Here is a 112,010-nt window from a genome sequence, read left to right on the forward strand (position 1 = left end):
GGACGTACGAGTCCCCGTCGCGGACGGCCCGCGTCGTCATCCCGGTGATGTCGGAGCCGGCCTGCGGCTCGGACAGCGCGTACGCGCCGAGCTGCTCGCCGCCGACCATGTCCGGCAGCAGCCGGGCGCGCTGCTCGTCGGAGCCGAAGTGCGCCAGCCCGTAGCTGGTCATCGTGTGCACCGAGACGCCGACGCCGACCGACATCCAGGCGGCGGCGATCTCCTCGAGCATCTGCAGGTACACCTCGTACGGCTGCTCGGCGCCGCCGTACTGTTCCGGATAGGGCAGGCCGAGCAGACCCGCCTTCCCCAGCGTCCGGAACGCGTCCCGCGGGAAGGTCTCGCTCTCCTCGGCCTGTGCGGCGTGCGGAGCGAGCTCGTGCTCGCACAGGTCACGCACCAGGGCGAGCAGGTCAATGGATTCGTCAGTGGGCAGGAGTCGGTCGACAGCCATCAGAGCCCCCTCTCAACAACTCCTGGAATGATACTCGGAACGATACTGGAGCACATAGTTCAGTATCGTTCTATGCTGTCTCGATATGACAACAGTCGTTCCGGGGCGGCGGACCCGCCGGCAGTCCGAGCTGCTCGACCGGCTCCTGTCCCTGTTTCTCGAGCAGGGGTTCAGCCGGTTCACCCTGGACGACCTGGCCGCCGAGCTGCGCTGCAGCAAGACGACCCTCTACGCGCTCGCGCCGAGCAAGGAGCAGCTCGCCGTCGAGGTGGTCAAGCACTACTTCAAGAACGCCACCGCGCAGGTGGAGTCCGCGGTCGCGCGGCAGACCCGGCACGACCGGCGGATCGCGGCGTACCTGAACGCGGTCGCCGACGCCCTGCGACCGGCCAGCCGGACCTTCCTGGACGACGTGGCGACGTTCGCGCCGGCCCGGTCGGTGTACGAGCGGAACACCCGGATCGCCGCCGAGCGGGTCCGGCAGCTGATCGAGGACGGCATCAACCACAAGACCTTCCGGCAGGTGGACATCGCGTTCGCGGCCGAGATGATCGCGCACACCATGCAGGCGATCCAGCGCGGCGACATCGCCCGGCGGACAGGGCTGAACGACGCCGAGGCGTACCGCGAACTGGCCTCGTTCGTGCTGCACTCTCTGCGGCTCGACTGAACCACCGGTCCCATTAGGGTTGGTGCCCGTCCTCTTGCTGCCATACCGCGCATCAGAGCCGTACGCCCCGGAAGGCTGATGATATGAAAACTCTCCGACGAACAGCGGCCCTGGTGGCGGCCACCGCCCTGGCCCTGACCGCCGCCGCGCCGGCGGGGGCCAACCCGGTGAAACCGCCCCGCCTGTCCGCCAAGGCGATCACCGCGACGCTGAACGACCAGATCCACACGCCCGGTACGGCATGGATGACGCGGCCGGACGGCACCGTGCTGGTGTCCTACGACCCCACGGTCACGGGCACGAAGCTGACCAAGCTGACCGGCCTGACCAAGCAGCTCGGCGCGAACGTCAAGCTCGAGAAGCTGCCCGGCAAGCTGCAGAAGTACATCAGCGGCGGCATGGCGACGTACGGCGGTGACTACAAGTGCACCGTGGGCTTCAACGTGCAGCGGCGCGGTAAGTATTACTTCCTCACCGCCGGTCACTGCGGTGTCGACGCGGCCCGCTGGTACCAGGACCCGGCGCACAAGGTCTTCACCGGCGCGGTCCACCACGCCGCGTACCCGTACCACGACTACTCGCTGGTCGTGTACCGCACCGACATCCCGCTGAAGGTGCCGGGCGGCAGCGTGTATCTCTACAACGGGCGCTCGCAGGACATCACCCGGGCGATGAACCCTGGCCTCAACCAGCTGGTGTACCGCTCGGGCGCGACCAGCGGCCTGCACAGCGGGCGGGTGACCGGCCTGAACTCGACGGTGAACTACGGCGACGGGCGCGTGGTCGGCCTGATCCGGACCAACGTCTGCGCCGAGCCCGGCGACTCGGGCGGGCCGCTGTTCTACCGGCAGTACGCCTTCGGCCTCACCTCGGGCGGCTCCGGCGACTGCACCTCGGGTGGTGTGACGTACTTCCAGCCGGTCGTGCAGGCGCTGAACGCGTACGGGGTCTACATCTACTGAGCGCAGGTTTCCCCTACTCTCCGAGATTGTCTGAATACTCAGCGAGATAGTGGGTAGGACTCGTCACGGTTGAGTCAAGGACGCCCCGCCCCGAAGGCGTCCTCATCGTGAGGAGGCTGCAACCATGAACCTGTCCCCACTTCGCCGTACCACCGCACTCCTGGCCGCGGCCGGGCTTGCCGCCGCCGGACTTCTGGCGTCGCAGGCCTCGGCCGCACCGGTCAACCCGTCCAGCCTGTCGGCTGCCGCGATCACCTCGTCCCTGAGCGAGAACGCGACGATCCCCGGCACGGCGTGGCAGACCGACCCGGACGGCCGGATCATCGTGTCCTACGACGAGACCGTCACCGGCGCGAAGCTGTCGAAGCTGACCGGCGTGACCAAGCAGTTCGGCGACCGGATCAAGCTCGAGAAGATGTCCGGCAAGCTGACGAAGTACATCGCCGGCGGCGACGCCATCTACGGCGGGCAGTACCGCTGCTCGCTGGGCTTCAACGTGCGCAGCGGCAGCACGTACTACTTCCTGACCGCGGGTCACTGCGGCAACATCGCGTCCAGCTGGTACGCGAACTCGAGCAAGACCACCTTGCTCGGCACGGTCGCCGGTTCGAGCTTCCCCGGCAACGACTACGCGATCGTGCGGTACAGCACCTCGTACACGAACCACCCCGGAACGGTGGACCTGTACAACGGCTCGTCACAGGACATCACGTCCGCCGGCAACGCCTCGGTGGGGCAGGCGGTCAAGCGCAGTGGTAGCACCACCGGTGTGCACAGCGGCTCGGTCACCGCGACCAACGCCACGGTGAACTACGCCGAAGGCACCGTCACCGGCCTGATCCGCACCACGGTGTGCGCCGAAGGCGGCGACTCCGGCGGCGCGCTGTTCGCCGGCTCGGTTGCCCTCGGCCTCACCTCCGGCGGCTCCGGCAACTGCTCCTCCGGCGGCACCACCTACTTCCAGCCCGTCACCGAAGTACTCTCCCGCTACGGCGTGAGCGTCTACTGATCCACACAGCTGCGCCCCGGACCATCCTGGTCCGGGGCGCGGTCGTGGTCAGCTCGCGCGGCGGCGGGAGATTTCGTAGAGGGTGACGCCGGCGGCGATGCCGGCGTTGAGGGATTCGGTGGCCGACGTCATCGGGATCGAGACGATCAGGTCGCAGTTCTCGCGGACCAGGCGGGCCAGGCCCTTGCCTTCGGAGCCGATGACCAGGACGAGCGGCTCGGTGGCGGCCTCGAACGACGGGAGGTCGACGGCGCCGTTCATGTCCAGGCCGATGACCAGCAGGCCGGCTTCCTTGTAGGACTTGAGGGCCCGGTTGAGGTTGCCCGCGCGGGCGACCGGGATGCGGGCCGCGGCGCCGGCCGAGGTCTTCCAGGCCGAGGCCGACATCGACGCCGTCCGGCGTTCCGGTACGACGACGCCGTGCGCGCCGAACGCGGCCGCGGAGCGGGTGATCGCGCCGAGGTTGCGCGGGTCCGTGACGCCGTCGAGCGCGACGACCAGCGGCACCTCGCCTGCGTCGTACGCCCGGTCGAGCAGGTCGTCGGGATGCGCGTACTCGTACGGCGGGATCTGCAGCGCGACACCCTGGTGGGCGCCGCCCGCGGTGACCCGGTCGAGCTCGGAGCGCGGCACCTCGAGCACCGACACACCGGTCTCGACGGCGACCAGCAGCGCCTCGCGCAGCCGGGCGTCCCGTTCGGTGCCCTCGGCAACGTGCAGCGCCGCGGCCGGTACGCCGGCCCGGAGCGCCTCGACCACCGGGTTCCGCCCGTACACCCACTCGACCGTGGAGTCGCCGTCCTTGCGCGCCGGGCGCCGGGTGCGCTGCTCGCGCTCCTTGGCCCGCTCGGCCGCCTTCGCCCGCTTGTGGGCCGGGTGCTTGACCCGGTCCACGGCCTTCGGCGTCGGCCCCTTGCCCTCGAGTCCGCGGCGGACCCGGCCGCCGGAACCGGCCGTCGGGTTCCCGCGCGGCTTCTTCCGGATGGCGCCCTTGCGCTGGCTGCTGCCTGGCACGTCAGTTTCCTTCGTCTGTAGATGCGAGGGACCAGCGTGGTCCCTGCGGGGTGTCCTCGACGACGACGCCGAGCGCCTTCAACCGGTCGCGGACGTCGTCCGCGGCGGCGTAGTCCTTGCGGGCCCGGGCAGCCTGGCGCTGCTCGAGCAGGGCCTTCACCAGCCCGTCGACGACCTCGGTGAGCGCGTCGTTGCCGCCGGTGCGCGACACCCACGGCTCGGTCAGCGGGTCCAGGCCGAGCACACCGAGCATCCCGCGCACCGCGGCCAGCACCTCGCGCAGCGCCGCCGAGTCACCGTCGGCGACCAGCTTGTTGCCGTCCCGCACGGTGATGTGCAGGACGGCGATCGCGGCCGGCGTACCGAGGTCGTCGTCCATCGCGGCCACGAAGTCGGCGGGCAGCTCGGCCGCGGGCTCGACGCCGCCGGTCACCTCGACGGCCCGGTGCACGAAGCCCTCCAGCCGCTGGAAGCTCTTCGCCGACTCGTCGAGCGCCTCGAAGGAGAACTCGACGACCGAGCGGTAGTGCGACTGGACCAGGTAGTACCGCAGCTCGATCGGGCGGACCCGCTCGACCACGTTCCGCACGACGGCGCTGTTGCCCATCGACTTCGACATCTTCTCGCCAGCCGTGGTGACGAGCGCGTTGTGCATCCAGAACCGGGCGAACTTCTGCCCGACCGCGGTCGACTGGGCCAGCTCGTTCTCGTGGTGCGGGAACCGCAGGTCCAGCCCGCCGCCGTGGATGTCGAACTCCGCGCCGAGGTACTTACCGGCCATCGCCGAGCACTCGATGTGCCAGCCCGGGCGCCCGCGACCCCACGGCGCCGGCCAGGAGGCGGTCCGCGGCGTGGCCTCGGTCCAGCCCTTCCAGAGCGCGAAGTCGCGCGGGTCGCGCTTGCCGCGCGGGTCCGCGTCGCCGGCGGCCTCCATGTCGTCGATCCGCTGGTGCGACAGGGCGCCGTACTCCGGCCAGGAGCGGACGTCGAAGTAGACGTCCCCCGATCCGTCGGGCGCCACGTACGCGTGCCCGCCGTCGATCAGCTGCTCGATCATCTCGAGCATCTCCGGGATGTGCCCGGTGGCGCGCGGCTCGTAGGTCGGCGGGCGGCAGCCGAGCACGTCGTACGCCCAGTGCAGCTCGCGCTCGAACTCATAGGCGTGCGCCCACCACGGGATGCCGCGGTCGGCGGACTTGGCGAGGATCTTGTCCTCGATGTCGGTCACGTTCGCGATCACGGTGACCTGGTAGCCGGAGCGTTCCAGCCAGCGCCGCAGGACGTCGAAGACCACTTCCTTGTAGATGTGCCCGACATGCGGGGCACCCTGCACCGTCAGCCCACAGTGGTAGATCCCGACCTGGCCCGGGTGGACCGGTTCGAAATCTCGCACTGCTGCTGTTGCGGTGTCGTACAAGCGAAGTGTCACCGGTCAAGGGTAACGGGAGGTGACGCCGGTAAATAATCACCGAACAACCAGCCTCCAGGGTTGGTTGTTACCGAATGCGGGTAAGACCATCGCCGAGCGCTCTGTCCGCCCCTCATCGCTCTGGAGGAAACCGTGAAGTCCGCCCTTTTCACGGGAGCCGCCGCCCTCGGCCTGATCCTGGCCTCGGTCGGCTCCGCCCACGCAAGCCCCGCTCCTGAGAGCAGCACCGCGTCCCACCAGCCCACGGCGCTCGCACGTCAGCACGGCATCGACCGTGCCGGCGACGCGTACATGGGCTGGACGCAGAACACGACGACCACCGCGGCCCCGGCCGTGATGGCGCCCACCGCCTCCGTCGAAGGCATCGACGTGTCGAGTCACCAGGGGAACGTCAACTGGGCCTCGCAGTGGAGTGCCGGCAAGCGGTTCGCCTACGTGAAGGCGACCGAGGGCAACTACTACACGAACCCGTACTTCGCCCAGCAGTACAACGGGTCCTACAACGTCGGGATGATCCGCGGCGCCTACCACTTCGCCACCCCGAACGACTCCAGCGGCGCCAACCAGGCCAACTACTTCCTGGCCCACGGCGGCGGCTGGTCCCGGGACGGCAAGACGCTGCCGGGTGCGCTCGACATCGAGTACAACCCGTACGGCGCCACCTGCTACGGGCTGAGCGCGTCCGCGATGGTGAGCTGGATCCGCGACTTCGCCAGCACCTACAAGGCCAAGACCGGCCGGGACGTGCCGATCTACACGAACCTGGACTGGTGGAGCCGCTGCACCGGGAACAGCACCGCGTTCAACTCCACGAACCCGCTGTGGGTCGCGAAGTACGCCTCGTCGCCGGGGACACTGCCCGGCGGCTGGCCGTTCCACACCATCTGGCAGTACAGCTCGTCGCCGATCGACCAGGACCGCTTCAACGGCGACATGTCCCGGCTGCAGGCGCTGGCGAACGGCTAAACGGGTTGCGGCGGTCACATAGTCTCGATCGGTGAGCTACTCGCTGCCGATCGAGACCGACCGCCTGACCCTTCGACGCTACGTCGAGAACGACTACGACGACCTGCTGAAGCTGCAGTCCAACCCGGACGTCACCCGTTTTCTGCTGTACGACGTACGGACGCCGGAGCAGGTCAAGGAGGCCCTCACCGGCCGGCTGGCCGATGTCCCGATGGACACAGACGGTCAAGCGCTCACCGTCGCGGTGGTCCTGCGGGACACCGGTCAGCACCTGGGTGAGGTCACGCTGTTCATGAACAACGTCGAGCAGCGCACCGGCGAGCTCGGGTACGTGTTCCACCCGGAGTCGCACGGCCACGGGTACGCCGCGGAGGCGTCGGTGGAGCTGCTGCGACTCGGCTTCGAGGAGCTCGGGCTGCACCGGATCATCGCTCGCCTGGACTACCGCAATACGGGCTCGGTGCGGCTGCTGGAGCGGCTCGGTCTGCGACAGGAAGCACATTTCGTGCAGAACGAGTTCCTCAAGGGCGAGTGGACCGACGAACTGGTGTTCGCGATGCTGTCCAGCGAATGGGACAAGCGTTCGTAAGTTTCTGCCCGCGGCACGCCGTCTTGATGACAGCGACTGCCGACCGGTCTACCGTCGGAACATGACTTCCGCCCGTTCCGTCACCGCCCTGATGCTCGGGGTGGTCGTGCTCAGCGCCGGCGCCCTGCCGAGCGAAGCCGTGAAGGTCGCACCGGCCCGTCAGGTCGCGTACCGGACCTGGACCTCGAACGCCGACTTCCTGGCCGGCCAGCAGTTCGGCACCACGGTCGCCGACGGGGCCCTCGCGTTCGGCACGTCGACCGGCACCACGTCGTACGTCGATCCGTTCGGCGACGGCACCGCCAAGTCCTACGACCGGACCAGTTGGGTCTCGCCGCAGGTCAGTACCGGCTTCGGGCTGACCGAGCTGGTCGCGTCCTGGAACGCGACCACGCCGCCGGGGACCTGGGTCGAGGTCTCGCTGGCGGGTACGACGAACCTCGGCACGCCCACCAAGTGGTACGTGCTCGGCCGTTGGTCCGGCGGCGACGACACCGCGGCCGGCGACATCCACCGGACGTCGGTGCCGAGCCAGGGCGACGCCGACGGCTCCGTTGCCGTCGACACCTTCCAGGCCGCGACCGGCAAGTGGCTGGACCGCTGGCAGCTGAAGGTCACCCTGTACCGGCTGAGCGGTACGACGCAGTCCCCGGTGATCCGCTCGGTCGGGGCGATGGCGTCCCGGCTGCCGTCCGACAAGAAGGTTGCCGTCAGCCCCCTCGGCGGCGCGGAGGGCGTCGTCCTCGACGTACCGACGTACTCGCAGGAGACGCACATCGGCCACTACCCGCAGTGGGACGGCGGTGGCGAGGCCTGGTGCTCGGCGACCTCGACGGCGATGGTCCTCGACTACTGGGGCGCCGGTCCGACCGCGGCCGAGACGGCGTGGGTCGATCCGTCCGATCCTGATCCACAGGTGGACCACTCGGCGCGGGCCGTCTTCGACTACGCCTACGACGGAGCGGGCAACTGGCCGTTCAACACGGCGTACGCCGGCTCGCGCGGCGTGGACGCCTTCGTCACCCGGCTGCGTTCGCTGACCGAGGCGGAGCAGTTCATCAAGGCCGGGATCCCGCTGATCGCGTCGCTGTCGTTCAAGAAGGGCGACCTGCCCGGCGCGGGCTACGGGACCAACGGGCACCTGATGGTCATCGTCGGCTTCGACCAGGCCGGCAACGTGGTCGTCAACGACCCGGCGTCACACCTGATCGCCAGCAACGACCAGGTGCGGACGACGTACGACCGGGAAGCGTTCGAGAACGCCTGGGTGCCGCACTCGGGCGGGCTGGTCTACGTGCTCCACCCCGAAGGCACACCGTTGCCGGCGCCAACGGATCCGCAGCACAACTGGTAGGGACGCCCCACAGACGACAATGCCCGCCACGCCGGGGCGGCGTGGCGGGCATTGTTCTTGTGACCTCAGCGGGCGAAGAGTGCACCCGTCAGGTTCGTGGTGAGGTTGCGGAGCGAGTCCGGCAGGTAGTGCAGGTGCCAGCCGTTCGGGCCGCGGTACCAGGGGAAGCCCTCGTCGGCTTCGTCCGGCGTGGTGTCGGTCGCGACCAGGGCGTCGATCCAGCGCTCCGAGCCGCCCAGCACAACGGCGTACGGCAGGGCGCGCGAGCAGAGCTCGGCGTGCTGGTCGGTCGGCAGTTCGCTGACGTCCATCTCCAGCAGCTCGCCGCGGATCGCCGCGACCTGGCCGAGGACGCGGCCGGCCGCCGGGGCCTTGGCCGGCATGTAGCGGCCGACCACGAGCAGGCCGACACCGACCAGCGTGATGGCCAGGCCGAGCAGACCCCAGGTCGTCAGCAGCGCCAGCAGGACGGTGGCGACGACACCTACGACGGTGGTCGCGATACCGATCGTTGCCCACAGCGACCGAGTCCGGTCCGGGCGCTCGGTGAACCAGCCGCGCTTGACCACACCGTCGTACAGGGCGTCCTGGACCTGGGCGAGGTTCGCCCGGACCTGCTTGCCCAGCTCGGAGACCAGCACCGAGTCGGCGTCGCCGAAGATCGCGCGGATCAAGACGTTCTCGTAGCGCTGCAGCTCCTCCGCGGGAGCGTTCGAGACCCGGCGCAGCTCCCAGTCCGGCCGTGCGAACTCGGTGCTGTGCTCGAGCTCGGTGATCGTCAGGTGACCGCGGACGGCCAGGTCGATGATCGTCGCGGTCACGTCGACCGGGTCGATCCGCTCGTCGATCAGCGTGCCGACCTCACCGGGCCGCAGGTCCGACGGCGGCGTGAAGTCGATCCGCGCGTCGGTGCCGAGGCTGAACAGCGACGCCGGTACGACGCGGCGCGGGTCGACCTGGTCGCGGCCGCGCAGCCGGTACAGCACGAACAGCGCGATCGCGCCGAGCAGCAGCACCGCCAGCGCGGTGATCAGCTGCGCCGCGTCGGTGGAGAAGGCGCGCTTGAAGGTGTGCCGGTACTCGATGATCGAGTTGTCGGCGATCTGGCCCTTCGGGAAGCCGACGGCCATCCGGACCGTGTTGCCCGGCGGCAGCGCGGTCTGCTGGAAGGTCGGGCCGGAGGTCTCACCGATCTGCGCCAGCGAACACGGGATGTTGCTGTCGATCGGGCCGGCGAAGCAGGAGACGTGCGAGACCTCGGGGACGCTGAAGACCACGTTCGCGGTCTGGATCGGGAGGTTGATCCCGGTCAGCGGCGCGAACCGCACCTCGGTGCCGTCCAGGGTCTTCGCGACCGCGCCCTTCACGGTGTAGGTGAAGTCGAGCTGCGTCGTGCCGCTGCTGACGTCCGGGACGGCGACCGACGTGACGTCGCCCTCGGTCTTCAGCTCGGCCTTCTTGTCCTGGCCGCCGGCCTTGACCTGCAGGTCGCCGATCTCCTGGACGTGGTCGATGTCGTCGGGCAGGTGGTCCCGGGTGACGATGAACCGGGTGAAGGTCCCGTTCACGTTGCTGAGCTTCCAGGTCTCGGAGACCCGGAGCAGGCCGTCGCGTTCGACCCGGACCTGGCTGTCGTAGTTGGTCACCACCGGGTCGGCGGCGACACCGGTTGCGTCCACGGCTGAGGTGCTGCTCGCACCGGCTGGGACAGTGGACAGGCCGAGCAGGCCGAGGGCACACAGGGATAGCCCGAGGAGACGTAGACGCATCGCCCAATCACACCGTAGAAGAAGGGTCAGGTTGACACCGGGCACGATAGCGTCTGGGGAGTGTCAGGCAACCAATGGGGACCAGCACCCGGTCAATTCGGCCCGCCGCCGCAGCAGGGCTACCAGGGTGGTCCCCAGCCTCCGCAGTACTCCGTTCCGCCGCAGTACTACGCGCCTCCGCCGCCGCCCGGTCCGCAGTACGGATGGGGTCCGCTGCCGCCGCAGCCGCCACGGAAGAAGTCCGGCGGCGCTGCCCTGCTCGTTGTCGCACTGCTCGCTGTAGCTGCGGCCGGTGGGGTGTTCCTGGTCGTCAAGCTCACACAGGGCGGCGACGGACCTGCCGCGACCGCCCCCGTCGCCACGGAGTCCGCTACGCCTGAGCCGACAACAACTGCTTCCCAGACCACCGCCGTACCGTCGAAGTCCGTTGCGCCGCCGCCTCGGACGACGACGACCACGAAGGTGACTCCGCCGAGGCCGGTCCAGACCGTCAACCCGGCGACGTTCAACGCGACCCACCGGCTCTACAAGACCGGTGTGATGCGGACGGTGAACTGCAAGCAGGCGCGGACCGGGCTCGGCAACGGCTCACAGTCGCTGGCCTACTTCAAGGCGATCAAGACCTGTCTGGACCGCGCCTGGCCCAAGCAGGTCGCCGCGTCCGGCGGCCGGTACCGCTCACCGGGTCTGATCGTCTGGGGCGGTTCGGTCACCACACCGTGCGGCAGCGGCGTCGGCCGCTCGTTCTACTGCCCGACAACGCACACCATTTATATGGAGTCGCCGTCGATCGTCTCCTTCTACCAGCAGAACCCGACGTTCGGCCGGATGGTCGGCACCTTCACCATGGCGCACGAGTACGCGCACGCCGTGCAGTGGATGACCGGGCTCGGCGTGGCCTACGAGAAGCTCCGGTACGACGCCTCCGCCGCCGGAGCGTTGCAACTGAGCCGGCGGCTCGAACTGCAGGCCTCCTGTCTCGGCAACGTCTTCCTGGGCGCCAACCGCGGCAGCTACGGCATCACCGGGTACGCGTACCAGATGTGGCTGTACGACGTGAACAACAGCGGCGACCGCCCGCCGTACCCGCGGGACCACGGCAGCACGACCAACCACGGAGCCTGGAGCCGAGCGGCCTTCCAGAGCCGTAACCCGGCCGGCTGCAACACCTGGTCGGCGTCTCCTGCCCGGGTAAGTTGAGCCCTGGCTCCGGTAGCGTCCCGGGTGTGTCAGGCAACCAATGGGGACCACCGCCCGGGCAGCAGTACCCGCCGCAGCAGCCACCTCCGCCCTGGCAGCAGGGTCAGGGGTACGGCGGCACGCCGCCTCCCGGTCGACCGCCTGGTCCGCCCGGTCCTCCTGGTCCTCCTGGTCCGCCGCAGGGTCCGCCGTACCAGGGGCCTGCGTTTCCCGGGCAACCGTTCCACGGACAGTCGTTCCAGGGGCAGCCGCTCCCCGGGCCGGGCCAGCCGCAGTTCGGCTGGGGCGCTCCGCCTGGTGGACCGAAGCCGCCGAAGAAGAGCCGCGGTGGGCTGATCGCCGTGTTCGTCCTGCTCGGTGTGCTGGTGGTCGGCGTGGTCGCGCTCAAGACCGTCGCGTACGCGCTGAAGCACGACGGCGGCGACCCGACGTACGCCGAACCGACGACCACGACGTCGTACAGCCCGACCAACGAGCCGAGCGAGACGCCGTCCGCCGGGCCGACCAGCACCGCGCCGACGGTCAGGCCGACCACCACCCGGCCGACCACGCAGGCGCCGCGGCCGACCGCCTCCCGGACGACGACCGCGACCAGCAAGCCGACGACCAACCCGGGACCGACCGATAGCGACCTGGTGCTGCGGAACAGGTTGTACAAAGCCGGTGCGATGGCCTCGGTCGGCTGCAAGGAGTCCAAGGCACGGCAGAGCACAGTGGCCGGCGCACGGGCCAACTACAAAAACCTGCTGGGCTGTCTGAACAAGGCGTGGGCACCGTTGGTGACCAAGGCCGGCGGGCGGTTCCGGTCGCCGAACGTGCGGGTGTTCAGCGGCTCGGTCACGACGCCGTGCGGGACCAACAGCGACTCCGGCCCGCCGTTCTTCTGTGGCACCACCGACACCATCTACATGAACCTGACCGAGGACATCGGCAACTACAACCGCTACCCGCAGAGCTACCAGAAGGTGTGGGCGCGGATGTGGATGCTGCACCAGTTCGCCCACGAGTACGGGCACCACATCCAGAACAACATGGGGATCCTGCAGGCGTACTCGCGGATCCGGTACGAGCGGCCGACGTACGCGATGGAGCTGCAGGACAGCCGGCGGCTCGAGCTGCAGGCGTCGTGCTTCTCGGACATCTTCATCGGCGCGAACCGGCGCAGCTACCCGATCACCGGGCAGTCGCTGTTCCAGTGGCGCTGGCTGATCGGGCATGTGACCGACAACGCGAACGACCACGGCGACGCGGGCAACCACCAGTACTGGGCGACCCGCGGGTGGAACGCCCGCAACCCGAGCGTCTGCAACACCTTCGTCGCACCGGCCGCCAAGGTGCAGTGAGGGGCCGGGAGCCGTCCGGTTCGGGGCGACCGGCCGGGCTGGCTGGCCTGATGGGTCCGGATCGCGCAAAGTATGTCCGGGGGGAGGCGGCTTCGGCGCCCCACCAACGAGCTGTACGAAGCAAGGTCGTGAGGAGCATCGATGTCGGACAACAGGAACCAGCCCCCGGGGAGCGACCCGGCTGACGATCAGCCGGACCGCCCGCAGGAGCCCGTTCCCGGTCAGGACCAGGGTCGCGGGTGGTTCGGATCCCGGGACAACGAGGGTGGACCTCGTGGGGGCGTTCCCGGTGAGCAGGGCGGTGGGGAGGGCCAGCCGGCCACCTGGTGGACCGGCGACACCGAGGCCAAGCGGGAGTTCGGCAACCCGTCCCAGCCCGAACACCCCGCCAACAACTGGTTCGACGGCGGCTGGGACCCCACCCGCCGAGAACACCCCGACCAACCAGCCCCATCAGGCCCCACCCAGCCCAGCTCCCCATGGAGCGGCCCACCGCAGAGAGGTCCGCAGCAGAGCGGTCCGGGGCAGTCGGGCCGTTCCCGGCCCGGTTCGTCGCAACCCAGCCCTTCGCAGCCCAGCCCTTCGCAGCCCGGACCTTCGCAGCCCGGACCTTCGCAATCCGGACCTTCGCAATCCGGACCTTCGCAATCCGGCTCGCCTTGGGCCGGTCCGTCGCAGGGCGGTCAGTCGCAGTCCGGGCCGGGGCAGTCCGGGCCGGGGCTGTCCGGGCCGCGGGGTAGCAACTCCCCGAGCGGCCCAGCGCAGGCCGGTCCTGGGCAGTCTGGCTCGTGGCAGGCCGGGGCGACGCCGCCGGGGCCTCCGGCTACCAGTCCTTGGCAGTCGAACCCTCAGCAGTCGGGTCCGCGGCAGAGCCGTCCCCAGTCCGGTCCCTCCCAGCCGAGCCAGCAGCAGCCGAACCAGCCTGGGCCGGGCCAGTCTCAGCCGAACCAGCCGTCCCAGGGCACGTCCCAGCCGGACTCGCAGGCCGCGGGCGGGTCCTGGGGTACTCAGTCCTGGACCCTGCAGACCGGCGCCACCCAAGGCAACTCCCAGACCGACTCACCACAGTCCGGCGGGCAGGGTGGGGCGGGGTGGTCGGCTACGGGGCAGTCTGGGTCCAGCGCCTGGCAGTCCTCGCCTTCGCAGCAGCAGCCGACTCGGCCTCAGCAGGGCGGGCCGCACTCCGAAGGCTCCTACCTGTGGGGCCCGCAAGGCGGACAGAGCCAGCAGCCGTCCTCCCCGTGGAGCAACGCCCTCCCGCCGCAGCAGCAGACCGGCGCCCGCCACGCCGCCCCACAGGGCAACCAAGGCAACCAGATCGGCCCGATGGGTCAGCCAGTCCAGCAGTCGCCGAACTGGCAGTACCCGCCGATCCCGATCCCGCAGCCACCGGGCGGCCGGCGGCGGCGTAAGAAGAAGGTCTCCCGCACGCTGCTGATCGGCCTGGTCGTGCTCGCGGTTCTCGTCGTCGGCGGCGGCGTCACGCTGCTCGTCCGCGGCCTCGGCGGCGGCGAGCCCGAGGCCAAGCAGACCCCGACGACGGCCCCGTCCTCGGAGACCCCGTCCCAAACGCCGTCGGAGAGCCCGTCCCCGTCGACACCCCGCGGCCCGACGGTCGACGAGGTCGTGAAGGGCAGCCGGCTGTACTCGATCGGCCCGGTCGCCGCGTCGAAGTGCGCGGAGCCGCCGTTCGCACCGGTCACCGTCGCGGCAGCGCAGCAGTACTACAACCGCCTGCTGCCCTGCCTGAACCGCACCTGGTGGCTGGCGATGAAGAAGGCGAACCTGCCGTTCCGCAACCCGAAGGCCGTCGTGTACGTCGGCAAGGTCCCCTCGCCGTGCGGCATCCAGCGCAGCGGGCGGGCGGCGTACTGCGCCGCGAACGAGACCATCTACCTGCCGTTCAGCCTCGACAACGGGTACTACAAGAGCAACCCGGTCTACACCCGGGCGATCATGCTGAACACGTTCGTCCACGAGTACGGCCACCACGTCCAGAAGCTGACCGGGATCCTCGCCGCGTCGATGTCACGGCAGCAGAGCATGACGCCGAACCAGAAGCTGACCGAGAGCCGCCGGCGCGAGCTGCAGGCGACCTGTCTCGGCGCGGTCTACCTCGGCGCGAACGCGCTGTACATCCCGATGAACGGCGTGCTGCTGAACAACTGGAAGTACCTGATCTCGCACTCGGGTGACGACTACGCCCGGCCGCGGGTGCACGACCACGGCAACCGGGTCAGCAACTACCAGTGGTCCATCAGCGGCTACAACACCAAGAAGCCGGACTCCTGCAACACCTTCACCGCGGCCGACGTCCGGGTGAACTAGACCGCGGGACCTGACCGCGGTACGGCGACCACACGGGGCCGCCGCCCGTCAGCCGAAGAGCCGACGGGCGGTGGTCAGCGAGCCGCCGAACGAGGTCACGAAGTTGCTGAGCGACTCCCCGATGTCGGACAGGTGCCAGTTCTCCGGACCGGAGTACCAGCCGATGCCCGCGTCGGGGTCGTCGTCGTCATCGGTGGCGGCGATCTCCAGCGCCCACTTCTCGGTCAGCCCGAGCACCGCGGCGTACGGCAGGCAGCGGGACGCGAACTCGAGCCGGTGGCTGTGCGGCAGGCTGGCCGATGACTCGTTGGCCAGGTAGTGCTGCAGACCCGCGACCCGGCCCAGCACGGCGGCGCCGCGCGCGGTGCGGGCCGGTGCGGCCTGACCGACGAGGGCGAGCACCAGGCCGGCCGCCATCACAGCGAGACCGACCAGGGCGAACTTGCTGACGATCGCGAGCACGATGGTCAGTACGACGCCGGCGCCGAGCAGCACCACGCCCGCGGTGGTCCACCGGTTCCGGACCGCGTCCGGACGGTTGTTGAACCAGCCCTGCGTGACGACGTCGGCGTACAGCTGCTCGCGGACCAGGTTGAGCCGCGGCCGCAGCGACGGCCCGAGCGCGGAGACGAGCACCGTGTCGCCGTCGGCGAACACCGCGTCCAGCAGGGCCTTCTCGTACGCCAGCAGCTCGGGGCCGCCCGGGTGCAGCCGCTGCAGCTCCCAGTCCAGCTTGCCGAAGTGCGACTCGCGCGGCTGCTCGACGATGGTCAGGTAGTTGCGTACGGCAAGGTCCAGCAGGGTCGCGGTGATGTCGACGACGTCGGCCGTCTCGTCCACGACCGTGCCGACCTGGCCCGGCCGGATGCCGTCCGGAGCCGCGAACTGCGGGCCGTCCGCCCCGTCCAGCACCGGCCGCTCCGGCGCGCCGTCACCCACCTTCGCGGCGTCCCGGCCGCGGAAGAACCACAGGCCGACCGCACCGAGCAGTCCGAGCCCGAACACGAGCACCGCCAGGCCGCCGGTGGTCGTGTCGACGGTGAACGCCCGCCCGAGCGACCAGCGAGTGGAGTACTGCGCGTTGGGCTGCACGTTCGCCTGATCGCTCAGCCCGGTCAGGAACGTCACCCGGCCGCCGGCGGGTACGCCGTTCTGCTGGATCTCCAGCGCGGCCGACTCGCCCAGCTGGGACGACGTGCACGGCATGCTCGACCCGGAACGGCCGGCGAAGCAGGTCACCCAGGTCGCGAACGGGACGCCGACGCTCAGCTCGGCCTTCGGGATCGACGTGGTGAAGCCCTGCACGATCGGCCAGCTCACCTGGCGGCCGTCGATCGAGTCGGCGACCACGTTGTCCACGGTGTAGCTGTAGACGATCTTCGACTGCCCGGACACGTTCAGCGTCAGCTTGCGGCCGTCGTCGGTGCCCTCGTTCCGGAAGCCCTGGGCGGGCTGCCCGTTCACGGTCGCGGACACGTCCTTCAGCTCGTACGTCCGGTCGCGCTCGGCGTCGGACCGCACCCGGTCGGCCAGCGTGCGGCTGAACGTCGTACCGCCTGCGGTCAGGTCGACCGTCTCCTTGACCTGCAGCTCACCGTCCTTGGTCAGCGTCGCGTCCGCGGAGTACGCCGTGATCTGGTCGTCGGCCAGGGACCCGGCCTGGGCAGGCAGCATGCCGAGAGCAACGACCAGCGGGGCGGTCAGGGGCATCAGCAGGGCAGCCGTGAGGAGGCGGCGCTTCGGTGACATGGGTCGAGAGTAGTCTCGTGCCGGTTCGTGCAGCGAACTTGACCGACCGACCCATGGAGGCCAGAGCGTGAGCAGCCCGTACGGCTACGGCGGACCGCCGCAAGGCAGGCCGGTCGGCCCACCGCCCGGTGTGCTGCCCCCACCGCAGGCCGCGCCGTGGCCGCCGCAGCAGGGCCAGTACGGACCAGGACCGGTGCAAGGCCCCGGGCAAGGCGCGCCGTACGCCGGCCAGCCATACCCCGGTCAGCAGTACCCCGGTCAGCAGTACCCGCCCCAGTGGCAGCCGTACTACGGTCCGGGGCAGTTCAACGGGTTCCAGCCGCCGCGTAAGCGGGGCGGGCCGCTGCGGCTGGTCCTGCTCGGCTTCGTGCTTCTCACCTTCATCGGCGTATCCGTGGCGGTGCTGGCCGCGCTGCTGGGTTCCAGCGGCACGGACACGACTGCTGAGCCCAAGGTGAGCGGGCCGTCGATCGTGCCGACGCCTACCACGACCCCGCAGAAGGGCACCGCCGAGGACTTCCTGCTGAACGCGGACGTCTACCGCACCGGTCCGCTGACGGAGCAGAACTGCCCGGCGGCCAACCTGGGCAGCGGCAGCCTGGCGTCGCAGAAGGTCTACTACCAGCGTCTCTTCAAGTGCCTGAACGACGCGTGGCGCCCGGTCTTCCACGAGCTCGGCCAGGACAAGCCGGACCCGGGGCTGGTCGTGTTCGACCAGCCGGTGACGACCGCGTGCGGCAACTTCCAGCCGCTGTCCGGACGGGTGCTGGCGTTCTACTGCTACGGCAACCAGGTGATGTACGTCGACGTGAAGCAGATGAACAAGGCGTTCGGCCCGCAGCAGGACCTGGCGTATCTGATGACGATCGCGCACGAGTACGGTCACCACGTCCAAGGCATCACAGGACTGTTCTACGCCCGTATGGCGTATCTCCAGGACCACCCGGACGAGAAGCTGGAGAGCTCACGGCGCAACGAGCTGCAGGCCTCCTGCTTCGGCGGCGTGTTCAGCAAGGCGGTCGCGAAGTCGTACCCGCTGACGGACCGGCTGGACGAGTTCAAGGAACAGTCCAGCAACAGCTTCGGCGAGTCACCGAGCACCCCCGAGGACGAACGCACCCACGGCCTGGCAACCAGCCAGGGCTTCTGGATCCAGAACGGCTTCAACATCGGCGAAAACAAGGCCTGCGACACCTTCGCGGTACCAACAGACCTCGTGAAGTAACCGACCGGCACCTCCGCTCCTCCACGATCTCGAACAAGCGGTTGATGGACGTGCCCACTGTTTGCTTCGGGTTATCGGGGTGGTAACCGGGCGGCGTAATATTCGGCCGTGACGTTGCGACGCGGGAGGCTGGCGGCGGCGGCGCGGACGTTGGTCGAGGTGTTCGAGGAGACGGCCGGGCGGTACGCCGACGAGCCCGCGCTGGACGACGGGAGCGTCAGCCTCAGTTACCGCGAGTTGCTGGAACAGACCACCAAGTTCGCCGGCCGGCTGACCGCGGCGGGAATCGGTCCGGGTGACCGGGTCGGCATCCGGATCTCGTCGGGGCACAACGACCTGTACGTCGCGATTCTCGGCACCCTGCAGGCCGGCGCCGCCTACGTCCCGGTCGACGCCGACGACCCGGAGGAGCGCGCCGAGCTGGTCTTCGGCGAGGCGGCCGTCGCGGCCACCGTCGGTGACGAGCTCGAGCTGACCCTCACCCGCCCGTACCAGCCGCCGCTCACCGACAACGACGCGGCCAACGGCGCCTTCGACTACCCGTACTCCGCCCGTATGGACACCACGAGCGCAACGGAGTCCCCACGCGGCGCGGCCGGCCCCGAGCCCGCCGACGACGCCTGGATCATCTTCACCTCGGGCTCGACCGGCGTACCGAAAGGTGTCGCGGTCACGCACCGCTCGGCCGCGGCGTTCGTGGACGCCGAGGCCCGGCTGTTCCTGCAGGACGAGCCGATCGGGCCCGACGACCGGGTCCTGGCCGGCCTGTCCGTCGCGTTCGACGCGTCCTGCGAGGAGATGTGGCTGGCCTGGCGGTACGGCGCCTGCCTGGTGCCCGCGCCGCGCTCACTGGTCCGCACCGGTATGGACCTCGGCCCGTGGCTGGTTGCCCAAGGCATCACGATCGTCTCGACCGTGCCGACGCTCGCCGCGCTCTGGCCGCCGGACGCCCTCGACCAGGTCCGGCTGCTGATCTTCGGCGGCGAGGCCTGTCCGCCGGAGCTGGCCGAGCGGCTGGCGATCGACGGCCGCGAGGTCTGGAACACGTACGGCCCGACCGAGGCCACCGTCGTCGCCTGCGCGGCGCGGCTCACCGGCGAGGGTCCGGTCCGGATCGGCCTCCCGCTGGACGGCTGGGACCTCGCCGTCGTAGATGCCGCAGGCAACGAAGTCGCCGACGGTGAGATCGGCGAGCTGATCATCGGCGGCGTCGGCCTGGCCCGGTACCTGGACCCGGTCAAGGACGCCGAGAAGTTCGCCCCGATGCCGGCCCTCGGCTGGGAGCGCGCGTACCGCAGCGGCGACCTGGTGCGGTCCGACCCGCTGGGCCTGCTGTTCCAGGGCCGGGCCGACGAGCAGGTGAAGCTCGGCGGCCGGCGGATCGAGCTCGGCGAGGTCGACGCGGCCCTGCAGGCGCTCCCGGGTGTGTCCGGCGCGGCCGCTGCCGTCCGCAACAGCGCCGCCGGCAATCAGCTCCTCGTCGGGTACGTCGTACCGGACGATCCGGACGCGTTCGAGACGGCCAAGGCCACCGAGCGGCTCCGCGAGGGGCTGCCGGCCGCGCTCGTACCGTTGCTGGCGATCGTCGACACCCTGCCGACCAGGACCTCCGGCAAGGTCGACCGCAACGCGCTGCCGTGGCCGCTGGCCGGCATGGACAGTGACGGCCCGGCCGCGGACCTCGACGGCACCGCGGGCTGGCTGGCCGAGCGCTGGACGAAGGTGCTCGGCGCCAAGGTCACCGGCGCCGACAACGACTTCTTCCTGCACGGCGGCGGCAGTCTCGCCGCGGCGCAGCTGGTCTCCGCGCTGCGCGAGCGGTACCCGGAGGTCACCGTCGGCGACATCTACGAGTACCCGCGTCTCGGTGCTCTGGCCGACCGGCTCGACGACGTCCAGCCGGTGACGCACGAGCCGGTCGACGTGCGCGAGATCCGGCCGACCCCGAAGAGCACACAGGTCCTGCAGACCGCGCTGACGCTGATCCTGCAGAGCGTCGTCGGCGTCCGCTGGCTGGTCTACCTGTTCACGCTGAACAACCTCCTCGCCGCACTGGTCGAGCCGCTGCCGTGGGCGCGGACCGTGTCCTGGTGGTGGATCCTGGCGGGCTGGCTGGTGCTGATCACCCCGGCGGGCCGGATGGGCATCGCAGTCGTCGGCGCCCGCATCCTGCTGCGCGGAGTGAAACCCGGGACGTACCCGCGCGGCGGCAACGTCCACGTCCGGCTCTGGGCCGCCGAGAACCTCTCCGACGCGGCCGGCGCCGCCAACCTCGCGGGCGCCCCCTGGATCGCGTACTACGCCCGGGCGCTCGGCGCGAAGATCGGCCGCGGCGTGGACCTGCACACGCTGCCGCCGGTGACCGGCATGCTCACGATGGGCCGCGGCGCCTCGATCGAGCCCGAGGTCGACCTGGCCGGCTACTGGATCGACGGCGACCGGCTGCACATCGGCCCGGTCTCGGTCGGCGCGGACGCGGTCGTCGGTTCCCGCAGCACGCTGCTCCCGGGCACCGAGATCGGCCGCAGCGCCGAGATCATGGCCGGCTCGGCCGTGTCCGGGAAGGTCCCCGAGAACGAACGCTGGTCCGGCTCCCCCGCGGCCCGGATCGGCCGCGCCCGGCACCCGTGGCCCGACCATCGCCCGGCCCGCGCGCCGTGGTGGGTGGCGGCGTACGGCGCCCAGTCGGCGGTGATGTCGCTGATCCCGGTGGCGGGAGCCGCCGCGGCGTTCGCGGTCCTCGGCAACGCGCTGCGCGGCACCCAGGACCTGCAGGACGCGGCGCTGCACGCGCTCGGCGCGGTGCCGCTGATGACGCTGGTCGGCTTCGCCACCATCGCGGTCCTCACGCTGATCGGCGTGCGGCTGCTCGGGATCGGGATCAAGCCCGGCCACTACCCGGTCCGCAGCCGGATCGGGTGGCAGGTCTGGGCCACCGAGCGCCTCCTCGACTCGGCGCGCACCCTGCTCTTCCCGTTGTACGCGAGCCTGCTGACGCCGTGGTGGCTGCGGGCGCTGGGCGCGAAGATCGGCCGCGACGTCGAGGCGTCGACGGTCCTGCTGCTCCCGAAGATGACCACCGTCGGCGAGGGCGCGTTCCTCGCCGACGACACGATGATCGCGTCGTACGAGCTCGGCGGCGGCTGGCTGCACGTGGCCGGCGCGAAGGTCGGCAAACGCGCCTTCCTGGGGAACTCCGGGATGACGGCGCCCGGCCGCAGCGTCCCGAAGAACGGCCTGGTCGCGGTGCTGTCCGCGGCGCCGAAGAAGTCCAAGGCCGGTACGTCGTGGCTCGGCTCGCCGCCGGTGAAGCTGCGCCGCCGGGCCGTCGCGGGCGACCAGAGCCGGACGTTCAACCCGCCGTCCAAGCTCAAGGTGGCGCGCGCCCTGGTCGAGCTGTGCCGGTTCGTGCCGATGATGTGCACGGTCCTGATCGCGCTCGGCGTCCTGTTCGCGCTGCAGCGGCTCGACCTGTGGCTCGGCCCGTGGTGGACGATGCTGCTGTCCGGCCCCGTGATCCTCACCGCCGGCGCCGTCGCGGCAGGGATGGCGACCGTCGCCAAATGGGTCGTCGTGGGCCGCACGAGAGCCGTCGAGTATCCGCTGTGGAGCTCGTTCGTCTGGCGCAACGAGGTGGTCGACAGCTTCGTCGAGCTGGTCTCCGCGCCGTGGTTCGCGAACGCCGCCGCCGGTACGCCGGTGCTCAACCTCTGGCTGCGGTCACTCGGAGCGAAGATCGGCAAGGGCGTCTGGTGCGAGACGTACTGGTTACCGGAAGCGGATCTGGTCACCCTCGGCGACGGCGCCACGGTGAATCGCGGTTGCGTGCTGCAGACGCACCTTTTTCATGATCGAGTTCTCTCCATGAACACAGTCACCTTCGGGCCCGGAGCGACCCTCGGCCCACACGGCATCGTCCTCCCGGCCGCCGGGATCGGAGCAGGGGCTACCATCGGCCCGGTGTCTCTCGTGATGCGTGGTGAAGGTGTGCCCGCCGGTACGCGCTGGGCCGGGAACCCCATTGCTCCCTGGCAGCACAGCGCTCCCTGGCAGGGCTGATGGTTGACCCGTATGTGCCCACCCACGGGAACCCCGGCTACCACGTCGAGTCGTACGACCTGGACCTCGACTACCGCGTCAACAGCAACCGGCTGACCGGCAAGGCGACGATCACCGCGTTCGCCACCGAGCGGCTGTCCCGGTTCAGCTTCGACCTGTCCGGTCTGCGGGTGTCGAAGGTGTCGGTCAACGGCCGCCGCCCGCAGCGCTTCACCCAGCGCGCGGGCAAGCTCTACATCACCGCGAACATCCCGGACGGCGCCGAGTTCTCGGTCGACATCCAGTACGGCGGCAACCCGAAGCCCGAGGACAGCCCGTGGGGCGAGCTCGGCTGGGAGGAGCTCACCGAGGGCGTGATCGTCGCCAGTCAGCCGAGCGGCGCGGCCACCTGGTTCCCGTGCAACGACCACCCCGGCGACAAGGCGCACTACCGCATCGCGATCACCACCGACTCGCCGTACCACGTGGTCGCGAACGGGCGGCTGGTGTCCCGCCGGGTCAAGGCGAGCCGGACGACGTGGGTGTTCGACCAGGCGGCGCCGATGGCGACGTACCTGGCGACCGTGCAGATCGGGCGGTACGACGAGGTGGACCTGGCCACGGCGCCCGTGACGATCCGCGGCGCGCTGCCGTCCGGGCGGATCCGCGAGTTCCGGCACGACTTCGGGCGGCAGCAGGACATGATGAAGCTGTTCAGCCGGCAGTTCGGGCCGTACCCGTTCGGCGGGTACACGGTGGTGGTGACCGACGACCCGCTGGAGATCCCGCTCGAGGCGCAGGGCATCTCGGTGTTCGGCAGCAACCACGTCGACGGGCGGAACGGCTCGGAGCGGCTGGTCGCGCACGAGCTGGCGCACCAGTGGTTCGGCAACAGCCTGACACCGGCGAGCTGGCAGCACATCTGGCTGAACGAGGGCTTCGCCTGCTACGCCGAGTGGCTGTGGTCGGAGGAATCGCGCGGGCTGACCGCGGACCAGCAGGTGGCCAAGGCGCATTCGCGGTTGCGGGGCCTGCCGCAGGACCTGATGCTGTCGGATCCGGGGCCGGACCTGATGTTCGACGACCGCCTCTACAAACGCGGCGCGATCACGCTGCACGTCCTGCGCAAGCACCTCGGCGACGACGCGTTCTTCGAGCTGCTGCGCACCTGGACCAGGACGCACCGGCACGGATCGGTCACGACTGCCGAGTTCATCGCGCTGGCCACGACGTTCAGCCCGGACGAGGAGGCGCTGCGGCACCTGTTCGCCGCCTGGCTCGACTCGTACGAGCTGCCGCCGTTGCCGCGCAGGCGCTAGGTCCTCGCGACCTCTGCGGCGGCCTTCACGAAGCGTTCCGTCAGTGGCGTCCTCCGTGCCCAGGCGGCGCCTGTCCACCAGGTGGCGGCGCGGCCGGGCAGCGGGACCAGGCGGACCTCGGGCGGGGCGATCCGCTCCGCGGTCTGCGGTACGACGGCCGGTCCGACGCCGGCCGCGGTGAGGGCGAGGACGGTCTGCAGGTCACCCGCCTCCTGGAGTACTTGCGGGCGGCAACCAAGCTCGGCGTACAGCGTGTTGATCTGGGCCGTCAGGCCCGGTCCACGGCCGGGCGTCAGGCGGACCAGCGGCCGTGCGTCGATCCAGCCGGCCAGATCGCGCGGCAACTCCTGGCCGGCCGGTACGGCGAGTGAGAGCCGGTCCCGTCGTAACCGAAGGTGTTCGAGCCCCGCGGGCACCGGCAGCCGGACGAAGCCGATGTGCAGACTGCCGGCGAGCAACCGCTCGCACTGCAGCGCCGACGACATGTCCTCGAGCGAGATCGTCACTCCCGGCCACCGGCTCCGGAACAGTGCCACCGCCCGCGGCGCCAGCTCGATCCCGGACAGACCGAACCCGATCGCCAGCGATCCCTCGGCCCCGGAGGCGACCTGGGCGGCCCGCCGTTCGAAGGCCTCCGAGCGGTCCAGCAACTCCAGAGCGTCAGCAAGCAGCAGCTCGCCCGCCGCCGTCAACCGGGCGCCGTGGCGGCCCCGGTCGAACAGCACCGCGCCGACCCGGCGCTCCAGCACCTGGATCTGCTTGGTCAGCGCCGGCTGGCTGGTCGACAGCTCCGCGGCCGCCGCGCCGAAGTTCCGCAGCCTGGCGACCGTGACGAACGCCCGGAGCAAACGGAGATCCATAACCCCAGGATATGGAACTGCGCCGAACGGCTATTGGACGTCATAGATGTCAGCGCGTTTCGATGGGTGTATGACGTTCATTCGCGCAGCCGTTGTCCAGTTCGAGCCGAGCCCCGACGACCCGGCCACCAATCTCGCCACGGTCGAGCGGCTGGCCCGGGACGCGGTCGGCGACGGCGCCCGGCTGGTCGTGTTCCCGGAGATGTGCCTGCTCGGCTACTGGCATCTGCGGCGTCAGACCCCGGCGCGGTTGCGCGAGCTCGCGCAGCCGGCGGACGGGCCGCAGGTCGGCCGGGTGCTTGCCCTCGCCAAGGAACTCGACGCCGGGATCGGGGTCGGGTTCCTGGAAGATGCCGACGGCACGTTGTTCAACTCCTACGCCGTCTGCCTGCCGGACGGGCGGGTGGAGGTGCATCGCAAGCTGCACGCCTTCGAGCACGAGGCGATCGCGAGCGGGTCGTCGTACACGGTCTTCGACACGCCGTGGGGGTTCCGGGCGGGGGTGCTGATCTGCTGGGACAACAACCTGGTCGAGAACGTCCGGATCACCGCGTTGCTCGGCGCAACCGTTCTGCTCGCGCCGCATCAGACCGGCGGGACCGACTCCCGCAGTCCGCACGGGATGAAGCCGATCCCGTTGTCCGTGTGGGAGAACCGGGCCACGGATCCTGCGGCTGTGGCGGAGGCGTTCGACGGGCCGAGCGGGCGCGGCTGGCTGATGCGGTGGTTGCCGGCGCGGGCCCATGACAACGGCTTGTTCGTGTTGTTCAGCAACGGCGTCGGGCGCGACGACGACGAGGTGCGCACCGGCAACAGCATGATCCTCGACCCGTACGGCCGGATCGTCGCCGAGACCCCCGTCCCGGACGAGGCGGTGGTCACCGCCGACCTGGACCTGTCCCTGGTGCCGCTGGCAACGGGGCGCCGCTGGCTCCGCGGCCGCCGCCCCGAGCTCTACAGCCTCCTGACCCGACCCCTCGGCAACGAACTGGATCCCCGCGCCGCCAGGTTCTCGAGGGATCCGGTGGATCAGTAGATGAGGGCGGTGGCGAGGGCGGCGATGCCTTCGCCTCGGCCGGTCAGGCCCAGTCCGTCGGTCGTGGTGGCGCTGACCGAGACCTCGGCGTCGCAGGCGGCGCTCAGCGCCTTCTCGGCTTCTTCGCGGCGGGGGGCGAATCTCGGGCGGTTCGCAACGATCTGGACCGTGACGTTGCCGATCTCGAAGCCGGCCGCGCGGACCCGGCGGGCCGCTTCGGCCAGGAGCGCGACGCCGGACGCACCGGCCCACTCGGGCTCGGCGGTGCCGAAGTTCGAGCCGAGGTCGCCGAGCCGCGCCGCACTCAGCAGTGCGTCGCAGATCGCGTGCGCCGCCACGTCGCCGTCGGAATGACCCGACGGCCCGGACGTCTCCTCCGGCCAGTGCAGGCCGGCCAGCCACATCGGGCGGCCTTCCTCCAACGGATGCACGTCGATACCGTTGCCGACCCGCGGGAGTTTCACCCGAGCCGCCTCTCTGCCAGCAGTGCCTCGGCCAGCAGCAGATCCTGCGGCCGGGTCACCTTGAACGCATCCACCGAACCCTCGACCGTCCGCACCGTCACCCCGAGCCGCTCACACATCATCGCGTCGTCGGTCACGCCGGCATCCGCGCCGGCCGCATGCGCGCGCCGCAACACCTCGGGTGCGAACCCCTGCGGCGTCTGCACCGCGACCAGACTCGACCGGTCGGGCGTGTCGACCACCTCACCCGCCGGACCGACCCGCTTGATCGTGTCCGTCACCGGCACCACGGGTACGACGGCCTCGGCGCCGGCCCGCACCGCCGCGACCACCCGCTCGATCGCCTCGACCGGGACGAACGCCCGCGCCGCGTCGTGGACCAGGATGCAGTCGATCCCGTCGACCGGCACCACGTCCAACGCCGCCCGCACCGAGTCGGCCCGCTCACCGCCGCCCGCCACGACGAGCAGCCGCGCGTCCCCGACGTACGGCGTCAGCTCCTTGGCGACCGTCTCCTCGGAGCCGGCCGGCACGGCGACCACGAAACAGACGAGGTCGGCGGCGTCCGCTGCCTTCAGGCCACGCACCGCGTGGACCAGCAGCGAGTCGCCACCGACCTCTCGAAACGCTTTCGGGGTCTCACCACCGAGTCGCAGCCCCAGCCCGGCCGCGGGAATCACGACCGCGCTACTCATACAAGCTGCTTCGGACTGCGTTCGGCTGTTAGGAGGCGAGGACCTCGTCGAGGATGGCCTCGGCCTTGTCCTCGTTGGTGTGCTCGGCCAGCGCCAGCTCGGAGACCAGGATCTGACGAGCCTTCGCCAGCATCCGCTTCTCACCGGCGGACAGGCCGCGGTCACGCTCACGGCGCCACAGGTCACGGACGACCTCTGCCACCTTCAGCACGTCACCGGAGTGCAGCTTCTCCAGGTTCGCCTTGTAACGTCGCGACCAGTTGGTCGGCTCCTCCGTGTGCGGTGCACGCAGCACGTCGAAGACGCGCTCCAGGCCGGCCTGATCCACGACGTCACGCACGCCGACGAGATCGAGGTTGCACGCGGGGACCCGGACGACCAGGTCGTTCTGAGCGACGATCCTCAAGACCAGATAGGTCTTGTCCTCACCTTTGATCTGACGGGTCTCGATGTCCTCGATGACGGCCGCTCCGTGATTGGGGTAAACAACCGTCTCGCCGACTGTGAAAGTCATGTGTGAAGTGCCCCTTTCCGAGATCTATCCTACCACGCGGTCGGTGGTCCGGTTGGGGCGTTTGCGCTGGTCAGGGCCCACATCCCGCCTTGACAAACGCTCGACCGCATGCCTCGTGCGCGCGCGCACAGCTGCTCCGGACACCGCCGCGGACCCCCGCCGGAGGCATCCCGGCGTCCGGCTCGCCGACGCCGAGGGCTACGCTGTGGTGCGCCGGAGGCCGCTGCCTGACGGTGTCCACAGACGGTTCGCGATCGCCGCACACCGTGCCGCGACAGACCCGAAACAGCTTGCACGAGAGGGATTCCAGTGCCGATCACGTTGTCCTCGCGGTTCGCCCGGCGCGCCGCGCTGGCGGGTGCCGCCGCCACTCTCAGTATCGCGCTGGCGGCGTGCAGCGCGAGCTTCTCCGCGCCGACCCTGCAGCCGTACCAGGCCGCCGAGGGCACCAACGTCGAGTCCGGCCAGCTGAAGATCCGCAACATGCTGGTGCTGGCCGACGCCGACGGCAAGGGCGAGTTGCACAGCGTGGTCGTCAACGACGGCGACACCGCGGACACCCTGGTCAGCATCAAGCAGGCCCCGCCCGGGACGTCGGACGGCCAGGCCGGCGGCGACCAGCCGACCGAGGTCACCTTCACGGGGATCACCGAGCCGGTCGAGCTCGCGCCGCACTCCGCCCTGCTCCTGCCGGGCACCGGCGCCGAGAAGCCGGCCGCCGAGAGCAGCACCTCCCCGAGCACGACCCCGTCCGCCACTCCGACCGAGACCCCGTCGGCCCCGACCCCGGGCGCCGAGGACGGCGGTCCGACGGTCGTGGTGACCGGCGCGAAGCCCGGCCAGATGGTCAACGTGACGATCACCTTCGGCACCGCGGCGCCGATCTCCACCTACATCCCGGTTCTCACCGAGGACCACTACTCGCCGTCCGCCGCCCCGGCCGAGTAACGACCCCGCACGGCAGGAACGGGCCGCCCGGCGCGGGACGGCCCGTTCCCGGGTACGACGAGCCGGTGGCCACGGCTCGTCGTACCGGCTTTCAACCCTGCGCGCTCAGCCCTTGCTCGCCGAGGCTGCCTTCGACAGGCCCGGGAGGACCTTGTCGAGGACCCACGGGACGCTCAGCACGCTGACCGCGCTCATCCCCGAGATCACCTGCTGGTCCTGCAGCGCGTAGGCGCCGCCGTTCTTGACCGCCTTGAGCGACGAGTAGACCGGGTCGGCCAGGAACTTCTGCGTCCCGATCCCGTCGACGTACGCGATCAGCACGTCCGCGTCGACGTCGGCGACCTTCTCCTTGCTGATCGCGAGCGAGAACTCCTTCTTGGTGTTGGTCTTCTCCAGCGCCTCCACCCCCGGCGCGTTCTTGAAGCCCATCTCGTTCAGGATCTGCACCCGCGGATCGCCCGGCATGTAGACGTAGTTGTCCGCGCCGAACGAGCCGACCGTGATGGTCTTGTCCTTGAACTCCGGGTGCTCGGCCGCGACCTGCTTGATCTTGTCCTGGATGCCGGTGATCAGCTTCTCCGCGTCGGCCTTCCGGCCGAGCGCCTCACCGACCAGCAGCGTCTGGTCCTGCCAGGTGGTCTGCCACGGCGCCCCCGGGTACGCGACGGTCGGCGCGATCCCGCTCAGGGTCTTGTACGTCGCCTCGTCGAAACCCTCGTACGGGGCCAGGATGACGTCCGGCTTGAGCGCCGCGATCTGCTCGAACGGGTACTTGTCACCGGTGTCCAGCAGCGTCGTCTTCGCCTTGTCGAACTTGCCGGTGTCCCACGCGGTGATGCCCTCGGGGGTCGGGCCGTAGGTGACCTTCGGCATCCCGACCGGGGTCTCGCCGAGTGCGTAGACCACGTCCTGGGCGTTCCAGCCGAGCGTGACGATCCGCTCCGGCTTCTCGGTGATGGTCGTCTCGCCGAACGTGTTCTTCAGCGTGACCGGGAACCCGGACTGTGCCGCTTCGGCCGACGACCCGGCCTGCTTGTCGCCGTCGTTGCCGCAGGCGGCCAGCGTGGTCGTGGCGAGCAGTACGGCGCTGACCGCACTGACGACCTTGCTACGGGACCAGGACATGAATGACTCTCCTTAGCTTGCCTCAACTAAGGAGAGCCTAAGCTAACCCAGCAGGCCGTCGCGACCCGCGGGGGTGTGACTCAGGACTCGAACTTGTAGCCCAGGCCACGCACCGTGACCAGGTGCTGCGGGTTCGACGGGTCCTTCTCGAGCTTCGAACGCAGCCGCTTGACGTGCACGTCGAGGGTCTTGGTGTCGCCCACGTAGTCGGCGCCCCAGATCCGGTCGATCAGCTGCCCCCGGGTGAGCACCCGGCCGGTGTTCCGCAGCAGCATCTCGAGCAGCTCGAACTCCTTCAGCGGGAGCCGGATCTCGGTCCCGGACACCGTCACCACGTGCCGCTCGACGTCCATCCGGACCGGGCCCGCCTCGAGCGTGTCCGGCAGCAGCTCGACGTCCTGGCCACGACGCAGTACCGCGCGGACGCGGGCGAGCAGCTCGCGCGGGCTGTACGGCTTGGTCACGTAGTCGTCCGCACCGAGCTCGAGCCCGACGACCTTGTCCACCTCGGTGTCCTTGGCGCTGACGATGATCACCGGGACGTTGCCCCGGCTGCGGAGCGCCCGGCACACCTCCGTGCCGGACAGACCCGGCAGCATCAGGTCGAGCAGGACGATGTCCGCACCGGCGCGGTCGTACTCGTCCAGCGCGTCCGGTCCGGTCTCCGCGACGGCGACCTCGAACCCCTCCTTGCGCAGCACGTACGACAGCGCGTCGCTGTAGCTCTCTTCGTCTTCGACGACCAGCACTCGGGTCACGAAGCTGTCTCCTTTGCGATCTGACCTGACGGGGTAGGCGTCAGGTGTGTTGCCGCCTCCTCCTGGCTGGCGGAGTCGGCCTGTCCCGATGCGGGGTCGAGCCGCAACGGAAGTCTCACGGTGAAGGTGGAGCCCTGACCCTCGACACTCCAGACCCGCACGTCACCGCCGTGGATCGAGGCGATGTGCTTGACGATCGAGAGGCCGAGACCGGTGCCGCCGGTCTCCCGGCTGCGGGCCCTGTCGACGCGGTAGAACCGCTCGAAGATGCGCTCCAGGTCGCCGCTCGGGATGCCCACGCCCTGGTCGGACACGGTCAGCTCGACCAGGTCGCCGATCGGGTGCGCGGCGACCGCGACCCGGGTGCCGTCCGGGCTGTAGTTGATCGCGTTCTCGACCAGGTTGCCGATGGCCATCGACAGCTGGTCCTCACTGCCCAGCACCTCGAGCTCCGGCTCGGTCTTCACCACGATCTTGATGTCGCGGTCCTCGGCGTCGATCCGGCAGCGGTCCACCGCCGCCTCGATGACCGCGTTGACGTCGACCGGGCCGGGATTCTCCAGCGGGTCGTCGCCCTGCAGCCGGGACAGCTCGATGATCTCCTTGACCAGCCGGCTCAGCCGGGACGCCTCGATCCGCATCCGGTCCGAGAACCGCTGCACCGCCTCCGGGTCGTCGGAGGCCTCCGAGACCGCGTCGGCCAGCAGGATCAGCGCGCCGACCGGGGTCTTCAGCTCGTGGCTGACGTTGACGGTGAAGTCCCGCCGGATCGCGTCCAGGCGGCGCTCCCGGGTGCGGTCCTCGACCAGCACCAGCACCAGCTGGCTGCCCAGCGGCGCCACCCGGGCGCTGACGTACTGCGTGGCGCCGAGCCGGCCGCGGACGATCTCCAGGTCCTGCTGGCGGATCTCGCCGTCGCGGCGGACCTGGCGGACCATGGTCAGGATGTCGTCGACCACCAGGCGCTCGCCGCGGACGATGCCGAGCACGTGCGCCGGGGCGCTGGCCTGGAGCACCTGGTCCTCGGGGCCCATCACCACCGCCGAGGAACGCAGAACCGACAGCACCGTGGCGACGCCGGAGGGCACGGCCGGCTCCGGGGACTCCGGGATCTTGCGCTGAGCGCGCTCCGACAGCATCATCGCGCCGAGCGAAAGCAGAGCCAGGGCCGCGCCGATGACGCCGCCCAGCACCGCCGCCAGCGTGGGGTCCACGGCAACGATGCTACGCGGGCGACCAGCAGGGAAAGACCGAATGAGCACCGGATGACCGGGACACGACTCAACTGTTCATCAGGCGTTCACCACTCGTCGCCGTCCGGCAACCTCGACGCCGTACGGTCACCGTTGGGCAGGGCACCACGCCGGTCCCCGCCGCGGCACCGGACACCACAGATCGGATTCGAACACCATGCGTGACACGTACCACGAGCAGCTCGACGACATCCTCGCCGAGCTGGAGCGGATGACGCGGACGGTGTCCACCGCCGTACGCCGGTCGACGTCGGCCCTGCTCGAGGCGGACATCCGCAAGGCCGAGGAGGTCATCGCGGCCGACATCCAGCTCGACGCCGCCGGTGAGGGCGTCGAGGAGAAAGTCTTCGAACTGATGGCCCGGCAGTCCCCGGTCGCCAACGAGCTGCGGATGCTGGTCGCCGCGCTGCGGATGGTCGCCGACCTGGAGCGGATGGGCGACCTGGCCGCGCACGTGTCCAAGATCGCCCGGATGCGGTACCCGGCGCCCGCGATCCCGACCGAGTTGCACGACGTGATCGAGTCGATGGGCTCGGTGGCCGGCAAGATGGTCGACGCGGCCGGTGACGTGATCGCCACCCGCGACGTCGAGGCGGCCGGGCGGCTCGAGGCCAGCGACGACGAGATGGACAAGCTACGCTCCAACCAGTTCCGGCTGATGATGGACGAGCACTGGCCGCACGGCGTCGAGGTCGCCGTCGACATGGCACTGCTCAGCCGGTACTACGAGCGCATCTCCGACCACGCCGTCGCGATGGCCCGCCGCGTCGTCTATCTGGTCACCGGCGAACTCCCGGTCGCCGTCGGCGGCACCGCGGCCGGCTCCGGCGCCGGTGCATCGACCCCCAACCCGAACGGCAACTGAGGTCGCCGCCGGGCTGGTTATCCATAGAGAGCAGAACCCCTACCACCTGCCGGGTGGTGGGGGTTCTGTTGTCTGCCTCGGGTGTTTGCCGCCCGTGTTTACCTCGCGTGGACGGCGTAGGTCAGGTGCGTCGGTCCGTGCGGCGACGGCTCCGAACGGATCGGCTCCAGCGCGATCCTGGACGCGTCGACGCCCTCGAACAGGCGGATGCCGGCGCCGAACAGCACCGGCGAGAGCGTGATCGAGAACTCGTCGACCAGGCCGGCGTTCAGGTACTGCAGCACCGTCGTGCCGCCGCCGGCGATGCGGACGTCGCGGTCACCCGCGGCCTTGCGGGCCTGGTCGAGGGCGGATTCGATGCCGGTGGTGACGAAGTGGAACGTCGTACCGCCGGGCCGCTCCCACGGCTCCCGCTCGGTGTGCGTCACGACGAACACCGGCGTGTGGAACGGCGCCTCCTCCGGCCAGGACAGCTCGCCGAGGTCGAACATCCGCCTGCCCATGACACTGGCGCCCGTACGCTCGAACGTCTCCCGCGCGCGGTCGTTGTCGCGGCCCTCGTCGCCGCCCTCGCCGAGCTTCAGGTTCTCCCGGAAGAAGCGCAGCGGGAACGTCCCCTGGTGCAGCTCGCCCCACTGCGACCGCCAGTGCTGCACCTCCGCGTCGTCCTGGTACTTCTCGGGCACCTTGAAGCTGTCCATGGCACGAACTCCCGCGGCGTGGGAGTCGGGCGCGACGAATCCGTCCAGCGACATCGTCAGCGCGAAGTACACCGTGCCGGCCATCAGGCCTCCAGCTCGGCGACGTAGGCAGCCAGGTTGTCCAGGGTCTGCCGGCCGCCCTCGATCGCGTGGTACTTCTCGACCGCCTCGTCGCGCAGCTCCTTGGTCGGGAACACCGTGCGCATCACGATCCGGGTCCCCGCGCCGTCCGGGGTGAAGGTCAGGACCGACTCGAACGCGTTCGGATCATCGCGCGACTCACCGTGACTGAGCGCGATCCGCTCGGGCGGGACGATCTCGGTCCAGGTGATCCATTCCTGGTAGTCGGTCCCGTCCGGCCCGTGCAGCACGAAGTCCCAATGCCCGCCGACGCGGAACTCGAAGGCCCGAGTCGTGGTCGTGAACCCCTTCGGCCCCCACCACTGCGCCAGATGCCGAACCTCGGTGAACACCTCGAACACCAACTCCCGAGGCGCCCCGATCACCCGACCGATCACAATCTCCCGCTCTGCCACCGCACCAGTCACCACGTGTTCTGTCCCTGCCATCCCGGTCAGTCCTCCTGCCGTGTGTCCTTGAGGTCCCGCACGTACGTCTCCAGCCGGTCGAAGCTCTCGTTCCAGTACTGCTCGAACCCACCGACCCACTCGTGAATAGGCCGAAGCCCGCGCGCATCCAGCCCGTACAGCCGCTGCTTCCCGTCCTTCCGGTCCCGCACCAGCCCCACCTCCCGCAGCACCCGCAGATGCTTCGACGCCCGAGGCTGACTCATCCCCAGCTCCAGAGCCAGATCCCCGACCGGCCACTCCCGCCCCCGCAACAACCCCAAAATCTCCCGCCGCTGCGGCTCAGCCACAGCGTTGAACACATCCGAAGTAGTCGCAGCCCGCGCCATGCGACTCATCATATGCCCATATAGGCATACGTCAAGCAGATGGAATCCACTTGGACGGGCGGGAGCTGCTCACGCGAAAGGACACGCCTTCGGCGTGGCTGTCTTCTTGCCGGCTTCGCCGGGTTGCGTAGCGTGCGGCCGGGCTGGTGTCGCGGCGTACGGCTGTCCAGCGGACGAAAGCGGCGCCATCGGTGGTCGTAGCGGACATGCCTGCGGCGCGACTGTTCTGCTGCTGGCTTCGCCGAAGTGCATCGCACCCTGCGGACCGGCTCCCGGCAAGCGACTGGCATCGCACAGGAACAGCCACGCCTCCGTCCGCCGGCGGCTGTGAAATCCGGGGACGCCTCTTTGGTGGAGCCGCCAGGTAACCAAGCAGAATTGGCGGCTGACTACCCGGCTGTCTTCTTGGGCCTGATCTCGCGAGCCCCTGTCCTAGCCGCGATGCCAGTGTGAGGCTTCGTCAGGAATCCAGCCCACAACGGGCGCGTCAGTCGCGAGGGTCGTACGGGCGCTGATCGAGCCACTGAGGACGATCCTCGGTGCCGTCGTCGAGCCATTCGGCACCGACCTCATCGCGATGGAATCCGCGGTGATCCCCGAGGACACAGGGCCTCTCGGTCACCCGGTTGATGCCGTCACAGTCGAAATCCTGGGCAGCTCGAAGGACAGGCCAGGTGCCTCCGTCCTTCGGTTCGCCCTGCGTCATTTGGTTCATGTCCGAAGCATCGCCACTACGAATCGTGATTTCGATCATTCCCGTGTATCCCGCTGAGACAGGATGCAGGGATACAGATGATGGTTGACACTTGTCGCATGGCCTTCGGAGAGCGCCTCAGGGAGTACCGCGATCATCGCGGCTGGTCGCTGGCGGATCTGGCCCGTGCAACGAACTACAGCCGTAGCTACCTGAGCAATGTCGAGAACGGCAGGAAGACCGCTACCGAGGACCTTGCGAGAGCCGTGGACAAGGCGCTGAGGGCGAAAGGTCAGCTGATCACAGCCGCACGCCAGGCCGTGGCCGCGAAGCTCAACGACACGCCTTGGCAGACCGCTGAGTTGGTAGCTCGGATTCAGGCGTCGGACACGACCTCCAACACCATCGAGTCCCTTCAGTCGACGGTCGAAGAACTGTGCTGCCAGTACAACCGCAGAGATGCCCTGGAACTGCGCTCAGAGGCTCACGAATGGCTTCAGCATGTAGGAGGCCTCCTGAAGCGTCCTGTGGGCCTGAGGGCTCATCAGGATCTGCTGGTTGCCGGTGGATGGCTCGCCCTGCTGGCGGGCTGTGTCGAATACGACCTGGGCATGGGCACGGCTGCAGAATCAACGAGAGTCGCCGCAATGCAGCTCGGTCTGGAAGCAGGGCACCCCGAGATTGTCGGCTGGGGCCACGAGATGACCGCCTGGTTCGCGCTCACACAGGGCAGATTCAAGCAGGCCGTCGACGTCTCTCAGAGAGGGCAAGCCGCAGCTCCCAACACCTCGGTGCACGTGCAGTTGATTGCTCAGGAAGCGAAGGCGAAAGCACGCCTCGGTGAATCTGGCCTACACCATCTGCTGGAGACCGGCAGAGAGCTACTCACTCGCCGGCCCTACCCCGACCGGCCCGACAATCATTTCAAGGTCGACCCGGCCAAATGGGATTACTACGCCGCTGACGTGCACAGGGTGGCAGGCGACAATGAACAGGCGAGTGAGTACGCGAGAACCGTCATTCACGACAACATCGCACCCGACGGCACCGAGCTGAGCCCGATGCGGATCGCGGAGAGCCGACTCATTCTCGGATTCGTCGCAGGACGCGACGGCGACCTTGAGCAGGCTGTCGGACTTGGCAGTCAGGGCCTCCGAGACGGGCGACAATCGAAGGTACACCTCCGGATGGTCGCGGGTGAGCTTGACCACGAGCTGAGACGACGCTTCCCCGGTGAAGGCCTTGTCACCGACTTCGAGGACGCCCTCAGAGCCATCTGAAGGCGCGATCAATCAGGTGGACGCCACAGGTCTGGCTATCGGGAACGTAGCGGACATGGACGCGGGCCTGGATGCTCAGCGTCCGCTGACCTGCGGCCACCGCCACAAGGCGAGCTCGTTCCAGTTGGCAGGCGCTCCCAGCGAATCGGTGCCGATGAGATCGGACGGCGGGAAGCTCAGGATCAGCTCGGCTACTCGTCCGGACCAACCGCAACCCGGATCGATGACACCGATCAGATAATTCATCACCGCTAGGGCGTTGATGCCCGCCGTGCCCGTCAGTCAACGCAGGAGTCTCATGGTCAAAGCTAAGGCGTGAGGTCGATCCACCGAACTGTTCAAGTCCTTGCCTGCTACCCCTGAGGCGAGTCGTCGAATGGCGTTGAGCGTCGACTGGACTTGCGGCCGGTGACCGCTGCATCTGCGCCGGCGCCGCAGACCAGAGGCGCCTCGTCGTCCCGGCGGAGCCGGCAAGAACCAGCCGCGCCGAAGGCATGACCTTTTCCCCCCCCCCCACGGATCCCGTCGCTCGCCGGGCCCTCAGTCCAACACGAGTGGCGCCCCCGGCGCGGCCGGTGGAAGGCAGCCGCGTCGGGGGCGTGTTGTTTGGGTGCGTCGGGGGCGCAGTCGCTGCGCCGGACGCGGGGTGTTTGGTTAGCGGCCCTGGTTCTTGACTGCCTCGATGGCTGCTTGGGCGGCGGCCGGGTCGAGGTATTCGCCGCCGGTGGTGACGGGCTTGAAGTTGTCGTCGAGCTCGTAGTACAGCGGGATCCCGGTCGGGATGTTGAGGCCTACGACGGTCTTCTCGTCGAGGTTGTCGAGGTGCTTGACGAGGGCGCGGAGCGAGTTGCCGTGGGCGGTGACCAGGACGGTCCTGCCGGCCCGCAGGTCGGGCACGATCGCGTCGTACCAGTACGGCAGCATCCGCTCGACGACGTCCTTGAGGCACTCGGTCGCGGGCAGGATCTCCGGCGGGAGCCCGGCGTACCGCGGGTCACCGGCCTGGTCGTACTCGGAGCCGCGCTCGATCGCCGGCGGCGGGGTGTCGTACGACCGGCGGAACAGCATGAACTGCTCCTCGCCGAGCTCCTCCAGCGTCTGCTTCTTGTCCTTGCCCTGCAACCCGCCGTAGTGCCGCTCGTTGAGCCGCCAGGACCGCCGTACGTCGATCCACTGGCGCCCGGCCTCCTCCAGCGCGATGTTGGCGGTCCGGATGGCGCGCCGGAGCACCGACGTGTGCAGTACGTCGGGCAGCAGCCCGCGCTCGAGCAGCAGCTGACCGCCGCGGTGCGCCTCCTCGACGCCCTGCGCGTTCAGGTCGACGTCGACCCAGCCGGTGAACAGGTTCTTGGCGTTCCAGTCGCTGTGGCCGTGGCGGAGCAGGATCAGGCGATAGGTCATACCCGCATGTTATCGAGGCTCCAGCCAGCCCTTGAACGCGTCCAGGTTTCGGGTCGACTCGCCGCGCGCCACCCGCCATTCGTACTCGCGCCGGATCGAGGACGCGAAGCCGAGCTCGAGGATCGTGTTGAACGACGTGTCGGCGTATTCCAGCACCGCACCGAGCAGCCGGTCCACCTCGCTCGGGGTGATCGCGTGCAGCGGCACCCGCCCGTCGAGGTGGATGTCGCCGAGGTGGTCGACGGCGAACGCGACGCCGTACATCTTCAGGTTCCGCTCCAGCAGCCAGCGGTACACGGCCGCGTGGTTCTCGTCCGGGTGCCGCGCCACGAACGCGTGCACCTGGACGGCCTGCGGGCCGACGGTGAGCGTGACCGTGGTCTTCAGCTTCCGCTCCCCCGGCAGGTCCACGACGAACGCGCCGGGCTCACTCTCGGTGAACTCGAGCTCGTTCTCGGTCAGTACCTGGCGGATCACGTCCGCCGCAGAAACTCTCACCCGGCCACCTCCGCGGCGATCTCCGCCGCCATCGTCTGCGTGGCGGTCCGGTACGCCGCCAGCGTCTTGCGGGCGGTCAGCTCCCAGCCGAATCCCCGGGCGTGCTCGACCGCCGCGTGGCTCATGGTCTCGCGGGTGGCCGGATCCGTCGCGATCCGCGACAGCGCGTCGGCGAAGTCGTCCACGCCGTGCCCGCGGACCAGGAAGCCGGTCCGCCCGTGCAGCACCGCCGTACTCAGGCCGCCGACGGCCGCGGCGACCACCGGCGTACCGCAGGCCTGCGCCTCGAGCGCGACCAGCCCGAAGGACTCCGAGTACGACGGGACGCACACGACCGACGCGGCCCGGTACCACGAAGCCAGCCGCGCCCGCTCCATCGGCTTCACGAACCGGGTGACGTCGTCGATCCCGAGCGCCCGCGCCAGCTCGGCGTGCGACTCGGGGTGCTCCATGCCGTTGCCGGACGGCCCGCCGATGATCGCGACGACCAGCCTCGACCGCAGTGACGGGTCCCGCTCGAGCATCCGCGCGGCCGCCCGGATCAGCAGGTCGGGCGCCTTCAGCGGCTGGATCCGGCCGACGAACGCCAGGACGACGGCATCGGCCGGCAACCCGACCGCGCGCCGGGCGGCGGCCTGGTCCCCGGGGCTGAACAGCTCCAGATCCACGCCGGGATTGACCACACCGACCTTGGCCGGCGCGGCGCCGTACAGGTCGATCAGCTCGTGGGCCTCGTCGTCGGTGTTGGCCAGCAGCCGGTCCGCTGCCTCGACGACCTGCTCCTCACCGAGCAGCCGCGCCGGCGGCTCGGGTACGTCGTCGTCCGCGAGGCTGGCGTTCTTCACCTTGGCCATCGTGTGCATGGTGTGGACCAGTGGGACGGCCCAACGATCCCGGGCGAGCAGCCCGACCTGGCCGGACAGCCAGTAGTGCGAGTGGATCACGTCGTACCAGCCGGGCTCGTGGATCGCCTCGGCGCGCAGGACGGCGCGGGCGAAGGTGCAGAGCTGGGCCGGGAGCTCGTTCTTCGTCAGGCCCTCGTACGGGCCCGCGGCAACGTTGCGGACCATCACGCCGGGCAGCAGCTCGACGCGGGCCGGCAGCACCGATGCGGTCGCCCGGGTGAACACGTCGACCTCGATGCCCAGTCCGGCCAGCTGCTTGGACAGCTCGACGACGTACACGTTCATGCCGCCGGCGTCGCCGGTTCCCGGCTGGTCGAGCGGTGAGGTGTGGAGGCTGATCATCGCGACCCGCCGGAGTGGACGGTCGGCGGAGAAGTCGGTCACCTGGTCAGGGTAACTCCGGGGTCTGCGCGGGGAATCGGGACTTCTCCCTATCGGCGGCGGTCCAGCTCGCGAGCAGGCGGAGGTTCTGCTCGGAGGTGGAGCCCGGCTCGACGGTGTACGTGACCAGTAACTGGTCCGGTTCGCCCGGCGGCTGGAGCGTCTCGTACTGCACGGTGATGTCGCCGACCAGCGCGTGGTGCTGCGTCTTGGTCCCGAACGTCTTGTCCTTCACGTCGTGCCGGGCCCAGTGTTCGCGGAACTCCGGGCTGCGGATCGACAGCTCGCCGATCAGCTCGGTCAGCTCCGGATCGTCCGGGTAGCGGCCCGCATACATCCGCAGGTAGCCGACGGTCTCCTCCGCGACCGCGTCCCACTCCGGGTAGAAGTCGCGCGACGCCGGGTCGAGGAAAACCAGCCGGGGGATGTTGCGGTCCTTGCAGTCGAGGCTGTCGAAATCGGCGATCAGGGAGGCGGCCAGCCGGTTCCAGCCCAGGACGTCCATCCGGCGGCCGAGTACGAACGCAGGCACGTCGGGCATCGAGTCGAGCAGCCGCTGCATCCCCGGGCGCAGGCGTTGCGCCGCGCGGCGCCGCGGAGCACGGCGGACCGGTTTCGCCAGCAGCGCCAGGTGTTTGCGCTCGTCCTCGGTCAGCTTCAGGACGTCCGCGACCGCGTCCAGGATCTCCTGCGAGACGTTGTCGGTGCGGCCCTGTTCGAGGCGGACGTAGTAGTCGGCGCTGACGCCGGCGGCCTGGGCAAGCTCCTCGCGGCGCAGGCCCGGCACGCGGCGCCGCCCGCCGTACACCTTGACGCCGAGCTCCTCGGGCTGCACGCGCGCCCGGCGCGACTTGAGGAATTCGGTCAGCTCGGCACGACGATCCATACCTTCCAGTATCCAGACCAGGCGGATCCGCAACCTGGTCCTGCCAGAACCAGGCTCAGCAGACACCTGGGTAAGCCTCGGCGGCCGCCCCAGGATCGGTGCCATGACCAACTTGAGCATTCGCAACGCTGTAGTCACCGGCGCCGCCAGCGGTATCGGCGCCGCCGTCGCCACCCAACTGGCCGAGGCCGGCGCCTCGGTCGCGCTCGTCGCGCGGCGGCAGGACCGCCTAAACGACCTGGCCGGCAAGCTCGGGCCGCGTACCTTCGGTGTCGGCCTGGACGTCACGTCGCAGGAGTCCGTCGACGCCGGTGTCGCACGGATCCACGAGCGGCTGCAGACCGTCGACCTCGTGGTGAACGCGGCCGGCGTGATGCTGGCCGCGCCGATCGCCGACGGCCGGCTCGACGACTGGACCCGGATGATCGACACCAACGTCACCGGCGTACTGCGGCTGATCCAGGCCTTCACGCCCGACCTGATCAAGGCGGCGAGCGAGGGCCGCACCGCCGACCTGGTGAACATCTCGTCGATCGGCGCGCACGCGATCTTCCCCGGGTACGCCGTCTACGGCGCCACCAAGGCCGCGCTCACGCAGTTGTCCGCGGCGCTCCGGGCCGACCTCTCGCCGTACGACGTCCGCGTGACCAACCTCGAACCGGGCCTGACCGACACCGAACTCGCCACCCACCTCGACGACTCCGGACAGGATCTGATCGCGTCGATGAACGAGCAGATCGGCCCGCTGCACGCCGACGACATCGCCGACGTGGTGACGTTCGCGGTCAGCCGCCGGCGGGAGCTGAACCTGCGCCAGATCATCGCGCTGCCGACCCGCCAGGCCTGACCTGTGGTGGGGCTACGTCCACCCCCACTGGCGGACTCGCACCACTGCTTCCCGGGCGCCGCGCCGAAAGCATTGAGGACATGCGTACAGTCCTCCAAGAAGTCAGGTCCTGGCATCGCCCGTTGATGCTGATGGTGCTCGTCATGTCCGGTCTGGTCGCGGTGTCCGGGATCGGTCTGCTGGTCGACGGCCGGGAGATCCTCAACGAGTCCGTGTGGCTGAAGCCGTTCAAGTTCGGGATGTCGTTCGTGCTGTACGGCGCGACGCTCGCGTGGCTGCTCTCCAAGCTGCGCAAGGCGAAACGCTTCGGCTGGTGGACCGGGACGCTGTTCGCGGTCACCGGGATCGTCGACGTCGGGTTCATCGCCGTGCAGGCCGCGCGCGGCACGTTCAGCCACTTCAACGACAACTCCGACACGTTCAACCAGGTCGGCCAGAAGGTCTTCATGTCCGGTGTCCTGGGGCTGTTCGGCGCGAGCCTGGTCGTCGCGATCATGCTGCTGTTCCAGCGGATCGGCGACCGGCCGCTGAACCGGGCGATCCGGGTCGGCCTCGGGCTGGCCGTGGCCGGGATGGCGCTCGCGTTCTACCTGGTCGGTTCGCAGGGTCAGCGGCAGGAGGTCACGGACGCGTACGGGCACCCGGTCACGTTGGCCGGCAGCCACGGCATCGGCGTCGAGGCGGGCGGTCCGGGGATGCCGTTGACGAACTGGAGCACGGTCGGCGGCGACCTGCGGATCCCGCACTTCGTCGGACTGCACGCGATCCACTTCCTGCTGCTCGCGGTCCTGGCGCTGAGCCTGCTCGCCGCCCGCGTCGAGTGGCTGCGGCCCGAGCGGGTCCGCAACCGGCTGATCGGTGTCGCGGCTTTCGGGTACACCGGCGTGATGATCACCGTCACTGTCCAAGCGTTCCGCGGACAGGCGCTGATCCATCCGGACGGGCAGACGCTGGCCATGCTGGGCGGGTTCCTGGCGGTCAGTCTCGCGGCGCTCGCCGGTGTCGTCGCGTCCGCCCGGCGGCGTCCCGCCGTACCCGCGCAGGCGGCGCCGCGGCAGCCCGTCGGAGCCGGCCGGTCCTGAGACAGCCGGCTTCGCCGCCGGGCGGGTTTGAGAGACTCGGGCTATGACTTCCGAGCGTCCTCTGGCAGTGGTGACCGGTGCTAGCAGTGGGATCGGGGCCGCGTCGGCGCGCTACCTCGCCCGCGAGGGATTCGAGGTGATCTGCGTCGCGCGGCGCCTGGACCGGATCGAGGCGCTGGCCAAGGAGATCGACGGCCGCGCGGTGCAGTGCGACGTGACGTCCGCCGAGAACGTCGCCGCACTGACCGCGGCGGTCGGCGACGAGTTGCAGGTGCTGGTGAACAACGCCGGCGGCGCGTTCGGGTTCGAACCGGTGGCCGACGCCGATCTGGACGCCTGGCGGCGGATGTACGAGGTGAACGTGATCGCGGTCGCGGCCGTCACCAAGTCGTTGCTCCCGGCACTGATCGCCGGACGCGGCACGATCATCGTGATGGGCTCGACCGCCGGCCAGGTCGCCTACGAGGGCGGTGGCGGGTACGTCGCCGCCAAGCACGGCGCGAAGGCCGTCGTCGACACGCTCCGCCTCGAGCTGTACGACCAGCCGGTGCGGGTCAGCGAGATCGCCCCCGGCATGGTCCGCAGCGAAGGCTTCGCGCTGACCCGCTTCGACGGCGACCAGTCCAAGGCCGACGCCGTGTACGCCGGTGTCCGCGAGCCGCTGACATCCGAGGACGTCGCCGACATCGTGGCCTGGATCGCCACCCGCCCCGCGCACGTGAACATCGACCGCATTACGGTCCGCCCGCGCGCCCAGGCCGCCCAGCACAAGGTCTTCCGGGAGCAGTAAGAAGCAGTAAACGGTTCACGTGAGCCGCCTCACGGGCCGGGTGCTTGCAATTGCAAGCACCCTGCTAGCACACTGGGGACATGGCCAAGTTGAGTGATCGGGCGGCTGGGGCGGTGGGCTCCCTCGGGGAGTACCTCGCCGAGCAGCGGCGGCACGCGCAGTTGTCGCTGCGGCAGTTGTCCGACCTGGCCGGAGTGTCGAACCCGTACCTCAGCCAGATCGAGCGCGGCCTGCGGAAACCGTCGGCCGACGTGCTGCAGCAACTCGCGAAGGCGCTGCGGATCTCCGCGGAGACCCTGTACGTACGGGCCGGCATCCTCGATCCGGACGAGAGCCAGGAGGGCAAGCAGTCCTCCGGTGTGGTCGACGCCGTCCTGCTCGACCCGGCGTTGAACGAGCGGCAGAAGCGTGTGCTGCTGGACGTCTACGCGTCGTTCGTCCGCGAGAACACTCCTACCGAGTGACCCCAAACCTGCTGAAAACACCCCGAGGAGAAGCCTGATGGCTACCCGTACGCCTGTTACCCCGTTCTACGCGATCGCCGGTGCCGGCGACCTCGCGGTCGAGAAGGTCCGCGCCGTCGGCGAGGACGTCACCGCCCGGTTCGCCAAGCTGGACCAGAAGGCCCTGCAGACCGAGCTCACCAAGGAGCTGACCAAGGCGCAGACCGAGCTGGCCAAGCGGTTCGAGGCGATCGTCGCCGACGCCCGCACCGCCCCGGCCAAGCTGCGCGACCTGCCGAAGACCGCGCAGGCCGGCTTCACCGTCGTCCTCGGCCAGGCCGAGGAGACCTACGAGGACCTGGCCGGCCGCGGCAAGGACCTGGTCGAGCGGATCCGCCACCAGAAGGCGACCGAGGACCTGGTCACCTCCGCCAAGACCACGGCGAGCAAGGCCAAGGCCACCCGGACCACCACCCGGAAGACCGCGCAGTCCGCGACCCGCACCGTGAAGGCGACCGCGACCAGCGCCCGCAAGACCGCGAAGGCCGCCACCAAGGCCGCCGGGGCCGCGGCCGACAAGATCGGCGACTGACCACCGGTCCGCATCACCACAGACAGTGATGATTCACCCACTCGGCGGTGAATCACGGGCCCGGGCGGTCCACAGCTGCCACTCGGCAGCGGTGGGCCGCCCGGTCTGTCGGTTAGGCTCGTAGCATGATCACCTTCCAGAGCCTGATCCCCGGGTTCGACGATCCGCTGTCGGTCATCTGGTGGGTGCTGCTTGCGATCAAGCTGGTCGCGCTCGCCGACGCCGTCTTCCGGCCCCGGGCGGTCTTCATCGCCGCCGACAAGCTCACCAAGCCCGGCTGGGTGCTGATCCTGTCGGTCTTCACCCTCAGCCAGGTGTTCCAGGGCTGGCTGAGCTTCTTCGGCCTGATCGGCATCGTCGCCTCCGCCGTCTACCTGGTGGACGCGCGTCCCGCCCTCCGGGCCGCCACCGGCCGTGGCCGCGGTGGCTGGGGCGTCCGGCGCCGCCGAGGGCCCCGCCCACTGTAAGTGGTTACGAGCGGTAGACGATGACCTTGTCGCCGACCTTGACCTCGTCGAAGAGGATCTTGATCTTGGCCAGGTCGCGGACGTTCACGCAGCCGTGCGAGGCGCCGTTGTAGCCGCGGGCCGCGAAGTCCGACGAGTAGTGCACCGCCTGGCCGCCGCTGAAGAACATCGCGAACGGCATCTTCGAGTCGTACAGCTTCGAGACGTGGTTGCGGCTCTTCCAGCCGACCGTGAAACTGCCTTCGCGGGTCGCGGTCTTCACGGCGCCGAACCGGACGTCCAGCTGCATCTTCACCACGCCGTCGACGACGTAGCGCAGCTTGCGGCTGGTCTTGTCGATGCAGAGCGCCACACCCGTCGCGCAGCGGGCGTCGAGCTTCTTGCCGTTCACCACCGGCACCGGCGGGTAGAGCTCGGTCTGGGTCGGCTCGTGGGTGACCTTGACGAGCTGGTCCCAGGTGTTCTGGTCGAGGTACCCGAGCTGGGGAATGCCCTTCGACTTCTGGAACTTCTTCACCGCGGACCGGGTCATGGTCCCGAACTCGTTGTCCAGGTAGCGCTTCTCGAGCAGCTTCAGCTGCACCAGCCGCGCTTCGACCTTGCGGACGTTCGTGCCGCTGGAGCCGTTCTTCCACAGCGCCTTCGGGTAGATCGGCAGCTCGCCGCTGACCTCGAACGGCACCGTCTTCAGGTCCTGCGGGGTCGCGGTCGCGGTCGTTCCGGAACTCAGGAGTGCAGCAAGCACGCCCCCGGCGACCAGCCCGCTCAGCACCTTGCGAATGATCAGCCCACGCATCGGAGAACCCCTCTGGTAGCCCCGTCCCTACACTTGTAGGACGTCCTCACCGGCCATCTGGTTGGCTCAGCGTACCTGAGGAGCCGCATATGGAGATCGTGCTGAGCACCGCCGACATCACCACGGTGCCCGCGGACGCGATCGTGAACGCCGCTCACCACGCCCTGCGCGGCGGCGGTGGCGTGGACGGCGCGATCCACCGGGCGGGCGGCCGCGAGATCCTCGACGAGCTCATCGAGCGGTATCCGGACGGCACTCCCACCGGTACGGCGGTCTGGACCACAGCCGGCGCGCTCCCGGCGTCGTACGTGATCCATGTCGTCGGGCCGAACTACACCGCCGGGCAGCGGGATCCCGCGCTGCTCGAGTCCTGCTACCGCAACGCGCTGCGGATCGCGGACGAGCTCGGGGTGCAGACGATGTCGCTGCCTGCGGTCTCGGCCGGGATCTACGGCTGGCCGGCCCGGTCGGCCGCGGACATCGCCGTACAGACGCTGCGCCGGACGCCCACGGGCGTGGTCAAGGCCACTTTCTGCCTGGTGGAGCCACGGCTCTACAAGGCGTTCGGAAACGCGACAGCGGCCGGGGAGTAGCTCCCCGGCCGCTGTGCTCGGTGTGCTCGGTGTGCTCAGCTCACTTGCTGTAGACGACGACGCGGTCGCCGACCTTCACCCGGGCGAAGATCCAGGCGATCTTCTTCTTGTCGCGGACGTTCGCGCAGCCGTGCGACGCGCCGTTGTAGCCGCGGGCCTTGAAGTCCGACGAGTAGTGCACCGCCTGGCCGCCGCTGAAGAACATCGCGTACGGCATCTTGGTGTGGTACAGCGACGAGACGTGGTTCTTCGACTTGCGGTAGACGCGGAAGACGCCGTTCCGCGTCGGGGTCCGGCTGGAGCCGAACCGGACGTCCAGCACCTGCACCGGCTTGCCGTTCACCATGTAGACCAGCTTGCGGGTCTTCTTGTTGATGCACAGCACCCGCCCCTTGGTGATGCAGCGGCTGTCGATGCGGTACTTCGCGATGAGCTTGCTGTTCGAGGTCGCCTTCGGCTTCGCCGCGGCGGCCTTCGGCGGCAGACCGACCGGAGCCGGAGCCGTCGTCGTTTTCTGCGCCGACGTCGCGACCTGAGGCGCGGCCTCAGCCGTGGTGGATGCCGACAGTGCGCCGACGCCCACGAACGCGGCAGCCGTCAGGGTTGCGCCGAGCTTACGCAGAATGCCCATGTTTCCCTTGTCCTTCCCCCAAAGAGTGCTTCCACAAGACAGACGTCGCTACTTCACGTCTGGTTGGTAACGAATCAAAACTTTCTTCCCCCGCCACTGACCGAGAAATGGTGTATCACACCGACGGAGCCGTGTGCGCGCTCCGTCGGCGACCGTTTCCAGTTCGTGTTCTAGGCGGCCAGCGCGCGCAGCCGGCGCAGGACCTCCGGGGCGCCCAGCGCCTGCGCGGTCGCGTGCAGGTCGGGGCTGCGGGTGGCGCCGGTGATCGCGACCCGGACGAGCTGCGAGGCCTCGCGGATCGAGCCCACGTACGCGTCCGGATCCTTCTTGTATTCCTTGGCGTTCGGCGCGAACCGGTGCTTGCCGGCGAGGGTGCGGATCTGGTCGAACCACTCCTGCGGGTCGTCCAGATGCTCGTAGCTCGCGACGAGGTCCGCGGCGAACGCGGTCACCACGTCCGGCGCGACACCGAGCGGGACCAGCCGCTCGTCGGACGGCCCGTCGACCGGGACGAACAGCTCGGGGAAGAAGAAGCCGTACGCCGGGCGGAAGTCCGACCACTTGCGCAGGTCCTTACGCGGGTTCTCGACACCGTCCCGCTCGACCGCCAGCGCCCGCAGCGCCAGCTCCTTCTCGTTGTCCAGCACGGGAACCAGCTCGGCGTCGTACTGCACCGCCCAGGCGCGAACCGCGTCGAGGATCTGCTGCCCGCTGAGCGTCGCGATGTGGTCGGCGCTGATGTCCTCCAGCTTCACCAGGTCGACCAGCGGCCCGGCGACACCGCACTGGCTCAGGTCGATCGGCGTCGACAACGCCTCGGCCAGCGGCAGCTCCGCGAGCCGGCCGTTGGCCAGGCCGCGCAGGTAGTACAGCACCGCGTCGGCCGGGAAGCCCGCGCCGATGTAGAAGTCCACACCGGCCTCGGGGTCCTTGCGCTTGGACAGCTTCCGCTTGCCGCCCGGGATCTGCTTCATCAGCGGCGCGATGTGCGCGTAGGTGATCGGCTCGAACTCCAGCGCCGCGAACAGCTGCTGGTGCAACGGCACCGAGGAGATCCACTCGTCGCCGCGGATCACCAGGTTCACCCGCATCAGGTGGTCGTCGACCGCGTGCGCGAAGTGGTACGTCGGCAGCCGCGGCGACTGGTCCGAGGCCTTCAGGATCACCGCGTCGTTGCGGTTCGCCTCGTGCCCGAGCCGGCCGCGGATCGCGTCCACGAAGCTGGTCCGCTGCCCGTCGGCGTCGTCGGGGGTCCGGAAGCGCACGACATACGGCGCCCCCTCGGCAAGCTTCGCGGCGACGTCGGACGGATCGGCGTCGCGCCAGATCGCCCACTGGCCGTAGTACCCGGTCGGGACCTTCGAGGCCTGCTGGCGGGCGGTGATGCCGGCGAGCTCGTCCTTGGTGGCGAAGCACAGGTACGCCTTGCCCTGGCGGAGCAGGTGCCGCACGTAGGTCAGGTAGATCTGCTCGCGCTGCGACTGCAGATACGGCCCGTACGCCCCGTGGTCGCGGTCCTCGTCGGAGCTGATGCCGAAGTACTCGAAGGCGCGCGCGAACTGCTCCAGCGCGCCCTCGACCTCACGGGACTGGTCGGTGTCCTCGACCCGGACCAGGTACACCCCGCCGGTGTTCGACGAGATGTCCCGGTCGATCATGCCGACGTAGACGCCGCCGATGTGGATGAACCCGGTCGGCGACGGGCCGAGGCGGGTGACCTTCGCGCCCTCCGGCAACTGCCGGAGGGGATAGCGGTCCTCCCAGTGCTGCGGCTCCGGAAGGTCGGTCGGGAACAGCCCGTCGATCACAGCACGATCCAGCATCTCTCAGCTCTTCGTCTTGCGACCGAGCTTCGCGCGCTCGATCTGGGTGAGGGCGACCTTGCGCATCCGGATCGCGTCCGGCGTGACCTCGACGCACTCGTCCTCGCGGCAGAACTCCAGCGACTGCTCGAGCGACAGCTTGCGCGCCGGGACGAGCTTCTCGAACTCGTCGGCGGTCGAGGACCGGACGTTGGTCATCTTCTTTTCCTTGGTGATGTTCACGTCCATGTCGTCGGCGCGCGAGTTCTCGCCGACGATCATCCCCTCGTACACCTCGGTGGTCGGCTCGACGAACAGCGTGCCGCGCTCCTGCAGGTTGATCATCGCGTACGACGTCGCGGCGCCGGCCCGGTCCGCGACCAGCGAACCGCTCGGCCGCGTCCGCAGCTCGCCGAACCACGGCTCGTACCCCTCGAACACGTGGTGCGCGATACCGGTACCGCGGGTGTCGGTGAGGAACTCGGTCCGGAAGCCGATCAGGCCGCGGGCCGGCACCAGGAACTCCATCCGGACCCAGCCGGTGCCGTGGTTGGTCATCTGCTCCATCCGGCCCTTGCGGACCGCGAGCAGCTGCGTCACGGTGCCGAGGTACTCCTCGGGGCAGTCGATCGTCAGCCGCTCGACCGGCTCGTGCCGCTTGCCGTCGATCTCGCGGGTGACCACCTGCGGCTTGCCGACGGTCAGCTCGTAGCCCTCGCGGCGCATCTGCTCGACCAGGATGGCCAGCGCCAGCTCACCACGGCCCTGCACCTCCCAGGCGTCCGGCCGCTCGGTCGGGAGCACCCGGATCGACACGTTGCCGACCAGCTCCTTGTCGAGCCGGTCCTTGACCAGGCGCGCGGTGACCTTGGTGCCCTTCTGGCGGCCGGCCAGCGGGGACGTGTTGGTGCCGATCGTCATCGAGATGGCCGGCTCGTCGACGGTGATCAGCGGCAGCGGCGTCGGGTTCTCCGGGTCGGCGAGGGTGTCGCCGATCATGATCTCCGGGATCCCCGCGATCGCGACGATGTCACCCGGGCCGGCCGAGTCGCCGGGCACCCGCTCGAGCGCCTCGGTGACCAGCAGCTCGGTGATCTTCACCCGCTCGATCGTCCCGTCGTGCTTGCACCAGGCGACCTGCGAGCCCTTCTTCAGCGTGCCCTCGTGCACCCGCACCAGCGCGAGCCGGCCGAGGAACGGCGAGGCGTCCAGGTTCGTCACGTGGGCCTGCAGCGGCGCGTCCTCGACGTACTCCGGGGCGGGCACGTTGGCGAGGATCGTCTCGAACAGCGGCTCGAGGTCCTCGGAGTCCGGCAGCCCGCCGTCCTCCGGCTGAGTCATCGAGGCCCGGCCGGCGCGCGCCGACGCGTACACCACCGGGAAGTCGAGGGCGCTCTGGTCGGCGTCGTGGTCGAGCAGGTCGAGGAACAGCTCGTAGGTCTCGTCGACGACCTCGGAGATCCGGGCGTCGGCGCGGTCGACCTTGTTCACCACCAGGATCACCGGCATCTTGCGCGCCAGCGCCTTGCGGAGCACGAACCGGGTCTGCGGCAGCGGGCCCTCGGAGGCGTCCACGAGCAGCACGATCGCGTCCACCATCGACAGCCCGCGCTCGACCTCGCCGCCGAAGTCGGCGTGGCCGGGGGTGTCGATGATGTTGATCGTCACCTGCTCGCCGTTGGCCATCTTGTGCCGGACGGCGGTGTTCTTGGCGAGGATCGTGATGCCCTTCTCACGCTCCAGGTCACCGGAGTCCATCGCCCGCTCGTCGACGTGCTGGTGGGCTCCGAAGGCACCGGACTGCCACAGCATCGCGTCGACGAGGGTGGTCTTCCCGTGGTCGACGTGGGCCACGATCGCGACGTTGCGCAGGTCGTTACGGACAGGCATGAAGGAGCGCTCCAAGTCATCGAAGGGTGTTAGGCGGTGGCTACGGCTGGTTTCACGTGCCACTCGACACAGGGCGCAGCCCGTCCATCCTACCCGTCACGGATCGTGTCCCACGAATCGGGCAAGGCCTTTACATTCGTTGACTGGACGTCCAGTCTATAGAAGGCGCCTGGGGAGGGGCCGAAACAACGGGGGGTCAGCCCGAGGCGCCGGGCACGAGGGTTTTGGGGGTTGCCCGGCGCTTCAGGCCTCGACCGGAAGAAGGAGTCGTGCCGCGATCGGCGACCGTCAACCAGGAGCTCCGGGAACGCTCCCGCGAACGGATCCTGGCCGCGGCCCTGGAGACCTTCGCCGCGAAGGGCTACGAGGCCGCGTCGATCTCCGATGTCACGGCCGCCGCGGGCGTCTCCCGCGGCCTGGTGTCGTACTACTTCGCCACCAAGGAGCAATTGGCCGCCGAGCTACTCGACCGCTGGCTGGACGGCATCGCCGGCTTGTTGAGCATCCAGGGAACACCTGACGAACGTTTGGGCGGCATCATCGACGGCGCGCTGATGGCGGCCGCGACCACGCTGCCGATCCAGCGACTCGCCATCACGCTGATGATGCAGCCCAGCACGCACGACGTCTTCGCCCGCGTCGAGCAGGCCAAGTCCGATCGCCTGTCCCTGGTCGAGGACGCCATCCGCGATGTGTTCGCGGCCCGCGGCGCCGCCGACCCGGCGATCGAGGAGATGTTGCTCAGAGCAACTTTGGAGGGCGTGACCGTGAAGCTCGCGATCTACCGCGAGACCTTCCCGCTCGAAGACATCCGCCGCCGCCTGTACGCCGGCTACGACCTACCCGCCCCCGCCGCACCGCTCCCGATCCCCTCACCCCCGGTCGACCGCCTCCGCGCCAAGTGAGCCGGGCGGCGTCAAGGGCTCAGGCGAAGGTCGGGGCGTGCGGGCGGACCGCGCCGACGACGGCGTCGCCGCCGGTCAGGTCGAAGTGCAGGTGGTTCTTGATCGTGTCGTTGGAGATCCCGAGCCGCTCGAGCGTTGCGGCCATGACGACCTTGCGAGCGCGCGGCGTACCGTCCTCGAGCTTCAGCGCGATGCCGGTGCCGTCCGCGAGGCCGACGGCGTACACGCCCTCGGCGCCGGCCTTGCAGAACAGGCCGTTGACGGCCCGCATCAGCTCGGCCTCGTCACGCGTACTCCCGCTGGCGTACTCCGGGTACGCCCGGAACGCGTCCGCGATCCGGCCCTCGGGCGTGTCCGCGGCCGCGCCGGCGAACGCCCCGAAGGACCGCGCCAGGCCGGCCAGCGTCAGCGCGAAGATCGGCGCACCGCAGCCGTCGACCGCGACGTGCGCGACCTTCTCGCCCGCGGTGTCCTCGATCGCGGTCCGGACCGCCTGCTGCAGCGGGTGGTCCGGCGAGCGGTAGTCCTCCAGCGACCAGCCGTTGAGTTTGCTGGTCAGCAGCATCGCGGCGTGCTTGCCGGAGCAGTTCATCACGATCCGCTCCTTGCCGTGACCGGCGCGGACCCAGGCGTCCCGGGTGTCGTCGTCCAGCGGGTACGCCACCGGCGTCCGCAGCGCCGACTCCTCGAGCCCGGCCTCCGCGAGGATCTTCCGGACGCCGTCCAGGTGGAACTGCTCACCGGAGTGCGACGCGCCCGCGAGCGCGAGCAGCTCGTCGGTCAGCGGCAGGCCGTGGCGAAGCATGGCGAGCGCCTGCATCGGCTTGTTCGACGAGCGCGGGAACATCGGCCGGTCCACGACACCGACGGACCAGTCGACCGTGCCGTCGGGGTTCGTCACCACGACGGAGCCGCGGTGATGGCCTTCGACGAAGTCGCTCCGGACGACGTCGGCCAGGATCACAGGTTCGGTCACGGCTGAACTGTACAGGTGCAAAACCCCGTGTTGTGAATGATTCCCCTCACAACCGGGAGCGGACGTGCAGGCCGACCTCGGGGTCGACCAGGAGTTCCTGGGTGGCGGTCACCGTGGGCTGGTCCTCGGCGACGATCTCGAGGACGGCGGCGGGGTCGACGTTGCGCTTGACCAGGGCCAGGGCGATCGGGCCGAGCTCGTGGTGGCGGGCCGCGGAGCCGACCGAACCGACCTGCTTGTCGCCGGCCTTGACGGCGTACCCGTGGGCCGGGAGGTGGTCGACCGAACCGTCCAGGTGCAGCAGCACGAGGCGGCGCGGCGGGCGACCGAGGTTGTGCACCCGCGCGACGGTCTCCTGGCCGCGGTAGCAGCCCTTGTCGAGATGCACGCCGACGCCGAGCCAGCCGAGCTCGTTCGGGATGGCGCGCTCGTCGGTGTCCAGCCCGAAGCGCGGGTGACCCGCCGCGATCCGCAGCGCCTCGTACGCCCAGACCCCGGCTGCCGGGCCCTCCAGGCCGGCCAGCTCCGCACGCGGCAGGAAGACCTCATGCCCGCCGAGCGAGTCCTCACCGCTCCGGCTCAGGTGCTCATCGCCCGCGGGCCCGGGCCGCCAGACGATCGCGTAGTCGTCCGTCACGTCGGCGATCTCGACGCGGGACATGAACACCATCTTCTGCAGCCACTCGACCAGTGCGGCCGCCGCACCCGGCTCGGTGTGCAGCCAGAACGTCTCGCCGTCGTCGACGCCGTACATCGCGTGCTCGACGTGCCCGGTCGGCGACAGCAGCAGCGCGGTCGTCGACGAACCGGGTTTCAGTCCCTCGAAGTACTGCGTGGTCAGCGCGTGCAGCCAGGTGAGCCGGTCCGGGCCGGTGATCGTGACCACGTCGCGGTGCGACAGGTCGACGAACGCCTCACCGGCGACCAAGGCTCGCTGCTCGCGCAGGTCGGAGCCGTAGTGCGCCGCGACACCGGCGTCGAGTCCGTCGGCCTCGACCGCGCCGGGCCGGTCCAGCAGGGGGCTGCGCTTGCGTGACATGTCACCAGAGTACGTCGCGCGGCGTACGGCGAACGCCTCCCACCGTGGGATGTGGACAGACCCCCTGCCCGGGGACGCTGTCAGTACTACAGGCGAAGGGAGCAAGGTGATGAGCGACAAGCGGTTCAGGTTCGGTGTCGTCGGCAGCCCGACGACCGGTGACGAGTGGACGGCCACGGTGCGCCGGGCGGCCGAGCTGGGGTACTCGACAGTGCTGATGCCTGACGGGCTGCAGTTGCCGTCGCCGTTCCCGTCGCTGGCGATGGCCGCCGCGGTCGCGGACATCCGGGTCGGCACGTTCGTCGCGGCCGCTCCGCTGCGGACGCCGCGCGCCGCCGCGTGGGAGGCGCACACGCTGACCGTGCTCACCGACGGCCGGTTCGAGTTCGGCATCGGCACCGGGCGACCGGTCGCCGAGCAGCAGACGGCCGAGCTCGGCCTGCCCTGGGGATCGGCCAAGGAGCGCCGCGATCAGGTGCGCCGGACGCTGGATCACCTGCAGCAGCTCGACGGAGACCGCCGTACGCCGATCATGCTGGCCGCCGGTGGACCGCGAGCACTCGCCCTGGCGGCTTCGCGCGCCGACATCGTCTCGCTCGCCAAGGACGCGATGACGCCGCGCGCCGAGGTCGCCCAGCTGGTCCGGGACCTGCGCGAGCTGGCCGGTGCGCGGGCGGACGACATCGAGCTGGCGATGAACCTGTTCGCCGCCGGGACCCGCGAGCTGCCGCCGTGGACGAAGCGCGCGGCCGGTGTCGAGCCCGAGGTGCTGGAGGCGAGCGACTCGCTGATGATGCTGCGCGGCACGCCGCAGGAGATGGCCGACGAGCTGCAGCGCCGCCGGGACGAGTTCGGCACGTCGTACATCAGCGTCAACGCCACGTACCTCGACGACCTGGGACCGGTCGTGGAGATGCTCAACGGCAAGTAGGTCTGCAGCTCGACAGTACGTATAGGTCCACTGCGCGTCGCGCCAAGCGGGGGCGCAGGCAGGGAGCGGCGGTAGTGGACGCATACGTACTGTCGAGCTGCTGACACAGCGCTGCCCGCCGGTCTGTGGCCCGGCGGGCAGCGCTTGGAGGGGTGGGAAGGTGGATCAGGTGTCGGTCGGGCGGGCCGCCGGTGCGGTTGCCGGTACCGCGGCGGGGAGGTCACCGGCGTGGGTGTCACCGGCGGCGAACGCGACCTCGTCGAACGGGTCCTCGCCGCCGAACACTTGGCGGGCCTGCTCCTTGTCGAACTCGCCGACCCAGTGACCGACCAGCACGGTCGCGACCGCGTTGCCGGCGAAGTTCGTCAGCGCCCGGGCCTCGGACATGAACCGGTCGATTCCGACGATCAGACCGACGCCGTCGACAAGCTCCGGCCGGTGCGACTGCAGACCGCCGGCCAGCGTCGCCAGGCCCGCGCCGGTGACCCCGGCAGCGCCCTTCGAGGCGACGATCATGAACAGCAGCAGCGAGATCTGCTGCCCCAGTGAGAACGGGGTGTCCATCGCCTCCGCGATGAACAGCGACGCCATCGTCAGGTAGATCGCCGTACCGTCGAGGTTGAACGAGTACCCGGTCGGGACGGTGATGCCGACCACGGACTTGTCGACGCCGAGATGCTCCATCTTGCCGATCAGCCGGGGCAGGGCGGTCTCCGACGACGAGCTGGACACGATCAGCAGGAACTCGCGGCCGAGATAACGCAGCAGCTGGAAGATCGACACGCCGGTGACCATCCGGAGAATGGTGCCCAGGACAACGATCACGAACAGCAGGCAGGTGATGTAGAAGGCCAGCATGATCTTGCCGAGACTCACCAGCGCGTCCCAGCCGGTCGCGCCGACCACCGCCGCGATCGCGCCGAACGCACCGATCGGGGCGGTCCACATGATCATCGACAGGATCTTGAACACCAGCCGCTGGATGTGACCGATGCCGGTCAGGATCGGCTGGCCCTTGGCGCCCATCGCCTGCAGCGCGAAGCCGACCAGCAGCGCGACCAGGACGGTCTGCAGGACCTCACCCTCGGTCAGCGACGAGAGCAGCGACTTCGGGATGATGCCGAGGATGAAGTCGGTCGTGGTCTCGTGCGCCCCGGCGGCCTGCTTCTGGCCGGCCTCCCGGAGCTTGTCGGTCAGGTTCAGGCCGGAGCCCGGCTGCACGATGTTGCCGACCACCAGGCCGATCGCGAGCGCGACTGTCGACATCACCAGGAAGTAGACGAGCGCGAGGCCGCCGACCTTGCCGACGCTGGCGGCCTGCCGGACCGAGCCGATGCCGAGCACCAGCGTGCAGAAGATGATCGGGCTGATCAGCATCTTGATCAGGTTCACGAACCCGGTGCCGAGCGGTTTCAGCTCGACCGCGAAGTCCGGGAACAGGAAACCGACACCGATGCCGAGCAGGACGGCGACGATGACGGCGATGTAGAGGAAATGGGTCCGGTCGTTGCGCACCGGAGTCGGGCGGGGTTCGGTCGGGCTCGACATGGTCGGGACTCCCTGTATCGGCCTGGCGGAGGGGTGTTCGAGTAACTGTGACGTGACGCACAGGAGAACCGCGCATTTCGTTCATATCGTTCGCCGCATCGTCCGCCCTGCGAAGTGGGGGCACACTGTTCGCCATGAAACGTCGGCCGTGGGAGTTGCGCCGCCAGGTTCTCTGGTTGCAGACCGTCACGGTCACTGTACTCATCGCGATGGTCTGGATCGTGATGGTCAGCCGCTCCCGCGCCCAGGCGCTGCGCGACCACGCCGCGAGCGGGATCCCGGTGCCGGGCTGGGGGGAGCTGGTCCGGCTCGACCTGCGCTCGATGCTCGGCATCGGCAGCCTGATGCTCGGCGTCGCGATCGCCGGCAACGCGCTCGTCGCCTGGAGGGTCCGGCGGGCAACCCGCGGTGTCGGCACGCAGTCGCTGGCGCGGATGCTCGACTTCTACGAAGGCGTGCTGCACGCGGCCCGCGAAGGGCTGATCCTGCTGGACCTGCACGGCCGGGTCCAGCTGGCGAACGACGAGGCGCTGACGCTGCTCGGGCTGCGCTCGGTTACTCCCGGTACGCCGTTGGAGGAGCTCCACCTCGGCGCCCCACTGGCCGAGCTGCTCGCGACCGGGCGGACGGCGTACGACGAGCTGCACCTCGGCGCGCAGGGCGTCGTGGTCGTGAACCAGCAGCCGTCCGGGCGCGGGCGGATCGTCACGCTGCGGGACCACACGCAGCTGCAGCGACTGCTCGGCGAGCTGGACGCCGTCCGAAGCCTGGCCGAATCGCTGCAGGCGCAGAACCACGAGGCCTCGAACCGGCTGCACACCGTCGTCAGCCTGATCGAGATCGGGAAGCCGGAGCGGGCGCGCGAGTTCGCGGTGTCGGAGCTGCAGTTCGCGCAGGCGATGACGGACCGCGTCGTCGGCACGGTCGGCGACCCGGTGCTCGCATCGCTGCTGCTGGCGAAACTGGCGCAGGCCCAGGAGCGCGGCGTCGTACTCAGCCTCGATCTCGGGCAGGAAGCGCTGAACACCCGGCTGCCCGCGCAGGACGTGGTGACGGTCGTCGGGAACCTGCTGGACAACGCGATCGAGGCCGCGCGGGGCGGTCCGGCGCCGCGGAAGGTCGAGTTCCGGGCCGCGACCACCGCCGACGCCGTCGACCTGATCGTGACGAACACCGGCGCCGAGCTGGGATCGGTGGAGCTGGCGCACATGTTCGAGCGCGGATGGACCACGAAGGCCGAGCCGGGACACGGGTTGGGGCTCGTGCTGGTGCGCAGCACGGTCGAGCGGTGGCAAGGTTCGCTCATGGTGGATCCGGATTCCGAGCTGGACGACGTACCGGCGTTGACCGTGCGGGTGCGGTTGCCGCGGGCAGTGGGCGCCAGTGCCTGACCTGCGCGTCCTCGTCGTCGAGGACGATCCCGTCGCCGCGGAGGCCCATCGCACGTACGTCGAACGCCTGACCGGGTTCACCTGCGTCGGCATCGCCGGTACGGCCGGGCGCGCGCTGCAGGTGCTGGCCCGCGGCGACGTCGACGTCGTCCTGCTCGACATGCACCTGCCGGACGGGCACGGGCTGGACATCGTTCGCCGGATGCGGGCCCTCGGCAATCAAACCGACGTGGTCGCGGTGACGTCGGCGCGCGAGGTCGCGGCGGTGCAGGCGGCGGCCCGGATCGGCGTCGTGCAGTACGTGCTGAAGCCGTTCGCGTTCGAGACGCTGCGGGACCGGCTGACGGCGTACGCCCGGCAACGGCGGGCCGCCGCGCTCGGCGAGGTCGTCGCGGATCAGGACGAGGTCGACCGGCTGTTGCATCCGGCAACCGTCTCGTCGGTGCCGAAGGGACTGGCCGGCGGGGTGCTCGACCGCGTCGTCCAGCTGCTCGCGAACCGTGAAGGCTGGACCGCCGAGGAAGTGGCGACGTCGCTCGGCACGTCCCGGATCACCGCGCGGCGGTACCTCGAACATCTGGCCGACCAGGGGCAGGCGCTGCGGACCCAGCGCTACGACGGGCGCAGCGGACGGCCGAAGGTCGAGTACTCCTGGGTGGCGGAGAGCTAGGAGCCTGGCTGGCTAAGCGTTAGGACCCTGGCTGGCTGAGCGTCAGGAGCGGACGAGTGTCGCCCACAGGTGGGGCTGCAGCGACTGGCCCTCGGCGGCCATGTCGTACGCCCACAGGAGCTCGCCGTTGACGAGACCGTACAGCCGGTGGCCGGCGGTGACTTCCTTCGCGGTCACGGTGCGGGCCACGACGTCGGTCTGCAGCTCGATCTTCGCGCCGTCGATATCGCCGTACCAGATCTCGGCGATACCGGTCGGGTGCGCCAGGATCACCTCGACCTTGTTGTCCGGCTGCGGCCGCCAGAACCCGGTCTCGACGGCGAGCGGACGCTCCTTGGTGCCGTCCTCGCCGACCACGAACGTCTGGCTGACGTAGTGCAGGTACGGCTTGCCGTTGTGGGTGAAGTCGATCTGCTGCCCGAACTCGAACTTCTCGATCGTCGGGTAGTCCCCGTGCCCACGGCCCTCCCAGCGACCGAGCAGCCACGCGAGCGGCATCAGGTCCGGGTGCAGGTCCTGCGGGATCTCGAACGGCATGCGATCACTCAGTTCGCACTGCGGCCGCGATACAGCCGGTAGACGACGAACGCCGAGAACCAGCCCATGAACACACAGACCAGGACCAGCAGCGTGGTGAAGACGACATGCAGCACGCTGGTCAGTCTAGAGGATGCGTACTGCGGTCCTCGCCCGGCTCCACGTGACATCCCGCACGCCACCTCGGCGCGCCCGGCGGCTACCGTGGCGGAATGCCCCGCACGCTGGTGATCAAACTGACCGCAGGCGCCGACGAACCCGAACGCGCCAACCAGGCCTTCACCGTCGCCGCCACCGCCGTAGCGTCCGGCGCCACGGTCTCCCTGTGGCTGACCGGCGAGGCAGTCTGGTTCGCCGTCCCCGGCCGAGCCGAATCCTTCGACCTCCCCCACGCCGCCCCTCTCGCCGACCTCCTCACCGCCGTCCTGGAAGGCGGCCAACTAACGGTCTGCACCCAGTGCGCCAAACGCCGGGCCCTCACCGAATCAGACCTCCGGGAAGGCACCCGAATCGCCGGCTCCCCCGCCTTCACCGAAGAAATCCTCACGGACAACACCCAAGCAATCGTCTACTAGCCACCCGACCAGGCCAGCAGACACCGCGGCCCAGGTACGCCGACACCTCGGGTGCTGCGGCGCCCGGTGCGGCGGCGCTCCAGGTACGTCGGCCCCAGTCCGGCGGCCCCAAGTACGGCGTTCCCCAGGTGCGCCGGTCGCGGGGTGCAGCGATCCCCCAGGTACGCCGGCCCAGGTACGGCGTTCCCCAGGTACGCCGGCCCAAGTACGGCGTTCCCCAGGTACGCCGGCCCAAGTACGGCGATCCCCAGGTACGCCGGCCGCAGGGTGTTCCGGTCGCCTGGGTGTGGGCGTCGCGAGGCGACCGGCGTACGCAGGCGGAGGGTGTAGGTAGGTGGTTAGCCGATGGCGACGCATGCGACACCCGGCAGCACCACAGGACGCAGCCAGCCAGCGGGTCGGCCGCCCGGCGTACCCAGCAGGTTGGCCGACGTACGACGGTAGACAGCCCGCGACCGGTGCACGCAGTCGCAGACGGCACCAGAACAGCCGACAACCAAGCCCTGCGGACGGTCGACGAGCAGGCGGGTACGAAGGGCAGCAGCACCCCGACCGATGTGCGGAGGTAGCCGGCTAGCGATGTACACGCCGACGCGGGCAACCGGCGAACACAGGCATCCGCCTGCTCGCCACTCGTACGAAGCCCCCACAGCACCTGCCACAAGTACTTGGCAACCGCCTCGTGTGAACAGCGAGCCACCGGCAACACACCAGGCAGGCAACAAGCGCCCGGCATAGCCAGTCGCGCCCAGCACGCGCAACCGACAGGCGGGCGGTTCGCACGCCCAGCGCACGCAGGCGATTCGTACAGCCAGCCCAGGCAGGCAATTCGTACAGCCAGCCCAGGCAGGCGATTCGTACGGCCGGCGGGTGCGGGTGGTTCGTGCGGCCGGCGGACGGTGGGCTCGTACAGCCGGCGGATGCGGGTGCTTCGTACGACCGGCGCACGGCGGCTCGTACGACCGGCGGGCGCGAGTGCTTCGTACGACCGGCGTGCGCGAGTGCTTCGTACGGCCCGCGTGCGCAGGCGGCTCGTACGGCCCGCGTGCGCAGGCGGCTCGTACGGCCCGCGTGCGCAGGCGGCTCGTACGGCCCGCGTGCGCAGGCGGCTCGTACGGCCGGCGGGCGCGGGTGGTTGGTACGGCCGCCGTGCGCAGACGGTTCGTACGAGCGGCACAGCGCAGGCGATTCGTACGGCCGGCGGGCGCGGGTGGTTTGTACAACCGAGGCACCCCGGCAGTGCGTGCGACCTGCGCACGCGGACGGTTCGTACGACCAGCGCCCGGCGCTCCCTGGGTTGGGGCGCCGGGCGGGGGATTGTGGTTAGCGGCTGCGGCCGCCGTCGTCGCCTCGGCCTCGGTCGCCGCGGGTGCGGTCTTGGTCGCGTTGGGCGGCGGGGGTGCCTGGACGTTCGGTGGTGGCTACGTTGCCGCCTTCGACCTTGACTGCGCTGAGAGGTGTCTGGTCTCCGCGGATGTGGTCGATCTGGGCTCGTTCGTCGGGCGGGAGTTGCTGGCCGGGGCCGCTCTTCGGCTTGCTCGCCTGGCCGGCTCGGGCTTCGGCGATCGCCGGGTCCTCCGGTGGGCGCCACTGTGTGCCCTGTGCCTCGCTGGCCTGACCGCCGGGGTTCTGGCCGTCCTGCCCGTCCTGGCCGAGGCCGGCGGTTTCGTCTACCGCGTTCTGGCTGGCGTTGGCGAGCTGCTGCGTGTTGGGGCCCTTCGCCTGCGGAGCCTGTTCGGCGCCCTGCTCACGGCCCTGCACCTGCTGGGTCTGGGTGTCGGCCTGCGGAGCTTCAGCCTCCGCCGTCTCCACCTGTCGCCCATCGGCCTGCGGTGAGTCGACCTGCGGGGCCTCAACCTGCTGCCCGTCGACCTGCTGTCCATCGACTTGCTGGCCGTCGACCTGCGGGGCCTCGACCTGTTGTCCGTTGAGCTGTTGCCCGTTGACCTGCTGTGAGTCCACGGTCTGCGGGTCGACCTGCTGACCGTCCTGCCCGAGGTCGGTGCCTTCTCGGTCCAGGTCGGTGCCGTCCTGCTGCAAGTCGTTGCCGTCGCGGCCGGTTTCCTCGGCGACGTACGGGTTCACACCGTCTTGTTCCGCGCTGAGGTCGGTGTCGGCGGCCTGCTCGGGGTCGGCCTGCTGGCCGTCTCGGTCGAGGGCGCCTTCCTCGGCGACGTACGGGTTGACGCCCTCCTGCTCCGCGGCAGTGTCAGTCTGGCGGACGTTATCCGCCTCGGTCGACGGGTCGTCCAGCTCCGGGTCGGCCTGTTGGCCGTCCCGGTCCAGGGCGCCTTCCTCGGCGACGTACGGGTTGACACCGTCCTGCTCCGCGGCGGTGTCGGTCTGGCGGACGTTGTCCGCCTCGGTCGACGGGTCGTCCAGCTCCGGGTCGGCCTGCTGACCGTCCCGGTCCAGGGCGCCTTCCTCGGCGACGTACGGGTTGACGCCGTCCTGCTCCGCAGCAGTGTCGGTCTGCCGGACGTTGTCCGCCTCGGTCGACGGGTCGTCCAGCTCCGGGCCGGTCTGCTGGCCGTCCTGGCCCGGCTCGGTCTCGGGGGCGCGGTCCTGCTCCAGGTCTTCGGCGCGCTGCTCGTCGAGCCGGTCGTCGATCTCGCCGGCTGCGATGGTTGCGCCGGCTGCCGCGCCGGCCGCGGCGGCGGGGTCGATGCCGTCTTCGCGGTCCTGCTGCTGGCGGTTCTCTTCGTCGCGCCTGCGGCGGTCCTCGTCCGTCCGTTCGCGCTCGTCCTCGCGCCGCTCGACGGCGTCGTCGACGCCGTCACCGTCGCGGTCGTTGGCGTTCTCGTTCTCCCGGTCGGTCTCGTCGCGGCGCTCGGTCGCGTCGTCGCGGTGGTCCCGATCGAGGTCGGTCCGGTTCTCGACACGGTCGTCGAGCCCGTTCCGGTCGCGGTCGTTGTTGAGCTCGGCGTCCCGCTGGCGCTCCCGCTCGAGATTGCCCTCCAGCTCGCGGTTGTCCTGCTCGAGATCCTGGACCTGCCGCTCGGCCCGCTCGGCCTCGCGCTCGAGCTCGGCGGTCCGCTCCCGGGCGTCGTCCCGCTCGCGGTCGGGACCCCAGCGGTCTTCGTTGAGCCCGCGCTCGATCGCGGTGCGGCGTCGCTGCTGCCGGTTCAGCAGCCGCCAGATCTGCTGTCCGCCGCGCCGAGCCACCCGGATGAGCTTCCGGAACTCGGCGACCATGGCCTTGAGCAGGTCTTCCGCATCGACGGCTTCCTCTGCCATCAGGCCACCTCGTTCGCATAGACGGAATACCCGAACCCGGCCGCGCTGTCGTCCGGCCCCGGTTGGGACGCATACAGGTGGAACTCGGCTCCCGGCCGCAGCCAGACCGCCAGGTGCCGGCGGCGGCCGCGCCATTCCGGCGGGATGCGCAGGTCGTCGCCCGGTCCGACATACACCGGCGGACCCCAGTTACGCCGGGCCAGCTCGAGCTGCCCCGGCCAGTGCGCGTCGAGACCTTCCTCGGCGAGCTCCACCTCCGAGGCACCGATCTCGTACGCCGACCAGCCGCTGCGCGGGCTCTCCGGCAGGACCGCGTCGGGCAGCACGAGCATCACCGTCTCGCGCTGGGTGACCAGACCCCAGGTGTACCGATCGGGGTCGATGTTGCCCGGCGCCCAGGGGCGCCAGCCGGTGGCGGTGGTGACGCGATTGACCAGGGCACGGATCGCGTCCATGCCCGTGGCCGGCGGTCCCCAGATCGGTCGCCAGTCGACGACCTCGGCCAGATCCGCCATCGCCCGCTCGTCATCGTCGGACGACCGCTCCTGCGTCTTCACGCCGCCACTCTCCTTCCGTCAAGTTCGCCCAGAGTATGCCCCGATCGGTGCCACCGGCCGACCTCCGGACGCAGACCTGTGGATAACTGGTTCCGGCGTCACCGTTCGCGAGCAGTAACCGAAGGACGGCGTCCACACGGCTCCGGCTGCGTTGTAGTGGAATCATGAAGCTCCCGGCACCACCGACGGAGAAGTCGTTCCCGTCGCCGCTGCACCATCCACGGGTGGCGACCGTCATCGGCCGCTGGCTCGGCACGGCCGTGGCGATCTGCTTCCTGACCGGGCTCTACAGCCACTTACTGCAGGACACCCCGAGCTGGCTGCCGATCCCCAGCCGCCCCGCGAACCTGTACCGCGTGACGCAGGGCCTGCACGTACTCAGCGGCATCGTTGCCGTCCCCCTGCTGCTGGCCAAGCTGTGGACGGTCTATCCGAAGCTGTTCGCGAAGTTCGACCCGAAGGCGATCCGCCCGGCGATCGAGCGACTGTCGATCCTGGTGCTGGTCTCCTCGATGGCACTTGAACTCTTCATCGGGTTCGTCAACACCCTGCAGTGGTACCCGTGGCCGTTCCCGTTCCGGCAGACGCACTACGCGCTCGCGTGGATCATCGTCGGCGCCCTCCTCGTCCACCTCGCCGTGAAGCTCCCGCTGATCCGCGCGAACTGGCGCCGCACGCCGGACCCCGCGCCCGAGTCGCTGCCCGCCGATACCACGGGCCTCACCCGCCGCGGACTGTTCCGCACGGTCGCCGGCGCCGCGACGCTCGTCGGCATCACCTCGGTCGGCCAGTCCGCACCGGCCCTCGGGCCTGTTGCCGTCCTCGCGCCACGCAAGCCCAACATCGGTCCGCAGGGCCTGCCGGTGAACCGTACGGCGGAAGCGGCCGGCGTGACCGGGATCGACGCGGACTGGCGGTTCACGATCATGGGCCCGCGGCAACTGTCCTACACGCTCGAGGAACTCCGCGCCCTTCCGCAGAACCGCTCCGACCTGCCGATCGCCTGCGTCGAGGGGTGGAGTCAGGGCGCGCGCTGGGAGGGTGTACGGATCCGGGACCTGCTGGAGCTGTGCGGCGCGCCGGCGGCGTCGCGGGTCCGGGTGGTGTCGATGGAGAAGGGCGGGTTCTACGGGACGAGCGAACTGCCTGCGGAGTTCGCGGCTGACTCGCTCACGCTCCTTGCGCTACGGCTCAACGGGAGCGAGCTGGCCATGGATCACGGGTTTCCGGCGCGGGTCATCGCGCCGAACCGGCCCGGGGTGCTGCAGACCAAATGGGTGCATTCGCTGGAGGTCATCGCATGAGGTTGCGCATCGGACTGCTGGTCGCAGGTGTGCTGGTTGGCCTGTGGGGTCTGTGGAAGCTGGTCCAGGCGGTCGACATCCCAGCTCTCGTGCGGTTGCCCTTGTGGTTGGGCGGCGCGGTTCTCGTCGACGACTTCTTTCTCGTGCCGTTGACCGTCGGCGTCGGCTGGCTGGTGACCCGCTGGTCGGCGCGGCCGGGGCACCACCGGACGGTCGGGGTGGTGCGGACGACGTTGTTGTACGTCGGGGTCACCACCCTGATCGCGGTGCCGCTGCTGCTGCGGCAAGGAACAGGACCCAACCCGACCGTGCTCCCCCGCGACTACACCCGCGACTGGCTATTGCTGGAGGCAACAATCGTGGCGATCGGCTACCTGTGCTTGATGTTCAGGAGGTCGCGGGCCTCGTCGGGTGACATCGGCGGGCGCTGAGCCAGGGTCGCCAGCGCGGCGACGCGTTCGACCAGCTCGGCGTTGTGCCTGACCGGGTGCCCCTTGGCCAGCGTCAGCGTGTCCTCCATGCCGACGCGGAGGTTGCCACCCTTCGACAGCGCGGCCAGCGCGACCGTCAGCGACGTACGGCCGATGCCGGTGGCCGACCAGGACGTGACCGCGTCGGGCAGCGCGTTGACGGCCGCCACCAGCGCGTCCGCCGTACCGGGCATGCCGCCGGGGACACCCATCACCAGGTCGCAGTGCACACGGCCGCCGTACGGCAGGCCGAACTTGTCCAGCAGCCGGTGCAGCGCGGCGACGTGCCCGAGGTCGAACAGCTCGAACTCCGGGACGACCTCGCGCTCCTGGGTGAGCTGGAAGAGCTGCGTGACGAACGGCCACGGGTTCATGAACACGTCGTCGCCGAAGTTGACTGTGCCCATCGTGAGCGAGCAAGAGTCCGGCGCGGCGTCGAGCACCCGCAGGCGGTTCTCGTACGGATCGGTGACCGCGCCGCCGGTGGACAGCTGGACGATCAGCGCGGTGTTCTCGCGGACGGCGGCGACCGTGTCGGTCAGCCGGCCGAGATCCAGCGTCGGCCGGTGCTCGTCGTCGCGGATGTGGATGTGGATCATCGCCGCTCCCGCGGCCTCGCAGCGCTTCGCGGTCCCGACCAGCTCGTCGAGCGTGGTCGGCAACGCCGGGCAGTCCGCCTTCGCGGTCTCGGCACCGGTGGGAGCAACAGTGATCAGAGTCGACGCCATGAACGAATCCTGCCAGATCGCGCTTCGAAAGGATATTTGCCGGTTGGAGGGTCCGATGACCGGACGATCTCCCGCAGGGGAAGATATCGCCATGCGAGCCGTCGTACAGCGAGTCAGCCGGGCGTCCGTCACCGTGGACGGCGGGGTGGTCGGGGCGATCGAGGGGCCCGGGCTGGTGGTCCTGCTCGGCGTCACCCACGACGACACCCCCGAGAAGGCCGCCGCGCTGGCCGCCAAGATCTGGACCCTCCGGATCCTCCACGACGAACGCTCCGCGGCCGACGAGCAGGCACCGATCCTCGCCATCAGCCAGTTCACGCTGTACGCCGACACGCGCAAGGGCCGCCGTCCCTCGTGGAGCGCCGCCGCCCCGGGCCCGGTCTCCGAGCCGCTCTACGACTCGTTCTGCGGCGCGCTGGAAGCCCTCGGCGCCAAGGTGGAGCGCGGCGTCTTCGGGGCGGACATGCAGGTCGCGCTGACCAACGACGGCCCGGTCACGCTCATCCTGGACGCATAACAGAGCCGGCCCCCGGATCCGTGCGGGATCCGGGGGCCGGGATTCTGGGTCGGTGAGGTTCGACTCAGACCGTGTCTGCTGAGATCAGCCGACGACACCGGCGGCCGAGTGGCCGACGACGACCTTGGTGTTGAGGCCCTGGACCTCGACGACCAGCGCGTTCACCGAGATGTAGCGCTTCTGCCGCATGACCTGGTTGAAGGTCAGCCGCGCGATGCCCGGGATCTCCAGCGTCTTGTTCTCGCCGGTCGGGACGGCGTAGCTCTTGCCGCCGACCTTGATCGAGGCGATCGTCGAGGACGAGCTCACGCCGGCCTTGCCGTCCTTGGTCTTCCACGCCGACGCCGAGGACTCGATGGCGCCGATGGACAGCGAACCGACCTTCACGCCCGCGACGTGCGAGGTGAAGTTGATGTACGACTTGCCCTCGCCGATGGCGCCGTTCTTGGTGGTGTAGACACCGCCGACGTAGGCGACCTTCGGGATGTTCAGCTCGCCGACCGCGACCCGGACCGTCTTGCCCTCAGTGCCCTGGCAGGTGGTCTGAAGCGACGTGGCGTCGGAGACGACCAGCTTGTCGGCCGTGGCCTTGGTGCCGTAGGCGTCACCGATGACCAGCGCGGTCGCCGGCTTCGAGATCTCCGCGCGGGTCTTCAGCACCGCGACGTCGACGCCCTGCGGGATGTACTGGTTCTTCACCGTCGCGTGCAGCACGACCGCCTGCGCGTACGAGTAGATGCCGGACGCGGTCTTCACGCCGCCGACACGGTTCAGAACGATGTAGCCCAGGCCCGGGACCGCGACCTTGGTGTTCGGCTTCGGGTTCAGCAGCGACGGCACCGAGATCGCGCCGATCTTCACGCCCGCGAAGGTGGTGCTGCCGGTGTAGGACAGCTGACCCTTCGAGTACTTCGACGTGGTGGTGGTCTTCACGCCGGTCAGCGTGAGCAGGCTGCCGACACGGATGTCGGCGGCCACCGCGTTGCTGGTGACGCCGGTACCGCTGGCGTTGTTGAAGCTGTGCGTGTCGGTCTTCACCGAGCGCGCGATCGCCTGCCCGTTCACGTTCGCTGCGGCGATGTCGTTCTTGTCAGCCTTGTTGGCGTCCGTGGTGCAACCGAACTTGCTGATCACCTGCGGGCCACTGTTCGCCAGCCCGGATTGAACATCGGTCCCGTACGAGTAGCCGCTGTAGCCGAAAACCGGCGAGGCGGACGCGGAACCCGACGTCAGCGCAATCGTAGAAGCCACGCCGACAACCGCCGCAACTCCGACGGCGGCGAGCTTCTTGTATCCGATGCGGGGTCGCATTGACCCCTCCTCCCTGAGTGATGACGTGACCCGAAGTGCGGGTCAGGACACAGACACAACTCAGCCGATTGCGGTAGGTGACGAGCCGACCTCGCTCCGAGACCAAACCGTGACCTTGCTGCTCGCTCCACGAGATTTCACGGCCACACCCGTAACTCGGCTGCGATGACCGCGATCCCTTGCCGCGTAAGCGATTCCGGACATGCCGAAGGGCCCGGACGCGCAAGGTCCGGGCCCCTCGGTGCTTACTTCAGGGTGGGCCACCTCGGGTGGTGGTGGCACCTTCAGTAACGAACGACTGCTCAGACGGTGACGGCCACTTCCGCGACCTCGCCGTACTGGGCGACCACCTGACGGTCGACCGGGTCGGCCTTCGGGGCCAGCGTGCGCAGTGTCCAGCTGCCCGGCGCCGCGAAGAACCGGAAGTGTCCGGTCGCCGAGGTCGGCACCTCGGCGGTGAACTCACCGGAGGAGTCCAGCAGCCGCACGTACGCGCCGCCGACCGGCTCCTCGCCGCGCAGCACCTGGCCCTGGATGACGGCCTCCTTGTCGACGTCGACGCCCTTGAGGTCGAGGCCGCCCTGCTTAGCTCCGCACATGTGTCACGCCTTTCCGGGCTCGTCGCCGAGGGCAACGGGTACGCCGACCAGCGAACCCCACTCGGTCCAGGATCCGTCGTAGTTCTTCACGTTCGCCTGGCCGAGGATCTCGTGCAGCACGAACCAGGTGTGCGCCGAGCGCTCGCCGATCCGGCAGTACGCGATGGTGTCCTTGCCGAAGTCGACGCCGGCGTCGGCGTACAGCTGCTTCAGCTCGTCGTCGGCGCGGAACGTGCCGTCGTCGTTGGCCGCCTTGCTCCACGGGATGCTGGCCGCGGTCGGGATGTGACCCGCACGCTGCGCCTGCTCCTGCGGCAGGTGGGCCGGGGCGAGCAGCCGGCCGGCGTACTCGTCGGGGCTGCGCACGTCGACCAGGTTCTTCACGCCGATGGCGTCCTTGACCTCGTCGCGGAAGGCGCGGATCTCCAGGTTCTGCGGCTGCGCGGTGTACTGGGTGGCCTCGCGCTTGACGACCTCGTCGGTCAGCTCGCGGCTGTCCAGCTCCCAGCGCTTGCGGCCGCCGTCGAGCAGCCGGACGTCACCGTGGCCGTAGAGCTTGAAGTACCAGTACGCGTACGCCGCGAACCAGTTGTTGTTGCCGCCGTACAGCACGACCGTGTCCTCGTTCTTGACACCACGGTCGGACAACAGCGCCTCGAACTGCTCCTTGCTGACGAAGTCGCGCCGGACCGGGTCCTGCAGGTCGTCCTGCCAGTCGATCTTGATCGCGCCGGCGATGTGGCCGGCGTCGTACGCCGAGACGTCTTCGTCGACCTCGATCAGGACAACGCCGTCGTCGTTCTTGTGCTCCTCGACCCAGTCGGCCGAGACGAGCGCGGATTCCCTGCTCATGAGTGCTGCCTCTTCTCAGTTGGTAGCGGTGGATGGCGTACGAATGCGGTGGATCAGCAGATAGGCCTCGCAACCGAGGCAGAGCCCGACGGCCGCGTTCACGAACGCGGCGACCAGGGCGAATCCGGTGGCGACCACTCCCAGCACCGTGGCGCCGGTCAGGTACCCGATCAGGCCGGCGACCGCGAAGACGAGGCCGACCAGCTGGGCGAACCGCGGCGGGGCCGCGTCCTCCAGCTCCTTCGGCGGTCCCAGCCGGGGCCGGACCAGCCGCTTGAACAGCAACCCGTACGGCGACGCGCCGACGCCGAGGACGACCGAGACGGCGAACACCACGGCCTGCACCGCGAGCGGCCAGGGGTTGTTCAGCACGAGCGTCAGCGCCAGCACGACGGTGGTCAGCCCCGCGGCGAACCGGAGCCCGCGCGGATCCACCTTGGCTGTCTTTTCGGACATGACGACTCCCGGAGGAGAGGGATGTCGAGCCGGAACCCGCCCGGGTCTGCGGGAGGCGACGTACGCGAAACCGTGCTCAGCGACCGGTTCCGCAGCGCTCGGGACGCCGCCTGGTCAGCGGCGACGACACAGCGACGAGCGCATGCGGCAGTTGTCCACCGCGCGCCGCTTCGTCAGCCAAGTCGTGTAAACCACGCCTCGAGAGTACGGAACCCGGGCAGACCCATCCGCCGTGGTCCCATGAGGTGAGACAACTGATCAAATCGTGGACGTCAGACGCGGACCACGTTGGTGCCGGCGACCTTGTCGTGCAGCGCCTGCTTCTTGTCGTCCCAGAGCGGCCAGAGGTAGTTGAGCAGCAGCGCCAGCGAGGCGAAGATGCCGAAGACCGGGATCGATCCGGCCAGGTACAGGGCCAGGTCGAAACCGCACCGCTTGGCCGCCGCGCCCTTCGGCGGAGGGCCGGGCACGTCGCGCAGCCGGACCGCGATCCCGGTCGCCATCTTGCCCGGCGTACGGCCCTTCGTGACCAGGAACAGGTACTCGTAGACGAAGAAGATCAGGTACCCGATCACCGAGGCCGGGATGGCGTACTTGTACACCTCGGCCGGCATCGCGACCGGCGACGTGCTGCCTGCCCGCGCCGCGTCCATCACGTCCTCCAGCCAGTTGGTCATCACCTGGCTGGACTGGTAGTAGAAGTAGCCGGTCAGCGGCAAGGCGATGAACCAGGCGATGATCGAGTCGAGGATGAGCGCGAAAGCCCGCCGCCACCAGCCCGACAGCGGCTGGCCGTCCGGGGTCGTGCCGGAGCCCTTGCCCTGGTACCCGAAGCCCGAGTCGGTCTGCGGGTACGCCGGGTAGCCGCCCTGCTGCGGGACCCGCTGGCCGTACTGCGGAGCCGGCTCGGCCTGCTGGCCGTACACCTGGCCGTGCTCCGCGCGCTGACCGTACTGCGGGGCGTCGGCGGTCCTCGACTGACCGAACTGGCCCTGGTACGGCGCTGGGCCCTCCTGCGGCCGGCGCTGATCCGTCCAGGCGCTGCCGTCCCAGTACCGCTCCTGGGTCGGGTCCTCGGGGTCGTTGTACCAGCCTGCTGATTGAGAGCTCACCGGGAGAGTCTTGCCTACGCGCAGGTCCATTGGCCATCCGGTGGCACGTACCGGACGCGGTCAGCTGGGCTGGCGGTCGATCGCGACGGCCAGCGCGGCGATCACGTCAGGCTTGCGGGGCGCCCCGCTGGCACGCTTCACGACCGCTCCGGTGCTGTCCAGCACGAGCGTGGTCGGGGTCCGCAGGATGTCGAGACGGCGTACCAACTCGAGGTGGGACTCGGCGTCCAGCTCGACGTGGCGCACACCGTCGACCATGCCCTCCACCTCGGCCAGTGTCCGGCGGGTGACCCGGCACGGCGCACAGAACGCCGACGAGAACTGCAGCAGCGTCGCCCGCTCGCCCAGCTCCGCACCCAACTCCGCGGCCGTCACCCGCTCCACGTCGTCCTCGCTCTTCCCACGAAACCGCCCGTCGACCCAAGCTTTGAGCACACTCAGCACCACGCCGGCTACGACCGCCGCGACGAGTACCCACAGGCCCAGGCTCACAGCTATCCACGGTACGACGCGCCGTTCACGATTCAACTGCCCGTTTCACGTGCTGAGAAGCACCTGCGGGTCCACGGCGAGGCGGTGGCTCGAACGACCCGTCGGCCACGGCAGGCAGTCGTCGCCGTCGCCCGGGTACCGCGGTACGACGTGCAGGTGGAGGTGGTCGACGCTGCGACCGGACCCGGGCCCGCTGGCGTTCAGCAGGCAGACCCCGGTCGCTCCGAGCCTGTCCACCATCCGCTGAGCGATCCGCTGGGCCAGGTCCATCACCTGGGTCAGATCACCCGGACGGGCGTCCAGCAGCCCCGCGCCGGTGTGACGGCGCGGCACGACCAGCGTGTGGCCCGGAGCGATCTCCTCGCTCTGCAGCGGAAGGAACGCGACCGCCACGTCCTCCTTGGCGATCCAGCGGGCCGAGTCGGCGGAGATCAGGCCGCAGAAGACGCAGGCATCCATTCGTCGATTCTCCTCCGGTCTAATAGGTCCTGTGGAGAGCGGAGTGACAGTGCGGTCGGGGTTGGTGATTCCCGAGGCCGAGCTGGCGTGGCGGTTCTCACGGTCGAGCGGGCCGGGCGGGCAGTCGGTGAACACCACGGACAGCCGGGTCGAGCTCAGCTTCGACGTCGCGGGGACGACGGTGCTGAGCGACGTACTGAAGGCCCGGGCGCTCGAGCGGCTGCAGTCGCGGCTGGTCGACGGCGTGCTCACGATCGCCGCGTCGGAGTACAAGTCGCAGTGGCGCAACCGGGAGGCGGCGCGGGAACGACTGGCCGTACTGGTGCGTGAGGCAATCGCTCCGCCGCCCCGGAAGCGGCGCCCGACGAAGCCGAGCAAGTCGTCCGTACGGCGCCGGCTGGACGACAAGAAGCGCCGCGGCGAGACCAAGCGCCTGCGCGGCCGCCCGGACGACTGATCGGCCCTTTCGCTGGATAGGCTTCCGCCCGTGCAGGAAACGGGGAGCGGGGGATCTGAACAGCAGCAGCCGGAAGAGCTTCCGGAGTTCCAGGACCTCAAGGTGCGGGGGCGGTCGCTCCGGACGTGGGGGCTCAGCGCCGGGGCCGTCCTGCTGGTGATCTCGGCGGCGTTCGGCGGGCTCAAGAAGGCCGGTGACGAAACTCCGCAGGTGGCAGCCGGTACGGCGATCGACGCCGGCCAGTTCGAGGTCACGGTCCAGCGGGTGGTCACCGTGAAGGACCTGAAACCGCTGTTCACACCGGACGACGGCGGTGCGCTCATCGCCGTGGTGACCAAGCTGAAGGTGACCGACGACACCGGCACGACGCCGCCGTCGGACCTGATCCGGCTGATCGGCGTACCCGGCGTGAAGGACACCGACCCGCCGGTCGGCACCACCAACCTGCGCGACGCCACGATGAACCCGGTGCTCACGCCGGACGCCGCCGAGGACGTCGCGTACGTCTGGAAGCTGCCCAAGGCGAGCGAACTGCCGACCGAGGTCAAGCTGACCGTGCAGGGCTACCAGCACGAGGACGAGTCGATCCTGGACCACCACGAGAAGTGGCGAGCGGACGCGATCGTCGCGGACAGCACCGTCGCGGTGAAGGACAACACCAAGTGAGCCGGCGGAAACTCCTGAACGCCGGCCTCACGCTCGCCGTGCTGGTCGCGATCGTGGGTCTGTACCGGCTCACGCCGACGCAGAAGGACATCCAGGAACCGACCGCGGTGAAGGGCGTCCCGGGCCGCGCGGTGCACACGCCGCGGTTCGACCTGACCGTCGACGACGTCCGGGTGGGCAAGAAGCTCCGGATCCCGCACTCGACGCCGGACCGCGACTCGCTGACCGCCTTCGTGGTCGTCGACGCCACGGTCACGGCCAACCGGGAGCCGATCCACATCTTCGACGTCCGGATCCGCTCCGCCGACGGCGTCACGTACCTCGGCGCCAACCGCAGTGGCCTGGACCAGGTCGACCTGACCGGGACCGAGTTCGCGCCGGACATCCCGGTCCGCGGCTCGTTCGTCGTCGAGATGCCGGCCGACAAGGTGCCCGGGGCAACGTTGCTGGTGATGGAGAAGTCGATCATGAACGACCTCGAGCCGCAGGTCACCGTGCCGCTCGGCGACGACGCCCCGGCGCTGGAAGACGTCGTGTCGCTGACCGCTGCGAGTGACACATGAGCGGCGCACGCCGGGCCCGGCGCGGCTGGTTCCGGGCGAACACGGTCGCGCTCGCGACCCTCGTGGTGGCGGTTCCGCTGGCCGGGTGGTGGACCACGCGCAGCGACTACAGGTCCTGGTACGACGCCGAGCCCCGCGACGCCGTCGAGGTGGCTGCGGGCGGTACGTCGTACAACGGCGCGACCTGGTACGCCGCGAGCGTCGAGGAGAACCCGCAGCCGTCCCGGGCCGGCTCCGCTCAGGACGCGCTGCCCGACGGGACGACGCGGATCCGGGTGTACTTCCGGCTGCAGGTCGACAACCTGTCCGCGCTCGACGGACTCGGTGGGTGCCGCGTGCATCTTCGCGCGCCGGACGGCCGGATCTGGGACGAGACCGCCGTCGCGGGCGATTACCAGGACCGTCCGACCGGCTGCAGCGGCGGCAGCGACGACAAGCCGTCGAGCTGGCGCGGCGCCGCGGCGCAGTACTACCTGAAGCCGGTGGCCGGGAAGCCGTTCGAGACGGTGGCGGTGTTCGTCGTACCGTCGGCGGTCGCCGGCAGCGTGCAGCCGACGATCACCTGGGCAACGAAGCTCCCTCAGTACTTGGCATTCCCGAGGTAGCGGCGCTGAGGTCGGTGACGCCGTGGTCACCGGCCGACTGCTCGTGGACCGCCCGGGTCCGCGGGGTGAGGTAGCCGGCCAGGCCGCCGATCATCCGGTCGTACGCCGCGGCGAGCAGGCTCACCTGCAGCATGATCTTCAGGCCGTCGGTGACCAGGTTCAGCGGCTCGTCGATGACCAGCCAGAACTGCAGCGTGTGCGGCCCGAGGACCCAGACCTTGAGGGCGATCCACACGGCGCTCGCGGCGAACGTCACGACCGCCCAGGCCAGGAAGTAGCCGAGCATCGGCCGCAGGCCCGAGCGGACCACCAGCCGGAACGCCTCCATGACCGGGGTCCAGCGGTCCTTCCAGTCGGACACGACCGAGTTCCCGGCGACGCGGACGATCCGCGGCGTCTGCTGCCAGCGGTGGGTGATGCGGTCGAAGCGCCAGCGGGGCTTGTCGAGCTTCCGGACGACGCGGCCGTAGATGACCGCGGTCATGGTGATCCACATCAGCGGGAGCACGGCGGCGTCCCAGAGGTCGGCGATGCCGGCGGTGACGAACCCGGTGACGGCGTCCCACACCTCACGGACCTGGCTGACGCCCAGCACGTGGTCGAGCACCCAGGAGTACCCGTCGTGCAGCCACTGCCAGACCTGACGCTCCTTCAGCCAGGCCTTCGGCGACGGGATGTAGGACGACGCCTGGTAGATGACCACGAAGATCCACAGCGCCTCCAGGTAGGTGACGAACAGCTTGCGGACCGCGCCTTCCTCTTCCTTCTTCCACCTCTTGAACGCCAACCGGAGCAGGTACGCCGTGACGCCGAGCCCGATGAACAACCAGGTGGACAGCGACTGCAGCCCCTCCGACCGCTCCGCGACCGTGCCGCCGGTCAGCACCGTCGCCGCGGTCTCGTTGACCTTGTGGACGGCCAGTTGGTACTCGTAGTCGAGCGCCTCGTTCTGCAGGAACTTGTACGCCGCATAGAAGGCGAGGAACGGCAGCAGCGCCGCGGCGATCGCGTCGAGCGGCCGGTGTTCACGGCCGGGCTCCACGCCGTCCGGGGCGAGCACACCCTCGGCGACCGCTCGGCGGTGGAACGGCAGCTCGCCTCGCAGGACCAGGAACATGGTCACGTACATCGCGAGCGAGACCACGACGAGCAGGGCCAGGACGGCGATGCCGGCCGCTTCCGCCTTGGCGCCCGCCTGGACCGCCACCCATTGCAGGCCCCGGTGCGCCAACTGCGCCACCAGGAACACCGCGAGCAGGCGCGGCCACGCCTTCCCGAACAGAACCCCCGCACGCCCCACCGTAGTGAGCAACGTCCCCGACTCCATCGCCACGGCGATGAATCTACCTCCCGGGGAGGCCTCGCCAGGTGGTCCGGTCAGCCACCGGCGAAGGGCGGCAGCGCATCGACCAGGGCGCCGTCGGACAGGGGTGTGCTCGGGTCGGCCCGCTCACCGTCGAGGAGGAACGTGCAGATCGACAGCACCCGCGCCAGCTCCGGCCGGTCGGTCGAAACGGTCGTCACCAGGTCCCGGATCGAGCCCGCCTCCGCGGTCGCCGTCGACTCACCGGCGGCCGAGCGGGCGGCAGCGAAGTACCTGATGGTCACTTCCGGCATCTGATCCGCGCCTCACTAATCGGTTAAGTCTCGGCTATTATGTCAGCTTGCTGTTAGACCCAGTGTGTCTCAGGCCCCCGGCAACGACGCCGCCGGGGCCTGACGTGCACGAGGACCGGATCGCTGGTTCTGGATCCGACGATCAGCACAAGGAGACGGCGTGAGCACGTTGCTTCTGCTGACGAACGCTCTGCAGGCCTCCACCGAGGTGCTGCCGTCGCTCGCCCTGCTCCCCCACCAGATCCGCATCCTGCCCGCCGAGGTCGCCGCGCTGGTCGACGCGCCGGACGCCGACGCCGTGCTGCTGGACGCCCGCCGCGACCTGGTCGCCGTGCGGAGCGCCTCCCGGCTGATCCGCACCACCGGCATCGACGTGCCGCTGATCCTGGTCGTCACCGAAGGCGGCCTGACCGCGGTCAACGCCGACTGGGGCGCGGACGATGTGCTGCTCGACACCGCGGGCCCGGCCGAGATCGAGGCCCGGCTGCGGCTCGTCATCGGCCGTCTCGCCGCGACCCGCAACGACGAGCCCGAGTCCACGCTGATCCGCAGCGGCGACGTCGTGATCGACGAGGCGTCGTACACGGCGAAGCTCAACGGGCGGGCGCTCGACCTCACGTACAAGGAGTTCGAGCTGTTCAAGTTCCTCGCGCAGCACCCGGGCCGGGTCTTCACGCGGGAACAGTTGCTCCAAGAGGTCTGGGGCTACGACTACTTCGGCGGCACGCGGACCGTCGACGTGCACGTCCGGCGGCTGCGCGCCAAGCTCGGCCCCGAGCACGAGGCGCTGATCGGCACCGTGCGGAACGTCGGCTACCGCTTCGTGGTCCCGCCGGCGCCCAGCACCCGCGAGCCCGCCGAGGCCAAGTCCTGACTGGCTCACGCTGACCGGGCTGACCGGGCTGACCGGCTGACCGCACTGACTGCCTCGCTGGCGGCCGGCGGTTTCTAGAGGAAGAACTTCAGCAGGGTGAACGCGAGCGCGGCCGCCGTGACGAGCGCCGCCTTCCCGGACCCGACGCCCTGCTTCACCCCGGCCACGAACACTCCGATGGTGATCGGCACCAGCATCACCAGCATCGTGACGCCGGCCGCGTGGACGCCGACGTGCGACTGCAGCGTGAGGAGCCACCCCACCACGAACGCGAACGCCAACCCGAGCCAGCTGGTGATCTGCACCGGCCCGTCCGCGCTGCGATGCCCGCGATGCGACGCCCTGGTGGCCCGCCGGTGCGAGGTCGGAGCAACGTGCGCCATCGCTCACCTTCCGTAAGTGCCTGAGTACGCAAGGTACCAGCAACTCTGACGAGAACGAAAAGCCGGTACGCCGCGGTCGGCGCGACGTACCGGCCCTCGTTTCAGTCGGCAGCTGCGATCAGGAACCGACGGAGATCCGGTCGGTCGCGACCGGCGTGTACGGGTCGTGCGCGGTCAGGTAGTTGGCGAACGCGTCGATGTCCAGCCCGCCGAAGAACTTGTTCGTCGCCGTGGTGAAGGCCGGGAACCCGTCGCCACCGTCGGAGAGGAAGTTGTTCGTGACGATGCGGTACGTCGTCGCGTCCACCAGCGGCTGCCCTGCGATCTTGATCGAGTCGGCCACCACCTTCGAGCCCGCCGGCGCGGCCGGGTTCCAGGTGTAGGTGATGCCCGCGACCTGGAGCACCTTGAACTTCGCCGCCTCCGGACCGTTGACCCCGGAGAACTGCTGCTCCAGCAGAGCCTTGATCTGCGTCCCGGTCATGTCCATCGACACCAGGAAGTTGTTGAACGGCTGCACAGTGAACGCCTTCCCGAAGGTGACCTCACCGTTGGTCGACACCAGATCGGCGCGGATGCCGCCCGGGTTCATGAACGCGACGACCGGGGTCTTCCCACCGGTCACGACGCTCGGGTCGGCGAGCTGCGCGTCGGCGATCAGGTTGCCCAGCGGCGACTCGAGCGAGTCGTCGTTCGTCCGCACCACCGACGCGGTAGTGAGGTGACCGATCACCTTGTTCTCGATCGGGGCGACGAGCTCCTTGTACTTCGCGATCAGGGTCGCGGTCTTCGGGTCCGGCACGACGTCCCGGGTGACGATCTGGTTGTTCGCCAGCGTGTTCAGCCGGTCGACGTCACCGGTCGCGTTGTCGATGCTCAGGCGGACCTCGGTGACCAGCCGGCCGAACGACGACGCGCTGGTGACCAGCCGCGGGTTCTTGTCCTTGTCCGGCAGCGAGCAGTTGTAGCCCTGGTGGGTGTGGCCGGAGATGATCGCGTCGATCTCCGGGTCCAGGCCCGCGTTGATGTCGACGATCGGGCCGGAGATCCCGGGGCAGCTGTCGTACGCCCTCGGGTCGGCCGGGAAGCCGCCTTCGTGCAGCAGCACGACGATCGACTCCACACCCTTCTTCTTGAGCTCCGGGACCAGCGCGTTCGCGGTCTCGACCTCGTCCTTGAAGGTCAGCCCCTCGACACCGGACTTGGTCACGATGTTCGGCGTGTTCTCCAGCGTCATGCCGATGAAGCCGACCTTCTTGCCGTCCTTGAAGGTCTTGATCGTGTACGGCGCGAACAGGGTCTTGCGGGTGTTCTCGAAGAACACGTTCGCCGACAGGTACTTGTACTTCGCGCCCTCGAACGGGTGCGCGGCGTCGGGGCAGGAGTTCTGGTTGTTCTGCCCGTCGCCGTCCGGCAGGCAGCCGCCGGTCTGCATCCGGAGCAGCTCGTGCCAGCCCTCGTCGAACTCGTGGTTGCCCACCGACGCAGCCGCGAGTCCCATCCCGTTCAGCGCTTCGACCGTCGGCTCGTCGTGGAACGCGGCCGACAGCAGCGGCGAGGCGCCGATCAGGTCACCCGCGGCGACCGTCACCGAGTCCTGCCCCTTCGCCGCGGCGGCCGCCCGGAGCTGCTTCAGGTGCGTCGCCAGATACACCGCGCCGCCGGCCGGGGTGCCGTTGATGTTGCCGCTCGAGCCGGTCGGCGGCTCCAGGTTGCCGTGGAAGTCGTTGATCGCGAGCAACTGGATCTGACTGTGCGTCGGCTTCGGCTTCTTGTCCTGCGCCTGCTGTTGCGCCGCGGCGTCCTGCGTCGCGGCCCCTGCCTGGCTCACGGTTCCCCCCGCGGCCAGGGCGAGCGCCGCGGCCGTCCCGGCGGCAAGCAGTCCGGCCGCCCGCCCCCACCGCGCTCTGCCTCGTCCTGTGATGGCCATTTCTTCTCCGTCGTCGTCTCGGTCACCGCTGTTTGCGGTGCCGCGAAATCCTCCGCGGTGCGGGGAAAGTTACCTGTGACGACGCGCCCTCGCCAGGACCTGGGCATGAACTGGACCGGACCTTTTACGGTATTCAGGTGACCCTCGAAGCCGTTCCCTCACCGTTGCCCTCGGCCACCGCCGCCGCCGTCACGGAACTCGCTCGCGCCGCAGCACACAGCGACGGCGTCAACCCGCTCTCCGAACGCACGCTGCTGCACCTCGACGGCGAACACCCCGACGACGTCCACGTCCTCGCCTACGAAGGCGATCCGGGCACCATCGAGGTCAGCGGCCTGCAGAGCGCCCGCAACCTCGTCGGGTACGGCGCGTTGTCCCCCGACGGCTCGGCCGAGCTCTTCGTCTCCCCGTCCGCGCGGCGGCAGGGGTACGGCACGGCGCTGCTGCGGATGCTGCTGGACCACGGCGGCGCGCGTACCCGCGTCTGGGCCCACGGTCGCTTGCCGGGCTCCGACGAGCTAGCCAACCGCCTCAACCTTGAGGTGGCGCGAGAGCTGTACTTCCTCCGCCGTACCAGGGCGGACCTCCCGGAACCCGTCTGGCCGGACGGCATCGACGTACGGACCTTTGTTCCCGGACAGGACGACGCCGCCTGGCTGAAGGTCAACGCGGCCGCCTTCGCCGACCACCCCGAACAGGGCAGCTGGACCGCCGCCGACCTGGCCGAACGCCTCCACCAGCCCTGGTTCGACCCGAACGGCTTCTTTCTCGCTGTCGACTCCAAGGGCGACGTCGCCGGCTTCCACTGGACCAAGGTCGAGGAGGGGGTAGGTGAGGTCTATGTAGTAGGCGTCTCCCCCACCCACCAGGGCCTAGGCCTGGGCAAAGCGCTCACCCTCCAGGGCCTCCACTATCTCCAGTCCACCCGCGACCTAGACGAGATCGTTCTCTACGTAGACGGCACCAACACCGCCGCCCGAGCCCTCTACAAATCCCTCGGCTTCACCACCGCCGCCCTGGACGTCCAGTACGCCCCTCACTCCCTGTGAACGACATCACAACCAGTTTCCGCGTCATGAACCCGCCCCACCCCCGTCCCACCAGCAACCAGGAGCCGTCCGAGCCTCTAACCCCCCAGCCGGGCGGCTCCTGGCCCCAAGTCCGGGTTTGTCCACAGCCTGCACCTTTTGACATCGAAGCCACCCCGCCCTCCGGTTACGATTCGTATCGACTACGGAGGGCTGACACTCGTGACACACCGCAACAGGCAAACCATCACTCTGCTGGCCTGCCTGAGCGCCACCGCATTCCTCGTCTCCTGCGGCGGAGGTAGCCCCGAGGCAGGCCGCCCCAACACGGCTCCTCCACCCCAGACGTCCACGGGGACGTCGATGCCGGCGGCAAGTGCGACGTCGACGACTGGCGGCCAGAGCAGCACCGCGAGCGTGCCGCCGGCGACTCCACCTGTGCGTCCGCCAGCCGCAGTGGGAGCAAGCCTGGCCGCAGGTGAGGCCTTCATCGGACACTACGTAGCCCTCCTGAACTATTCGTACGGAACGGGCGATTCGGGGCCGCTCCTCGCGGCCAGCGACAAAGGCTGCGTCGGCTGTCAGGCGATCGCGGACTACGTCAAGAAGACCAACGCCAGGAACGGCACCCTCGAAGGCGACTACAGCGACCATCTCCTCAACGTGAAGGAGATCTTTCGAGGCAGCTCAGGACGGCTCGGCGGTTCGGCGATCCTCAAGTCCGGGACATACACGGAACGGGACTCGCCGAGCGCGTCCCCGGTTCCGCAGGGAGGCGACACCGGGACGATGGAGTTCACGCTGTCGCCCAGCGGCGGGAACTGGGTTATGTACGAGATGGAAATCAAGGAATGAAGCCAGGTCACGCCCGCTGTGCGTGCGCTTCTCTCGCGACGTTCGCCCTGACAGCGAGCCTCGCTGCGGCCGTCCTGCTCACCGCTGATCCGAACGAGGCACATGCGAGTCCGGCCGCACCACTGGCTGAAGCATCCTCTCCGCCCATCCCGAAGGTAAAGGGAAAGACCAAGCGGTGGGGAGGCACCCTGGAGGGGTCCGCCAAGCAGCGCGGCCGCCAGGAGCGGCGGGACACAACGCCCACGAAGAAGCCGGCACAGAAGACCAGCACGGCCACCAGACCAACGCGCCCAACCCGCCCGGCGCAGCCGCGCAAGACGGAAAGCGACGACGACAGGCGGCGTGACATCCGGATGAACATCGGGATCTGTGGTCGGGTGCAACCGGACGGGTCGGTGCCCGGGCCGATGCGGTGTCAGCCTGGGGGTGATGAGCGGCGGGTTACGTTGCGGACTGTTCCGCCGGAGGTGGTGCGGCCTCGGCCTGAGGACGTCACGTGGGAGGAGGTGCGGTCGGAGACGAAGAACGTGGTGTTTCCGGGGCTTTCGGTGAAGGTGCAGCCTTCGGGGCGGACGTTGGTCAATCTGGAGACGATCGTTTACACCGCCGACAGCAAGGTCTCGACGACTACGGTGACGCTGCTCGGGTTCCCGGTGGTCGTGGAGGCGACGCCGGTCAGCTACACCTGGCATTTCGGGGACGGTTCGCCCGCGCTCACCACGAGCACGCCCGGCAGGCCGTACCCGTCGAAGGAGATCACCCACAAGTACATGAAGCGCGGCGGGGTCAGCGTCAGCCTGACCACCAACTACGCCGCCCGCTTCAACGTCGCCGACACCGGCTGGCAGTACATCGACGGCACCGTGCCCATCACCGGTCCGGCCACACCTCTACTGGTCCGCGAAGCCGTTCCGGTTCTCATTGACCCCGGCCGCTGATTCCTCGCTCGCTCAACGGGATTCGGTTGCGGGTGCCCTGGCCGAGTTGTGGACGATGGCTGGTGGCGCCAGTGGGTGATGGCTGCGACGCCAGGAAGCGAAGGCCGTCGAGGGTGTCTTGGCGGGCGGTGAGTGGTGCCGCTGGCCGGCGATCCGAGGTGGCGTCGGACGGCGCACCGCCGGGCAGAGCGGTCAGGCGGTAGTGGCGGCGGAGCTGGTCCACCTTGGCGTCCAGGTCGGAGCGGATCTCCCCGGCGACGAGTCGACCTGTGGCCACGGATACACCCGGCAGGGTTGGCCAGTGATCGTGGAGCATCGATCCGATGAGCTGGGCGCGGACGGCCTGCTGCGTTGTCCGGTCGCGATGCGTCAACTCGGGCAGACGGTTGGCCACGACCGCGTAGGCGAACTGGTCGAAATGCATGACGCCAGGCCCGCGGCACACGTCGTTGAGCATGGTGTTGCGCGAGTACGCGGGCCCGGTGAGGTGGCCGATGAGATCATGAGTCGCCGCGAACGCACCGGGGTATTGCGGATCGCCGAGCGCCAGACCGCCGTACCCTGCGCGATCCACGAACGCATCGAAGTCCGCGAAGGCACGGACCTCGGCGAAGCCTTCGGTCAGTCCGTACGAGTGCATGGTCCGGACTGCGTTCGGCTCGGCCGGTGCGTCGATTCGCATCCCGCCGTGGGTCGCCTCGTGCAACACGGTGCCAAGTGCCTGTGCCTGCCGGCGCCGGTCGGCCGGCAGGACCGAGCCGGTCAGATACGGCAGCACCCGGTCGGCAGACAGCTTGAGTGCACCCGTCTTCGGATGGAGGCCGCCCCAGGTGTCGGCCTGCGTCGCGTACAACGCGCCGGTCCAGCGGTCGATCGTCGTCGGCCGCAGTGATCGCGCGATCCGATACAGGCGTACTACCTCTCTGTAGACGAACGAATCCGGTGAGACCCGTTGGCCGAGGCTCATCGTCAGTCCTTCGGCCAGTCCTGCCGCAGCATCATCTCGATGTGCTCGAGAGGCCTCGTCATAGCCCGGATGTCGGCTTCCTCGTCATCGGAGGCGCGGTCGGCGATCGCCCAGATCTTGTGGCGGGCCTCCGCCAGGACGTCCGCCCACTCCTCGTCCGTGCCCTTGAACGCGAACGCCTCGGCGTGGATCGCGCCGGCCTCGTGGTACAGCGGGCCGAACTCACGCGGTGGCGGCGGAGGGTCGGCGAGTTTGTCGATCATCCGCAAGGCCCAGGCGCGGTCCTCGCCCTCCGGCTCGTCTGCGACGAGTTGACGGAGGGCGTGCTGGGCGGCCGCGAGGTCGAAGGCGGGATCGCTGTCTCGCTGGTCCCGTGCCTCGGCGAACGCCGAGTTGAAGCGCGCGACGTCCATGCCACTCCTTACAGAACTGTTCGTGTACTGATCGTCACGATAGTCGCGGGTGGCCGGGCGTCGCGGGAGTTATCCACAGAGAGTGGATCTCAGATGGTCGGCCAGTTGGGCGTGTTCGATGCCTTCGTCGCGGACGGGGTCGAAGCCGGCGGTGGTGAGGTAGATGGGCAGGAGGCCGGCGATTCTCGGTCGCCTGACGGGATTCGATCGTCATCAGTCACGAGCTGAAGCCGGCAAGTGGCCCCGGCCGCGGAGGTCGGAAGCGAAGCTGCGCGCGCCCTGGCCGAGTTGCGGACGCTGGCTGGTGGCGCCAGTGGGTGAGGGCTGCGAGGCCAAGAAGCGGAGGCCGTCGAGGGTGTCTTGGCGGGCGCCGGCGGATGACAACCTTCGTCGGTCAGTGCTGACGCCGGGCGGGTCGTCACCCATGCGGTGAGGGACGCTCAGGCGGTAGTGCCGGCGGAGCCCGTCGACCTTCGCGTCCAGGTTGGAGCGGATCTCGCGGGCGACGAGCTCACCAGTGGCCGCCGACGTGCTCGGCAGCGTCGGCCAGTGAGTGTGCAGCATGGAGCCGATCAGCTCGGCCCGGGCGGCTTGCTGGGTCGGCTGGTCACGGTGCGTCAGCTCATGCAGTTGGTTTACCACCACGGCGTGGGCGAACTGGTCGAAGTGCATGAGGCCTGGCCCCCGGCAGGCATCGTTGATCAGAGCACTCTCCGGGTAGGCCGGTCCGGTGACGTGGGACATGAGGTCTCGAGTTGCCGCGAAGGCCCCTGGGTATCGCGGATCGCCTAGGGTCAAGCCGCCGTACCCGGCACGCTTCGCGAAAAGCTCGAAGTCGGCGAAGGTGCGGACCTCGGCGAAGCCTTCCAAGATGCCCCGGGAGTGCTCGGTCCACACTGCGTTCGGCTCGCCGGGCGCCTTGATCTGCATCCCACCGTGCGTTGCCTCGTGCAGAACCGTGGCCAACGCCTCGGCCTGATCATCGGCCTGGCCGGGCATCACCGATCCTGTCAGATACTGCAACACCCGATGGCCGGACAATCGGAGGGTGCCGGTCTTCGGATCGAGGCCGCCCAGGGTGTCCAGGCTCGTCGCATACAGCTCGCGGTTCCAGCGATCGGCAGCCGCCGGGCGCAGCGAATGCGCGATCTTGTACAGACGCTCGACCTCTCGGTAATAGAACGAGTCCGGGGAGACCCGCTGGTCGAGGCCCACCGTTCAGTCCTCAGGCCAATGCCCACGCAGCATGGTCTCCAGATGATCCAGCGCCCTCGTCATCGCCCGGATATGCGGCGCCTCGTCGTCAGGTGCTCGGTCGGCGATCGCCCAGATCTTCCGCCGCGCCTCCGCAAGTGCGTCCGCCCTCTCCTCGTCCGTCCCCTCGGCGATCCACGCGGCCGCGTGGATGGCTCCGGCTTCGTGGTAGAGCGGGCCGTACTCACGTGGCGGGGGCGGCGGTTCGGCGAGGACCTCGATCATTTCGAGAGCGAAGGTGCGGTCCTCGCCGTCCGGTTCGTCCGCGATCAGGTCGTGCAGCTTCTGCTGGGCCCTCGCGAGGTCGAAGTTCGGGTCTGTTTTCTGCTCATGCCGCGCCTGCGCGAACTCGGAATTGAACCGCGCGATGTCGAACGCCATGTAGCCCTCCAGAGCCGTACGTCAGCTGATCGTCACGATAGTCGCGGGTGGCTGGGTGGTGCGGGAGTTATCCACAGAGGGTGGTGCGTAGGAAGTCGGTCAGGTGGGTGTGGGCGGCTCGGGTGGTGCCGGGGACTGTCAGGAGGCTGGCGTAGCCGTGGGCGAGGGTGGGGTGGTGGGCGTGGGTGAGGGGGTTGCCGGCTGCTTGGAGGGCTTGGGCGTATTCGATGCCTTCGTCGCGGAGGGGGTCGAAGCCGGCGGTGGTGAGGTAGGTGGGTGGGAGGCCGGTGAGGTCTTCGGCGCGGAGGGGGGAGACGATCGGGTCGGGGCGGAGGGTGGGGTCGGGGCTGTAGAGGTCGCGGTACCAGATGATGTCGTCCTCGGTCAGGATGAAGCCCTCGGCGAAGAGGTCTCGGCTGGGGCGGCGGGCGACGAGGTCGAGGGCCGGGTACAGGAGGACCTGCAGGGCCGGTTGCGGGAGGCCGCGGCGGACGGTCTGCTGGGCGACGACGGCGGCCAGGTTGCCGCCGGCGCTGTCGCCGCCGACCGCGATCAGCGCCGGGTCGGCGTTGAGGTCCTCGGCGTGGTCGACGGCCCAGGTGAACGCGGCGATGGCGTCCTCGGCGGCGGTCGGCGCGGGCGCCTCGGGGGCCCTGCGGTAGTCGACGGACAGGACGCGGATCCCGGCGTCGGCGGCGATCGCCCGGCAGAGCGCGTCGTGCGTGTCGAGGTCGCCGACCACCCAGCCGCCCCCGTGGAAGAACACCAGCAGACCGCGGGAGTCCACGGCCTGCGGCACGTACAGCCGGGCCCCGAGCTGCCCGTCGGCTCCGCGGACGGTCAGCTCGGTGACGCGCTGTACATCTACGGGCGTCCCGGGGATCAGCTTGCACAGGTTCTTGAACCGGACCCGCGCGGTCGCCGCGTCGGTCTTGGTTGTACTCGGCAACAAGTTGTCGACCCGGACGAGCAGTTGCAGGTCCGGGTCCAGGGTGTTCCCGTCGATCTGGATCGGCGCCCCGGCCAGCCGTCGGCGTACGGCGGCGGGCAGCGCGTACAGCGGGGCCAGAGCGTTCGCTTGAATGGCGGTCACCGCGTCACGCACTACGGAATCCGGTCTGAGGTTCACAAGGTGTGACGCTAGCAACTAACGCGCTGACGGCTACCCGTTGTTCACCAAACGGTGGGATCCTGGTGAACGTGGCAGGAGACTTGCTGGCATCCCACAACCGGGAGTACGACGTCGAGCCGCCGTACGACATCAGTGCGGCCGGAGATCTCCCCGTGGACAGGTTCTCCGACCGGGAGCTGAGCTGGCTGGCGTTCAACCAGCGGGTCCTGGAGCTCGCCGAGAACGACCGGATCCCGCTGCTCGAGCGGGCCAAGTTCCTCGCCATCTTCGCCAGCAACCTGGACGAGTTCTACATGGTCCGGGTGGCCGGCCTGAAGCGCCGCATCGCGGCCGGGGTCGCGGTGAAGGCGGCCAGCGGCCTGCTTCCCCGCGAGGTCCTCGACCGCAGCCTGGCGCGCAGCCGGGAGCTGATGGACCGGCACGCGGAGACCTGGCGGAAGTCGGTGCAACCCGCGCTGACCCAACAGGGCATCGACATCCTGCGCTGGGACGAGCTGGAGCACGACGAGCGCGAGGACATGACCCGGTTCTTCCGGGAGCGGGTGTTCCCGGTGCTGACCCCGCTGGCGGTCGACCCGTCGCACCCGTTCCCGTACATCTCCGGCCTGAGCCTGAACCTCGCCGTCGTGGTCCGTAACCCCGACACCGGCGGTGAGCATTTCGCCCGGGTGAAGGTGCCGCCGCTGCTGCCGCGGTTCGTGAACGTCGCCGACGGCCGGTTCGTGCCGCTCGAGGACGTGATCGCGACTCACCTCGGCCAGCTGTTCCCGGGCATGGAGGTGATCCAGCACCACACCTTCCGGGTGACCCGCAACGAGGACCTCGAGGTCGAGGAGGACGACGCGGAGAACCTGCTGGCCGCGCTCGAGAAGGAGCTGCTGCGCCGCCGGTTCGGCCCGCCCGTCCGGCTGGAGGTCGAGGAGTCGATCGACCCGCAGGTGAAGGCGCTGCTGCTGACCGAGCTGGGCGTGACCGAGGCGGAGGTGTTCGAGCTCCCCGGCCCGCTGGACCTGCGCGGTCTGTTCACGATCGCCGGCCTGGACCGGGCCGAGCTGAAGTACCCGGCGTTCGTGCCGTCGACGCATCCGCACCTGGCCGAGGTGGAGACCTCCAACCCGGCGGACATGTTCCACGCGCTCAAGCAGCGCGACGTGCTCGTCCACCACCCGTACGACTCGTTCTCCACGTCGGTGCAGCGCTTCATCGAGCAGGCCGCCGCGGACCCGCACGTGCTGGCCATCAAGCAGACGCTGTACCGGACCAGCGGTGACTCCCCGATCGTCGATGCGCTGATCGACGCCGCCGAGGCCGGCAAGCAGGTGCTGGTGCTGGTGGAGATCCAGGCGCGCTTCGACGAGCAGGCGAACATCAAGTGGGCCCGGCAGCTGGAGCACGCGGGCTGCCACGTCGTGTACGGCGTGATCGGCCTGAAGACGCACTGCAAGCTGTCGATGGTCGTGCGTGACGAGCCGGACGGCCTGCGCCGCTACGCGCACATCGGCACCGGCAACTACCACCCGAAGACGGCCAGGCTCTACGAGGACCTGGGCCTGCTGACCAGCGACAAGGTGGTCACCGAGGACGTCGCACTGCTCTTCAACCACCTGTCCGGCTTCGGCCGCAGCGCCGGCTACCGGCGGATCCTGGTCGCGCCCCAGTCGGTACGGCGGGGGCTGGTCGAGCGGATCGACCGCGAGGTGAACCACCACCTGGCCGGCCGCCCGGCGCGGATCCGGATCAAGGTGAACAGCCTGGTCGACGAGGCCCTGTGTGACGCGCTGTACCGGGCGTCGCAGGCGGGTGTGCCGGTGGATCTGTGGATCCGGGGCATCTGCACGCTGCGCCCCGGCGTGCCGGGTCTGTCGGAGAACATCCAGGTCCGCAGCATCCTGGGCCGCTTCCTCGAGCACAGCCGCGTGTTCCTGTTCGAGAACGGCGGCGAGCCGGAGGTGTGGATCGGCTCGGCCGACCTGATGCACCGCAACCTGGACCGCCGCGTCGAGGTGCTGGTGCAGCTGAAGCAGCAGGACCACGTGTCGGAGCTGGGTGACCTGTTCGACCAGGCCCTGGACGACGGGACCGGCTCGTGGTGGCTGCAGGCCGACGACACCTGGCAGCCCCGGCTGAGCGGACCGGACGGTGAGCCGCTGCGGGACCTGCAGGAGCGTCTGATCGCGACCCGTGGCCGCCGCCGGACCTCCGACGGAATCAGTTAGTCGCGTCTTAGAGTGAAACCATGAGCAACCCGGCGACGGTCATCGCCGCGGGTGGTGTCGTGTGGCGGGAGCGCCGCGGCACCCGCCAGGTGCTGCTGGTGCACCGTCCCCGGTACGACGACTGGTCGCTGCCGAAGGGGAAGCTGAACGCCCACGAGCACGTGCTGCTCGGTGCGCGCCGGGAGATCGAGGAGGAGACCGGGCTGCAGGTCGTCCTCGGCCCCCCGCTCGGCGTCCAGCGGTACACGATCCGCAAGAACGGCGCCATCGCGCAGAAGCTCGTGCACTACTGGTCCGCCGAGCCGGTCAGCGACAGTGACTTCGAGCCGAACGACGAGGTGGACCAGATCAGCTGGCTGCCCGTGGACAAGGCCCGCGCCAAGCTCAGCTACCCGCGGGACGTGGACATCCTGGACCTGCTGGACCGCGTCGTGCCGGTCGTGGCCACCGTGGTGGTGGTGCGGCACGCGGAGGCTCTGAAGCGGAAGGACTGGGACGGCAAGGACACGCTCCGCCCGCTCACCGACTCCGGTACGGCGGTTGCGCACCGGCTGACCGGCGTCCTGGCCGCGCTGGGCGTCAACCGGATCATCAGCAGCGACGCGGAGCGGTGTGTCGCGACGGTCACGCCGTACGGCGCTCTCATCGACCGGCACATCCATCTGTGGCCGCAGATCTCCGAGCGTGGGTACAACACCGATCCGGACGGGATGCACGGTCTGTCCGAGCGGGTGTGGAAGCCGGGCAAGGTCACGGCCATCTGCTCGCACCGGCCGGTTCTGCCCGCGCTCACGCGGGAGCTGGGCCTGCGGGTGGGCAAGTTCTCCACCGGCGCGCTCCTGGTCGCACACCGGCTGGCGGACGGCACCGTGGTCCACGAACGCTTCCGCGCGCCGTAAGTCTCGCACCCTGGGGAGCACGCGTAGTGATACGGCGCGACACGGCTCGGTGACGATCCAGGCACAGCCGAAGGGCCGATCGGGTGACACTGGAGGTGACGGGTATGTTCCTACCCGAGGAACCGGCTCCCCACCGGGCGCCGGTCTGAGGAGAGGTTCGGGGCGCACCATGACGATGATGCGAGAACTGACACTGATCGGGATCCGGATGGAATCGCCCAACCGGGCCCCGGTGATGATGCTGCGCGAGACCGAGGGCTACCGCTACCTGCCGATCTCGATCGGCTCGGTCGAGGCGACGGCGATCGCGTACGAGGAGCAGGGCCTGCGTCCGTCGCGCCCGCTCACCCACGACCTGATGCGCGACCTGATCGAGGCGTTCGGCGTGCAGATCGACGCGGTCGAGATCGTCGAGCTGCGTGACGCCGTGTTCTACGCCGAGCTCGTGCTGGCCAACGGCGCCCGCGTCTCGGCCCGCCCGAGCGACTCGGTGGCGCTCGCGGTCCGGCTGGGCACGCCGATCCGCTGCACCGAGGCCGTGCTGCGCGAGGCCGGCGTCGCCACCCCCGAGGAGGAGCAGGCCGAGCTGGAGCGCTTCCGCCAGTTCCTGGACGGCGTCGCCCCGGAGGACTTCTCCAGCTGACATTCGTCCGCCCGGCCACTACCCCACGGCAGTCGTTCGTTCACCTTGCCGGTGCGCTGAGCGTTACCGAAATGTGAGCCGAACGCCGTTCACATCGACGCAGAGTGACGGCTCCTAACTCAGTTCACCTAATGGCTGCCTGTCGGCACGCCAGACGTCGCGCACGCTACCGGAACCGTTCACCGCTCGTTCACCAGTGACGGACCGGTCGGTCACCTGGTCTCCCTACCGTCTGTGGAAGTTCAGAAGTCTGATTCCCGCAGAAGGGCAACACTCTCGTGTCCGTCAATCGCCTGTTCCGCGTCGGCTCCGTCGCCGTGGCGTCCCTCGGCGTCCTCGCACTGAGCGCCTGTGGCAGTGACCCCGAGCCGTCGGGTTCCGCGAGCCCCGATTCCGCGTCGTCGTCGGCCGGTGCCGAATGCCCGAAGGGCACGCTGAACGCTGAGGGTTCCTCGGCGCAGAAGAACGCCATCGAGGAAGTCATCAGCAAGTACAACGAGAAGTGCGCCGACGTCACGGTGAACTACAACCCGACCGGCTCCGGTGCGGGCATCAAGCAGTTCAACGCGAACCAGGTCGACTTCGCCGGCTCCGACTCGGCCCTCAAGCCCGACGAGCAGACCGCGGCCACGAAGCGCTGCGCGAACAACGCGGCCGTCAACCTGCCGATGGTCATCGGCCCGGTCGCGATCGCCTACAACGTCGACGGCGTCACCAAGCTGGTGCTCGACGGCCCGACCGCCGCCAAGATCTTCCAGGGCACCATCAAGACCTGGAACGACCCGGCGATCGCCAAGCTGAACGCGGGCGTCACGTTGCCGTCGGCACCGATCTCGGTGTTCTTCCGCTCCGACGAGTCCGGCACCACGGAGAACTTCACCAAGTACCTGAAGGCGGCCGGTGGCGGCGCCTGGACCGGTGAGCCGGCCAAGAAGTGGACCGGCACCGGCGCCGGCAAGGAGAAGTCGGCCGGTGTCGCCGAGGGCGTGAAGAGCACCAAGAACGCGATCACGTACGTCGAGTGGTCGTACGCCGTCGACAACAAGCTCGGCGTCGCCCAGATCGAGACCGGCTCGGGCACCCCGGTCGAGCTGACCGCCGAGTCGGCCGGCAAGGCGCTGGCCGCGGCCAAGCCCGCCGACGCGAGCGGCAAGGACCTGGCCCTGAAGCTGGACTACGCGACCAAGGCCCCGGGTGCGTACCCGATCATCCTGGTCACCTACGAGATCGCGTGCACCAAGGGTCTCCCGGCCGAGAAGACCGCGCTGGTGAAGAGCTTCCTGAGCTACTTCGTCAGCAAGGACGGCCAGTCGTCGCTGACCGAGCTGAACTACGCGCCGCTGCCGGCCGAGATCCAGACCAAGGTCGACGCCGCCATCCAGGCGATCAGCTGATCGCGAAGCGGTACTGATGCGAGCCCCGGCCGGTCCGAGTCATCGGAGGACGGCCGGGGCTCGTACCCGTGCAGGCATCGTTTCGAACCAGACGTGACACATCACGACTCAGGCGCTTGGAGCACCATCGATGAGTAGTCCAGACGGCACGGCACCGCCCGACCGGCCGGACGGCACGGCCGACCAGGAAACACCCCGGATCGAGGATCTGGTCCACGAAGACGCCGGGCCGACCCCGCAGTTCGGCGGTCTGGCCTCCGAACACGCCGACCATGAGGCGGCCCAGCAGTCCACCGAGGTGATGACCGAGTCCGGCGTCGAGGCCCCCGCAGCGGCGACCACGGCGACCGCGGCGCAGCCGGACCGCAAGCTCGAGCTCGGCCCGGTCGGGCACCTCGGCGACCGGCTGTTCGGCGGGCTGGCCCGCGGGTCCGGCGGCCTGGTGGTCCTGATCGTCGCGTTCGTCGGCATCTTCCTGCTGGCGCTGGCGGTGCCGGCGCTGGCCGACGACAAGAGCAACTTCCTGTTCTCGCGGATCTGGGAGCCGGGCGGCGACGAGCCGCGGTTCGGGATCGCCGCGCTCTTCTACACCACCGTGGTCAGCTCGATCATCGCGATGATCATCGCGGTGCCGATCGCGATCGGCGTCGCGCTGTTCGTCACGTACTACGCCCCGAAGCGGCTGGCCGCCCCGGTCGCGCACGCGGTCGACCTGCTGGCCGCCGTACCGTCGATCGTCTACGGCCTGTGGGGCATCCTGTTCTTCGCCCCGATCCTGCGCCCGGTGATCGACGGCATCTCCACCGCGCTCGGCTGGATCCCGGTGTTCGAGAAGCCGCCGGGCGACAACGTCGGCGTGGTCTTCACCGCGTCGGTGGTGCTGGCGATCATGATCCTGCCGGTGGTCACCGCGATCAGCCGGGAGATCTTCGCGCAGACGCCGATCTCGCACCGGGAGGGCGCGCTCGCCCTCGGCGCGACGCGCTGGGAGATGATCCGGCTGTCGGTGCTGCCGTACGGGCGCTCCGGTGTGGTCAGCGCCTCGATGCTCGGCCTCGGGCGGGCGCTCGGTGAGACCGTCGCCGTCCTGATCATCTTGTCGGTGCCGAACGGCAACGACCCGTGGAACTCGTCGATCTTCGCCGGCGGCGAGACGTTCGCGTCGAAGATCGCCAACAACGCCGCCGAGTTCGACTCGCCGGAGAAGACCGGTGCGTACATCGCGGCCGGCCTGGTCCTGTTCGTGGTCACGTTCCTGGTCAACTCCGCGGCCCGGGTGATCGTCGACCGCAGCGCCCCCGGCGCCAAGCGCCCCCGCCGCAACCGCCGCGCGGGAGCGGCCGAAGGAGCATCGGCATGACCGCCATCGCAGAGAACAAACCGGCGTACGACGGGAAGGTCCTGGACCTGACCGGGAAGTCGGGCGTCCGGGCCTTCAAGAACACCCTGGCCACCGTGCTGATCGTGCTGGCCTTCGCGGTCGCGATGATCCCGCTGCTCTGGATCCTGATCACCGTGATCAGCAAGGGCTACCACCTGCTGCTGAGCGCGGACTGGTGGAGCCAGTCGCAGCGTGGCATCACCGTCCGCCGTGAGGGCGGCGGCGCGTACCACGCGATCATGGGCACGCTGATCATGGCCCTGATCACCGCGGCGATCGCGGTCCCGATCGCGATCCTCGGCGCGGTCTACCTGGTCGAGTACGGCAAGGGCACCCGGGCCGCCAAGGTGGTCAGCTTCATGATCGACATCCTCACCGGTGTCCCGTCGATCGTCGCGGCGCTGTTCGTCTACGCGGTCTGGATCACCGTGTTCGGCTTCAACCGCGTCGGTTTCGCGGTGTCGCTGTCGCTGGTGCTGCTGATGCTGCCGGTCGTCCTGCGGTCCACCGAGGAGATGCTGAAGCTGGTCCCGGACGAGCTGCGCGAGGCGTCGTACGCGCTCGGCGTCCCGAAGTGGAAGACGATCCTGAAGGTGGTCGTGCCGACCGCGTTCGGCGGCATCGTCACCGGCGTGATGCTCGGTCTGGCCCGGGTGATGGGTGAGACCGCGCCGCTGCTGATCCTGGTCGGCTACTCGAAGAACATCAACCTGAACCCGTTCGACGGGTTCATGGGCGCGCTGCCGACGATGATCAACCAGGACCGCACCGAGCTCGCCCTGCAGCCGGCCGCGGACCGCGTCTGGGCGGCCGCACTGACCCTGATCCTGCTGGTCCTGGTCCTCAATCTGCTGGCCCGGCTGGTCGCCCGGTTCAGCACCATCAAGTCGAAATAGTCACGAGAGGTTCTGAGTCGATATGGCGAAGCGCATCGAGGTCAGCGGCCTCAACGTCTACTACGGCGATTTCAAGGCCGTCGAGGACGTGTCGATGACGGTCGAGCCCCGCTCGGTCACCGCGTTCATCGGCCCGTCCGGCTGCGGCAAGTCCACGTTCCTGCGCACCTTGAACCGGATGCACGAGGTGATCCCCGGCGCCCGCGTCGAGGGCAAGGTGATGCTGGACCAGCAGGACCTGTACGGGTCCGGGGTCGACCCGGTCGCGGTCCGGCGGGTGGTCGGCATGGTGTTCCAGCGGCCGAACCCGTTCCCGACGATGTCGATCTTCGACAACGTCGCGTCCGGCCTGAAGCTGAACGGCGTCAAGGACAAGAAGAAGCTCACCGAGGTCGTCGAGCAGTCCTTGCAGGGTGCCAACCTGTGGAACGAGGTGAAGGACCGGCTGGACAAGCCCGGCGCGGGGCTGTCCGGTGGCCAGCAGCAACGACTCTGTATCGCCCGGGCGATCGCGGTCGAGCCCGAGGTGATCCTGATGGACGAGCCGTGCTCGGCCCTGGACCCGATCTCCACGCTGGCGATCGAGGACCTGATCGAGAAGCTCAAGGACCGTTTCACGGTCGTGATCGTCACGCACAACATGCAGCAGGCGGCCCGGGTCTCGGACCAGACGGCGTTCTTCAATCTGGCCGCGACCGGAAAACCCGGCCGGCTGATCGAGATGGCGCCGACCAAGCAGATCTTCTCGAATCCGGCCGAGAAGGCCACGGAAGACTACATCACCGGCCGTTTCGGCTAGGCCGTCAGCCGAGTTATCCACAGCTGCGGGCCGGCGATTCGCCGGCCCGCAGCTGTGTTTGGTGTCAATTGGTGCAACTGTCCACAGATCGGGCGTTTCGCGTCCGAAGTGCCCACCACTGTGGCCCTCCGACCGCTAGCCTTTGCCCAGTAAACGCGGGTGAACTGTGACGAAAGGACCATCGTGAGCGACCAGAACGTACCCCCGGGCACCGGACCGGAGGACGGCCGGAGCCAGGGACCGGGCGCGCCCGGTGGGCAGCCGTCCTATGGACAGGGCGCCCAAGGCCCAGGGCAGAACCCGTACGGCAACCCCGGTGCGACGCCTCCGGGCCAGCCGGGTCAGCCTGGTTACGGCGCTCCGGGGCAGTACGGTCAGCAGCCGGGCCAGGGCGGTCAACAGCCCGGGTACGGCCAGCAGCCAGGCCAGGGCGGGCAGGGCGGCCAGCCGGGTTACGGCCAGCCGCAGTATGCCCAGCAGCCGGGTCAGCCCGGCTACGGCCAGCCGCAGTACGGTCAGCAGCCCGGCTACGGCCAGCCCGGCGGCTACCCGCAGGGCCCTGACTACGGCCAGGTTGCCCAGGCCCAGAGCGGCCTCGTGCAGATCCCCGGCATGGGCACCGTCAAGGTGGCGACCATCGGATCGCGTGCGCTCGCGCGCATCATCGACTCCGTCATCCTGTATGCGATCGTCGGCATCCTGTACTTCGTCTTCATCGGCGGTACGGCGGCGGCGACCAACGACGGCACGGTGTCCGACGGCGAGACCGCCGGCATCCTCGGCGGCTTCTTCGCCTTCCTCGGGATCTCGGTCCTGATCACGGTGCTGTACGAACTGCTGCTCACCGCGTTCAAGGGCCAGACGGTCGGCAAGATGGTCATGGGCATCAAGGTCGTCCGCTCGGCCGACGGTCAGGTCCCCGGCTTCGGCCCGGCCTTCATGCGCTGGCTGCTGCCGATGATCGGCTCGTTCCTGTGCTACGTCGGCGCGCTGCTCGTCTACCTGTCGCCGCTGTTCGACAGCTCCGGGCGGGTGCAGGGCTGGCACGACAAGGCCGCGAACACGCTGGTGATCGGGCTTCGCTAGTCGGTAGAGCGTCCGGGGAGGGGTTGTGCTGAATCCGTTCGAGCAGGACTGGTGGGATGCGTGGAACCTGTGGAGCGCATTGGGCCAGGGTGTTCAGCTACAACCTCTCCCGCCGCCGGTGCCGCTGGAGCCCGGTGAGTACGCGTACGCCGTCGAACCGTGCGAGGTGCAACGGTTCGACGGCATCCGGCTGGCCTTCGGGAGCTCCCACGGCAACGCGACGGCCGCTCAGTGGCGCACCATCGACAACGGTACGGCGGTCCTCACGCCGCACCGCGTGCTGCTGCTGAACCGCATGGGCCAGCAGGTCTTCGGTCTGGCGGCCGTGACCCGGATGTGGACCGAGCACGACGGGACCGTGCTCGCCTACGGGGACACGCAGTACAAGCTGCGGGTGCCGCGGCCGGTCTGGTTCGACGTGATGCTGAACCAGGTCGCCTTCCACCGGCGGATCGACCTGGTCGTCCCGCCCTTCGTGCAGGCCGGCTGGCATCGCGCCGGCCTGATCTGACCGGCGTTCAGAAGTTCCGCAGGACGCCGAAGACCAGCAGGGCGCCCAGGGCAACCTTCGTCAGGATCGAGACTGCCCGCGGGCTGAGCCGCGGCCTCGGCAATCTGAGCCGACCGGCGCGGGCCAGTGACCACGCCAGGACTTCGTAGCCGATGGCAACACCGATGAGTGGGCCGAGGACGAGGACCGCGGCGTTGAAGTGCCAGGCGGCGTTCAGGTCGCCTTCGAGCAGGGCCGCGGCCATCCTGGTCGCGCCGCAGAACGGGCAGTCGAGTCCCGTCAGCGTGTGCAGCGGGCACGGAACGCCGAGACCGGTCAGCCGGTAGATCCCGGCGAGCGCGAAGCCGCCGATCCCCACCCCGGCCAGGCCCCAGACACGACGGTCGACAGGCTTCACCGGCCCAGGCGGGCGGAGCGTCGCGGCGGCGGTCACCCCCCAACGGTAACCCCACACAAGGCGGGCCGGGTCGGGAAGGTGCCGCGATACTGTGTCCCTCGATCGACCGAGGGACGGATCCGATGAGCACACCGACGCCGCCCGACGACAACCGGCCGCAGGACCAGCCGTACGGAACCCCGCCGCCGGGCTACGGGCAGCAGCCGGGCTACCCGCACCAGCACGCCCAGCAGCACGCCCAGCAGCACGCCCAGCAACAGCCGTACGGACAGCCCTACGGGCAGTCGCCGTACCCGCCGGGCTACGGCCAACCGCCGTATGGTGCCTACGGCTATGGGTACGGCGCTCCCACGCCGCCGCTGGCCGAGTGGGGCTCACGGGTCGCGGCGTCGCTCCTCGACAGTCTGATCTCGACGGTGCCGCCGCTGATCGGGTTCGGCGTGCTGATCGCGAACGTCGCCGCGCGGGACGGCAACCCGTACCCGGAGGACAATCCGCAGTGGTGGGCGATCATCCTGTTCTTCCTCGGCATTGTCGCGAGTATCGGGCTGAGCCTGTGGAACCGGGTCTTCCGTCAGGGCCGGACCGGCCAGAGCGTGGGCAAGAGCGCGCTGAACATCCGGCTGATCGACGCGACGACCGGGGAGTCGATCGGCGCCGGCCGGTCCTTCCTCCGCGACTTCCTCGCCGGCCTGTTCGACAACGCCTGCTTCTTGAACGTGCTGTGGCCGTTGTGGGACGACCAGCGGCAGACGTGGCACGACAAGGTCATCAACACCTACGTGATCAGGACGTCAGTGTGAGCGCAGCAGACCGGCACAGGTCACGGCCCACAGGACGCTGGAGAACGTGCCGATGATGAAGCGCTCCGCAACGGCTTGCGGGGTCACCGACGCGGGCTGATCAGGGCTGCGCAACTCCGGGTACCTGGCCAGTCCCTTGATCGCCAGCACCACGGCGATCCCTTCCGGCCAGCCGGACACCAGCGACGCGTAGATCGCCATTCGCTCGAGCGCGCCGATCAAGGCGCCACCACGCAGGACCTCACCGGCTTTCTGCGTCGACTGGGCCCGGGTGTTGCCTCGGTCGGCCAGCGCCATCACAGAGGTCGTGAGCGGCCCACCGCCGGTCACGGCCAGCGCTCCGGCCAGCAGGAGCAGCACGTTCCACCAACGCTCGGCCCAGCCCGCTACACCGTGCCCGGCGAGCAGCAGCACGCCGACCGCGGCCAGGCAGGCCAGCATGACTGCGCTGATGACGATCTCGGGATTGGAGCCGGACTTGGGGACCCACGCCAGGACAGCGAGCACCAGTGCGGCGGCGGTGAGCGACAGGATCAGCGCCGTCACGCAGCGGCCCCGCCCGCGAGGAGGTCCGCGGCCAGCACCCGTCCGCGCTGTTCCTCGGCGAATCCCGCAGCCTGGGCGCGTTGGGTCACCGCCGACTGGCTGATTCCGAGTTTCACGCCGATCTCCCGCCTTGTCAGTCCTTCGCCCAACAGGTCCGCCACTGCCCAGCCGCGGTCGCTGCGGCGCCGCAGGACGGACGCCATCAGCCACAGCACCGTCTCCACCTGCTCCGCCCGGCGCGGGTCCGCGCCGACCACGTTCAGGTGGTGCGGACTGGATTTCGCCCGGGTCACCGCCTCGCGCGCGAAGACGTATGCCTCACCGCTGCCGGCGCGGGTGCTGCGCGGCAGCGGTTCGGTGACCGCGCCGATGCCGAGTCCGACGTACCAGCTGTCCGCCCGGAGCAGCTCGACGATCACGTCGATGGTCGCGCGCGCCTCGGACAGCACGCCCTGCACCTCGTCGCCGGCGGTCCGCTCGAACTTCCGCAGCAGCCCGGTCCGCCGCGGCCGGCGGTTCAGGGAGTTCAGTAGCTCGGGTACGAGATCGCTCGTGCTTCGGCTGCCGCGCTGATCTACCGTGAGAACGAAGACCATCGCCCTGCACCTCCTTCCGAACGGGTTAAGGCTACAGTCTTATTCACGTAGAGTGAAGGGCAAAACCTGAATCGCTTCAGCCCGTCACTCACCGTATCCGGCCCGGAGTGCGGTGCACGCCGGGCCGGACGGCGTACCGACTCAGTCCGTGATCTGCAGGTAGACCTTCTGATCGCCCGCCTTGAAGGTTTCCGACATCTCCGCGAAGCCGGCCTCGATCGCCTCGGCCGACGTCAGGCCGCGTTCCTCGGCGTACGCGCGGATGTCGGCGGTGATCCGCATCGAGCAGAACTTCGGCCCGCACATCGAGCAGAAGTGCGCGGTCTTCGCGGGCTCGGCCGGCAGCGTCTCGTCATGGAACGACCGGGCCGTGTCCGGATCCAGCGAGAGGTTGAACTGGTCCTCCCAGCGGAACTCGAACCTTGCCTTGGACAACGTGTCGTCCCAGGCCTGCGCGCCCGGATGTCCCTTGGCCAGGTCGGCGGCGTGAGCAGCGATCTTGTACGTGATCACGCCGGTCTTCACGTCGTCGCGGTCCGGCAGCCCGAGGTGCTCCTTGGGCGTGACGTAGCAGAGCATCGCCGTCCCCAGCCAGCCGATCTGCGCCGCGCCGATCGCCGACGTGATGTGGTCGTACGCCGGTGCCACATCGGTTGCCAACGGCCCCAAGGTGTAGAACGGCGCCTCCCCGCAGAGCTCCTCCTCGAGCCGGACGTTCTCGGCGATCTTGTGCATCGGCACATGCCCCGGGCCCTCGATCATCACCTGGACGTCGTGCTCCCAGGCGACCTTGGTCAACTCGCCGAGCGTCCGGAGCTCGGCGAACTGCGCCTCGTCGTTGGCGTCCGCGATGGACCCCGGGCGCAGCCCGTCGCCGAGCGAGAACGTCACGTCGTACTCGCGGAGGATCTCGCACAGCTCCGCGAAATGCGTGTACAGGAAGGACTCCTGGTGGTGCGCCAGGCACCAGGCGGCCATGATCGACCCGCCGCGCGACACGATCCCGGTGATCCGCCGCGCGGTCAGCGGTACGTACCGCAGCAGGACGCCGGCGTGCACGGTCATGTAGTCCACGCCCTGCTCGCACTGCTCGATCACCGTGTCGCGGTACACCTCCCACGACAGCGCGGCCGGATCGCCCTTCACCTTCTCCAGCGCCTGGTACAGCGGCACCGTCCCGATCGGCACCGGTGAGTTCCGCAGGATCCACTCCCGGGTCTCGTGGATGTTCTTCCCGGTCGACAGGTCCATCACCGTGTCGGCGCCCCACCGGGTCGCCCAGACCAGCTTCTCGACCTCTTCCTCGATCGAACTGCTGACGGCGGAGTTGCCGATGTTCGCGTTCACCTTCACCAGGAACTTCTTCCCGATGATCATCGGCTCGCTCTCCGGGTGCCGCCGGTTCGCCGGGATCACCGCCCGGCCGCGCGCCACCTCCGCCCGGACGAACTCCGGGTCGAGTCCTTCCCGCAGTGCGACGTACCTCATCTCCTCGGTGATCACCCCGGCCCGCGCGTGCCCGAGCTGGGTCCGCGGCTCGCGGCCGGCGATCCACTCGCGCCGCAGCGCGGGCAGACCGGCCTGGACGTCGATCTCGGCCGACGCGTCGGTGTACGGACCGGACGTGTCGTAGAGGTCGAAGTGCTCGCCGTTGGTCAGATGCACGCGGCGCGCCGGTACCCCGAGCTCCCCGCGACGGATCTTCTCCGAGCCCGAGATCGGGCCCGTGGTGACGGCCGGTCGGATCGTGCTGACATTCGTCATGCTGCTGCTCCCTACGCCGGAATTACCCGGACAGGTTCGGCGGTCGGCGGCGCCGGCAGCAGAGTCTTGTCTCTGGCCAGCCGCCCTCTCAGCCCACTACGGTGCGAGCTCCCGCGATCTCCAGTTGTCACGGACCACCCTAGACGAACCCTGTAACGTCGAGGGATGCGCGACCTCGTCTATCCGCCCGTCATCGCCTTCGCGAAGACCGCGTTCACGGTGCTGGACCTCAAGATCCGCCGCACCGGGACCGAGCACGTCCCGCGCACCGGCGGGGCCCTGATCGCGATCAACCACATCAGCTACGTCGACTTCATCCTGGGCGGGTACGGCGCGCTGCCGGCCAGGCGGCTGGTGCGCTTCATGGCCAAGGAGGTGCTGTTCCGCAACCGGTACTCCGGCCCGCTGATGCGCGGCATGCACCACATCCCGGTGGACCGCGAGGCCGGCGCCGCGTCGTACCAGCAGGCGATCCGCTACCTGAACGACGGTGAGCTGGTCGGCGTCTTCCCGGAGGCGACGATCAGCCGCTCGTTCGAGCTCAAGGAGTTCAAGTCCGGCACGGTCCGGATGGCCGCGGAGGCCGGCGTACCGGTGCTGCCGATGATCCTGTGGGGCACGCAGCGGATGTTCACCAAGGACCACCCGCGGGACTTCACCCGGCACCGGCCGATCTCGATCAGCGTCGGCGCCCCGATGACGGTGACCCGCGACGACGACCCGGTCGAGGCGACCGCGCGGCTGCGCTCCACGATGGCCGGAATGCTCGACGAGACGATCCGCTCGTACCCCGAGCAGACACCCGGCGCCTGGTGGCTGCCGGCCGCGTACGGCGGCACTGCCCCGACCCCGGCCGAGGCCGCACGCCTCGACCAGGAGGAACTCGCACGGCGTGCGCTGAAGAAGAAGTAGGTCTCAGGTGACGCCTTTCGGCGTCGTGGAGGAGCCGAGCAGATTGCCGGCCCGCTCGAGCATGTCGGTGGCGAACCGCTCGCTGAAGCCGGCCGCGAACCCGCTCACGGCGAACACCGCGGTCGACTCGGGCCCGCCCGCACCTTGTGTCGCCGTCACCACGGTGAAGTAGGCCAGCGCACCGAACACGGCGCCGATCGCGGGGCGCAGGGCCCCCAGCATCACTCGCTGCCAGCGCGGCGCCGTGTCGTCGATGATCAGGTTGCCGGCCGCCATCCGCTGGATCACGCTGACCGTGGCGCCCAGGATCGCCATGCAGGTCGCCGCCACGATGGCCGACGGGGTCAGCGCCGACTGCCACCACTCCGCCGCGGCGAGACCCAGCAGTGCTACCAGGCCCAACGCGGGAACGGTGCCCAGCAGCACACCTTGGAAGTACTCCAGCCGCGCCTGCCGCTGCAGCAGCGCGTCGACCCGGGCCGTCATCGTGGCAACCTCGGTCTTGGCAGCAGCGATCGACGCGGCCTTCTGCTGGCCGGTCGCCTCGGGGTTCGCGACCGTATCCGCGGCGACCATGATCCGGGTCAGCCCGGAGTACGCGTGGTCGGTCGCTTCCTCGAGAATGTCAGCAAGGTCCTTGCCGGACAGGCCGTAGCGCGCCTTGCGGGCCGCGATCTTGCAGTTCACCTCCACCGCGACGAGTTCGGGCGGAGGTGCGTTGACGATCGAATGAACCGTCCGGTCCTTGGCCAGCAGGCAGCCCCCGACGACGATCCGGCAGAAGTACTGTTTCTCGATCCCGCCGTGGCCGAAGTGCGCGTTCAACGCCGGGATCAGCCAGTTGCCGGCCGCGGCGCGGCGCGGATCCGGCGAGCGCGCCAGGCTCTGCGCCTGGACGATCTGGCCGAACGACACCGGCCCGTGGACGGCGGCCTGGAACAGGTCGGGGAACCGCTGCGCGTAGGACTGGCCGTCGCCGATCTCCGAGACATCGTCCGAGCGGTAGTTCGGCTCAGGTGCGCTTTCGGCGGGCATCAGGTCATCTCCCGTTGCTGATCCGCCGGCACCTGGCGCGGTTCGTCCACCGCCTCGGCGGTCAGCGCGCGATCGATCGGGTCGAACAGGGTGCCGGGCACCAGGCGCAGGACGGGGTGCGGGCTGGGTGAGCCGCGGGTGAACGCGTCGGCCGGCGGCATCTGCCAGCTCGACGCCAGTGTCAGCAGCGCGTCGGTCCGGAGGTTCACGGCGGTTCGCTGGCCGCCGTTGATCGTGTACGACGGCAGCGCGGCGGTCGCGTGCGCCCCGGCCAGGTCGGCGTACGGCAGGGCGCCCGGCGACGGCTCGTCGTACCCGCGGCGGAAGCCGGTCAGCCAGGTGTCGAGGCCGGCCGTCGCGGTGCGGAACCGGATCCAGCGATGGTTGTCCCAGCCGTTGCCGAGGACGAACCGGGTGACGAGCTTCTGCGCGCCTGCCTGACCACGCTCGACCAGGTCGGTCACCACCTTGTCCTTCATCGTCAGGTTCAGGCCGCCTTCGTCGTGGTCGTGGTAGATCGTCACGATCCGGTCGCGGTAGCCGGGCATCACCAGCTGCGCCTCGTCGACCCAGCCGCGCGCGGTGTCCAGGATCGACCGGCCGAACATCGCGACCAGGCCGAGTCCTTGTCCGTTCCATCGGGTCCAGCGCCGGTTCAGCCCGCCCTGGTTGACCACCGGCAGCCGAGTGTTCTCGGCCTCGTCCTTCGTGTCCTTCGGTACGCCCGGCGGGAAGGGTGCCAGGTCGACCGCGAACGTCGGCCGGGCCGGCAGCGGCGAGTCGAAGAAGTGCACCGGCAGGTTGCTCGCGATGCCGCCGTCGGAGAACCAGTTGACCTCGAAGTCCGGCGCGGGGACCGCGTGCAGCGCCTGCTCCGGCCCGGCCTCCGGGTGGGCGTCACGCCACTCCGATACCGCCGCGCTCACCTTCCGGTACTTCGGGTGCGTGAAGTCGATCGCGTACAGCGGCACGGCGGAGATCAGGAGCGGGAAGCTGAGGCTCATCCGGGTCGCGACGATCACCGGGAGGTCGGCGGCGAGCGGGAACGGCCGCTTCGCCCCGGCCTGCAACCTGCGCAACTGGCCGGCCCATCGCCTGGCCGGTTGCGAGGACAGCGGCGGCGGGTGCTCGCACATCCAGTCCACGACCTCGGCCGGGAACAGCTTCTTGAACTCGCCCGGGTCGAAGAAGTACTCGTGCTCCGGCCACGGCATCCGCATCGGCTGGTGCCGGGTCAGGTTGGTGGTCATCATCCGCAGCTCGACACCACCCGCGGTCAGCTGCCCGAAGGTGATCGGTGCCGCGTTCTTCGGCCGCCCGGCGAAGTCCTGCAGCTTGGCGTACAACCAACGGGTCAACGGGTCGGCGTCCGGGTTTCTCCCTGCCATCCCGTTGCACAGTCCGAAGTTGTTGTCCGGCACGTCCTTCGCGAGACTCCGCAGCACGCCGATGACAACGGCCGTGACGGCGCCGACCACGAGCACGAGCGCTCCGGCGATCACCGCGGCCCACGACGCCACCCCCTGACCGAGGAGCCCGAGGACGAGGAGTACGAGGCCCGGCACGGCGCCGGCCAAGGCCCACACGGCGAAGGCGGACAGGGCGGCGACAGCGATGCGCGCGACCCGGCCGGGGCCCGACGTACCGAGACCGGCCGTGAAGACCTTGTACAAGGCCGCCGTACCAGCTTGAGGCTGGAAAAGCCGGAACAACAGCGAGGTGCCTCCGCGACCGCGCGCCATCAGATCGGCAGGCAGTCGTTCGAGCTTCTCGAACCCGTCGGCGGCCCGGCCGAGTTCCGCTGCCGCCGCGGCCGCCGCAGCGATGGCCCCGGCCGACGATCCGCCGACCGACGCGAGCTTGTACTGGCGGGCGAGTTCGCAGACCGCGCTCGGATAGATCACCCCGCTGGTGATCCCGCCCTTCATCAGCACGTCGCAACTGCGCTGCGGCGCGGGTGGATAGGTCGTCGTCATGTCATCCCCCGAACAGTCGTGCGAAGAAGGCCTTGATCACCTGGTGCGTCATCGCGACGTACTCGTCGTCGTCGGTGAACGTCTCCCGGACCGCGACCACCGCGTCCTCGAACGCCTTCCGCGCGTCGGGGTCGCCGGGCGCCTTCGCTGCCTCCGCCTTGCGCTGCGCCACGACTTCGAGAAGTGCGACGAGCTTGATCAGATGACGCCGGCGGTTCGCCACCAGTCCCAGCCGCTGGAGTGCGCAGACCTCGATCGTGGTCCGGCCACGGACACTCTCCCGGCCGCGGATCCGGCGGGGCCTGATCTGGCCGTCGTCGACCGTGCCCGTGTCCCAGACGAACTCGAGGTGCTCCTCGGGGTCGTCGAAGTACGGGTGCAGCAGCAGCGGGCGCTCGTTCTTCTCCTCGCCGTCGCGGTGGGCACGGCGCTTCTCGGTCGGCAGCGGGAACGCGTTCGCCTTACCGGCCGTCGCGGGCAGACCGGCCGGGAAGTCCTGCTTGCGTGGGCTGTTGCAGTCGGTGCAGGACGGCAGGAGGTTGTTCCAGTTGCTGGCCAGCCACCAGTACCCGGGCGGGGTCCGCTGGCCGGCGATCGTCACCTCACCCTTCGGCCGGAAGTGCTCGACGGCCGTCGGCTGCGTGGCGTCGTAGAACGTCTCGCAGTACGCGCACCGGCCGCCGAAGGCATCCTTCAGCGCCTGCCGCACCTGCTCGTGCTTGTAGGCGTTGAACGTGCCCGGGTACCGCGCAAACTCGTTCGCCGGGTCGGCGTAGAACGCGGCGATCCTGGTCCGTTCGCGCTGCGCGGCCGCGCTCGACAGGCTGGCCGGCGCTTGCGGGATCGGCATCCGGCGCATGCGATCACCCCCTGCTGTCCGGGGTCGGAAGGTGTGAGGCCCAGACCGCGGCGAGGTCCGCGTCGAGCGCCGCCGACCGTTCGTCGCGTTCCTCGGCCGGCGCCGGATCGCCCTCGGCCCGGCGCCGCGCGATGAACTTGTCGGCCGAGTCCAGCAGGAGCCGTTCGCGTTCGCTGCGGCCGAGCTGGTCCAGTTCGTCGAGCCTGCTGCGTACCTCGGCCAGCCGGGCGGACTGCTGACGGTTCGGTTTCCGGAGAGCCATCAGCCGGTAGTACTCGGACCAGAGGTCGGCGACGACCGGGTCGTCGGTGCTGCCGAGGCCGAAGTGCTCGGAGGTGAGCAGCTGATCGACCCGCATCCCCTGCACGGGCGGAAGATCGCTGATCGCGACGACGCGGTTCTGCGGATTGCGGCGGATCACCGTGACCTCGCCGTCGAGCACCCCGCGCAGGCACAGCGGATCGTGGGTGGTGACCACGAACTGGACCCGCGGCAGCAACTGCCGCAAGGCCGCGACGATGCGCATCCGCCAGCGGGGATGGAGATGGGCGCCGAGCTCGTCGATCAGCACGATGCCCTCGGCCAGGGACACGTGCTCCCACAGGCCGAGCACGGTACTCATCACGTCGCACGCCAGCACGAGCATCGACTGGTACCCGTCGCTGAGGTCGTCCAGCGAGCTGCGCTGCCGGCCCTCCCGGACCTGGACGACGTGGTGAGTCCGGTCGGCGACCAGCCGGGCGCCGGACGGCAGATCGAGCAGCCGGGTCAGGCCGTCGGCCACGACGGCGTACGTCGGTTCGGGCAGCGAGAGCAGCCATTCGGTGGGGTCCGCCATGGCGAGGAACGGGTTGAACAGGTTGTCCACACGGCTCATGCCGGTGCGCGGCGGCATCACGACCGCTTGTGGCCGGGGCAGCAGCCGGGTGGCGCCGTACCCGAGCAGCAGCACCCGCGCGGCTTCCGGCCCGATGAACTCGGTCGAGGTGCGATCGAAGGTGACCTGCAGCGGCACCGGGTCACCGGTCAGGTAGACCTCGATGCTGCCGTGCCGGCTGCCGTAGCGCAGCAGCTTCTGCGGTGCGATGCCGAGTTCACGCCGGTACCCGCCGCCGATCAGGGCCAAGGCGATCGCCTGCAGGATCGAGCTCTTCCCGGAGCCGTTCTCGCCGAGCAGCACCCGCCACGGACCTGTCTCGCTGACGGAGCGGGAGAAGTCCAGATCGATGTCCTCGATCGGGCGGAAGTTGCGGATCCGGACGCGCTCGATCCACCGCACGGTACTGAAGTAGTTGGACTTCTCGACCTCGCCCAGCGGCCCGAGGGACTCCAGGTCGTAGTGGTCACGAGCCAGCGGCGCCGCCGTCGGCTGCGCCCGTTTCGGCAGCGCGCCCAGTTGCCGCCGCAGGGCCTGGAACTCGTCCGCGGGTCCGGGCTTGCCGCGCTCCTTCGCCGCCGAGCGCCGGGCCGAGACCAGTGAGGAGCGGTTCAGCGCGAGCACCTCGACGGTGGTGGCTCCGCGGTGGGTGGCGCCGACGACCGTACCGTCCGGCTGGAAGATCAGGTGCGGCTCCGGATCGTCGGTGGTCGGGTCCAGCAGGTACGGGCGCTCGCGGTCCAGCGGCTCCCGCCGCGACGCGCGCTCCACCCGTTCGATCGGGAACCGGTTGCCCTTGGCCCGGATACAGTCCGCACAGGCGGGCAGCAGGTTCTCCCAGGTGTAGGCGAGCCACCAGTAGTGGTCCATGCTCACCGCGCCGGCGTGGTCCACCGCACCCCACGGCGGGCGGTAATGGGTCACCGACGCACCCAGACTGCGGCTGGCGTAGCCGTCGACGGCGATCCGCCGCTCGCAGAAGGCACAGCGTCCGCCGGTCATCGCGGTCAGCGCGTCGAAGACCTCGGCGCCGTAGAGGAACTGATCCAGCTCGGGCGGCGTCGCGGCCCGGGTCCGCCGCCGGTTCCACAGACCGAGTCGTGCTCCGGTCGTCCGGAGGACCTCCGGCACGGCTGGTCGTTCGAGTCTGATCACGACACATCACCCCCTGGGCCCGCGGGCCCACCCCACTGTTCATCATGCACCCGCGGGCACCGACAGCACAGGCGTCAAACGTTTGCGTGAGCAGGGCGTCGGCTATCGGACGAGAGCTTGACCCTCGGGGCGGAACGAGGGTACGAAGGGCTGTCGTTGACGGAACAGGAACCTGGGGGGTCCCTGTCCGACGGGTCCGCGCCGGTGGGTCCGTGGACACGAGCGGGCGGGGAAGGTTTTGTTCGAGACACCGGAAGAGCTGCATCTGTTCGACCCGGGGGCGCTGACGCCGGCACCGCACGTGGCCGAGCACATCCCGGACGCCGGGGCGTTCTTCGTCGACTGGGCGGTCCGGGGGCTGTCCGCCGAGCGTGCCCGGGAGATCGAGTCGGCGGTGAACGGCCGGCGCAACCAGAACGGCTGGTTCCCGCTCGAGACGCTGGACAGCATCGGGCGCAAGGGCTTCTGGCGCGGGCCGCTGACCTACCTGGCCCGGATGACGGCCGACGACCCGCGGATCGTGCAGCAGTGGGCGACCGACGGCCTCGGCGGCGAGCAGGCCGGCCGGATCGAGGCGACCGTCGACCACCTGCTCCACCAACAGGGCCACGCGGCCGCGGCCACCTGGGCCGTCGCCGTACGCCCACGCGTGGTCCTGGACGCCGAGGTGCTCGGCGACCGCCTCCTGGGCGCGTGGGAGTACAACCTCGGCTCCATCCGCTCCAAGGACGTGGCCAAGGCCGTACGACGCTGGAACCGGTAGGCGCGCAGCGACACCGCCCGGCTGCTCGGGACCCTACTCGAGGATCAGGTGGGCGAGACCGTAGACGCCCGCCGCGACGATGCCGGCCGCCGGGATGGTCAGGATCCAGGCGGTGACGATGCCCTTGGCGACGCCCCAGCGGACCGCGGACAGGCGCTTGGTGGCACCGGCGCCCATCACCGCGGAGGTGATCGTGTGGGTGGTGGAGACCGGCGCGTGCAGCCCGATCGCCATCACGTACAGGACCCCCGCGGCGACCGCCTCGGAGGCGAACCCGCGGGCCGGGTCCAGGTGGATGATCCGGCGGCCCAGGGTCCGCATGATCCGCCAGCCACCCGAGTAGGTGCCGAGCGAGATCGCGGTCGCCGCCGAGATCTTCACCCACAGCGGGATGCCGTCATTCTGCTGCACGTGCCCGGTGGTGAGCAGCGCCAGGAAGATCACGCCCATCGTCTTCTGCGCGTCCTGCAGACCGTGCCCGAGCGCCATCGCGGCCGCGGACAGCGACTGCGTCATCCGGAAACCGCGGGTGGTCTTGCCCGGGTTCCGGTGCCGGAACAGCCAGAGGATCGCGAGCATCAGCAGGAAGGCGCCGGTGAAGCCGATCGCCGGCGACAGCACCATCGGGATCACGACCTTGTCGACGATGCCGGACCACAGCACCGTGCTGGCCGAGGCCAGGCCGGCCCCGACCAGGCCGCCGATCAGCGCGTGCGACGAGGAGCTCGGCAGCCCGAAGTACCAGGTGATCAGGTTCCAGGTGATGGCGCCGACCAGGGCCGCGATCACGACCACCAGGCCGTGCTGCCCGGACGGCGCGCTGATGATGCCCTTGCCGACCGTCTCGGCCACCTCGGTGCCGGCCAGCGCGCCGAGGAAGTTGCAGGCGGCGGCCATCAGCAGCGCGACCCGCGGCGTCAGCGCCCGGGTGGACACCGAGGTCGCGATCGCGTTGGCGGCGTCATGGAAACCGTTGGTGTAGTCAAAGGACAGCGCGATGACGACGACGGCGATGACGAGCGCGAGCTCCACGCTCAGCTCTCCTTGACCGCGATCTGCTCGACCGTGTTGGCGACATGCTCGAAGGCGTCGATCGCGGCCTCCAGCAGGTCGACCACGGTCTTCAGCTTCATCACCGTCAGCGCCTCGTACTCACCGCTGAACAGCTTGGCGATCAGCCGCCGATGGACCGCGTCGCCGGTGTTCTCCAACCGGTTGATCTCGATCCAGTACTCGGCCAGGTCCTTCATGGTCCGCAGCCGCGGCATGGTCTCGGCGGTCAGCTGCGCGGCCCGCTGGAGCACCTCGATCTGCTCGGCGATCTCCTCGGGCAGCTTCTCCAGGTTGAAGAGGTGGATGGTGTCCACCGCCTCCTCCATGAAGTCCATGACGTCGTCGAGATCGGAGGCCAGCCGGTAGATGTCCTCCCGGTCGAACGGCGTGACGAAGGTCGAGTTCACCCGGCGAATGATCGAGTGGGTGGTCTCGTCGGCCGCGTGTTCGGCGTCCTTCATCTGGGCGGCGATCTGATGGCTCGCGGAGAGCCCGGTCCCCGCCGTACTGCCGAGCAGCTCGGCCAGGATCCTGGATCCTTCCACCAGGTGATTGGCGGACTCGGTGAAAAGGTCGTAGAACGTCGGGTCGTTCGGACGCAGACGTAACGGCACTTCAAGCTCCGGGTGAACGAGGGACAAACCGTGAACATGCTAGGGGGAACGGACCGCTGACGTGGCATCCGCCAGGTCAACGTACCGCGTCGGTATGAACTCGCCCGTGGGGCGATATACGATCGGTAACCGATCGGTTTCATCGTGTGACGACGGCGTAGAGGTCGAACAGGCCGACGACGAGCACCAGACCGGCCGCGACACGCAGGACGTTCTGGTGGCCGAGCGCGTGGACGGCGCCGCCCTCGGAGCGGCGGTAGACGGCGCTCACCGCGGTCCAGCAGCCCAGCGCCAGCACGAGGACGACGATTCCGAGACCCGTCCGGACCTCCGACGAACCGTGGCCGGAGGCAAGCAGCAGGACACCGTTGGCGATCAGGCCGAGCGCCGTGCGGCGCCACGCGAGCAGGGTCCGCTCGGGCTGCCGGCCGGGATCGGGTGTGCTCATCGCCACACTGAGAACAACAGGCCGATCAGTCCGACCACGGCGATCGTTGCTCCGAGCATCAGCGGCAGCCTGGTCACGGGGAGTGCGCCGCCGCGACGGATCGCGGTCAGATTGAGCTGCCAGCGGCGGAAGGCGCCCGCGGTCGTGACGATTCCGGCCAGCACCAGAACGATGCCGATGATCCGGGCCGGCCAGCGGTCCGGACCGAGATCGAGGAACTGCACGGCGGACAGCCCGCCCGCATAACAGGCCAGGGAGGTCCGCAGATAGGCCAGGTAGGTGCGCTCGTTCGCCAGGGTGAAGCGGTAGTCGGGCTCTTCTTCCGTCATCCGCAGGTCACCAGACCGTGGTCCTGTTTGAGAGTCAGCACACGCCGCACGCTACTCGTCAGCTGCGCGGCGAAGGACTCGTCCTCCTCGGCTTCGGCGACCAGCGCGCTCACCATCGTCGCGGTCAGCCCGGCCTTGGCGTTGATGACGATGTCGCCGCCGGCCGCGACGAACCGGGTCGCGCGCTCCCCTGCCGGGACCGACGCGACCTCCGCGGCGGCGCCGACGTCGTCCGTGATCACGACGCCGCGCCAGCCGAGATCACCGCGCACCATGCCCTGGATGACCGTCGGCGAGAACACCGCACGGTTCTTCGGATCGATCTTGGTGTACGTCACGGTCGAGATCATCACCATCGACGCACCGGCCTTGATCCCTTCCGCGAACGGCCGCAGGTCGGCATCGCCACGGACCGTCACGTCGTCGACGACACCGGCCGAGAAGTCGGTGTTGCCGCGGACACGTCCGAGGCCGGGGAAGTGCTTGACCGAGGTCGCGACGCCGGCGTTGCGCATGCCTTGGACGAAGGCGCGCACGCCTCGGCTCGCTTCCGCGGGCGTGTTGCCGTACTCACGGTCCAGCTGGCCGATCGGCGCGTTCCGGGACTTGAGCGAGGCAGGTACGACGTCGGCCACCGGCGCGAGGTCGACGTGGACGCCGGCCTGTTTCAGCTGACTGCCCCACTGCTGGGCCTCCGCGGTGAGCCTGGAGCTCGACCAGGTGCCTTGCACCGTGGCCGCCGGGATGCGGTCGAAACCGGGGCCCTTGAGGCGCTGGATCTGCCCGCCCTCCTGGTCGGCGGCGATCAGCGGGCGGATGCCCTTGATCGTCCCGGCCGACGTCACCGCGGCCATCGCAGTACGGGTGTGCGCGAGGCCGCCGCTGCTGCCGATCAGGAAGACGCTGCCGGACTTCTGCTGCTGGACGACGGCCTGCTGGGCGGACGTCATACCGGCGGCGTCGATGCCGGTCATGATCAGCTGCGCCGCCTGCTCGCGCAGCGTGAGGGATTTGAGCTTCTGGTCGATGCAGTTCGAGGCCGTCGGCTTCGCGGTCGGTGTCGGCGTCGGTGTGGGTGTCTCGCTCGGCGTCGGTGTGGGTGTGGTCGCACTCGGTTGGTCGCTCGTGGGGACCGAGGACGACGGCACGGTGCTCGGCCCCGCGGTCGGGGTCCCGCTGTCACCGCAGCCGGTCACGGCGAGGGCAGTCAGCGCGATCAGCGCGACCGGACGCCTCATCTCAGTTCCGCTCCCACGCCGCGCGGTCGACGGTGTCGCCGGAGTGCCGGGCCAGTGTCGCGCAGACGTCGTACAGGTGCTCGACCTGCTCGGGGGTGAGCGCGTCGAAGATCGCCCTGCGCACCTCCTCGACGTGGCCGGGCGCCGTGTCCACCAGCTTCTGCCGGCCGAGCTCGGTGAGGATCGCGACCTGGCCGCGGCGGTCGGACTCGATGCCCTCGCGCTTCACCCAGCCGTTCTGCTCGAGCCGGTTGACCGCGTGCGACAGCCGGCTGCGGGAGCCGAGCGTGGCGACCGCGAGCTCACTCATCCGCAACCGGTTGCCCGGCGCCTCGGACAGCCGGACGAGAATCTCGTAGTACGTGTGCGGAATTCCGGCGTCGCGTTGCAGCTGCTGCTCGATCCGGCTGCTCACCACGCGCTGCGCCGCGATGTACGCACGCCAGGCGTGACTCTCCTGCTGATCCAGCCACCGGGGTTCCACCATCCCCGCAGCGTACTTGCTGCCCGAGCCGGATCAGCAGTACGGCGGCGGCGCAGACCAGCATGCCCGCGACGGCGAGCCCGCCGATCGTCTCGTGGAACAGCAGGAACGCGAACACCATCGTGGTCGGCGGCACCAGGTACAGCAGCGAACTGATGCGCGTCGCGCCCGACAGCTTGAGGTTGACCAGGTACAGCCCCCAACCGCCGCCCGTTGCCAGCAGCACCAGCCAGAACACCGCACCGTAGAAGCCCGGGTCAGCCGGCACGGTCATCCGGCCGGTCGACACGGCCAGGACCGCGAAGAGCACCGCCGACACGAGGCTCTGGACGGCCAGGGCGTCGAGTGAGGTCGTGGCGGGCTTCCGACGCCTGTCGAGACACGTGCCTGCCACCAGTCCGAGAAGGCCGCCGACCGGGAGCAGGAAGAGCAGCAGTGAGCCATGGCCGGCATGGAGGTCGTCGGCCACGACCAGGGCGACACCGGCCAGGCCGAGCAGCAGCCCGACCCACTGGCGCCGGCTGACGCGTTCACCGAGCAGCGGTCCGGCGACGGTCGCGATCAGGATCGGCTGCAGCGAACCGATGAGCGCGGTCACACCGGCCGTGATGCCGTGGTCGATACCGGTGAAGATCAGCCCGAGGTACACGAACTGGGTGAGGAACGCCATCCACGCCTGGGTCGCGAAGTCGCGGCGGGAGATCCGTGGCCGCCGGATCGCCAGCACCGCGGCGGCGATCGCGCCCGCGACCAAGAACCGCCAGGCGAGCAGGTCGAACGCGTTCGTGTACTGCGTCCCCCAGCGCGCGCCGATGAAGCCGCAGCTCCAGAACACGACGAACCCGGTGCCGGCGGCCAGCGTGAGCCCCTTGTGCGTGGTCATGGAAGGACGGTAACCACACCGGTCGGTATACTGTCAGTATGCTCGACCAGCAGGTGAGACTGATCGTGGACCGCGAGGTCCCCGCGGCGCTCCGGCTGACGCCGGCCGGCGAGCGGATCCTCGCGGCCGCGTCGACGATGTTCTACGAGCAGGGCATCCGGACCGTCGGGGTCGACGCGATCGCCGCGGCGGCGGACGTCACGAAGAAGACGCTGTACGACCGGTTCGGATCGAAGGACCGGCTGATCGCGGCGTACCTCGAGCAGCGCGACCGGGCCTGGCACGAGTTCCTGGACGACCAACTGGCCGCGCGGAACCCGACCACGCCCGAGGCGGTGATCCTGACGCTGTTCGCCGCGCTGACGGACTGGCTGGCCGGATCACGCAACGGGTGCGGCTTCATCAACGCGAGTGTGGAGCTGGCCGCGCCGGACCATCCGGCGATGCCGGTGATCGTCGCGCAGAAGCGGTGGATGCGGTCCGAATTCGAGGCGCAGGCGCGCGCGGCGGGGTTCGCCGACACCGGCGAGCTGGCCGACCGGCTGCTGCTGCTCCACGAGGGCGCACTGGTCAGTTACCGGGTCGCCGCGATGACGTCGGCGCCGGAGGTCGCGGCCCGGGCGGCGGCCGATCTGCTGGCGGGCTGGCCGCGGAGCTAGGTGTCGCGCCGCTTGGTGATCGTGAGGCCGACGAGGCGGGACACGACCATCGCGACGTACCCGAGGCCGGCGAGCTGTTCGAGCATGACCACCGAGCGGGCCCACGACGTGATCGGGACGATGTCGCTCAGGCCGGTGCTGGACAGCGTGGTGAAGCTCAGGAAGAGCAGCTCCATCCAGGTGCGATCGTTGGCCGGGTCAACGGCCGCGGTGAAGCTGCCCGGTACGAGGACCTGGACGAACACGTACAGATAGGCGAAACCCCAGGCCACCAGGGTGAACGTCGCGCCGGTCGCGAAGAGCTCGTCGACGCTGACGTCGTGGTCGGACAGCATGTAGCGCAGCAGGCTGTACGCCGCGTAGAAGTAGAAGGCCGCGTGCAGCGCGCCGGAGATCGCGACGACCGGTTCGGTCGGGTTGAACGCGTCGAGCAGCGACAGTGCCACCGCCGGGATCCCCAGGCCGACACTGACCCAGGTGAGTCCAGGGGTCGCGCGGACCGAGAACACCGCGAGCACGAGGACCACGATGCCG

Annotated in this window: 115 protein-coding genes and 1 riboswitch (2 of these 116 cut by a window edge); of the genes, 52 read left to right on the forward strand and 63 right to left on the reverse strand. The window is 69.5% G+C overall.

Translation table 11 applies throughout. The features are described 5' to 3' along the window. Positions 1-454, reverse strand: the 5' end (the start) of a protein-coding gene (locus tag ABZW60_RS05355) for an acyl-CoA dehydrogenase family protein (protein WP_355474260.1). It extends 695 nt beyond the left edge of the window; only the first 454 of its 1,149 coding nucleotides appear in the window; the start codon lies at positions 452-454; its stop codon lies off the left edge, out of view. A gap of 85 nt (positions 455-539) precedes the next feature. Here ABZW60_RS05355 and ABZW60_RS05360 point away from each other — a divergent pair, with 85 nt between their 5' ends. From ABZW60_RS05360 to ABZW60_RS05370, 3 genes are all read left to right on the forward strand, one after another. Continuing rightward, positions 540-1,124: a TetR/AcrR family transcriptional regulator gene (locus tag ABZW60_RS05360; RefSeq protein WP_131460575.1), complete on the forward strand. Its 585-nt coding sequence runs from the start codon at positions 540-542 to the stop codon at positions 1,122-1,124. 83 nt (positions 1,125-1,207) lie between these two features. Next, positions 1,208-2,086 carry a S1 family peptidase gene (locus tag ABZW60_RS05365; protein ID WP_355474262.1) on the forward strand — a complete coding sequence of 293 codons (879 nt, stop codon included), beginning with the start codon at positions 1,208-1,210 and terminating at the stop codon, positions 2,084-2,086. A 124-nt stretch (positions 2,087-2,210) separates the two neighbouring features. Beyond that, positions 2,211-3,095, forward strand: coding sequence for a S1 family peptidase (locus ABZW60_RS05370; RefSeq protein ID WP_355474264.1), 885 nt, complete (start codon positions 2,211-2,213; stop codon positions 3,093-3,095). Between the two features lie 48 nt (positions 3,096-3,143). Here ABZW60_RS05370 and rlmB read toward each other — a convergent pair whose 3' ends face one another. After that, positions 3,144-4,109, reverse strand: coding sequence for a 23S rRNA (guanosine(2251)-2'-O)-methyltransferase RlmB (rlmB, locus tag ABZW60_RS05375; protein WP_355474266.1), 966 nt, complete (start codon positions 4,107-4,109; stop codon positions 3,144-3,146). Between the two features lies 1 nt (position 4,110). Then, complete coding sequence (cysS, locus tag ABZW60_RS05380; RefSeq protein WP_355474268.1) at positions 4,111-5,538, reverse strand: cysteine--tRNA ligase; 1,428 nt, start codon at positions 5,536-5,538, stop codon at positions 4,111-4,113. A gap of 132 nt (positions 5,539-5,670) precedes the next feature. Between cysS and ABZW60_RS05385 the strand changes: the two genes are divergently transcribed. The 3 genes from ABZW60_RS05385 to ABZW60_RS05395 all read left to right on the forward strand — a co-directional run bounded on the left by ABZW60_RS05385 (position 5,671) and on the right by ABZW60_RS05395 (position 8,447). Beyond that, the gene (locus ABZW60_RS05385; RefSeq protein WP_355474270.1) at positions 5,671-6,504 is read left to right on the forward strand and encodes a lysozyme; all 834 of its coding nucleotides are present in this window, start codon (positions 5,671-5,673) and stop codon (positions 6,502-6,504) included. Between the two features lie 31 nt (positions 6,505-6,535). After that, complete coding sequence (locus ABZW60_RS05390; RefSeq protein WP_355474272.1) at positions 6,536-7,093, forward strand: GNAT family N-acetyltransferase; 558 nt, start codon at positions 6,536-6,538, stop codon at positions 7,091-7,093. Positions 7,094-7,154: 61 nt separating this feature from the next. Beyond that, complete coding sequence (locus ABZW60_RS05395) at positions 7,155-8,447, forward strand: peptidase C39 family protein (RefSeq protein ID WP_355474274.1); 1,293 nt, start codon at positions 7,155-7,157, stop codon at positions 8,445-8,447. 65 nt (positions 8,448-8,512) lie between these two features. Here the strand turns inward: ABZW60_RS05395 and ABZW60_RS05400 are convergent, their stop codons facing one another. After that, positions 8,513-10,216 carry a DUF2207 domain-containing protein gene (locus ABZW60_RS05400; protein WP_355474276.1) on the reverse strand — a complete coding sequence of 568 codons (1,704 nt, stop codon included), beginning with the start codon at positions 10,214-10,216 and terminating at the stop codon, positions 8,513-8,515. Positions 10,217-10,276: 60 nt separating this feature from the next. Here ABZW60_RS05400 and ABZW60_RS05405 point away from each other — a divergent pair, with 60 nt between their 5' ends. From ABZW60_RS05405 to ABZW60_RS05415, 3 genes are all read left to right on the forward strand, one after another. Beyond that, the gene (locus ABZW60_RS05405) at positions 10,277-11,416 is read left to right on the forward strand and encodes a neutral zinc metallopeptidase (RefSeq protein ID WP_355474278.1); all 1,140 of its coding nucleotides are present in this window, start codon (positions 10,277-10,279) and stop codon (positions 11,414-11,416) included. Between the two features lie 341 nt (positions 11,417-11,757). Further along, entirely contained in the window at positions 11,758-12,759 is a 1,002-nt protein-coding gene (locus tag ABZW60_RS05410) for a neutral zinc metallopeptidase (protein WP_355474280.1), read from the forward strand. A gap of 1,326 nt (positions 12,760-14,085) precedes the next feature. Then, complete coding sequence (locus ABZW60_RS05415) at positions 14,086-15,087, forward strand: neutral zinc metallopeptidase (RefSeq protein WP_355474282.1); 1,002 nt, start codon at positions 14,086-14,088, stop codon at positions 15,085-15,087. A 48-nt stretch (positions 15,088-15,135) separates the two neighbouring features. Here the strand turns inward: ABZW60_RS05415 and ABZW60_RS05420 are convergent, their stop codons facing one another. Then, complete coding sequence (locus ABZW60_RS05420; RefSeq protein ID WP_355474284.1) at positions 15,136-16,836, reverse strand: DUF2207 domain-containing protein; 1,701 nt, start codon at positions 16,834-16,836, stop codon at positions 15,136-15,138. Positions 16,837-16,903: 67 nt separating this feature from the next. Here ABZW60_RS05420 and ABZW60_RS05425 point away from each other — a divergent pair, with 67 nt between their 5' ends. The 3 genes from ABZW60_RS05425 to ABZW60_RS05435 all read left to right on the forward strand — a co-directional run bounded on the left by ABZW60_RS05425 (position 16,904) and on the right by ABZW60_RS05435 (position 23,418). Beyond that, on the forward strand, positions 16,904-18,061 hold the full coding sequence (locus ABZW60_RS05425; protein WP_355474285.1) for a neutral zinc metallopeptidase: 1,158 nt from the start codon (positions 16,904-16,906) through the stop codon (positions 18,059-18,061). Positions 18,062-18,169: 108 nt separating this feature from the next. After that, complete coding sequence (locus ABZW60_RS05430) at positions 18,170-22,120, forward strand: Pls/PosA family non-ribosomal peptide synthetase (protein WP_355474287.1); 3,951 nt, start codon at positions 18,170-18,172, stop codon at positions 22,118-22,120. Further along, on the forward strand, positions 22,120-23,418 hold the full coding sequence (locus tag ABZW60_RS05435) for a M1 family metallopeptidase (RefSeq protein ID WP_355474289.1): 1,299 nt from the start codon (positions 22,120-22,122) through the stop codon (positions 23,416-23,418). Before ABZW60_RS05430 ends, ABZW60_RS05435 begins: the two co-directional genes overlap by 1 nt. Here the strand turns inward: ABZW60_RS05435 and ABZW60_RS05440 are convergent. Next, positions 23,415-24,278, reverse strand: coding sequence for a LysR family transcriptional regulator (locus tag ABZW60_RS05440; RefSeq protein WP_355474291.1), 864 nt, complete (start codon positions 24,276-24,278; stop codon positions 23,415-23,417). The genes ABZW60_RS05435 and ABZW60_RS05440 overlap by 4 nt on opposite strands. Before the next feature lie 70 nt (positions 24,279-24,348). On the opposite strand from ABZW60_RS05440, the gene ABZW60_RS05445 reads away from it, so the two are divergent. Continuing rightward, positions 24,349-25,314 carry a nitrilase family protein gene (locus ABZW60_RS05445; RefSeq protein ID WP_355474293.1) on the forward strand — a complete coding sequence of 322 codons (966 nt, stop codon included), beginning with the start codon at positions 24,349-24,351 and terminating at the stop codon, positions 25,312-25,314. Here the strand turns inward: ABZW60_RS05445 and ispF are convergent. From ispF to ABZW60_RS05460, 3 genes are read right to left on the reverse strand one after another with little or no spacing between them, the layout of a single operon-like run. After that, positions 25,308-25,778, reverse strand: a complete 471-nt coding sequence (gene ispF, locus ABZW60_RS05450) for a 2-C-methyl-D-erythritol 2,4-cyclodiphosphate synthase (RefSeq protein WP_355474295.1) — start codon at positions 25,776-25,778, stop codon at positions 25,308-25,310. The two genes, ABZW60_RS05445 and ispF, sit on opposite strands and share 7 nt — an antisense overlap. Beyond that, positions 25,775-26,473: a 2-C-methyl-D-erythritol 4-phosphate cytidylyltransferase gene (gene ispD / locus ABZW60_RS05455; RefSeq protein ID WP_355474297.1), complete on the reverse strand. Its 699-nt coding sequence runs from the start codon at positions 26,471-26,473 to the stop codon at positions 25,775-25,777. The genes ispF and ispD overlap by 4 nt, the downstream gene beginning before the upstream one ends. Positions 26,474-26,501: 28 nt before the next feature. Then, positions 26,502-26,987, reverse strand: coding sequence for a CarD family transcriptional regulator (locus ABZW60_RS05460; RefSeq protein ID WP_130446326.1), 486 nt, complete (start codon positions 26,985-26,987; stop codon positions 26,502-26,504). Positions 26,988-27,296: 309 nt separating this feature from the next. Here ABZW60_RS05460 and ABZW60_RS05465 point away from each other — a divergent pair, with 309 nt between their 5' ends. Then, positions 27,297-27,935, forward strand: a complete 639-nt coding sequence (locus ABZW60_RS05465) for a hypothetical protein (protein WP_355474298.1) — start codon at positions 27,297-27,299, stop codon at positions 27,933-27,935. Positions 27,936-28,040: 105 nt separating this feature from the next. Here the strand turns inward: ABZW60_RS05465 and ABZW60_RS05470 are convergent, their stop codons facing one another. From ABZW60_RS05470 to ABZW60_RS05480, 3 genes are all read right to left on the reverse strand, one after another. Beyond that, entirely contained in the window at positions 28,041-29,060 is a 1,020-nt protein-coding gene (locus ABZW60_RS05470) for an iron-siderophore ABC transporter substrate-binding protein (protein WP_355474300.1), read from the reverse strand. Positions 29,061-29,140: 80 nt separating this feature from the next. Continuing rightward, complete coding sequence (locus ABZW60_RS05475; RefSeq protein ID WP_133787236.1) at positions 29,141-29,818, reverse strand: response regulator transcription factor; 678 nt, start codon at positions 29,816-29,818, stop codon at positions 29,141-29,143. Next, positions 29,815-31,032 (reverse strand): ATP-binding protein, encoded by a 1,218-nt coding sequence (locus tag ABZW60_RS05480; protein WP_355474302.1) that lies wholly within the window; start codon positions 31,030-31,032, stop codon positions 29,815-29,817. The genes ABZW60_RS05475 and ABZW60_RS05480 overlap by 4 nt, the downstream gene beginning before the upstream one ends. Before the next feature lie 196 nt (positions 31,033-31,228). Between ABZW60_RS05480 and phoU the strand changes: the two genes are divergently transcribed. Further along, positions 31,229-31,936, forward strand: coding sequence for a phosphate signaling complex protein PhoU (phoU, locus tag ABZW60_RS05485; RefSeq protein ID WP_355474304.1), 708 nt, complete (start codon positions 31,229-31,231; stop codon positions 31,934-31,936). A gap of 98 nt (positions 31,937-32,034) precedes the next feature. Here phoU and ABZW60_RS05490 read toward each other — a convergent pair whose 3' ends face one another. The 4 genes from ABZW60_RS05490 to ABZW60_RS05505 form a co-directional block, all read right to left on the reverse strand. Then, on the reverse strand, positions 32,035-32,721 hold the full coding sequence (locus ABZW60_RS05490) for a dihydrofolate reductase family protein (RefSeq protein WP_355474306.1): 687 nt from the start codon (positions 32,719-32,721) through the stop codon (positions 32,035-32,037). Then, a complete protein-coding gene (locus ABZW60_RS05495) occupies positions 32,721-33,143 on the reverse strand; it encodes an SRPBCC family protein (protein ID WP_355474308.1) in 423 nt (140 codons plus the stop codon). The genes ABZW60_RS05490 and ABZW60_RS05495 overlap by 1 nt, the downstream gene beginning before the upstream one ends. Positions 33,144-33,211: 68 nt before the next feature. Beyond that, positions 33,212-33,565, reverse strand: coding sequence for a metalloregulator ArsR/SmtB family transcription factor (locus ABZW60_RS05500; protein WP_355474310.1), 354 nt, complete (start codon positions 33,563-33,565; stop codon positions 33,212-33,214). A gap of 475 nt (positions 33,566-34,040) precedes the next feature. Next, on the reverse strand, positions 34,041-34,307 hold the full coding sequence (locus tag ABZW60_RS05505) for a hypothetical protein (RefSeq protein ID WP_355474312.1): 267 nt from the start codon (positions 34,305-34,307) through the stop codon (positions 34,041-34,043). 59 nt (positions 34,308-34,366) lie between these two features. On the opposite strand from ABZW60_RS05505, the gene ABZW60_RS05510 reads away from it, so the two are divergent. Further along, the gene (locus ABZW60_RS05510) at positions 34,367-35,527 is read left to right on the forward strand and encodes a helix-turn-helix transcriptional regulator (protein ID WP_355474314.1); all 1,161 of its coding nucleotides are present in this window, start codon (positions 34,367-34,369) and stop codon (positions 35,525-35,527) included. A 654-nt stretch (positions 35,528-36,181) separates the two neighbouring features. Here the strand turns inward: ABZW60_RS05510 and ABZW60_RS05515 are convergent. From ABZW60_RS05515 to ABZW60_RS05530, 4 genes are read right to left on the reverse strand one after another with little or no spacing between them, the layout of a single operon-like run. Then, a complete protein-coding gene (locus ABZW60_RS05515; RefSeq protein ID WP_355474316.1) occupies positions 36,182-36,928 on the reverse strand; it encodes a phosphoglyceromutase in 747 nt (248 codons plus the stop codon). A 9-nt stretch (positions 36,929-36,937) separates the two neighbouring features. Continuing rightward, positions 36,938-37,426, reverse strand: coding sequence for a YbjN domain-containing protein (locus ABZW60_RS05520; protein ID WP_355474318.1), 489 nt, complete (start codon positions 37,424-37,426; stop codon positions 36,938-36,940). Next, a complete protein-coding gene (gene mshA, locus ABZW60_RS05525) occupies positions 37,423-38,715 on the reverse strand; it encodes a D-inositol-3-phosphate glycosyltransferase (protein WP_355474320.1) in 1,293 nt (430 codons plus the stop codon). Before mshA ends, ABZW60_RS05520 begins: the two co-directional genes overlap by 4 nt. A 4-nt stretch (positions 38,716-38,719) precedes the next feature. Further along, positions 38,720-39,598 carry a helix-turn-helix transcriptional regulator gene (locus tag ABZW60_RS05530; RefSeq protein ID WP_355474322.1) on the reverse strand — a complete coding sequence of 293 codons (879 nt, stop codon included), beginning with the start codon at positions 39,596-39,598 and terminating at the stop codon, positions 38,720-38,722. A 103-nt stretch (positions 39,599-39,701) separates the two neighbouring features. On the opposite strand from ABZW60_RS05530, the gene ABZW60_RS05535 reads away from it, so the two are divergent. The 6 genes from ABZW60_RS05535 (at position 39,702) to ABZW60_RS05560 (ending at position 43,819) form a co-directional block, all read left to right on the forward strand. Next, entirely contained in the window at positions 39,702-40,445 is a 744-nt protein-coding gene (locus tag ABZW60_RS05535) for an SDR family oxidoreductase (protein ID WP_355474324.1), read from the forward strand. Between the two features lie 80 nt (positions 40,446-40,525). Then, positions 40,526-41,527, forward strand: coding sequence for a hypothetical protein (locus tag ABZW60_RS05540; protein WP_355474326.1), 1,002 nt, complete (start codon positions 40,526-40,528; stop codon positions 41,525-41,527). Between the two features lie 43 nt (positions 41,528-41,570). After that, entirely contained in the window at positions 41,571-42,317 is a 747-nt protein-coding gene (locus ABZW60_RS05545) for an SDR family NAD(P)-dependent oxidoreductase (RefSeq protein WP_355474328.1), read from the forward strand. A gap of 80 nt (positions 42,318-42,397) precedes the next feature. Continuing rightward, positions 42,398-42,781 carry a helix-turn-helix transcriptional regulator gene (locus ABZW60_RS05550; RefSeq protein WP_355474330.1) on the forward strand — a complete coding sequence of 128 codons (384 nt, stop codon included), beginning with the start codon at positions 42,398-42,400 and terminating at the stop codon, positions 42,779-42,781. A 37-nt stretch (positions 42,782-42,818) separates the two neighbouring features. After that, positions 42,819-43,352 carry a hypothetical protein gene (locus ABZW60_RS05555; protein ID WP_355474332.1) on the forward strand — a complete coding sequence of 178 codons (534 nt, stop codon included), beginning with the start codon at positions 42,819-42,821 and terminating at the stop codon, positions 43,350-43,352. Positions 43,353-43,477: 125 nt separating this feature from the next. After that, a complete protein-coding gene (locus tag ABZW60_RS05560; RefSeq protein WP_355474334.1) occupies positions 43,478-43,819 on the forward strand; it encodes a DUF2516 family protein in 342 nt (113 codons plus the stop codon). 4 nt (positions 43,820-43,823) lie between these two features. Here ABZW60_RS05560 and ABZW60_RS05565 read toward each other — a convergent pair whose 3' ends face one another. Then, positions 43,824-44,615, reverse strand: a complete 792-nt coding sequence (locus ABZW60_RS05565; RefSeq protein WP_355474336.1) for a L,D-transpeptidase family protein — start codon at positions 44,613-44,615, stop codon at positions 43,824-43,826. An 89-nt stretch (positions 44,616-44,704) separates the two neighbouring features. Here ABZW60_RS05565 and ABZW60_RS05570 point away from each other — a divergent pair, with 89 nt between their 5' ends. Then, positions 44,705-45,208 (forward strand): macro domain-containing protein, encoded by a 504-nt coding sequence (locus tag ABZW60_RS05570; protein WP_355474338.1) that lies wholly within the window; start codon positions 44,705-44,707, stop codon positions 45,206-45,208. 40 nt (positions 45,209-45,248) lie between these two features. Here the strand turns inward: ABZW60_RS05570 and ABZW60_RS05575 are convergent, their stop codons facing one another. The 3 genes from ABZW60_RS05575 to typA all read right to left on the reverse strand — a co-directional run bounded on the left by ABZW60_RS05575 (position 45,249) and on the right by typA (position 49,531). Continuing rightward, positions 45,249-45,839: a L,D-transpeptidase gene (locus tag ABZW60_RS05575; protein ID WP_355474340.1), complete on the reverse strand. Its 591-nt coding sequence runs from the start codon at positions 45,837-45,839 to the stop codon at positions 45,249-45,251. 170 nt (positions 45,840-46,009) lie between these two features. Beyond that, on the reverse strand, positions 46,010-47,662 hold the full coding sequence (locus tag ABZW60_RS05580) for a glutamate--tRNA ligase family protein (protein WP_355474342.1): 1,653 nt from the start codon (positions 47,660-47,662) through the stop codon (positions 46,010-46,012). 3 nt (positions 47,663-47,665) lie between these two features. Further along, positions 47,666-49,531 carry a translational GTPase TypA gene (typA, locus tag ABZW60_RS05585; RefSeq protein ID WP_355474344.1) on the reverse strand — a complete coding sequence of 622 codons (1,866 nt, stop codon included), beginning with the start codon at positions 49,529-49,531 and terminating at the stop codon, positions 47,666-47,668. Between the two features lie 269 nt (positions 49,532-49,800). On the opposite strand from typA, the gene ABZW60_RS05590 reads away from it, so the two are divergent. Next, positions 49,801-50,436 (forward strand): helix-turn-helix domain-containing protein, encoded by a 636-nt coding sequence (locus ABZW60_RS05590; protein ID WP_355474346.1) that lies wholly within the window; start codon positions 49,801-49,803, stop codon positions 50,434-50,436. Positions 50,437-50,455: 19 nt separating this feature from the next. On the opposite strand, the gene ABZW60_RS05595 is transcribed toward ABZW60_RS05590, so the two are convergent. Together ABZW60_RS05595 and ABZW60_RS05600 are read right to left on the reverse strand one after the other, a co-directional pair. Next, positions 50,456-51,412, reverse strand: coding sequence for an asparaginase (locus tag ABZW60_RS05595; protein ID WP_355474347.1), 957 nt, complete (start codon positions 51,410-51,412; stop codon positions 50,456-50,458). A 46-nt stretch (positions 51,413-51,458) separates the two neighbouring features. After that, complete coding sequence (locus ABZW60_RS05600) at positions 51,459-52,451, reverse strand: glycine cleavage T C-terminal barrel domain-containing protein (protein WP_355474349.1); 993 nt, start codon at positions 52,449-52,451, stop codon at positions 51,459-51,461. 109 nt (positions 52,452-52,560) lie between these two features. Between ABZW60_RS05600 and ABZW60_RS05605 the strand changes: the two genes are divergently transcribed. Continuing rightward, the gene (locus tag ABZW60_RS05605; RefSeq protein WP_355474351.1) at positions 52,561-53,382 is read left to right on the forward strand and encodes an LLM class flavin-dependent oxidoreductase; all 822 of its coding nucleotides are present in this window, start codon (positions 52,561-52,563) and stop codon (positions 53,380-53,382) included. A gap of 165 nt (positions 53,383-53,547) precedes the next feature. On the opposite strand, the gene ABZW60_RS05610 is transcribed toward ABZW60_RS05605, so the two are convergent. After that, on the reverse strand, positions 53,548-54,930 hold the full coding sequence (locus ABZW60_RS05610; RefSeq protein WP_355474353.1) for a cation:dicarboxylase symporter family transporter: 1,383 nt from the start codon (positions 54,928-54,930) through the stop codon (positions 53,548-53,550). A gap of 134 nt (positions 54,931-55,064) precedes the next feature. On the opposite strand from ABZW60_RS05610, the gene ABZW60_RS05615 reads away from it, so the two are divergent. Further along, positions 55,065-56,321 (forward strand): ATP-binding protein, encoded by a 1,257-nt coding sequence (locus tag ABZW60_RS05615; RefSeq protein ID WP_355474355.1) that lies wholly within the window; start codon positions 55,065-55,067, stop codon positions 56,319-56,321. After that, entirely contained in the window at positions 56,314-56,991 is a 678-nt protein-coding gene (locus ABZW60_RS05620) for a response regulator (protein WP_355474357.1), read from the forward strand. Before ABZW60_RS05615 ends, ABZW60_RS05620 begins: the two co-directional genes overlap by 8 nt. 42 nt (positions 56,992-57,033) lie before the next feature. On the opposite strand, the gene ABZW60_RS05625 is transcribed toward ABZW60_RS05620, so the two are convergent. Further along, positions 57,034-57,528: an FABP family protein gene (locus ABZW60_RS05625; RefSeq protein WP_355474359.1), complete on the reverse strand. Its 495-nt coding sequence runs from the start codon at positions 57,526-57,528 to the stop codon at positions 57,034-57,036. 212 nt (positions 57,529-57,740) lie between these two features. On the opposite strand from ABZW60_RS05625, the gene ABZW60_RS05630 reads away from it, so the two are divergent. Next, the gene (locus ABZW60_RS05630) at positions 57,741-58,103 is read left to right on the forward strand and encodes a DsrE family protein (protein WP_355474361.1); all 363 of its coding nucleotides are present in this window, start codon (positions 57,741-57,743) and stop codon (positions 58,101-58,103) included. A 1,323-nt stretch (positions 58,104-59,426) separates the two neighbouring features. Here the strand turns inward: ABZW60_RS05630 and ABZW60_RS05635 are convergent. Then, positions 59,427-61,340: a hypothetical protein gene (locus ABZW60_RS05635; protein ID WP_355474363.1), complete on the reverse strand. Its 1,914-nt coding sequence runs from the start codon at positions 61,338-61,340 to the stop codon at positions 59,427-59,429. Then, a complete protein-coding gene (locus tag ABZW60_RS05640; protein WP_355474365.1) occupies positions 61,340-61,897 on the reverse strand; it encodes a hypothetical protein in 558 nt (185 codons plus the stop codon). Before ABZW60_RS05640 ends, ABZW60_RS05635 begins: the two co-directional genes overlap by 1 nt. Positions 61,898-62,061: 164 nt before the next feature. Here ABZW60_RS05640 and ABZW60_RS05645 point away from each other — a divergent pair, with 164 nt between their 5' ends. Together ABZW60_RS05645 and ABZW60_RS05650 are read left to right on the forward strand one after the other, a co-directional pair. Continuing rightward, positions 62,062-63,201, forward strand: a complete 1,140-nt coding sequence (locus tag ABZW60_RS05645; protein ID WP_355474367.1) for a molybdopterin-dependent oxidoreductase — start codon at positions 62,062-62,064, stop codon at positions 63,199-63,201. Beyond that, a complete protein-coding gene (locus ABZW60_RS05650) occupies positions 63,198-63,632 on the forward strand; it encodes a hypothetical protein (protein WP_355474369.1) in 435 nt (144 codons plus the stop codon). The genes ABZW60_RS05645 and ABZW60_RS05650 overlap by 4 nt, the downstream gene beginning before the upstream one ends. Here ABZW60_RS05650 and ABZW60_RS05655 read toward each other — a convergent pair. Further along, complete coding sequence (locus ABZW60_RS05655; protein ID WP_355474370.1) at positions 63,572-64,399, reverse strand: 3-keto-5-aminohexanoate cleavage protein; 828 nt, start codon at positions 64,397-64,399, stop codon at positions 63,572-63,574. The two genes, ABZW60_RS05650 and ABZW60_RS05655, sit on opposite strands and share 61 nt — an antisense overlap. Positions 64,400-64,490: 91 nt before the next feature. Here ABZW60_RS05655 and dtd point away from each other — a divergent pair, with 91 nt between their 5' ends. Then, a complete protein-coding gene (gene dtd, locus ABZW60_RS05660; RefSeq protein WP_355474372.1) occupies positions 64,491-64,916 on the forward strand; it encodes a D-aminoacyl-tRNA deacylase in 426 nt (141 codons plus the stop codon). A gap of 84 nt (positions 64,917-65,000) precedes the next feature. On the opposite strand, the gene ABZW60_RS05665 is transcribed toward dtd, so the two are convergent. The 7 genes from ABZW60_RS05665 to ABZW60_RS05695 all read right to left on the reverse strand — a co-directional run bounded on the left by ABZW60_RS05665 (position 65,001) and on the right by ABZW60_RS05695 (position 70,197). Further along, a complete protein-coding gene (locus ABZW60_RS05665; RefSeq protein WP_355474373.1) occupies positions 65,001-66,167 on the reverse strand; it encodes a choice-of-anchor P family protein in 1,167 nt (388 codons plus the stop codon). A gap of 362 nt (positions 66,168-66,529) precedes the next feature. Beyond that, positions 66,530-66,826: a DUF1416 domain-containing protein gene (locus tag ABZW60_RS05670; RefSeq protein ID WP_355474375.1), complete on the reverse strand. Its 297-nt coding sequence runs from the start codon at positions 66,824-66,826 to the stop codon at positions 66,530-66,532. A gap of 3 nt (positions 66,827-66,829) precedes the next feature. Beyond that, positions 66,830-67,678 (reverse strand): sulfurtransferase, encoded by an 849-nt coding sequence (locus ABZW60_RS05675; protein ID WP_355474377.1) that lies wholly within the window; start codon positions 67,676-67,678, stop codon positions 66,830-66,832. Positions 67,679-67,693: 15 nt separating this feature from the next. Continuing rightward, positions 67,694-68,134 carry a DUF4395 domain-containing protein gene (locus tag ABZW60_RS05680; protein WP_355474379.1) on the reverse strand — a complete coding sequence of 147 codons (441 nt, stop codon included), beginning with the start codon at positions 68,132-68,134 and terminating at the stop codon, positions 67,694-67,696. A 272-nt stretch (positions 68,135-68,406) separates the two neighbouring features. Continuing rightward, positions 68,407-69,246, reverse strand: coding sequence for an RDD family protein (locus tag ABZW60_RS05685; protein ID WP_355474381.1), 840 nt, complete (start codon positions 69,244-69,246; stop codon positions 68,407-68,409). A gap of 60 nt (positions 69,247-69,306) precedes the next feature. After that, positions 69,307-69,738: a thioredoxin family protein gene (locus tag ABZW60_RS05690; RefSeq protein WP_355474383.1), complete on the reverse strand. Its 432-nt coding sequence runs from the start codon at positions 69,736-69,738 to the stop codon at positions 69,307-69,309. Between the two features lie 45 nt (positions 69,739-69,783). Further along, entirely contained in the window at positions 69,784-70,197 is a 414-nt protein-coding gene (locus ABZW60_RS05695; RefSeq protein WP_355474385.1) for an HIT domain-containing protein, read from the reverse strand. On the opposite strand from ABZW60_RS05695, the gene arfB reads away from it, so the two are divergent. Genes arfB through ABZW60_RS05715 form a run of 4 tightly spaced genes read left to right on the forward strand, consistent with a single transcriptional unit; the run spans position 70,079 to position 72,488 of the window. Then, positions 70,079-70,654 carry an alternative ribosome rescue aminoacyl-tRNA hydrolase ArfB gene (gene arfB, locus ABZW60_RS05700; protein ID WP_355474387.1) on the forward strand — a complete coding sequence of 192 codons (576 nt, stop codon included), beginning with the start codon at positions 70,079-70,081 and terminating at the stop codon, positions 70,652-70,654. The genes ABZW60_RS05695 and arfB overlap by 119 nt on opposite strands. A 30-nt stretch (positions 70,655-70,684) precedes the next feature. Continuing rightward, positions 70,685-71,320 carry a hypothetical protein gene (locus tag ABZW60_RS05705; RefSeq protein WP_355474389.1) on the forward strand — a complete coding sequence of 212 codons (636 nt, stop codon included), beginning with the start codon at positions 70,685-70,687 and terminating at the stop codon, positions 71,318-71,320. Further along, positions 71,317-71,883, forward strand: a complete 567-nt coding sequence (locus ABZW60_RS05710) for a hypothetical protein (protein WP_355474390.1) — start codon at positions 71,317-71,319, stop codon at positions 71,881-71,883. Before ABZW60_RS05705 ends, ABZW60_RS05710 begins: the two co-directional genes overlap by 4 nt. Next, positions 71,880-72,488, forward strand: coding sequence for a hypothetical protein (locus ABZW60_RS05715; RefSeq protein WP_355474392.1), 609 nt, complete (start codon positions 71,880-71,882; stop codon positions 72,486-72,488). The genes ABZW60_RS05710 and ABZW60_RS05715 overlap by 4 nt, the downstream gene beginning before the upstream one ends. On the opposite strand, the gene ABZW60_RS05720 is transcribed toward ABZW60_RS05715, so the two are convergent. After that, the gene (locus ABZW60_RS05720) at positions 72,442-73,815 is read right to left on the reverse strand and encodes a hypothetical protein (RefSeq protein ID WP_355474489.1); all 1,374 of its coding nucleotides are present in this window, start codon (positions 73,813-73,815) and stop codon (positions 72,442-72,444) included. The genes ABZW60_RS05715 and ABZW60_RS05720 overlap by 47 nt on opposite strands. Positions 73,816-73,865: 50 nt before the next feature. Further along, the gene (locus ABZW60_RS05725) at positions 73,866-74,105 is read right to left on the reverse strand and encodes a MoaD/ThiS family protein (RefSeq protein WP_355474394.1); all 240 of its coding nucleotides are present in this window, start codon (positions 74,103-74,105) and stop codon (positions 73,866-73,868) included. Positions 74,106-74,265: 160 nt separating this feature from the next. Between ABZW60_RS05725 and ABZW60_RS05730 the strand changes: the two genes are divergently transcribed. Then, positions 74,266-74,979: a response regulator transcription factor gene (locus ABZW60_RS05730; RefSeq protein WP_355474396.1), complete on the forward strand. Its 714-nt coding sequence runs from the start codon at positions 74,266-74,268 to the stop codon at positions 74,977-74,979. A gap of 74 nt (positions 74,980-75,053) precedes the next feature. Here the strand turns inward: ABZW60_RS05730 and ABZW60_RS05735 are convergent, their stop codons facing one another. Together ABZW60_RS05735 and ABZW60_RS05740 are read right to left on the reverse strand one after the other, a co-directional pair. Beyond that, on the reverse strand, positions 75,054-75,362 hold the full coding sequence (locus tag ABZW60_RS05735) for a hypothetical protein (protein WP_355474398.1): 309 nt from the start codon (positions 75,360-75,362) through the stop codon (positions 75,054-75,056). A gap of 118 nt (positions 75,363-75,480) precedes the next feature. Continuing rightward, on the reverse strand, positions 75,481-77,292 hold the full coding sequence (locus ABZW60_RS05740; RefSeq protein WP_355474400.1) for a bifunctional metallophosphatase/5'-nucleotidase: 1,812 nt from the start codon (positions 77,290-77,292) through the stop codon (positions 75,481-75,483). Between the two features lie 137 nt (positions 77,293-77,429). Here ABZW60_RS05740 and mshD point away from each other — a divergent pair, with 137 nt between their 5' ends. From mshD to ABZW60_RS05755, 3 genes are all read left to right on the forward strand, one after another. Next, positions 77,430-78,341 (forward strand): mycothiol synthase, encoded by a 912-nt coding sequence (gene mshD / locus ABZW60_RS05745; RefSeq protein WP_355474402.1) that lies wholly within the window; start codon positions 77,430-77,432, stop codon positions 78,339-78,341. A gap of 342 nt (positions 78,342-78,683) precedes the next feature. Beyond that, complete coding sequence (locus ABZW60_RS05750; RefSeq protein WP_355474404.1) at positions 78,684-79,175, forward strand: DUF6318 family protein; 492 nt, start codon at positions 78,684-78,686, stop codon at positions 79,173-79,175. After that, positions 79,172-80,113 (forward strand): PKD domain-containing protein, encoded by a 942-nt coding sequence (locus ABZW60_RS05755; protein ID WP_355474406.1) that lies wholly within the window; start codon positions 79,172-79,174, stop codon positions 80,111-80,113. The genes ABZW60_RS05750 and ABZW60_RS05755 overlap by 4 nt, the downstream gene beginning before the upstream one ends. Here the strand turns inward: ABZW60_RS05755 and ABZW60_RS05760 are convergent. The 5 genes from ABZW60_RS05760 to ABZW60_RS05780 all read right to left on the reverse strand — a co-directional run bounded on the left by ABZW60_RS05760 (position 80,094) and on the right by ABZW60_RS05780 (position 84,221). Then, positions 80,094-81,080, reverse strand: coding sequence for a hypothetical protein (locus ABZW60_RS05760; RefSeq protein WP_355474407.1), 987 nt, complete (start codon positions 81,078-81,080; stop codon positions 80,094-80,096). The genes ABZW60_RS05755 and ABZW60_RS05760 overlap by 20 nt on opposite strands. A 2-nt stretch (positions 81,081-81,082) precedes the next feature. After that, the gene (locus ABZW60_RS05765; protein ID WP_355474409.1) at positions 81,083-81,493 is read right to left on the reverse strand and encodes a hypothetical protein; all 411 of its coding nucleotides are present in this window, start codon (positions 81,491-81,493) and stop codon (positions 81,083-81,085) included. A gap of 213 nt (positions 81,494-81,706) precedes the next feature. Beyond that, entirely contained in the window at positions 81,707-82,708 is a 1,002-nt protein-coding gene (locus ABZW60_RS05770; RefSeq protein ID WP_355474411.1) for a hypothetical protein, read from the reverse strand. A 3-nt stretch (positions 82,709-82,711) separates the two neighbouring features. Further along, complete coding sequence (locus ABZW60_RS05775) at positions 82,712-83,128, reverse strand: hypothetical protein (RefSeq protein WP_355474412.1); 417 nt, start codon at positions 83,126-83,128, stop codon at positions 82,712-82,714. A 67-nt stretch (positions 83,129-83,195) separates the two neighbouring features. Continuing rightward, positions 83,196-84,221: an alpha/beta hydrolase gene (locus ABZW60_RS05780; protein WP_355474414.1), complete on the reverse strand. Its 1,026-nt coding sequence runs from the start codon at positions 84,219-84,221 to the stop codon at positions 83,196-83,198. Positions 84,222-84,388: 167 nt separating this feature from the next. Here ABZW60_RS05780 and ABZW60_RS05785 point away from each other — a divergent pair, with 167 nt between their 5' ends. The 9 genes from ABZW60_RS05785 to ABZW60_RS05825 all read left to right on the forward strand — a co-directional run bounded on the left by ABZW60_RS05785 (position 84,389) and on the right by ABZW60_RS05825 (position 94,085). Continuing rightward, positions 84,389-86,476, forward strand: coding sequence for an RNA degradosome polyphosphate kinase (locus ABZW60_RS05785; protein WP_355474491.1), 2,088 nt, complete (start codon positions 84,389-84,391; stop codon positions 86,474-86,476). Between the two features lie 20 nt (positions 86,477-86,496). Continuing rightward, entirely contained in the window at positions 86,497-87,375 is an 879-nt protein-coding gene (locus ABZW60_RS05790) for an NUDIX domain-containing protein (RefSeq protein ID WP_355474416.1), read from the forward strand. A 178-nt stretch (positions 87,376-87,553) separates the two neighbouring features. Continuing rightward, entirely contained in the window at positions 87,554-88,018 is a 465-nt protein-coding gene (locus ABZW60_RS05795; protein ID WP_355474418.1) for a bifunctional nuclease family protein, read from the forward strand. A 278-nt stretch (positions 88,019-88,296) separates the two neighbouring features. After that, positions 88,297-89,412: a phosphate ABC transporter substrate-binding protein PstS gene (gene pstS / locus ABZW60_RS05800; RefSeq protein WP_355474420.1), complete on the forward strand. Its 1,116-nt coding sequence runs from the start codon at positions 88,297-88,299 to the stop codon at positions 89,410-89,412. Positions 89,413-89,713: 301 nt separating this feature from the next. Continuing rightward, positions 89,714-90,772 (forward strand): phosphate ABC transporter permease subunit PstC, encoded by a 1,059-nt coding sequence (gene pstC, locus ABZW60_RS05805; RefSeq protein WP_355474493.1) that lies wholly within the window; start codon positions 89,714-89,716, stop codon positions 90,770-90,772. After that, positions 90,769-91,689, forward strand: coding sequence for a phosphate ABC transporter permease PstA (gene pstA / locus ABZW60_RS05810; RefSeq protein WP_355474422.1), 921 nt, complete (start codon positions 90,769-90,771; stop codon positions 91,687-91,689). The genes pstC and pstA overlap by 4 nt, the downstream gene beginning before the upstream one ends. Positions 91,690-91,711: 22 nt before the next feature. After that, on the forward strand, positions 91,712-92,488 hold the full coding sequence (gene pstB / locus ABZW60_RS05815; RefSeq protein WP_355474424.1) for a phosphate ABC transporter ATP-binding protein PstB: 777 nt from the start codon (positions 91,712-91,714) through the stop codon (positions 92,486-92,488). A 183-nt stretch (positions 92,489-92,671) separates the two neighbouring features. Then, positions 92,672-93,574 carry an RDD family protein gene (locus tag ABZW60_RS05820; RefSeq protein WP_355474426.1) on the forward strand — a complete coding sequence of 301 codons (903 nt, stop codon included), beginning with the start codon at positions 92,672-92,674 and terminating at the stop codon, positions 93,572-93,574. 25 nt (positions 93,575-93,599) lie between these two features. Continuing rightward, positions 93,600-94,085 carry a hypothetical protein gene (locus tag ABZW60_RS05825; RefSeq protein WP_355474428.1) on the forward strand — a complete coding sequence of 162 codons (486 nt, stop codon included), beginning with the start codon at positions 93,600-93,602 and terminating at the stop codon, positions 94,083-94,085. Between the two features lie 7 nt (positions 94,086-94,092). On the opposite strand, the gene ABZW60_RS05830 is transcribed toward ABZW60_RS05825, so the two are convergent. Then, on the reverse strand, positions 94,093-94,518 hold the full coding sequence (locus tag ABZW60_RS05830; RefSeq protein ID WP_355474429.1) for a DUF2752 domain-containing protein: 426 nt from the start codon (positions 94,516-94,518) through the stop codon (positions 94,093-94,095). 86 nt (positions 94,519-94,604) lie between these two features. On the opposite strand from ABZW60_RS05830, the gene ABZW60_RS05835 reads away from it, so the two are divergent. Continuing rightward, positions 94,605-95,285, forward strand: a complete 681-nt coding sequence (locus ABZW60_RS05835) for an RDD family protein (RefSeq protein WP_355474431.1) — start codon at positions 94,605-94,607, stop codon at positions 95,283-95,285. Here ABZW60_RS05835 and ABZW60_RS05840 read toward each other — a convergent pair. From ABZW60_RS05840 to thiC, 3 genes are all read right to left on the reverse strand, one after another. Next, positions 95,277-95,831 carry a hypothetical protein gene (locus ABZW60_RS05840; protein WP_355474433.1) on the reverse strand — a complete coding sequence of 185 codons (555 nt, stop codon included), beginning with the start codon at positions 95,829-95,831 and terminating at the stop codon, positions 95,277-95,279. The two genes, ABZW60_RS05835 and ABZW60_RS05840, sit on opposite strands and share 9 nt — an antisense overlap. Further along, a complete protein-coding gene (locus tag ABZW60_RS05845) occupies positions 95,828-96,427 on the reverse strand; it encodes a transposase (protein WP_355474435.1) in 600 nt (199 codons plus the stop codon). Before ABZW60_RS05845 ends, ABZW60_RS05840 begins: the two co-directional genes overlap by 4 nt. 141 nt (positions 96,428-96,568) lie before the next feature. Beyond that, entirely contained in the window at positions 96,569-98,191 is a 1,623-nt protein-coding gene (gene thiC / locus ABZW60_RS05850; RefSeq protein ID WP_355474437.1) for a phosphomethylpyrimidine synthase ThiC, read from the reverse strand. After that, positions 98,182-98,316: riboswitch (TPP riboswitch) on the reverse strand. Its footprint overlaps the gene before it by 10 nt. Before the next feature lie 40 nt (positions 98,317-98,356). Here thiC and ABZW60_RS05855 point away from each other — a divergent pair. Continuing rightward, positions 98,357-99,103: a lysophospholipid acyltransferase family protein gene (locus ABZW60_RS05855; protein WP_355474439.1), complete on the forward strand. Its 747-nt coding sequence runs from the start codon at positions 98,357-98,359 to the stop codon at positions 99,101-99,103. 3 nt (positions 99,104-99,106) lie between these two features. Here ABZW60_RS05855 and ABZW60_RS05860 read toward each other — a convergent pair whose 3' ends face one another. Genes ABZW60_RS05860 through ABZW60_RS05875 form a run of 4 tightly spaced genes read right to left on the reverse strand, consistent with a single transcriptional unit; the run spans position 99,107 to position 105,005 of the window. Beyond that, entirely contained in the window at positions 99,107-100,138 is a 1,032-nt protein-coding gene (locus tag ABZW60_RS05860; protein WP_355474441.1) for a hypothetical protein, read from the reverse strand. Next, on the reverse strand, positions 100,138-102,114 hold the full coding sequence (locus tag ABZW60_RS05865) for a hypothetical protein (RefSeq protein WP_355474443.1): 1,977 nt from the start codon (positions 102,112-102,114) through the stop codon (positions 100,138-100,140). The genes ABZW60_RS05860 and ABZW60_RS05865 overlap by 1 nt, the downstream gene beginning before the upstream one ends. Before the next feature lies 1 nt (position 102,115). Further along, entirely contained in the window at positions 102,116-102,964 is an 849-nt protein-coding gene (locus tag ABZW60_RS05870; RefSeq protein WP_355474445.1) for a hypothetical protein, read from the reverse strand. 13 nt (positions 102,965-102,977) lie between these two features. Continuing rightward, the gene (locus ABZW60_RS05875) at positions 102,978-105,005 is read right to left on the reverse strand and encodes an AAA family ATPase (RefSeq protein ID WP_355474446.1); all 2,028 of its coding nucleotides are present in this window, start codon (positions 105,003-105,005) and stop codon (positions 102,978-102,980) included. Between the two features lie 238 nt (positions 105,006-105,243). On the opposite strand from ABZW60_RS05875, the gene ABZW60_RS05880 reads away from it, so the two are divergent. Continuing rightward, positions 105,244-105,768, forward strand: coding sequence for a hypothetical protein (locus ABZW60_RS05880; RefSeq protein WP_355474448.1), 525 nt, complete (start codon positions 105,244-105,246; stop codon positions 105,766-105,768). 33 nt (positions 105,769-105,801) lie between these two features. On the opposite strand, the gene ABZW60_RS05885 is transcribed toward ABZW60_RS05880, so the two are convergent. The 7 genes from ABZW60_RS05885 to ABZW60_RS05915 all read right to left on the reverse strand — a co-directional run bounded on the left by ABZW60_RS05885 (position 105,802) and on the right by ABZW60_RS05915 (position 110,817). Then, on the reverse strand, positions 105,802-106,800 hold the full coding sequence (locus tag ABZW60_RS05885) for an inorganic phosphate transporter (protein WP_355474450.1): 999 nt from the start codon (positions 106,798-106,800) through the stop codon (positions 105,802-105,804). A gap of 2 nt (positions 106,801-106,802) precedes the next feature. Continuing rightward, complete coding sequence (locus ABZW60_RS05890) at positions 106,803-107,435, reverse strand: DUF47 family protein (RefSeq protein ID WP_131460665.1); 633 nt, start codon at positions 107,433-107,435, stop codon at positions 106,803-106,805. Between the two features lie 139 nt (positions 107,436-107,574). After that, positions 107,575-107,883, reverse strand: coding sequence for a DUF202 domain-containing protein (locus tag ABZW60_RS05895; RefSeq protein WP_355474451.1), 309 nt, complete (start codon positions 107,881-107,883; stop codon positions 107,575-107,577). Continuing rightward, positions 107,880-108,212 carry a DUF202 domain-containing protein gene (locus tag ABZW60_RS05900; RefSeq protein WP_355474453.1) on the reverse strand — a complete coding sequence of 111 codons (333 nt, stop codon included), beginning with the start codon at positions 108,210-108,212 and terminating at the stop codon, positions 107,880-107,882. Before ABZW60_RS05900 ends, ABZW60_RS05895 begins: the two co-directional genes overlap by 4 nt. After that, complete coding sequence (locus ABZW60_RS05905) at positions 108,209-109,450, reverse strand: glycoside hydrolase family 3 N-terminal domain-containing protein (RefSeq protein WP_355474455.1); 1,242 nt, start codon at positions 109,448-109,450, stop codon at positions 108,209-108,211. The genes ABZW60_RS05900 and ABZW60_RS05905 overlap by 4 nt, the downstream gene beginning before the upstream one ends. 1 nt (position 109,451) lies before the next feature. After that, positions 109,452-109,868, reverse strand: coding sequence for a MarR family transcriptional regulator (locus tag ABZW60_RS05910; protein WP_355474457.1), 417 nt, complete (start codon positions 109,866-109,868; stop codon positions 109,452-109,454). Next, positions 109,753-110,817 carry a DMT family transporter gene (locus ABZW60_RS05915; protein ID WP_355474459.1) on the reverse strand — a complete coding sequence of 355 codons (1,065 nt, stop codon included), beginning with the start codon at positions 110,815-110,817 and terminating at the stop codon, positions 109,753-109,755. Before ABZW60_RS05915 ends, ABZW60_RS05910 begins: the two co-directional genes overlap by 116 nt. 38 nt (positions 110,818-110,855) lie before the next feature. Here ABZW60_RS05915 and ABZW60_RS05920 point away from each other — a divergent pair, with 38 nt between their 5' ends. Next, on the forward strand, positions 110,856-111,476 hold the full coding sequence (locus tag ABZW60_RS05920) for a TetR/AcrR family transcriptional regulator (protein WP_355474461.1): 621 nt from the start codon (positions 110,856-110,858) through the stop codon (positions 111,474-111,476). Here ABZW60_RS05920 and ABZW60_RS05925 read toward each other — a convergent pair. Continuing rightward, positions 111,473-112,010, reverse strand: the 3' portion of a protein-coding gene (locus tag ABZW60_RS05925) for a potassium channel family protein (protein WP_355474462.1). Its footprint extends 125 nt past the window's final position; only the last 538 of its 663 coding nucleotides appear in the window; its start codon lies beyond the right edge, outside the window — the gene reads right to left on this strand; it ends in the stop codon at positions 111,473-111,475. The genes ABZW60_RS05920 and ABZW60_RS05925 overlap by 4 nt on opposite strands.

It is taken from the genome of Kribbella sp. NPDC003557 (genome assembly GCF_040610805.1).
Classification (GTDB): Bacteria; Actinomycetota; Actinomycetes; order Propionibacteriales; family Kribbellaceae; genus Kribbella.

Bases quoted from the DNA above. Each gene is read 5' to 3' on its own strand.
- ABZW60_RS05720 (WP_355474489.1), bottom strand. From the start codon at position 73,815: ATGGAGTCGGGGACGTTGCTCACTACGGTGGGGCGTGCGGGGGTTCTG.
- ABZW60_RS05535 (WP_355474324.1), top strand. From the start codon at position 39,702: ATGACCAACTTGAGCATTCGCAACGCTGTAGTCACCGGCGCCGCCAGC.
- ABZW60_RS05755 (WP_355474406.1), top strand. From the start codon at position 79,172: ATGAAGCCAGGTCACGCCCGCTGTGCGTGCGCTTCTCTCGCGACGTTC.
- ABZW60_RS05790 (WP_355474416.1), top strand. From the start codon at position 86,497: ATGAGCAACCCGGCGACGGTCATCGCCGCGGGTGGTGTCGTGTGGCGG.
- ABZW60_RS05655 (WP_355474370.1), bottom strand. From the start codon at position 64,399: ATGGCGTCGACTCTGATCACTGTTGCTCCCACCGGTGCCGAGACCGCG.
- ABZW60_RS05420 (WP_355474284.1), bottom strand. From the start codon at position 16,836: ATGTCACCGAAGCGCCGCCTCCTCACGGCTGCCCTGCTGATGCCCCTG.
- pstC (WP_355474493.1), top strand. From the start codon at position 89,714: ATGACCGAGTCCGGCGTCGAGGCCCCCGCAGCGGCGACCACGGCGACC.
- pstA (WP_355474422.1), top strand. From the start codon at position 90,769: ATGACCGCCATCGCAGAGAACAAACCGGCGTACGACGGGAAGGTCCTG.
- ABZW60_RS05870 (WP_355474445.1), bottom strand. From the start codon at position 102,964: ATGCCGATCCCGCAAGCGCCGGCCAGCCTGTCGAGCGCGGCCGCGCAG.
- ABZW60_RS05715 (WP_355474392.1), top strand. From the start codon at position 71,880: ATGAGCGGCGCACGCCGGGCCCGGCGCGGCTGGTTCCGGGCGAACACG.
- ABZW60_RS05895 (WP_355474451.1), bottom strand. From the start codon at position 107,883: ATGAGCACACCCGATCCCGGCCGGCAGCCCGAGCGGACCCTGCTCGCG.
- ABZW60_RS05510 (WP_355474314.1), top strand. From the start codon at position 34,367: ATGGCCTTCGGAGAGCGCCTCAGGGAGTACCGCGATCATCGCGGCTGG.
- ABZW60_RS05920 (WP_355474461.1), top strand. From the start codon at position 110,856: ATGCTCGACCAGCAGGTGAGACTGATCGTGGACCGCGAGGTCCCCGCG.
- ABZW60_RS05645 (WP_355474367.1), top strand. From the start codon at position 62,062: ATGAAGCTCCCGGCACCACCGACGGAGAAGTCGTTCCCGTCGCCGCTG.
- ABZW60_RS05835 (WP_355474431.1), top strand. From the start codon at position 94,605: ATGAGCACACCGACGCCGCCCGACGACAACCGGCCGCAGGACCAGCCG.
- ABZW60_RS05675 (WP_355474377.1), bottom strand. From the start codon at position 67,678: ATGAGCAGGGAATCCGCGCTCGTCTCGGCCGACTGGGTCGAGGAGCAC.
- ABZW60_RS05575 (WP_355474340.1), bottom strand. From the start codon at position 45,839: ATGGGCATTCTGCGTAAGCTCGGCGCAACCCTGACGGCTGCCGCGTTC.
- ABZW60_RS05795 (WP_355474418.1), top strand. From the start codon at position 87,554: ATGCGAGAACTGACACTGATCGGGATCCGGATGGAATCGCCCAACCGG.
- dtd (WP_355474372.1), top strand. From the start codon at position 64,491: ATGCGAGCCGTCGTACAGCGAGTCAGCCGGGCGTCCGTCACCGTGGAC.
- pstB (WP_355474424.1), top strand. From the start codon at position 91,712: ATGGCGAAGCGCATCGAGGTCAGCGGCCTCAACGTCTACTACGGCGAT.
- ABZW60_RS05445 (WP_355474293.1), top strand. From the start codon at position 24,349: ATGACGTTCATTCGCGCAGCCGTTGTCCAGTTCGAGCCGAGCCCCGAC.
- ABZW60_RS05610 (WP_355474353.1), bottom strand. From the start codon at position 54,930: ATGTCGAGCCCGACCGAACCCCGCCCGACTCCGGTGCGCAACGACCGG.
- ABZW60_RS05600 (WP_355474349.1), bottom strand. From the start codon at position 52,451: ATGTCACGCAAGCGCAGCCCCCTGCTGGACCGGCCCGGCGCGGTCGAG.
- ABZW60_RS05865 (WP_355474443.1), bottom strand. From the start codon at position 102,114: ATGACGACGACCTATCCACCCGCGCCGCAGCGCAGTTGCGACGTGCTG.
- ABZW60_RS05765 (WP_355474409.1), bottom strand. From the start codon at position 81,493: ATGGACGTCGCGCGCTTCAACTCGGCGTTCGCCGAGGCACGGGACCAG.
- ABZW60_RS05415 (WP_355474282.1), top strand. From the start codon at position 14,086: ATGGGTCAGCCAGTCCAGCAGTCGCCGAACTGGCAGTACCCGCCGATC.
- ABZW60_RS05605 (WP_355474351.1), top strand. From the start codon at position 52,561: ATGAGCGACAAGCGGTTCAGGTTCGGTGTCGTCGGCAGCCCGACGACC.
- ABZW60_RS05750 (WP_355474404.1), top strand. From the start codon at position 78,684: ATGCCGGCGGCAAGTGCGACGTCGACGACTGGCGGCCAGAGCAGCACC.
- ABZW60_RS05855 (WP_355474439.1), top strand. From the start codon at position 98,357: ATGCGCGACCTCGTCTATCCGCCCGTCATCGCCTTCGCGAAGACCGCG.
- ABZW60_RS05550 (WP_355474330.1), top strand. From the start codon at position 42,398: ATGGCCAAGTTGAGTGATCGGGCGGCTGGGGCGGTGGGCTCCCTCGGG.
- ABZW60_RS05900 (WP_355474453.1), bottom strand. From the start codon at position 108,212: ATGACGGAAGAAGAGCCCGACTACCGCTTCACCCTGGCGAACGAGCGC.
- ABZW60_RS05635 (WP_355474363.1), bottom strand. From the start codon at position 61,340: ATGGCAGAGGAAGCCGTCGATGCGGAAGACCTGCTCAAGGCCATGGTC.
- ABZW60_RS05670 (WP_355474375.1), bottom strand. From the start codon at position 66,826: ATGTGCGGAGCTAAGCAGGGCGGCCTCGACCTCAAGGGCGTCGACGTC.
- ABZW60_RS05915 (WP_355474459.1), bottom strand. From the start codon at position 110,817: ATGACCACGCACAAGGGGCTCACGCTGGCCGCCGGCACCGGGTTCGTC.
- ABZW60_RS05555 (WP_355474332.1), top strand. From the start codon at position 42,819: ATGGCTACCCGTACGCCTGTTACCCCGTTCTACGCGATCGCCGGTGCC.
- typA (WP_355474344.1), bottom strand. From the start codon at position 49,531: ATGCCTGTCCGTAACGACCTGCGCAACGTCGCGATCGTGGCCCACGTC.
- ABZW60_RS05860 (WP_355474441.1), bottom strand. From the start codon at position 100,138: ATGCCCGCCGAAAGCGCACCTGAGCCGAACTACCGCTCGGACGATGTC.
- ABZW60_RS05530 (WP_355474322.1), bottom strand. From the start codon at position 39,598: ATGGATCGTCGTGCCGAGCTGACCGAATTCCTCAAGTCGCGCCGGGCG.
- ABZW60_RS05740 (WP_355474400.1), bottom strand. From the start codon at position 77,292: ATGGCCATCACAGGACGAGGCAGAGCGCGGTGGGGGCGGGCGGCCGGA.
- ABZW60_RS05735 (WP_355474398.1), bottom strand. From the start codon at position 75,362: ATGGCGCACGTTGCTCCGACCTCGCACCGGCGGGCCACCAGGGCGTCG.
- ABZW60_RS05905 (WP_355474455.1), bottom strand. From the start codon at position 109,450: ATGAGGCGTCCGGTCGCGCTGATCGCGCTGACTGCCCTCGCCGTGACC.
- ABZW60_RS05500 (WP_355474310.1), bottom strand. From the start codon at position 33,565: ATGATGAGTCGCATGGCGCGGGCTGCGACTACTTCGGATGTGTTCAAC.
- ABZW60_RS05650 (WP_355474369.1), top strand. From the start codon at position 63,198: ATGAGGTTGCGCATCGGACTGCTGGTCGCAGGTGTGCTGGTTGGCCTG.
- ABZW60_RS05440 (WP_355474291.1), bottom strand. From the start codon at position 24,278: ATGGATCTCCGTTTGCTCCGGGCGTTCGTCACGGTCGCCAGGCTGCGG.
- ABZW60_RS05845 (WP_355474435.1), bottom strand. From the start codon at position 96,427: ATGGTCTTCGTTCTCACGGTAGATCAGCGCGGCAGCCGAAGCACGAGC.
- ABZW60_RS05560 (WP_355474334.1), top strand. From the start codon at position 43,478: ATGATCACCTTCCAGAGCCTGATCCCCGGGTTCGACGATCCGCTGTCG.
- ABZW60_RS05630 (WP_355474361.1), top strand. From the start codon at position 57,741: ATGCCCCGCACGCTGGTGATCAAACTGACCGCAGGCGCCGACGAACCC.
- phoU (WP_355474304.1), top strand. From the start codon at position 31,229: ATGCGTGACACGTACCACGAGCAGCTCGACGACATCCTCGCCGAGCTG.
- ABZW60_RS05725 (WP_355474394.1), bottom strand. From the start codon at position 74,105: ATGCCGGAAGTGACCATCAGGTACTTCGCTGCCGCCCGCTCGGCCGCC.
- ABZW60_RS05470 (WP_355474300.1), bottom strand. From the start codon at position 29,060: ATGTCCTGGTCCCGTAGCAAGGTCGTCAGTGCGGTCAGCGCCGTACTG.
- ABZW60_RS05365 (WP_355474262.1), top strand. From the start codon at position 1,208: ATGAAAACTCTCCGACGAACAGCGGCCCTGGTGGCGGCCACCGCCCTG.
- ABZW60_RS05625 (WP_355474359.1), bottom strand. From the start codon at position 57,528: ATGCCGTTCGAGATCCCGCAGGACCTGCACCCGGACCTGATGCCGCTC.
- ABZW60_RS05580 (WP_355474342.1), bottom strand. From the start codon at position 47,662: ATGCTGGATCGTGCTGTGATCGACGGGCTGTTCCCGACCGACCTTCCG.
- ABZW60_RS05360 (WP_131460575.1), top strand. From the start codon at position 540: ATGACAACAGTCGTTCCGGGGCGGCGGACCCGCCGGCAGTCCGAGCTG.
- ABZW60_RS05695 (WP_355474385.1), bottom strand. From the start codon at position 70,197: ATGGATGCCTGCGTCTTCTGCGGCCTGATCTCCGCCGACTCGGCCCGC.
- ABZW60_RS05370 (WP_355474264.1), top strand. From the start codon at position 2,211: ATGAACCTGTCCCCACTTCGCCGTACCACCGCACTCCTGGCCGCGGCC.
- ABZW60_RS05435 (WP_355474289.1), top strand. From the start codon at position 22,120: ATGGTTGACCCGTATGTGCCCACCCACGGGAACCCCGGCTACCACGTC.
- ABZW60_RS05570 (WP_355474338.1), top strand. From the start codon at position 44,705: ATGGAGATCGTGCTGAGCACCGCCGACATCACCACGGTGCCCGCGGAC.
- ABZW60_RS05760 (WP_355474407.1), bottom strand. From the start codon at position 81,080: ATGAGCCTCGGCCAACGGGTCTCACCGGATTCGTTCGTCTACAGAGAG.
- ABZW60_RS05775 (WP_355474412.1), bottom strand. From the start codon at position 83,128: ATGGCGTTCGACATCGCGCGGTTCAATTCCGAGTTCGCGCAGGCGCGG.
- ABZW60_RS05460 (WP_130446326.1), bottom strand. From the start codon at position 26,987: ATGACTTTCACAGTCGGCGAGACGGTTGTTTACCCCAATCACGGAGCG.
- ABZW60_RS05490 (WP_355474306.1), bottom strand. From the start codon at position 32,721: ATGGCCGGCACGGTGTACTTCGCGCTGACGATGTCGCTGGACGGATTC.
- ispD (WP_355474297.1), bottom strand. From the start codon at position 26,473: ATGAGTAGCGCGGTCGTGATTCCCGCGGCCGGGCTGGGGCTGCGACTC.
- ABZW60_RS05515 (WP_355474316.1), bottom strand. From the start codon at position 36,928: ATGACCTATCGCCTGATCCTGCTCCGCCACGGCCACAGCGACTGGAAC.
- ABZW60_RS05545 (WP_355474328.1), top strand. From the start codon at position 41,571: ATGACTTCCGAGCGTCCTCTGGCAGTGGTGACCGGTGCTAGCAGTGGG.
- ABZW60_RS05565 (WP_355474336.1), bottom strand. From the start codon at position 44,615: ATGCGTGGGCTGATCATTCGCAAGGTGCTGAGCGGGCTGGTCGCCGGG.
- thiC (WP_355474437.1), bottom strand. From the start codon at position 98,191: ATGACGAATGTCAGCACGATCCGACCGGCCGTCACCACGGGCCCGATC.
- ABZW60_RS05615 (WP_355474355.1), top strand. From the start codon at position 55,065: ATGAAACGTCGGCCGTGGGAGTTGCGCCGCCAGGTTCTCTGGTTGCAG.
- ABZW60_RS05505 (WP_355474312.1), bottom strand. From the start codon at position 34,307: ATGATCGAAATCACGATTCGTAGTGGCGATGCTTCGGACATGAACCAA.
- ABZW60_RS05540 (WP_355474326.1), top strand. From the start codon at position 40,526: ATGCGTACAGTCCTCCAAGAAGTCAGGTCCTGGCATCGCCCGTTGATG.
- ABZW60_RS05395 (WP_355474274.1), top strand. From the start codon at position 7,155: ATGACTTCCGCCCGTTCCGTCACCGCCCTGATGCTCGGGGTGGTCGTG.
- ABZW60_RS05680 (WP_355474379.1), bottom strand. From the start codon at position 68,134: ATGTCCGAAAAGACAGCCAAGGTGGATCCGCGCGGGCTCCGGTTCGCC.
- ABZW60_RS05400 (WP_355474276.1), bottom strand. From the start codon at position 10,216: ATGCGTCTACGTCTCCTCGGGCTATCCCTGTGTGCCCTCGGCCTGCTC.